This window comes from Dongia soli, assembly GCF_034044715.1.
In the GTDB taxonomy this organism is placed as follows: Bacteria; Pseudomonadota; Alphaproteobacteria; order Dongiales; family Dongiaceae; genus Dongia_B; species Dongia_B soli.
In genome coordinates, this window is record NZ_JAXCLW010000007.1 from 1 (window position 1) to 112,681 (window position 112,681).

At 60.7% G+C, this 112,681-nt stretch carries 111 protein-coding genes, 2 tRNA genes and 1 riboswitch (1 of these 114 cut by a window edge); of the genes, 60 read left to right on the top strand and 53 right to left on the bottom strand.

Annotation, left to right across the window (positions count from 1 at the left end; all coding sequences use genetic code 11):
- The 4 genes from SMD27_RS19070 to SMD27_RS19085 form a co-directional block, all read left to right on the top strand.
- Window positions 1-564 (top strand): extracellular catalytic domain type 1 short-chain-length polyhydroxyalkanoate depolymerase (locus SMD27_RS19070; RefSeq protein ID WP_320510028.1); only part of this gene is annotated, 564 nt, incomplete at its 5' end.
- 838 nt (window positions 565-1,402) lie between these two features.
- Complete coding sequence (locus tag SMD27_RS19075) at window positions 1,403-1,531, top strand: hypothetical protein (RefSeq protein WP_320510029.1); 129 nt, start codon at window positions 1,403-1,405, stop codon at window positions 1,529-1,531.
- A complete protein-coding gene (locus tag SMD27_RS19080; RefSeq protein ID WP_320510030.1) occupies window positions 1,528-1,728 on the top strand; it encodes a hypothetical protein in 201 nt (66 codons plus the stop codon). Before SMD27_RS19075 ends, SMD27_RS19080 begins: the two co-directional genes overlap by 4 nt.
- Window positions 1,725-2,060 (top strand): hypothetical protein, encoded by a 336-nt coding sequence (locus tag SMD27_RS19085; protein WP_320510031.1) that lies wholly within the window; start codon window positions 1,725-1,727, stop codon window positions 2,058-2,060. The genes SMD27_RS19080 and SMD27_RS19085 overlap by 4 nt, the downstream gene beginning before the upstream one ends.
- Before the next feature lie 39 nt (window positions 2,061-2,099).
- Here SMD27_RS19085 and SMD27_RS19090 read toward each other — a convergent pair whose 3' ends face one another.
- The 4 genes from SMD27_RS19090 to SMD27_RS19105 form a co-directional block, all read right to left on the bottom strand.
- Complete coding sequence (locus tag SMD27_RS19090) at window positions 2,100-5,249, bottom strand: efflux RND transporter permease subunit (RefSeq protein WP_320510032.1); 3,150 nt, start codon at window positions 5,247-5,249, stop codon at window positions 2,100-2,102.
- A gap of 13 nt (window positions 5,250-5,262) precedes the next feature.
- Complete coding sequence (locus SMD27_RS19095; RefSeq protein WP_320510033.1) at window positions 5,263-6,348, bottom strand: efflux RND transporter periplasmic adaptor subunit; 1,086 nt, start codon at window positions 6,346-6,348, stop codon at window positions 5,263-5,265.
- 185 nt (window positions 6,349-6,533) lie between these two features.
- The gene (locus tag SMD27_RS19100) at window positions 6,534-6,785 is read right to left on the bottom strand and encodes a hypothetical protein (protein ID WP_320510034.1); all 252 of its coding nucleotides are present in this window, start codon (window positions 6,783-6,785) and stop codon (window positions 6,534-6,536) included.
- A gap of 24 nt (window positions 6,786-6,809) precedes the next feature.
- On the bottom strand, window positions 6,810-7,511 hold the full coding sequence (locus SMD27_RS19105; RefSeq protein WP_320510035.1) for a helix-turn-helix transcriptional regulator: 702 nt from the start codon (window positions 7,509-7,511) through the stop codon (window positions 6,810-6,812).
- Window positions 7,512-8,031: 520 nt separating this feature from the next.
- Here SMD27_RS19105 and SMD27_RS19110 point away from each other — a divergent pair.
- The 3 genes from SMD27_RS19110 (at window position 8,032) to SMD27_RS19120 (ending at window position 11,180) form a co-directional block, all read left to right on the top strand.
- Entirely contained in the window at window positions 8,032-9,237 is a 1,206-nt protein-coding gene (locus tag SMD27_RS19110; protein WP_320510036.1) for an NAD(P)/FAD-dependent oxidoreductase, read from the top strand.
- A gap of 89 nt (window positions 9,238-9,326) precedes the next feature.
- Entirely contained in the window at window positions 9,327-10,283 is a 957-nt protein-coding gene (locus SMD27_RS19115) for an MBL fold metallo-hydrolase (RefSeq protein ID WP_320510037.1), read from the top strand.
- 150 nt (window positions 10,284-10,433) lie between these two features.
- A complete protein-coding gene (locus SMD27_RS19120; protein WP_320510038.1) occupies window positions 10,434-11,180 on the top strand; it encodes an SDR family NAD(P)-dependent oxidoreductase in 747 nt (248 codons plus the stop codon).
- A gap of 133 nt (window positions 11,181-11,313) precedes the next feature.
- On the opposite strand, the gene SMD27_RS19125 is transcribed toward SMD27_RS19120, so the two are convergent.
- The 3 genes from SMD27_RS19125 to SMD27_RS19135 all read right to left on the bottom strand — a co-directional run bounded on the left by SMD27_RS19125 (window position 11,314) and on the right by SMD27_RS19135 (window position 13,156).
- Entirely contained in the window at window positions 11,314-11,454 is a 141-nt protein-coding gene (locus SMD27_RS19125; RefSeq protein WP_320510039.1) for an SOS response-associated peptidase family protein, read from the bottom strand.
- A gap of 278 nt (window positions 11,455-11,732) precedes the next feature.
- Window positions 11,733-12,110, bottom strand: coding sequence for a DUF6481 family protein (locus SMD27_RS19130; protein ID WP_320510040.1), 378 nt, complete (start codon window positions 12,108-12,110; stop codon window positions 11,733-11,735).
- 863 nt (window positions 12,111-12,973) lie between these two features.
- Window positions 12,974-13,156, bottom strand: coding sequence for a DUF3606 domain-containing protein (locus SMD27_RS19135; protein ID WP_320510041.1), 183 nt, complete (start codon window positions 13,154-13,156; stop codon window positions 12,974-12,976).
- A 135-nt stretch (window positions 13,157-13,291) separates the two neighbouring features.
- Between SMD27_RS19135 and SMD27_RS19140 the strand changes: the two genes are divergently transcribed.
- Window positions 13,292-13,543 (top strand): hypothetical protein, encoded by a 252-nt coding sequence (locus tag SMD27_RS19140; protein WP_320510042.1) that lies wholly within the window; start codon window positions 13,292-13,294, stop codon window positions 13,541-13,543.
- A 137-nt stretch (window positions 13,544-13,680) separates the two neighbouring features.
- Window positions 13,681-14,016 carry an ATP-dependent DNA ligase gene (locus SMD27_RS19145; RefSeq protein ID WP_320510043.1) on the top strand — a complete coding sequence of 112 codons (336 nt, stop codon included), beginning with the start codon at window positions 13,681-13,683 and terminating at the stop codon, window positions 14,014-14,016.
- 206 nt (window positions 14,017-14,222) lie between these two features.
- Here SMD27_RS19145 and SMD27_RS19150 read toward each other — a convergent pair whose 3' ends face one another.
- From SMD27_RS19150 to SMD27_RS19175, 6 genes are read right to left on the bottom strand one after another with little or no spacing between them, the layout of a single operon-like run.
- Window positions 14,223-14,900, bottom strand: a complete 678-nt coding sequence (locus tag SMD27_RS19150) for a cysteine hydrolase family protein (RefSeq protein WP_320510044.1) — start codon at window positions 14,898-14,900, stop codon at window positions 14,223-14,225.
- Window positions 14,897-15,751 (bottom strand): N-formylglutamate amidohydrolase, encoded by an 855-nt coding sequence (locus SMD27_RS19155; protein ID WP_320510045.1) that lies wholly within the window; start codon window positions 15,749-15,751, stop codon window positions 14,897-14,899. The genes SMD27_RS19150 and SMD27_RS19155 overlap by 4 nt, the downstream gene beginning before the upstream one ends.
- A complete protein-coding gene (locus tag SMD27_RS19160; protein WP_320510046.1) occupies window positions 15,738-16,625 on the bottom strand; it encodes a branched-chain amino acid ABC transporter permease in 888 nt (295 codons plus the stop codon). Before SMD27_RS19160 ends, SMD27_RS19155 begins: the two co-directional genes overlap by 14 nt.
- A gap of 6 nt (window positions 16,626-16,631) precedes the next feature.
- The gene (locus SMD27_RS19165; RefSeq protein WP_452094330.1) at window positions 16,632-17,345 is read right to left on the bottom strand and encodes an ABC transporter ATP-binding protein; all 714 of its coding nucleotides are present in this window, start codon (window positions 17,343-17,345) and stop codon (window positions 16,632-16,634) included.
- 14 nt (window positions 17,346-17,359) lie between these two features.
- Entirely contained in the window at window positions 17,360-18,508 is a 1,149-nt protein-coding gene (locus SMD27_RS19170; protein WP_320510048.1) for an ABC transporter substrate-binding protein, read from the bottom strand.
- Window positions 18,509-18,516: 8 nt separating this feature from the next.
- Window positions 18,517-20,325 (bottom strand): branched-chain amino acid ABC transporter ATP-binding protein/permease, encoded by a 1,809-nt coding sequence (locus SMD27_RS19175; RefSeq protein WP_320510049.1) that lies wholly within the window; start codon window positions 20,323-20,325, stop codon window positions 18,517-18,519.
- 75 nt (window positions 20,326-20,400) lie between these two features.
- On the opposite strand from SMD27_RS19175, the gene SMD27_RS19180 reads away from it, so the two are divergent.
- Window positions 20,401-21,426 (top strand): MurR/RpiR family transcriptional regulator, encoded by a 1,026-nt coding sequence (locus tag SMD27_RS19180; protein ID WP_320510050.1) that lies wholly within the window; start codon window positions 20,401-20,403, stop codon window positions 21,424-21,426.
- Window positions 21,427-22,758: a glutamine synthetase family protein gene (locus tag SMD27_RS19185; protein ID WP_320510051.1), complete on the top strand. Its 1,332-nt coding sequence runs from the start codon at window positions 21,427-21,429 to the stop codon at window positions 22,756-22,758.
- A gap of 252 nt (window positions 22,759-23,010) precedes the next feature.
- Here SMD27_RS19185 and bfr read toward each other — a convergent pair whose 3' ends face one another.
- Window positions 23,011-23,490 (bottom strand): bacterioferritin, encoded by a 480-nt coding sequence (gene bfr / locus SMD27_RS19190; protein ID WP_320510052.1) that lies wholly within the window; start codon window positions 23,488-23,490, stop codon window positions 23,011-23,013.
- A gap of 265 nt (window positions 23,491-23,755) precedes the next feature.
- Between bfr and SMD27_RS19195 the strand changes: the two genes are divergently transcribed.
- The 5 genes from SMD27_RS19195 (at window position 23,756) to SMD27_RS19215 (ending at window position 30,430) form a co-directional block, all read left to right on the top strand.
- Window positions 23,756-25,111 (top strand): imelysin family protein, encoded by a 1,356-nt coding sequence (locus SMD27_RS19195; protein WP_320510053.1) that lies wholly within the window; start codon window positions 23,756-23,758, stop codon window positions 25,109-25,111.
- Between the two features lie 127 nt (window positions 25,112-25,238).
- The gene (locus SMD27_RS19200) at window positions 25,239-26,771 is read left to right on the top strand and encodes a multicopper oxidase family protein (protein ID WP_320510054.1); all 1,533 of its coding nucleotides are present in this window, start codon (window positions 25,239-25,241) and stop codon (window positions 26,769-26,771) included.
- Between the two features lies 1 nt (window position 26,772).
- Window positions 26,773-28,140: a di-heme oxidoredictase family protein gene (locus SMD27_RS19205; RefSeq protein WP_320510055.1), complete on the top strand. Its 1,368-nt coding sequence runs from the start codon at window positions 26,773-26,775 to the stop codon at window positions 28,138-28,140.
- 34 nt (window positions 28,141-28,174) lie between these two features.
- On the top strand, window positions 28,175-29,278 hold the full coding sequence (locus SMD27_RS19210) for an imelysin family protein (protein ID WP_320510056.1): 1,104 nt from the start codon (window positions 28,175-28,177) through the stop codon (window positions 29,276-29,278).
- Between the two features lie 24 nt (window positions 29,279-29,302).
- Entirely contained in the window at window positions 29,303-30,430 is a 1,128-nt protein-coding gene (locus tag SMD27_RS19215; protein WP_320510057.1) for a DUF1513 domain-containing protein, read from the top strand.
- A 6-nt stretch (window positions 30,431-30,436) separates the two neighbouring features.
- On the opposite strand, the gene SMD27_RS19220 is transcribed toward SMD27_RS19215, so the two are convergent.
- From SMD27_RS19220 to SMD27_RS19240, 5 genes are all read right to left on the bottom strand, one after another.
- Complete coding sequence (locus SMD27_RS19220) at window positions 30,437-31,231, bottom strand: ABC transporter permease (RefSeq protein WP_320510058.1); 795 nt, start codon at window positions 31,229-31,231, stop codon at window positions 30,437-30,439.
- The gene (locus tag SMD27_RS19225) at window positions 31,231-32,115 is read right to left on the bottom strand and encodes an ABC transporter permease (RefSeq protein ID WP_320510059.1); all 885 of its coding nucleotides are present in this window, start codon (window positions 32,113-32,115) and stop codon (window positions 31,231-31,233) included. The genes SMD27_RS19220 and SMD27_RS19225 overlap by 1 nt, the downstream gene beginning before the upstream one ends.
- Window positions 32,116-32,146: 31 nt before the next feature.
- The gene (locus SMD27_RS19230) at window positions 32,147-33,205 is read right to left on the bottom strand and encodes an ABC transporter substrate-binding protein (protein WP_320510060.1); all 1,059 of its coding nucleotides are present in this window, start codon (window positions 33,203-33,205) and stop codon (window positions 32,147-32,149) included.
- Between the two features lie 82 nt (window positions 33,206-33,287).
- Complete coding sequence (locus tag SMD27_RS19235) at window positions 33,288-34,382, bottom strand: ABC transporter ATP-binding protein (protein ID WP_320510061.1); 1,095 nt, start codon at window positions 34,380-34,382, stop codon at window positions 33,288-33,290.
- 114 nt (window positions 34,383-34,496) lie between these two features.
- Window positions 34,497-35,378 (bottom strand): dimethylarginine dimethylaminohydrolase family protein, encoded by an 882-nt coding sequence (locus SMD27_RS19240; RefSeq protein ID WP_320510062.1) that lies wholly within the window; start codon window positions 35,376-35,378, stop codon window positions 34,497-34,499.
- A 150-nt stretch (window positions 35,379-35,528) separates the two neighbouring features.
- Between SMD27_RS19240 and gcvA the strand changes: the two genes are divergently transcribed.
- From gcvA to SMD27_RS19260, 4 genes are all read left to right on the top strand, one after another.
- Complete coding sequence (gene gcvA, locus SMD27_RS19245) at window positions 35,529-36,431, top strand: transcriptional regulator GcvA (RefSeq protein WP_320510063.1); 903 nt, start codon at window positions 35,529-35,531, stop codon at window positions 36,429-36,431.
- Between the two features lie 145 nt (window positions 36,432-36,576).
- Window positions 36,577-37,059 carry a (2Fe-2S)-binding protein gene (locus tag SMD27_RS19250; RefSeq protein ID WP_320510064.1) on the top strand — a complete coding sequence of 161 codons (483 nt, stop codon included), beginning with the start codon at window positions 36,577-36,579 and terminating at the stop codon, window positions 37,057-37,059.
- A gap of 4 nt (window positions 37,060-37,063) precedes the next feature.
- A complete protein-coding gene (locus SMD27_RS19255) occupies window positions 37,064-39,442 on the top strand; it encodes a xanthine dehydrogenase family protein molybdopterin-binding subunit (RefSeq protein ID WP_320510065.1) in 2,379 nt (792 codons plus the stop codon).
- Between the two features lie 11 nt (window positions 39,443-39,453).
- Entirely contained in the window at window positions 39,454-40,245 is a 792-nt protein-coding gene (locus SMD27_RS19260) for an FAD binding domain-containing protein (protein ID WP_320510066.1), read from the top strand.
- 62 nt (window positions 40,246-40,307) lie between these two features.
- On the opposite strand, the gene msrB is transcribed toward SMD27_RS19260, so the two are convergent.
- The gene (msrB, locus tag SMD27_RS19265; RefSeq protein WP_320510067.1) at window positions 40,308-40,694 is read right to left on the bottom strand and encodes a peptide-methionine (R)-S-oxide reductase MsrB; all 387 of its coding nucleotides are present in this window, start codon (window positions 40,692-40,694) and stop codon (window positions 40,308-40,310) included.
- A gap of 242 nt (window positions 40,695-40,936) precedes the next feature.
- Here msrB and SMD27_RS19270 point away from each other — a divergent pair, with 242 nt between their 5' ends.
- The 4 genes from SMD27_RS19270 (at window position 40,937) to SMD27_RS19285 (ending at window position 43,380) form a co-directional block, all read left to right on the top strand.
- Complete coding sequence (locus tag SMD27_RS19270) at window positions 40,937-42,631, top strand: methyl-accepting chemotaxis protein (RefSeq protein WP_320510068.1); 1,695 nt, start codon at window positions 40,937-40,939, stop codon at window positions 42,629-42,631.
- Between the two features lie 162 nt (window positions 42,632-42,793).
- Window positions 42,794-42,870 (top strand) — tRNA-Pro (locus SMD27_RS19275).
- A 75-nt stretch (window positions 42,871-42,945) separates the two neighbouring features.
- Window positions 42,946-43,251 (top strand): ETC complex I subunit, encoded by a 306-nt coding sequence (locus SMD27_RS19280; protein ID WP_320510069.1) that lies wholly within the window; start codon window positions 42,946-42,948, stop codon window positions 43,249-43,251.
- A 52-nt stretch (window positions 43,252-43,303) separates the two neighbouring features.
- Window positions 43,304-43,380: transfer RNA gene (locus SMD27_RS19285), tRNA-Arg, on the top strand.
- A 66-nt stretch (window positions 43,381-43,446) separates the two neighbouring features.
- On the opposite strand, the gene SMD27_RS19290 is transcribed toward SMD27_RS19285, so the two are convergent.
- The 3 genes from SMD27_RS19290 to SMD27_RS19300 form a co-directional block, all read right to left on the bottom strand.
- Window positions 43,447-43,812, bottom strand: a complete 366-nt coding sequence (locus SMD27_RS19290) for a response regulator (protein ID WP_320510070.1) — start codon at window positions 43,810-43,812, stop codon at window positions 43,447-43,449.
- Window positions 43,813-43,895: 83 nt separating this feature from the next.
- Entirely contained in the window at window positions 43,896-45,221 is a 1,326-nt protein-coding gene (locus SMD27_RS19295) for a PAS domain S-box protein (protein ID WP_320510071.1), read from the bottom strand.
- Window positions 45,222-45,463: 242 nt separating this feature from the next.
- Complete coding sequence (locus SMD27_RS19300) at window positions 45,464-45,925, bottom strand: alpha-ketoglutarate-dependent dioxygenase AlkB (RefSeq protein WP_320510072.1); 462 nt, start codon at window positions 45,923-45,925, stop codon at window positions 45,464-45,466.
- Between the two features lie 283 nt (window positions 45,926-46,208).
- On the opposite strand from SMD27_RS19300, the gene SMD27_RS19305 reads away from it, so the two are divergent.
- Window positions 46,209-46,457 carry a superinfection immunity protein gene (locus SMD27_RS19305; protein ID WP_320510073.1) on the top strand — a complete coding sequence of 83 codons (249 nt, stop codon included), beginning with the start codon at window positions 46,209-46,211 and terminating at the stop codon, window positions 46,455-46,457.
- A gap of 22 nt (window positions 46,458-46,479) precedes the next feature.
- Here SMD27_RS19305 and SMD27_RS19310 read toward each other — a convergent pair whose 3' ends face one another.
- Entirely contained in the window at window positions 46,480-46,692 is a 213-nt protein-coding gene (locus tag SMD27_RS19310) for a DUF3606 domain-containing protein (RefSeq protein ID WP_320510074.1), read from the bottom strand.
- Between the two features lie 481 nt (window positions 46,693-47,173).
- On the opposite strand from SMD27_RS19310, the gene SMD27_RS19315 reads away from it, so the two are divergent.
- The 13 genes from SMD27_RS19315 (at window position 47,174) to SMD27_RS19375 (ending at window position 60,005) form a co-directional block, all read left to right on the top strand.
- Entirely contained in the window at window positions 47,174-47,578 is a 405-nt protein-coding gene (locus SMD27_RS19315) for a response regulator (RefSeq protein WP_320510075.1), read from the top strand.
- On the top strand, window positions 47,575-47,961 hold the full coding sequence (locus SMD27_RS19320; RefSeq protein WP_320510076.1) for a response regulator: 387 nt from the start codon (window positions 47,575-47,577) through the stop codon (window positions 47,959-47,961). The genes SMD27_RS19315 and SMD27_RS19320 overlap by 4 nt, the downstream gene beginning before the upstream one ends.
- A gap of 247 nt (window positions 47,962-48,208) precedes the next feature.
- Window positions 48,209-49,084 (top strand): methyltransferase domain-containing protein, encoded by an 876-nt coding sequence (locus SMD27_RS19325; RefSeq protein WP_320510077.1) that lies wholly within the window; start codon window positions 48,209-48,211, stop codon window positions 49,082-49,084.
- A gap of 90 nt (window positions 49,085-49,174) precedes the next feature.
- Window positions 49,175-49,378 (top strand): hypothetical protein, encoded by a 204-nt coding sequence (locus SMD27_RS19330; protein ID WP_320510078.1) that lies wholly within the window; start codon window positions 49,175-49,177, stop codon window positions 49,376-49,378.
- Between the two features lie 438 nt (window positions 49,379-49,816).
- Window positions 49,817-50,956, top strand: a complete 1,140-nt coding sequence (locus SMD27_RS19335) for an extracellular solute-binding protein (RefSeq protein WP_320510079.1) — start codon at window positions 49,817-49,819, stop codon at window positions 50,954-50,956.
- A gap of 219 nt (window positions 50,957-51,175) precedes the next feature.
- Entirely contained in the window at window positions 51,176-52,291 is a 1,116-nt protein-coding gene (locus SMD27_RS19340; protein WP_320510080.1) for an ABC transporter ATP-binding protein, read from the top strand.
- A 10-nt stretch (window positions 52,292-52,301) separates the two neighbouring features.
- On the top strand, window positions 52,302-53,186 hold the full coding sequence (locus SMD27_RS19345) for an ABC transporter permease (RefSeq protein WP_320510081.1): 885 nt from the start codon (window positions 52,302-52,304) through the stop codon (window positions 53,184-53,186).
- 10 nt (window positions 53,187-53,196) lie between these two features.
- Window positions 53,197-54,045, top strand: a complete 849-nt coding sequence (locus SMD27_RS19350) for an ABC transporter permease (RefSeq protein ID WP_320510082.1) — start codon at window positions 53,197-53,199, stop codon at window positions 54,043-54,045.
- Window positions 54,046-54,241: 196 nt separating this feature from the next.
- Window positions 54,242-55,252 (top strand): sulfate ABC transporter substrate-binding protein, encoded by a 1,011-nt coding sequence (locus tag SMD27_RS19355; protein WP_320510083.1) that lies wholly within the window; start codon window positions 54,242-54,244, stop codon window positions 55,250-55,252.
- 34 nt (window positions 55,253-55,286) lie between these two features.
- Window positions 55,287-56,171, top strand: coding sequence for a sulfate ABC transporter permease subunit CysT (gene cysT / locus SMD27_RS19360; RefSeq protein WP_320510084.1), 885 nt, complete (start codon window positions 55,287-55,289; stop codon window positions 56,169-56,171).
- Window positions 56,155-57,039, top strand: coding sequence for a sulfate ABC transporter permease subunit CysW (gene cysW, locus SMD27_RS19365; RefSeq protein WP_320510085.1), 885 nt, complete (start codon window positions 56,155-56,157; stop codon window positions 57,037-57,039). Before cysT ends, cysW begins: the two co-directional genes overlap by 17 nt.
- A 195-nt stretch (window positions 57,040-57,234) precedes the next feature.
- On the top strand, window positions 57,235-58,464 hold the full coding sequence (locus SMD27_RS19370) for a dienelactone hydrolase family protein (RefSeq protein WP_320510086.1): 1,230 nt from the start codon (window positions 57,235-57,237) through the stop codon (window positions 58,462-58,464).
- 35 nt (window positions 58,465-58,499) lie between these two features.
- Entirely contained in the window at window positions 58,500-60,005 is a 1,506-nt protein-coding gene (locus SMD27_RS19375; protein WP_320510087.1) for an SDR family oxidoreductase, read from the top strand.
- Here SMD27_RS19375 and SMD27_RS19380 read toward each other — a convergent pair.
- From SMD27_RS19380 to metC, 7 genes are all read right to left on the bottom strand, one after another.
- Window positions 59,981-60,679 carry a haloacid dehalogenase type II gene (locus tag SMD27_RS19380; protein ID WP_320510088.1) on the bottom strand — a complete coding sequence of 233 codons (699 nt, stop codon included), beginning with the start codon at window positions 60,677-60,679 and terminating at the stop codon, window positions 59,981-59,983. The two genes, SMD27_RS19375 and SMD27_RS19380, sit on opposite strands and share 25 nt — an antisense overlap.
- A 7-nt stretch (window positions 60,680-60,686) precedes the next feature.
- Window positions 60,687-60,929, bottom strand: a complete 243-nt coding sequence (locus tag SMD27_RS19385) for an Lrp/AsnC ligand binding domain-containing protein (protein ID WP_320510089.1) — start codon at window positions 60,927-60,929, stop codon at window positions 60,687-60,689.
- A gap of 112 nt (window positions 60,930-61,041) precedes the next feature.
- A complete protein-coding gene (locus tag SMD27_RS19390; protein WP_320510090.1) occupies window positions 61,042-61,221 on the bottom strand; it encodes a hypothetical protein in 180 nt (59 codons plus the stop codon).
- Between the two features lie 80 nt (window positions 61,222-61,301).
- The gene (gene modC, locus SMD27_RS19395) at window positions 61,302-62,423 is read right to left on the bottom strand and encodes a molybdenum ABC transporter ATP-binding protein (RefSeq protein WP_320510091.1); all 1,122 of its coding nucleotides are present in this window, start codon (window positions 62,421-62,423) and stop codon (window positions 61,302-61,304) included.
- A gap of 13 nt (window positions 62,424-62,436) precedes the next feature.
- Window positions 62,437-63,132 (bottom strand): molybdate ABC transporter permease subunit, encoded by a 696-nt coding sequence (gene modB / locus SMD27_RS19400; RefSeq protein ID WP_320510092.1) that lies wholly within the window; start codon window positions 63,130-63,132, stop codon window positions 62,437-62,439.
- Between the two features lies 1 nt (window position 63,133).
- Window positions 63,134-63,547 carry a phosphoribosyl-AMP cyclohydrolase gene (gene hisI / locus SMD27_RS19405; protein WP_320510093.1) on the bottom strand — a complete coding sequence of 138 codons (414 nt, stop codon included), beginning with the start codon at window positions 63,545-63,547 and terminating at the stop codon, window positions 63,134-63,136.
- Window positions 63,548-63,550: 3 nt separating this feature from the next.
- On the bottom strand, window positions 63,551-64,729 hold the full coding sequence (gene metC, locus SMD27_RS19410) for a cystathionine beta-lyase (protein ID WP_320510094.1): 1,179 nt from the start codon (window positions 64,727-64,729) through the stop codon (window positions 63,551-63,553).
- Window positions 64,730-64,894: 165 nt separating this feature from the next.
- Here metC and SMD27_RS19415 point away from each other — a divergent pair, with 165 nt between their 5' ends.
- The 4 genes from SMD27_RS19415 (at window position 64,895) to SMD27_RS19430 (ending at window position 69,244) form a co-directional block, all read left to right on the top strand.
- Window positions 64,895-65,977 carry an amino acid ABC transporter substrate-binding protein gene (locus SMD27_RS19415; RefSeq protein ID WP_379990655.1) on the top strand — a complete coding sequence of 361 codons (1,083 nt, stop codon included), beginning with the start codon at window positions 64,895-64,897 and terminating at the stop codon, window positions 65,975-65,977.
- A gap of 93 nt (window positions 65,978-66,070) precedes the next feature.
- Window positions 66,071-67,279: an amino acid ABC transporter permease gene (locus SMD27_RS19420; protein ID WP_320510095.1), complete on the top strand. Its 1,209-nt coding sequence runs from the start codon at window positions 66,071-66,073 to the stop codon at window positions 67,277-67,279.
- A 10-nt stretch (window positions 67,280-67,289) separates the two neighbouring features.
- The gene (locus SMD27_RS19425; RefSeq protein ID WP_320510096.1) at window positions 67,290-68,447 is read left to right on the top strand and encodes an amino acid ABC transporter permease; all 1,158 of its coding nucleotides are present in this window, start codon (window positions 67,290-67,292) and stop codon (window positions 68,445-68,447) included.
- 68 nt (window positions 68,448-68,515) lie between these two features.
- Window positions 68,516-69,244, top strand: coding sequence for an amino acid ABC transporter ATP-binding protein (locus tag SMD27_RS19430; RefSeq protein WP_320510224.1), 729 nt, complete (start codon window positions 68,516-68,518; stop codon window positions 69,242-69,244).
- On the opposite strand, the gene SMD27_RS19435 is transcribed toward SMD27_RS19430, so the two are convergent.
- From SMD27_RS19435 to SMD27_RS19475, 9 genes are all read right to left on the bottom strand, one after another.
- A complete protein-coding gene (locus SMD27_RS19435; protein WP_320510097.1) occupies window positions 69,222-70,412 on the bottom strand; it encodes an NAD(P)/FAD-dependent oxidoreductase in 1,191 nt (396 codons plus the stop codon). The genes SMD27_RS19430 and SMD27_RS19435 overlap by 23 nt on opposite strands.
- Complete coding sequence (locus SMD27_RS19440) at window positions 70,409-71,812, bottom strand: FAD/NAD(P)-dependent oxidoreductase (protein ID WP_320510098.1); 1,404 nt, start codon at window positions 71,810-71,812, stop codon at window positions 70,409-70,411. The genes SMD27_RS19435 and SMD27_RS19440 overlap by 4 nt, the downstream gene beginning before the upstream one ends.
- A 46-nt stretch (window positions 71,813-71,858) precedes the next feature.
- Window positions 71,859-72,152, bottom strand: a complete 294-nt coding sequence (locus tag SMD27_RS19445) for a (2Fe-2S)-binding protein (RefSeq protein ID WP_320510099.1) — start codon at window positions 72,150-72,152, stop codon at window positions 71,859-71,861.
- Window positions 72,153-72,164: 12 nt separating this feature from the next.
- Window positions 72,165-73,202, bottom strand: a complete 1,038-nt coding sequence (locus tag SMD27_RS19450) for a GNAT family acetyltransferase (RefSeq protein ID WP_320510100.1) — start codon at window positions 73,200-73,202, stop codon at window positions 72,165-72,167.
- Between the two features lie 5 nt (window positions 73,203-73,207).
- The gene (gene sseA, locus SMD27_RS19455; protein ID WP_320510101.1) at window positions 73,208-74,068 is read right to left on the bottom strand and encodes a 3-mercaptopyruvate sulfurtransferase; all 861 of its coding nucleotides are present in this window, start codon (window positions 74,066-74,068) and stop codon (window positions 73,208-73,210) included.
- Window positions 74,069-74,084: 16 nt separating this feature from the next.
- The gene (locus tag SMD27_RS19460; RefSeq protein WP_320510102.1) at window positions 74,085-74,792 is read right to left on the bottom strand and encodes an alanyl-tRNA editing protein; all 708 of its coding nucleotides are present in this window, start codon (window positions 74,790-74,792) and stop codon (window positions 74,085-74,087) included.
- Window positions 74,793-75,365: 573 nt separating this feature from the next.
- Window positions 75,366-76,367 carry a cysteine synthase A gene (locus SMD27_RS19465; protein WP_320510103.1) on the bottom strand — a complete coding sequence of 334 codons (1,002 nt, stop codon included), beginning with the start codon at window positions 76,365-76,367 and terminating at the stop codon, window positions 75,366-75,368.
- A gap of 85 nt (window positions 76,368-76,452) precedes the next feature.
- Window positions 76,453-77,937, bottom strand: a complete 1,485-nt coding sequence (locus tag SMD27_RS19470; RefSeq protein WP_320510104.1) for a M81 family metallopeptidase — start codon at window positions 77,935-77,937, stop codon at window positions 76,453-76,455.
- A gap of 1 nt (window position 77,938) precedes the next feature.
- On the bottom strand, window positions 77,939-78,541 hold the full coding sequence (locus SMD27_RS19475; RefSeq protein ID WP_320510105.1) for an NUDIX domain-containing protein: 603 nt from the start codon (window positions 78,539-78,541) through the stop codon (window positions 77,939-77,941).
- A 126-nt stretch (window positions 78,542-78,667) separates the two neighbouring features.
- On the opposite strand from SMD27_RS19475, the gene SMD27_RS19480 reads away from it, so the two are divergent.
- Complete coding sequence (locus tag SMD27_RS19480; protein WP_320510106.1) at window positions 78,668-80,734, top strand: oxidoreductase; 2,067 nt, start codon at window positions 78,668-78,670, stop codon at window positions 80,732-80,734.
- A 37-nt stretch (window positions 80,735-80,771) separates the two neighbouring features.
- On the top strand, window positions 80,772-81,422 hold the full coding sequence (locus SMD27_RS19485) for a pyridoxamine 5'-phosphate oxidase family protein (protein WP_320510107.1): 651 nt from the start codon (window positions 80,772-80,774) through the stop codon (window positions 81,420-81,422).
- 54 nt (window positions 81,423-81,476) lie between these two features.
- Here SMD27_RS19485 and SMD27_RS19490 read toward each other — a convergent pair whose 3' ends face one another.
- From SMD27_RS19490 to betI, 5 genes are all read right to left on the bottom strand, one after another.
- Window positions 81,477-83,432 (bottom strand): hypothetical protein, encoded by a 1,956-nt coding sequence (locus SMD27_RS19490; protein WP_320510108.1) that lies wholly within the window; start codon window positions 83,430-83,432, stop codon window positions 81,477-81,479.
- 860 nt (window positions 83,433-84,292) lie between these two features.
- Window positions 84,293-84,868 (bottom strand): MFS transporter, encoded by a 576-nt coding sequence (locus tag SMD27_RS19495; RefSeq protein WP_320510225.1) that lies wholly within the window; start codon window positions 84,866-84,868, stop codon window positions 84,293-84,295.
- Window positions 84,760-85,578 carry an MFS transporter gene (locus SMD27_RS19500; protein WP_320510109.1) on the bottom strand — a complete coding sequence of 273 codons (819 nt, stop codon included), beginning with the start codon at window positions 85,576-85,578 and terminating at the stop codon, window positions 84,760-84,762. Before SMD27_RS19500 ends, SMD27_RS19495 begins: the two co-directional genes overlap by 109 nt.
- A gap of 147 nt (window positions 85,579-85,725) precedes the next feature.
- Window positions 85,726-86,901: an acyl-CoA dehydrogenase family protein gene (locus SMD27_RS19505; protein ID WP_320510110.1), complete on the bottom strand. Its 1,176-nt coding sequence runs from the start codon at window positions 86,899-86,901 to the stop codon at window positions 85,726-85,728.
- A 47-nt stretch (window positions 86,902-86,948) separates the two neighbouring features.
- Window positions 86,949-87,593: a transcriptional regulator BetI gene (betI, locus tag SMD27_RS19510; RefSeq protein WP_320510111.1), complete on the bottom strand. Its 645-nt coding sequence runs from the start codon at window positions 87,591-87,593 to the stop codon at window positions 86,949-86,951.
- 294 nt (window positions 87,594-87,887) lie between these two features.
- Between betI and SMD27_RS19515 the strand changes: the two genes are divergently transcribed.
- From SMD27_RS19515 to SMD27_RS19525, 3 genes are read left to right on the top strand one after another with little or no spacing between them, the layout of a single operon-like run.
- Window positions 87,888-88,664 (top strand): enoyl-CoA hydratase/isomerase family protein, encoded by a 777-nt coding sequence (locus SMD27_RS19515; RefSeq protein WP_320510112.1) that lies wholly within the window; start codon window positions 87,888-87,890, stop codon window positions 88,662-88,664.
- A 37-nt stretch (window positions 88,665-88,701) separates the two neighbouring features.
- Entirely contained in the window at window positions 88,702-89,868 is a 1,167-nt protein-coding gene (locus SMD27_RS19520; protein WP_320510113.1) for an acyl-CoA dehydrogenase family protein, read from the top strand.
- A 16-nt stretch (window positions 89,869-89,884) separates the two neighbouring features.
- Window positions 89,885-90,724 carry an SDR family oxidoreductase gene (locus tag SMD27_RS19525; RefSeq protein ID WP_320510114.1) on the top strand — a complete coding sequence of 280 codons (840 nt, stop codon included), beginning with the start codon at window positions 89,885-89,887 and terminating at the stop codon, window positions 90,722-90,724.
- 74 nt (window positions 90,725-90,798) lie between these two features.
- Here SMD27_RS19525 and SMD27_RS19530 read toward each other — a convergent pair whose 3' ends face one another.
- Together SMD27_RS19530 and SMD27_RS19535 are read right to left on the bottom strand one after the other, a co-directional pair.
- Window positions 90,799-91,344 carry a hypothetical protein gene (locus SMD27_RS19530; RefSeq protein ID WP_320510115.1) on the bottom strand — a complete coding sequence of 182 codons (546 nt, stop codon included), beginning with the start codon at window positions 91,342-91,344 and terminating at the stop codon, window positions 90,799-90,801.
- 97 nt (window positions 91,345-91,441) lie between these two features.
- Entirely contained in the window at window positions 91,442-92,341 is a 900-nt protein-coding gene (locus tag SMD27_RS19535; RefSeq protein WP_320510116.1) for a GGDEF domain-containing protein, read from the bottom strand.
- Between the two features lie 132 nt (window positions 92,342-92,473).
- On the opposite strand from SMD27_RS19535, the gene SMD27_RS19540 reads away from it, so the two are divergent.
- Window positions 92,474-93,358, top strand: a complete 885-nt coding sequence (locus SMD27_RS19540; protein ID WP_320510117.1) for a choline kinase family protein — start codon at window positions 92,474-92,476, stop codon at window positions 93,356-93,358.
- On the opposite strand, the gene SMD27_RS19545 is transcribed toward SMD27_RS19540, so the two are convergent.
- Window positions 93,348-94,823, bottom strand: coding sequence for a sensor histidine kinase (locus SMD27_RS19545; RefSeq protein WP_320510118.1), 1,476 nt, complete (start codon window positions 94,821-94,823; stop codon window positions 93,348-93,350). The genes SMD27_RS19540 and SMD27_RS19545 overlap by 11 nt on opposite strands.
- 208 nt (window positions 94,824-95,031) lie before the next feature.
- Window positions 95,032-95,140, top strand: a riboswitch (TPP riboswitch).
- A gap of 44 nt (window positions 95,141-95,184) precedes the next feature.
- On the opposite strand from SMD27_RS19545, the gene thiB reads away from it, so the two are divergent.
- Genes thiB through thiQ form a run of 3 tightly spaced genes read left to right on the top strand, consistent with a single transcriptional unit; the run spans window position 95,185 to window position 98,524 of the window.
- On the top strand, window positions 95,185-96,189 hold the full coding sequence (gene thiB, locus SMD27_RS19550) for a thiamine ABC transporter substrate binding subunit (protein WP_320510119.1): 1,005 nt from the start codon (window positions 95,185-95,187) through the stop codon (window positions 96,187-96,189).
- Window positions 96,190-96,206: 17 nt separating this feature from the next.
- Window positions 96,207-97,823 (top strand): thiamine/thiamine pyrophosphate ABC transporter permease, encoded by a 1,617-nt coding sequence (thiP, locus tag SMD27_RS19555; protein WP_320510120.1) that lies wholly within the window; start codon window positions 96,207-96,209, stop codon window positions 97,821-97,823.
- Window positions 97,820-98,524, top strand: coding sequence for a thiamine ABC transporter ATP-binding protein (gene thiQ / locus SMD27_RS19560; protein ID WP_320510121.1), 705 nt, complete (start codon window positions 97,820-97,822; stop codon window positions 98,522-98,524). The genes thiP and thiQ overlap by 4 nt, the downstream gene beginning before the upstream one ends.
- Window positions 98,525-98,534: 10 nt before the next feature.
- On the opposite strand, the gene SMD27_RS19565 is transcribed toward thiQ, so the two are convergent.
- Window positions 98,535-99,437, bottom strand: a complete 903-nt coding sequence (locus SMD27_RS19565) for a LysR family transcriptional regulator (RefSeq protein ID WP_320510122.1) — start codon at window positions 99,435-99,437, stop codon at window positions 98,535-98,537.
- 105 nt (window positions 99,438-99,542) lie between these two features.
- Between SMD27_RS19565 and SMD27_RS19570 the strand changes: the two genes are divergently transcribed.
- Window positions 99,543-100,181, top strand: a complete 639-nt coding sequence (locus tag SMD27_RS19570) for a glutathione S-transferase family protein (protein ID WP_320510123.1) — start codon at window positions 99,543-99,545, stop codon at window positions 100,179-100,181.
- 16 nt (window positions 100,182-100,197) lie between these two features.
- Window positions 100,198-101,184 (top strand): pyridoxamine 5'-phosphate oxidase family protein, encoded by a 987-nt coding sequence (locus SMD27_RS19575; protein ID WP_320510124.1) that lies wholly within the window; start codon window positions 100,198-100,200, stop codon window positions 101,182-101,184.
- Here SMD27_RS19575 and SMD27_RS19580 read toward each other — a convergent pair.
- From SMD27_RS19580 to SMD27_RS19595, 4 genes are all read right to left on the bottom strand, one after another.
- Window positions 101,181-101,390: a hypothetical protein gene (locus SMD27_RS19580; protein WP_320510125.1), complete on the bottom strand. Its 210-nt coding sequence runs from the start codon at window positions 101,388-101,390 to the stop codon at window positions 101,181-101,183. The two genes, SMD27_RS19575 and SMD27_RS19580, sit on opposite strands and share 4 nt — an antisense overlap.
- Window positions 101,391-101,483: 93 nt before the next feature.
- Window positions 101,484-102,788, bottom strand: coding sequence for an aspartate aminotransferase family protein (locus SMD27_RS19585; protein ID WP_320510126.1), 1,305 nt, complete (start codon window positions 102,786-102,788; stop codon window positions 101,484-101,486).
- A gap of 47 nt (window positions 102,789-102,835) precedes the next feature.
- A complete protein-coding gene (locus tag SMD27_RS19590) occupies window positions 102,836-103,510 on the bottom strand; it encodes a Fe2+-dependent dioxygenase (protein WP_320510127.1) in 675 nt (224 codons plus the stop codon).
- A gap of 81 nt (window positions 103,511-103,591) precedes the next feature.
- A complete protein-coding gene (locus SMD27_RS19595) occupies window positions 103,592-104,842 on the bottom strand; it encodes an aminotransferase class V-fold PLP-dependent enzyme (RefSeq protein ID WP_320510128.1) in 1,251 nt (416 codons plus the stop codon).
- Window positions 104,843-105,121: 279 nt separating this feature from the next.
- Between SMD27_RS19595 and SMD27_RS19600 the strand changes: the two genes are divergently transcribed.
- The 7 genes from SMD27_RS19600 to SMD27_RS19630 all read left to right on the top strand — a co-directional run.
- Window positions 105,122-106,054 (top strand): class I SAM-dependent methyltransferase, encoded by a 933-nt coding sequence (locus SMD27_RS19600; protein WP_320510129.1) that lies wholly within the window; start codon window positions 105,122-105,124, stop codon window positions 106,052-106,054.
- Window positions 106,055-106,350: 296 nt separating this feature from the next.
- Entirely contained in the window at window positions 106,351-107,214 is an 864-nt protein-coding gene (locus tag SMD27_RS19605; protein ID WP_320510130.1) for an ABC transporter permease, read from the top strand.
- Window positions 107,211-108,011: an ABC transporter permease gene (locus SMD27_RS19610; RefSeq protein ID WP_320510131.1), complete on the top strand. Its 801-nt coding sequence runs from the start codon at window positions 107,211-107,213 to the stop codon at window positions 108,009-108,011. Before SMD27_RS19605 ends, SMD27_RS19610 begins: the two co-directional genes overlap by 4 nt.
- A 6-nt stretch (window positions 108,012-108,017) precedes the next feature.
- Window positions 108,018-109,085, top strand: coding sequence for an ABC transporter ATP-binding protein (locus SMD27_RS19615; RefSeq protein ID WP_320510132.1), 1,068 nt, complete (start codon window positions 108,018-108,020; stop codon window positions 109,083-109,085).
- Window positions 109,085-109,687, top strand: coding sequence for a cysteine hydrolase family protein (locus SMD27_RS19620; protein WP_320510133.1), 603 nt, complete (start codon window positions 109,085-109,087; stop codon window positions 109,685-109,687). The genes SMD27_RS19615 and SMD27_RS19620 overlap by 1 nt, the downstream gene beginning before the upstream one ends.
- Before the next feature lie 51 nt (window positions 109,688-109,738).
- Entirely contained in the window at window positions 109,739-111,997 is a 2,259-nt protein-coding gene (locus tag SMD27_RS19625) for an MGH1-like glycoside hydrolase domain-containing protein (RefSeq protein ID WP_320510134.1), read from the top strand.
- Window positions 111,998-112,040: 43 nt separating this feature from the next.
- A protein-coding gene (locus tag SMD27_RS19630; RefSeq protein WP_320510135.1) for a PfkB family carbohydrate kinase crosses the window boundary here: on the top strand, window positions 112,041-112,681 show its 5' portion. It continues 307 nt past the right edge of the window; only the first 641 of its 948 coding nucleotides appear in the window; the start codon lies at window positions 112,041-112,043; its stop codon lies off the right edge, out of view.

The following is a 112,681-nucleotide window of genomic DNA, read 5'->3' on the forward strand; positions in this document are numbered from 1 at the left end:
CTGAAGGTGGATCCGACGCGTGTCTATGTTGCCGGATTGTCTGCGGGTGGTGCGGCAGCGGCCATCATGGGCTTCAATTACCCCGATCTTTATGCTGCCGTCGGGGTCCATTCCGGCCTAGCATGTGGCGCTGCGACGGACGTTGCCTCAGCTTTCCGCGCGATGCGGCAAGGAGGTCCCTTGTCTCAGCCTGAAGCGCCGGAGAATTCCCGCAGGATCGGCGCTGTACCCATCATTGTGTTTCACGGTGATGGGGACACGACTGTGCACCCATGCAACAGCGATCGTATCGTCACTCAATTCCGCGGTGAGGCCAGGCTTTCTTCCACAACGACACGAGGCGAAGCTGCAGGGGGCACCAAATTTACCCGAACAGTGGAGTCTGATGCCACAGGCCGCTCGGTGGTGGAAAAATGGACGCTTCATGGCGTTGGACACCTGTGGGTCGGCGGAAGTCAAGCTGGCTCTTACACTGACTCGCGTGGGCCGGATGCCAGTCGTGAAATGGTGCGTTTCTTTTTTGATCATCCAAACGCCGCTCGTGGCGAGACGGCTCTATCGTGAGTCTGCACGTCCAGATTCTCCCAGTTTCGCTTGGTCCCCTGCCACTCGGCACGGGATGGTCGATTTGATGCAGAATGCCAGTGGGCCCGCGCGAAGATAATGACCTATCGTCGACTGATTGAGATGGCATGTCTTATGCCTGGCTCAACTCGGAGGGCGCAAAATAAAACCGGCACCTTTCGACCGCTGGGGATTCTCTCCGGAGGAGGCATGTCGCACCTGCCTGTCGGAGCGACGACTGGTAGCGCGACTGGGATGCGGGTCGGCCCCTCCGACCTTCCACATCGCTTCTCGCGCCCCGTGCAGTTCGCACGGGTTTTTTTAGCCTTCGAGGTTGCTCTCTTTTTGCAGGGGGGTGCGGCGGTTTGAAGGCGTGTGCCAGATACCTTGCTCGCGTCAGTGATGAGTAAGTCCGTCTGACCAGGAGGCCGCAAAGATCTCTTTGCAGAAGGACCGTTGTACCGGCGAACGGCGGCAGACCGAGCAATTCGAACGTCTGTCCTACTGCCCCTTTAGAAGCGACCTCTCTGGACGAACCCGCCAGCACAGCAGGAAAGGAATGCGGAAAACCTGCTGGTCATCCGGGACGCTGCTTTCGCGCAGCAGTGTTGTCCAATTGGCAGTGCGGGGTTCCGTATCCGAGCCATTTTTTTGGAAAGCTTTTGAACAGGTAAATAATGCCATTTTCGGGGCCCAATTGGCCGGCCTCCGCGAACTCCGCCTAAGAGGCACTGTCTCACTCGCTGACGCATTAGAGCTTTTCGAAACAGCCCGACGCGCTCACCCGTCAATTCGTACGCGGGGTCTCGCCGCGAGGTTCGGGAAATGAAAACACCACATGCCATTCGCTGGCCGGGCGCTGATTGCCGTGGCGATCGGGGCCGCCGGCCTCAGCGGCCCAGCCGGGGCGAGGGCACAAGAGATCGGCCGCTATGCGGAGGAAATTTTGAAAGAGGCGGCGCAATGAAATTATGGCTTTTCAGCATCTTTGCTGTCGCGCTGCTGGCCGTCCTTTACGGCGCGGGGCTCTCCTGGCTAGAAGCGGTGCCGGGGGCGCTGCTGTTCACGCTTTCGATGTGGGGCATGGAACGCTTCTTCTGGCCGCAGTTCAAAGCCTGCAACCCCGATAGCGAGCGGCAGGAGCCGGGAAGCAACAAGAAATGATGAAAACACCGCATGCCATCTTCGCCGGCCTGACACTGATCGCCCTGGCGCGAATCGATGCTTTGCCCGAAGGCTTTTGGGAAGATCCATTTATTCTCGGCTTCGTGTTCTATAGCGTCGAAGCGGTGTTGACGCTGAACGATCCGGATGCCGATGCCCTTGAAGATCTGCCAGTTACCTATGTGGTGCTTCGAGGCGGCGATGGCATCGACGTATCGTGTCAGATCTGTTCTAATGCAGCGAACGCTTGCGAGGAGTTCCGCGTCCTACTCGCGATTTTCCTCTGGCTGGCCTCGCGCAGGTCTCCGGCTATCTGGCGAGCGCGGCGCTGACCTGGGGTTTTGCGCCTCCGACGTGACGGAGCCCATGTCTCAACCAGTCTTGATCTCCGCAGGCTGGGCCAGTGGCCGCAGGTCCCGCTGCGCCGGCCGGCGCGTCGGCAGGCGATACAAGGTCGCATAGAGGACTGGCACGATGATCATGGTGAAGATCGTGCCGATCGTCAGACCGGCCATGATGGTCACGGCGAGGCCGGCCCAGAACACGTCGGGCAGCAGCGGAATGACACCCAGCACCGTGGTGGCGGCCGCGAGAAAGACCGGGCGCAGTCGCGACAGAGCTGCCTCGATCACTGCATCATAAGGTGTCTTGCCAGCAGCGATATTGGCGTTCACCTCGTCAAGCAGCACGATGGCGTTTTTGACCATCATGCCGGCGAGACTCATCGCACCAAGCAAGGCGACAAAGCCAAAGGGTGTCCGCGTCACCAGCAAGCCGACAGTCATGCCGACGATGGAAAAGGGAATGGTCAGCATGATGATCGCCGCGGGCCGGATCGCATTGAACAGCCCGACGATGATCAGCAGCATGACGCCGACTGCCGGCACGATGCCCGGAATCAGCGAGGCCTGAGACTTTGTCGATGTCTCATATTCGCCGCCCCATTCCATCTGATAGCCGGATGGCAGTGTACTGGCCAGCGCCGTCAATGGCGGCGCCACGCTCTCCATATAGGTCGGCAACGTGACGCCACGGATGGGATTGGCCTGGAGGGTAATCGTGCGTTTGCGGTCGCGGCGCCAGATGACGGGGTCTTCCCAGCCGATCGCGACACCATCGATGACCTGATCGAGGGGCACCGTTTCGGCGCCATTGGCTGGCCGGATCTGCACATTGCGGAGGGCGCCGATATCGCTGCCGGGACCCTCATCCTGCCTCACGCGAAGCACGATGGGCAGCGCTTCATCTTCCTGGTTGAAGACGCCGAGCGGCCAGCCGTCGAGCGACTGCCGGATGCCGCGCACCACATCGTCGCGGCTGATCCCGGCCCAACGGGCCCGGGCGTCGTTGAATTGCGGCTGGAACTTCGCCACGCGCTGTTGCCAGTTGGTCTGGGCGACGTCGGTCAGCGGACTCGCCTGGAGGATCGCCGTGCCCTTGGCCGCCAATGCGCGCAAACTATCGCCGGTGGCTGACGCCGGACCCGAAATGCGCGCCTCGAATTTCCAGGTGAGCCCTGGACCCACGCCAAAGGGCCGCAGCAGAACCGTCGCCTGGGGATATGTTTCCTTGAGCCAGGGGGCCAGGGACGCGATCAGCGGAGCGACGTCACGATGATCATGGACATTGACCACGAACTGCCCGTAATTCGACGATAGCGGTTCGGGATCGACCGGTAGATAGAAGCGCGGCGGGCCTGCGCCGATGAAGCTGGCGACGCCGGCAATGCGCGGATCGCTGAGCAGCTTCTTCTCGATACCTGCCATATCGGTGGACACGGCCTCGATACGACTGCCTTCTGCCAGGCGGTAGTCGATCAGAAATTTCGGCATCGAAGAGTCCGGAAAAAACAGCTTGGTCACCTGGCTGAAGCCGATCACCGATACGATCAGCAGGCCGACGGCGATCATCAGTGTGAGGAAACGGCGCCGGATAGCTGTCTCCAGCAGGATGCGAAAGCCCCGCACTAAGCGACCACTTTGTGCACCGCCACCGGCGACCATGGCGGGGCGCAGCAACTGCACGCATTGCAGCGGCGTGACAGTGACCGAGAGAACCCAACTCAGCAGCAGCGAGATGGCGGCGACCGAGAATAGCGAGGCGCAATACTCTCCGGCATTCTCGGTCGAGGCGGCGATGGGATAGAAGGCCAGCACCGCGACAATGGTCGCACCGAGCAGTGGCCAGGCCGGTTGGGTCGCGGCCTCGATCGCGGCTTTTTCGCGGGGGCCTCCGCGCTGCATGCGAACCAATGCTCCCTCGGCGACGACGATCGAATTGTCGACCATCATGCCAAGCGCGATCACCAGAGCACCCAGCGACATGCGCTGCAGATCGATGCCCATGCCGGCCATCACGACAAAAGTGCCGAGGATGGTCAGGATGATGCTGGAGCCGATCACGATGCCCATGCGCCAACCCATGGCCAGCCACAAGACCGCCAGGACGATCGCCACCGCCTCTGCCAGGCTGATGAAAAAGGAGCGTACGGCGGAATCAATCAGCTCGGACTGCCAATGAACCTTATGCACGTCGATGCCGATCGGCAGGTCGGCGACCAGCTGTGCCAGGCGGACATCGACCCGTTTCCCCAATTCCACCACATTGACGCCAGGCTGATTGGTAATGGCGATAGTTATTGCCGGCTGTCCGTTATACCGCATCAGGGTCAAGGGAGGATCGCGGTAGCCGAGGTCGACCTTGGCAACATCGCCGATCCGGATCAGGTCGCTCTGACGTTGAGCGCTGCCAGTCTGCTGAAAGCTTTCCAAGGGAGAGGCCTGGACCAGGAGATCGGCGATGGAATCGACGGTAGGAAACTGGCCGGACGGCGTCACGGCGACCCGTTGGTTGGCGAGTGCCACCGAGCCCGCCGCCGCCACCGCATTTTGCTGCGTGATGGCACGTTCCAGGTTCGTCTCGGAGATACCAAGCTGGGTCAATTGGGAGAGGCTGGCATCAAGATAGATGCGGCGATCCTGCACGCCCCATAAGGCAACACGCGCGACACCTGGTACCAGGCTCAATTCCTTCCTGATGTCGGTCGCATATTGCTTGAGCTCGGCCGGAGTGTAGCCATCGCCCGTGAGGGCAAGCAGCAGGCCATAGACATCGCCGAAATCGTCACTCACGGCGGAAGGACCGGCGCGCTGCGGCAGTTGCGGCGCAACATCCCCCACCTTGCGGCGCAGCTCATCCCAGACCTGGGCAATCTGGGCCGAGGTGTAGGTGGGCTTGATGAAGACCTTGACCACAGACAAACCTTCTTGCGACGAAGATTCGAGGTGATCGACCTGCTTAAGCTCCTGCAGCTTGGTTTCGATCCGGTCGGTGACATCGCGTTCGACCTCGATCGGGGTGGCGCCGGGATAGGGGGTCGAAACCACGGCCACCTTGATGGTGAAATCTGGCTCCTCCAATTGGCCGAGGGAGAAGAAGGCGGCGATGCCGGCCAGCACCAGGAGGACCACAGCGAACAACGTGAAGGTGCGATTACGGAGGGCGAGCTCAGGCAGCTTCATAATGCCAGCCTCCTCACGGTTCGGAGACGCGAATGGCTTGGCCTTCTCGGAGACTGTGCACGCCGGCAGTGACGATCAGATTGCCGGACGCGAGCCCTTCCGTCACGCTGACGCCCCCGACCACGGGTTCACCCAAGGTGACCGGCTGACGATGCACGGTCTTCGCGCCCTCATTCACCACCCAGACGAAGCTGCGGGTGGCATCGTCCGGCGAGAAGGTGGCTGACAGGGGAATCAGGACTCCTTGCAGTTCCTTGGCAATTTCCGGCCCCGGCCGGCCGCGGGCTTGACCCGCCATGCCCGGCACGACGATGACACCCGGCGGGGGCGTCAGCAAAAGCTTAACGAGGTAAGTTCGCGTCGTTTCGGACGGCTCGCGTCCGATCTCGGAAACCTCGGCGGGGATCTCAATGCCCGGAACCGCGTCGAAGGTCACCTTGAGGTCGACCATATAGGGGACGTAGGAAATCATCGACTCCGGGACATTCACGACCATCTCGATCTCCGCAGGATCGATCAGTCGGATGACGGATTGCGACGGATTGACTTCGGCAAAAGCTTCGGCAAAGGCAGCGCTGACGACACCGTCAAAGGGTGCGCGTAACTGCGTATAGCTGAGATCCAGTTTCGCTCGCTCCTGGGCGGCCTCCACGGATTTGACTTCGGCGAGGGCTTGCTTGGCCGTAGTGTCGCTGACCTCGAAGCGCGCTTTGGCGATGACGCCTTTTGCCAGAAGTTGCCGATCGCGGTCGAGCTGACTCGCTGCATTGGCATAGGCCGCGCGGGCACGTTGCAGGCTGGAGGCGACACGATCAAGCTCCACCTGATAGGGCGCAGGATCAAGCGTAGCGACGACATCGCCCTCCTTGACCTGATCGCCGACCCGGACGCGGCGCTCCAAAATGCGACCAGGAACGCGAAATGCCAGCATAGCCTCGCGGGCTGAACGGGCCTGGCCGGGCAGCGCTCTGCCGGCGAGCAAATTCGCATCGGCCACCCGGACGACGCGGGCCGGGCGGGCCGCTTCAGCATTGTCGGTAGCCTTCTCGCCGCAGGCGGCAGTCGCGAGTGCTGCTAGAAGAACGAGAATTCGCCGCATAAGGATCTCCCTTGGGTGTCCAAGCCGAGCTCTCTGTCTCACGGAAAACGCTAGCATGGTTTTTTCGTGCACGGGCACAACCGCATCGGCCGGCAGACTGCTGTCGGAGCCGCCTCCTTTGAACGCTCGGTCGACGAGGACCGGCTATGCGTTCGTTCCTGCCGTCCAGTTTGGCGGCACGCCCGCTAAGGGCGGTCTACGGAGCGCAGGAACTGACGCTCGAACCAGGGTAAGAAGGCAACGAAGACGATCCCGATCGACAGATTGAACAGCGTTGTCGCCCAGGCAACCGCCATGGCGGGTGAGGCGGCGAAACTGACGATCAAAGTCGCATATAGGCCGATGAAGGGCAGATAGATTAACACGCCGCCGGCATTGAGACTACAAACGGAAGTCGCGCAATAAGGCATATGCCAAGTGGTACGTCGGTTCAGCATGACCTCCTGCGCGGAGCATTGCTGTTAACGCATGCGCCGCCGCCAATCGCTCGGCGTTTCACCGGTCAGCTTCCTGAACGCTGCGGCGAAGGCCGTCTGGGAGGCATAGCCAAGCGCCGCGGCGACCGAGACGACCGACTCGTCGGTGTCGCGCAGCATATTCATGGCCTGCTCGAGGCGGTGCTGGCGCAGCCAGGCATGCGGCGAAAGCCCGGTGCTCTCCTTGAAGGCACGACAGAAGTGGAAGCGCGACAGGCCCGCATCGGAAGCCAGGGCATCGAGGGAGACGTCGGCGTCGCTGCCCGAGCGCAAGCGTTCGATGGCACGGAGCAGGACCTTCGGCGACAGCCCACCCATGGTGGGTCGGAACGTGGTTGGCGAGCCGGCGTGCGCAGCCAGGAGGCGCGTGATCACAACCCCGGGACGAAACGTTCCGATCGCAACCGATCTTCCTGACCGCCGCTCCATGCGTTGTAGCGAGCCGTTGTAAGCCATGATGACGTGGTGGTTCATCGGCGCGACGACGTCGTGCAATGGTTCATGTTTCCAGTGGGCGATCCCGGCACCGGAGGCGTCCAATGCCATGTGAAATGGTGTGGTCCCCAGCACCCGAGCCATCTCCGCATCGGCACGACGCCCATCGGCAACCGACACGCCGTTCTGACGGGCCTCAGATATGGCGGGCGGGTGGTCCTGCAACGGATCGCGCGGGATCGGCTTATTCATGATCCAATACCAAAGTTGCGGTGGCGATGGAGCCCTTGCCGCGATGGCGCGAGCAAGTAAGTGGGGGCGGTCGCTGATCTGATAACGGAACTTACCTCAGCAAACTCCTCACGTAAACTATCTGACGGATAGTGCGATCTATCCGCTACGGGGGTCATTAGCGGAAGCACACATATTTTCCCGGCTATCCGCAGAACCTGCGAAACCCCGAGCGATCGGCGGAGGCACAAGCGTTAGCAGCAATCGCTCTATAGCGACGGCAATCGCTCTGGGGCAGCGGCACGCCAGGTCCGCTAGAGATCGTCGTGCCCACGCTGAGAGAGCGACAGACGAACTCAAGGGACCGATCCTATGACCTCCGTCACTGACTTCCATCATGACCGGGGATGGCGCCCGCGTTCCCCACCTGGACTGGGGCGTAAAGCCCGAGCCGATCCTCTTTCGATCGCTGCTGCCCATCTGGGGCAGCGCCGGTAAGGCGCGGACTTTTGGAAGCTAAAAACTACAGGAGCAAATGACAATGCGACTCGTCATCATCGGCGCCGGCTTTGCCGGCATGTATGCTGCACTTTCCGCCGCCCGCCTGCGCGACATCCAGGGCGTTTCACCCGAAGAGCTCGAGATCGCGCTGGTCGCGCCCGAGCCGACGCTGGTGGTGCGCCCGCGGCTCTACGAACAGAAGCCCGAGACGTTGACTGCGCCTCTGCTCGATGTGCTCAAGTCCATCGACGTCGTCTACGTGCAGGGCAGCGCCGAGACGGTCGACACCAAATCTCGCATGGTGCAGATCGCCACGGCAAAAGGCACACGCAAGTCGCTCTCCTATGACCGGCTGGTCGTGGCCACCGGTAGCCGGCTGTTTCGTCCGAATATTCCCGGCCTTGCCGAGCACGGCTTTTCCGTCGATCAGCTCGACGATGCGATCGCCCTCGACAAGCACTTGCACGGCCTGGCCAACCGCCCGGAAAAGAACGGGCGCGATACGGTCGTCGTTGCCGGGGGCGGCTTCACCGGCATCGAGGCGGCCACAGAAATGCCCGCGCGGCTGCGCAAGATCCTCGGCAAGGATGCGAAACCGCGCGTCATCATCGTCGACCGCAACAATGCGATTGCGCCCGACATGGGCGAAGGTCCCCGCCCCGTCATCGAGGACGCCCTGCGCAAGCTCGGTGTGGAAACCCGCCTCGGCGCCGGCGTCGCCTCGCTCGACCAATCCGGCGTCACGCTGTCCAACGGTGAACATATAGAAACCGAAACCGTGGTCTGGGCGGCAGGCATTCGCGCAGCTCCCTTGACTCAGCAGATCCCCGCCGAGCGCGACAATTTCGGCAGGCTGCTGGTCGACCGCTGTTTGCAAGTGCCAGGCGTGCCCGGCGTGTTCGCCACCGGCGATGCTGCCCGCGCAGCGTGCGACGATGTCGGCAACTACGCGCTGATGTCGTGCCAGCATGCGACGCGAATGGGCGCCTTTGCCGGCAACAACGCCGCCGCGGAGCTGCTGGGCGTTCCGACCAAGCCCTATCACCAGAAGGCCTACGTCACCTGCCTCGACCTCGGCGAGGCAGGCGCTTTGTTCACGCGCGGCTGGGAGCGCAAGGTCGAGATGGTCGGCGAGGTCGCCAAGAAGTCCAAGCAGGAGATCAACACGGTGTGGATCTATCCGCCGCAGGCCAAGCGTGCCGCCGCGCTGGCCTCGGCCGATCCGGAGCGTGTGACCGACCTCTGAACAATCACCAGCATTGACCGGGCTTCGAACGCGGGAACCGCGGTCCGCCCAGGATCGAGCGCCAAGATCAAACTCAGGAGTTTGCAAAGATGAAACAGATGATCCGCAACACTCAGCAGGAGACAAACATGAGCTTAGACACGACCGCAGACCCCATTACATCGGGACCCGAAGAGCTCGTTCCGTCGCGCTACGCGCTGAAGGTCGGCGACATTGACGTGCTGGTGGTTAGCGATGGGGTGCTGCCGCTCCCAACCCAAATGTTGGGACACAACGCCAACCCAGCCGACCGCGCGGCCTGGCTGAAAGATATGTTCCTGCCACAGGACGCGTTCGACTGGGCACTGAACGTGGTCGTGGTGCGTAGCGGCGGCAAGACCATCCTCATTGACGCTGGACTAGGGTCCGATCCGGACTTGAACTTGCCGCGGGCCGGCCAGTTGATCAAGCGCCTGGAGGCCGCTGGCATTGATCGTGGGTCCGTGACCGACCTGGTGCTGACCCACATGCACATGGACCACATTGGTGGGCTGCTCGTCGAGGGGGTGAAGGAGCGACTGCGTAAAGACCTGCGGATCCACGTGGCGGCCGCCGAGGTCAAATTCTGGGAGGCGCCCGATTTCTCCCACACCTCCATGCCACAGGGCTTCCCGGACGCGCTTCGGTCGGCCGCGAAGCGGTTCGTGAGCGAGTACGGGAGCAACCTGCGGACGTTCGAAGAGGAGCACGAGATTGCGCCGGGCGTGGTCGTCCGTCGCACCGGCGGTCACACCCCCGGGCACAGCGTGGTCCGCGTGGCGTCCGGCGGTGACGGGCTGACGTTCGCCGGCGACGCCGTGTTTATTGTCGGGTTCGAGCAGCCCGACTGGCACAACGGTTTCGAACACGACCCCGAAGAGGCTGCGCGCGTTCGGGTCCGTCTTTTGCGGGACCTAGCTAAGAGCGGCGAGATGCTGGTGGCCACTCACCTGCCGTTCCCGTCGATCGGACGGGTGGCAGCCGACGGCGAGGCCTTCCGTTTCGTACCCGTCTTCTGGGACTACTGACCGCTCGTTGGGTTAAGGCCAGGCAGAACCAGGGCGCGTATGAGTTCTCGCCCTGGTTCAATACCTCGCAACCACTGAGCCGCTGGAACCGAAGCGGTCGTTTATGTCCGCTTTGACCAATTTCGAACTTTACAGATGAGGCGAACGAACATGCAGAACGAAAAGGTCATGATCATAACGGGCGGCAGCTCTGGCATCGGTCGGGCGGCCGCGCTCCGTTACGCGAACCAAGGCGACAGGGTGCTCATCACCGGCCGCCGCGCGGGCCCCGTCGAGCAAACGGTGGCGGAGCATAAAAATATCGCGGGCATCGTTGCGAACGCCGCCTCTGCTGAAGACGCCAGGCGGACTATCGCCACGGCGGTCGACAACTGGGGCCGAGTGGATGCGCTCGTCAACAACGCCGGCGCGGGCGCTATCCTTCCGTTATCGGATGCGACAGCCGATCGGATCACAGACATCTTTTCCGTCAATGTGCTCGGTCCTAGCCTGCTGGCCCGCGCCGCCATTCCTCACCTGAGGGCGACGAAGGGCACCATCATCAACATCTCCTCGACCTTCGGTCACCGGCCGGCGGCGGGACTATCCCACTACGCCGCCAGCAAGGCGGCGCTGGAACAGCTGACGCGCTGCTGGGCGCTCGAACTCGCGCCGCTCGGAATAAGGGTGAATGCGGTCGCGGCCGGGCCCACGGAATCCGGCGCCTTGACCGGGATGATGGGGCTATCTGCGGAACAGGCTGAAGCCGTGAAGGAAGACGAGCGCGCACGGATTCCACTCGGTCGGCGCGGCGTTCCCGACGACGTCGCAGAATGGATTGTCCAGCTTGCGGGCCCCGCCTCGCAATGGCTGACGGGCCAGGTTCTCGCCGTCGATGGCGGCTTGGGACTGGCTTAGTTTTACACGCTGCCAAGTGCGGTCCCGACCTGAACGAGTGGCAAGTCCAGCCATGTCCGTAAGTAAATTCAGAGCATTTCCTCTGCTCGGCAGGGAACGGATGATCGTCTTCCCGGCCTCGGCAGCCGTCGTCTTATCGGAAAGCCAGGGCGAATGGCTGGCTTTGCTTCATCTGGGTCAGATAAGTCCGCTTATCGCCTTTCGGTCCTTTCCATTCATAGAAGCCATCGGCCGGCACCAGGCAATGCCGCTTGGCAATGGCGGCGCGGAACATCGGCTTGCCTCAATGCTTGGCCGATCGTCATCAGTCAGGCAGGGCCGGCTTATACCAGCCCCTGCGGATTGCCTTAAGTTGATAAGGCGAGGGCGCAGAAGACGCCCATTGGGGAAACCTGCGCCGATTGCCTGCAATGCTTTGCCACCAGCTCGACCTTGTGGAGTTCGATACGCTTCGCTTGGCCGCCCGGCAAGTCGTGTTGGGGGAAGCCCCGGCGAGGTCGCCGAACGCCGATTTCTCCGAGCGGCCAGGAGCGTGTCAGTGTGGAAGGTCGCCTACTTCTTCCGCGCCTTGCGGGCGGCGTAGCGAGCGTCGCGTGCCGCCTTGCGTTCGGCTTCCGCTGCAACTTCGCGAGCAGCCCGTTCGATAGCTTCCATTTTTTTCGCTTCTTGCTCGGCTTCGAGCGCCCGCAGGCGCGCGTCCTCTGCGGCGACCCGTTCCGCGGCTTCGCGCGCCGCGTCGGCCAATTTGGCCTTCTTGCGTTCAGCAGCACGTGCCTCCCGCTCGATAGCAGCCACATGCCGCGCAGCCTGGCGTTCGGCGAATCCCGGATCGTTGTGAGCCGCCTTGGCGCGGGCCTTCTCAAGCAGGATCTGCTTTGCCTTCGCTGCCGTGCTCAGCCGGTCGGCTAGGCTCGTCTCCTTGTCTCTCATCTCACCTCATCTATCACGTTGTTAAAATGGAAAGGCCTTGAAAAGGGCCTCAATCTGAGCTGTTAAAAGCAGAAATTGCCGTCCAAGTCCAGGCCGGTTTGTTTTGGCGCCAGGCTCTGCGGTTTCTCCCACGGTCGCCTGTCTCAAGGCGGCCCAAAACACCCCACGCCAATGCGGCTGCCGAGCCGCGCGACGACGCGTTGGCTCTATTGATCTTCTGGTGATCTTCTGGGGTTTTGACGCTCATCGCGCCCATTTGCTGGTCCGGGTGCCTCGATCAACCGCGCCGTCGGATAGACTAACCATCCGGCTTCCACGCCGATTTTAATTAGAGCATCGCCCAGTATGTGTGCCGCGTGGGGCGCTCTATCTTTATTCTTAACGCATATGCTCACAGCTGGTGGTTTGTCGCCCAGGTAGTCGCCAGCAGCGTTTGCATTCCTCCTAGGTCCGCACGAAGTTCCGTAATGTTACCGAGTAGCGCAACTGGCTGACGGGCGCCACGAGGATGATAACCTTTAAGACGCCGACACAATTTAAATGCGGCATAAATATTGATTGCCCCGATTAAGATAAGGCACTCAGAAGATAATCTCGACTATCTTGCAACCCATCCGACGCACCAAGTCCTGGATCTTTCCGTGTATCCGGCCAGAGGATGTGACCGAGGCTTCTGTTGCTCCGGTCAGTTGATAGGTTTCCGGAGCCTAGGGCTGTGGTTTACCCACAACGTCGTCTCACTGACAATCGCGCCATATAACAAAGGACCTTTGGGCACGTCTCCGGGACCTTTGATTTTGGGCGTGGCCCATAATGACTGTCCTCCCACCTCGCCCTGCGGCCCACTCCGCGGGGCTTTTTTTTTAAGCCGCCTTGCCGAGATAGCGGGCGATGGCGTCCGCCCGGCTCCCCACCTTGCTCACCGCTCTTTGTAACTCGTCCTTCGACACACTCCACTTCTCAGTCCAATAGCGGACCTCATAGTCTTCATGCCGATTGACGGTGCGGCCGTCTTCCGGTGCACGAGTGCTCTTGTCGTCTGTCATGGGTCACCTCCGGTTGAATAACCCGGTCCCGTCCCTTCGGTTCCGTTAGGACCTATGGCCCATTATCATTGGATATTGACTTCCGTTTCCGCTGGGTTGCTAAATCGAGCGGTTGGGGGAAAGGCTGGTGCACCGATGGCTAAAATCACGATGTATCGGGAGCCGCTGGAGCGGTACGTCTACAGCAAGATCATGAATTTTAAGCCGGTGAAAATCCGGCGCCTAGAGATCCGGCAACTCCGGGAAGCTGAGAACGGTTGTAACTGGGTGATTGCCGAGTTGGATTGTGACCTGCCTAAGCACATGATGTCTTACCTGCAGAGTGAAGTGATCGCACCGTTGCGGAACGCAATCGATTTGGCGGCAGAACGGCGGCGGCCGCTTTAGGCTTAGCGCAGTCCCTGAACCGGACCTCGCGATTAATGTTGATTGGTTCGGAGGCGCCATTCTCCCTTCGTCTGGAACCACAGCGCAAACTCTTGGCCAAGCATGCGCTGGCGCCTCCACCTGAGAAAGGCGGCGCAATGCAGTGGCAGACGCTCGAGAAACCTACAGCGCGTAAGTCCTCCGCCGCCATACCGCCCCAACTCTGCACTCTCCTGGCCAAGCCGCCTACAGGACCCGGCTGGGTCCATGAGATCAAGTGGGACGGCTACAGGATGGGGGCCGACATTGACCATGGGCAAGCCCGGCTGTTCACGCGAAACGGCTATGACTGGTCGGACCGGTTCCCCTCGCTCATCAAAGAGCTGGCCTTGTTGCCATGGGAACGCGCCTATATCGACGGCGAGCTATGTGCCCCGGATGAGCGGGACGCGTCGACTTCGGTGCATTGCAGGCGGCTATCGGCGCTGGCATAGACCAGGACCTCGTTTTTATGTTTTCGACTTACTGGTTTTCAACGGCAAGGACCTGAAGAAGCTGCCACTGAAAGACCGCCGGGCGAAGCTCTCGGCCTCGGGCGCGCCAACAACAAGGCGCCTCGCTTGTCCAATTTTGCGCGCCGATGGTTTTTGAACGCCATCTGACTGCGAAGGATCAACCAACCCGCCAGAAAGTGTCTATTTCAGCCGAGTTGGGAGAGTTCGCTCAGCAACTGCTCTGTGCTTCGAATACGGCAATAGCCCTTGATACCACGCTCAGAGGCACTCTGCCGCTCTTCAGTGTAGGTCGCGCAGGCATCCGGAACCAAGGTGACGAGATAGCCCAGATCAGCCGCCCCGCGCACTGTGTTCTCCACGCATTGGTCGCTCAGCACGCCAAAGATGACCAGATATTGGAAACCCATGTTTCGGAGGACATAGTCAAGATTAGTTGAGCCGAACGGTCCCGACGCGGTCTTCCTGATGATGATATCATCCTCGGCCGGGGCCACTTCATCGATAACGGCCGCCTGCCAGGAACCGCGCGGGTTGTTGATAAATGACGCTTTGTGATCAATCCCGCGGTCGCGTCCATCGCGCGTCAAACTCTCGATCACCACATATATATTCTCCATGCCGAGCTTGCGCGCTGCCGCATGGATCTTCTGCTGGTTGGGGATAACCAGTCGTGTCAAGCGATCATGGAAATAGCTGTATTTCGTTTTTTCAGCATCATCGCGCGCTTTATTACGCACCTTCGCAGAACAATCGGCGTTCTGCATATCGACGCTTATGATCGCCGTACGCTGGGGATCAATGGCCTGTTCGCGAAAAGCTGGGCCGAGATCTTCAGGTCGCCCGAAGCGGTAAAGATCGCTCATGATTTAACCACGTTTGCTGATGATAGTGAGTCGGTCGCCAATCGCTCCAAGGATGGACGAAGTCGGCGGAGCAGGTGGTCGAAACGTTCGGCCCATGACGCGATGCCGGCGGCATCGGCCAGCGTATCCTGCCGTATCTCGACCAAGACATGGGGTAGGCCACGGCGTTCGCCGTGAATCGGAATAGAGTAATCGCTGTCGTCTTCAACCTTATACGGGACGTTATCTCCGACGACGAGCGCCCGCCCCCAATCCTGTTCCAGTAAGAGCTTAGCAAGCCGGCTGTCACGATTATAGGCGAGATCCATATGCCATGGTCTCTGTTGTCCAGGATAGTTCGGCGTGAAGCTATGCATCGAGAATAGGAGCGTCGGTATTCCCGCATGGCGGCGACGATCCAGCAACGCCGCGATCGCCGCATGGTACGGGCGGAACAGCACGTCACGACGCGCCGCCATATCTGCTGCGGAGAGGGCAATGTTTCCGGGGATTGCGATCCCGGCGCTTTCATCTGGGATTGAGCCTGGACTTTCGAGTGGCCGATTGCAGTCGATGACGAGACGCGAGTAGCCGCTCAGTACCAAGGAAGCATCTCGGCTTGAAGCGAGCATGCGCGCAAGATCGGCAGCACCGATATCCCAGCCGATATGCGTTCCGATTTCTTCTTCCGTCAAGCCGAGGGTGCCAAGCCGCTGCGGAATGCGCCGGCTCGCATGATCACAGATGAAGAAGACGAAATCCCGGGATTCAACATTCGCTTCCTCAAAGACCGGAGGATCGCCGGGCGTCAGCAGCTCTTGGGCAACGACATAGGGGGTACTGTCACTCATTTTGCTCTCACGGACGAACACTATGCACGGCGCCGAACAAGCCCTGCGGTCGATAGAGCAACACCAGGACAACGAGGGTGAGTGATATCGCATCACGAAACGGCTGCACGGAATCAGGTAACAGAGCCTGCAGGCCGATCTCAATCGCACCAAGGAAGAAACCGCCGATGACCGCGCCCGTCAGATTCCCGATGCCGCCAAGGATCGCGGCGATGAACGCCTTCAGTACCGGCACGAATCCCATCAGCGGATCGACTGACCCGCGCTGTGCGATCCATAAGAGGCCAGATACGCCGGCAAGCAGTCCTGAAATCGCAAAGGCGGTCATGATCACACGGTTGGCGCGGACTCCCATCAGACGGGTGGTCGGAAAATCCACCGCCGCCGCGCGGATGGCCATTCCAAGCAGCGTGCGCTTCAGAAACAAGGTGAGCAGGCCAACGCTGAGAAAGGTCGACACGATCGACAAGGTCTGGATAACGCCGATATGGAAAGGCCCGATGCTGAGCGCGCCAGCCAGAGCATTCGGAATCGGAACCGGTCGCGGCCTTGTCGAGATGAAGTTCTGGAACAGCACCTGCAGGATGCCGCTTACCGCGAAGCTGGTAATCAACAGCGTGGTCCCGGTGGCACCCCGAAGCGGTCGGAATGCAACCCGCTCCATCAGCGCGGCGGTGACCGCGGCGGCAATGAGTGCAAGCGGGACGATCAGCACGGCGGGCACACTAAGGACAAGACAGAAGAAAACTGTGTAGCCCGAGATGGTCAGGATCTCGCCATGGGCAAAGTTGATCATGCCAAGCACGCTGAAAACGACGGCAAGCCCCAATGCCAATAGAGCATAAGTGCCGCCGAGGCTGAGCGCGTTCACACATTGTTGGATCAAAATTTCCATGGCGTCTCACGCATGCCCCAGATAAGCCTTCTGTACGTCCGGCGAGATCTTCAGCTCAGCGGCCGTGCCCTGCAGCACCACCGTGCCACCGCTGACGACATAGCCGCGATCGGCAATATCCAGCGCCTGGTGCACGTTTTGCTCGACCAGAAGGATGGTCAGGCCCATATCCCGCAGACGCCCGATCAAATCAAAGATCAGTTCCACCACCTGGGGCGCCAGGCCCAGCGAGGGCTCATCGAGCAAGAGCAAGCGAGGTTTCGACATCAACGAACGGGCAATAGCCAGCTGCTGTTGCTCGCCTCCGGAGAGCGTACCTGCGAGCTGGTTCTTGCGGCTGGCCAGGATCGGGAAAAGCTCCATCATCTGGTCCCATTGCCGGGACACCTCCTCGGCGCTGGATCGCGTTGCAGCGCCGATCTTCAGATTCTCTTCGACGGTCAGTGGCGCAAAAATGTGCCTTCCTTCCGGCGTCAAGGTCAGGCCGCGACGAACGATGCGTTCAGTGCTCTGCCCGGCGATGTTTTGACCGTCAAAACATATGCTTCCGTGGTGCACCGGCAGCAAGCCCACGATGGCCTGCAGGCTCGTGGACTTGCCTGCACCATTGGCCCCGAGCACGGTGACGATCTCGCCAGCCTCGACGGTCAAGCTGAGGTCGCGCACGGCCTTGATCGGACCGTAGTTGACGGCGAGACGGTCGAGTTCCAGCAAGGGCATGATGCCACCTGTCTTCAGAGCTTCGCCGGCGGGATCAAGGCGGGGTCGGGGGCTTCCTGGCGCACGAACTCGCGTTGACCCTTGGCGATCTTGATCAGGGCCACCTGGCGGATCGGAATGCCGGCTGTGCCCTTGTAGGTGATAGTACTGGTCGCCCCCTGCACATTCTCGAGCTCACTCACGGCCTTCCAGATTGCAGCGCGATCCGTCGAACCGGCCTTCAGCTCGGCTGCTTCCAGGACCTTGATCAGGTCATAGCCGATGGCGGCGTAAATGGTGTCCGGGTCGCTGCCGTACTTTTCCTTGTACTTCTTGTTGAAGGCTTCCAGCGGACTGCCGGGCGCCGCGTAGCCAGCGGTGGAGAACACCACACCCTCGGCGACATCGCCGAGCGCGAACGTGGTCGGAGAATCGATCCCGTCCGATCCGATAACCGGGATCATCACGCCGGCGGCCCGGAGCTGCTTGATGAAAGCCGGAAAATCCGGCTCGTAGGCGGCCGTCATGATAACGTCAGGCGCCGGGTTCAGCGATTTGATCTTGGTGACCTGGGCGCCGAAATCCTGCTGGCCCATGCTGAAATTATCCTCAGCGATCACCTTGCCGCCCAGCTTTTCGAAGACTGTCTTGAAGTAGTTGGGCAGCTGCGTATACGCGCTATCCGGCGAGATCAGAATGTAGGCGGTCTTGTAGCCGGTATCGATCGCGTACTTCGCCGAGACGGTCGCTTGCACATTGTCGGCGGGGAAGTTCATGAACATGTGATCACCGACCGCCAGCGGCAGGTTCGGCGAAGAGGCGCAGGTCGAGAAGGCGGTGACGCCAGCCTGCTGCGCAGTCTGGCCTGCACCGATAGAGGGATCGGCGTCGCATGGCGTCACCAATACGTTGACACCGTCATCGATCAACTCTTGAGCGGCGATCGCGGTCTGAGACGGGTCGGAACGCGAATCTTTCAGCTTCAGCGTGATCTTGGTCTTGCCACCGATGCCGCCGGCGGCGTTGATCTCGTCGATTGCAAGCTGCATTCCCTTTTGTGCGGGGACATCACCATAGGCGAAGCTTCCGGTGAGGCCGATCGCGCCACCGATCACCAGATCGTCGGCGTTAGCAACTCCAATCGTGGCCGCGAGTCCCAGGAACCCGGCGACGGCAATCATCATACTGGACTTCATACCGCTTTCCTCCCTATCTCGGTGTTCTTGTTGTCCTTGGCCCCGCGTTGTTTGCGGAGGCCGATATAAGCTTCAATCACCTTTGGATCGTTCTGCACTTCGGAAGGCGTGCCAGTCGCAATCATTTGCCCCTTGTTCAGGACCACGACGCGATCGCAGAGACGCATAACCAGCTCGAGATGATGCTCGACCAAGAGAAGGCCGAGTCCGTATTTGTCGCGAATTTGACGCAACAAGCCCATGAGAGCCTGGGTCTCCGCAGAATTCATGCCGGCTGCCGGCTCATCGAGCATTAGGTATTGTGGACGCAACGCCAAAGCCCGGGCGATCTCCACCCGTCGCTGTTCGCCATAAGCCAGGGCACCAGCCCTGCGGTCAGCTAGATGCTCGACGCTCAGCTCCGCCAGCGCCGCCAGCGCTTCGGCTCGTATATCGCTTCCGCTCTTGGCGCTCGCTGCGACCGCCACCTCGATGTTTTCTAACACTGTAAGATTCTTAAAGAGCCGGATGTTCTGAAAGCTCCGGCCGATTCCGCGACGCGCGATCTTGTCGGCCGATAATCCCTGCACTGCCGAGCCGTTGATCTTCACTTCACCGCTCGAGGGAGGCACCGCTCCGGATATTGCATTCAACGTGGTCGTCTTGCCGGAGCCATTCGGGCCGATCAAGCCGACGATCTCGCCAGCGGATAATTCAAAGCTGACCCGGTCCAACGCAACTAGACCGGCAAATTTTTTTGAGACGCCGACGACCTCGAGCTTACCAGCGGTGGACCTCAACGCCTCCGACCGGGCAACACCGACCAAGGATCTACCGCGGCGCACCAACCAGTCATCGACTTCAAGGAAACCGAGCAGGCCGCCCGGTCGACCATACATGACGATGAGGATGCCCACGCCCAAGGCGAGCTGCGTCAAACCAAACACTTGGGGAAAGCCCAGGCTCGGCAGCAAGGGGCCCTCCTCGATGCGACGTGCAATCTCCATAATAATTGTGACAACCGCCGTGCCAGCAACCGCGCCAGAAACTGATCCGATTCCGCCAATGATGAGCATGGCGATGATGCTGAATGTATCGACGAAGAAGAACTTCTTCGGGCTGAACGCGCCGAGGAAATGCGCGAGCATGGCGCCGGCGACAGCCATCAACATGGCGCTCACCACCCAGGCAATCAGCCGTCGCTGAGCGATGTTCACCCCCATCGCTCGTGCGGCCAGCTCATCCTCCCTCGCCGCACGGAGTTCGAGCCCGACCGGCAGATCGCGGAACAGCCGCGCAACGAAGATCGCGACAGCCACCCAAATGGCCAGCGAGGGGAGGGTGGTCAGCCGTTGCACCCCATAGAATGTCTGGCTGCCGCGGGTGAAATCCGTGGCACCATTCAAGACGCTATGGACGATCACCAGAAAAGCGAGAGTGGTGATGGAAGCTGCGGACCCGCTGAGGCGGGACAGCGGAATGCCGACCACGAAGGCGAAGACGCCCACGATCAGCATGCTTACGATAGCCGCCTCATTGAGGCCCATATGCGCAGCGGCAAGAAAGCCCGGCAAATTTGGCAGTACGGTCGCCTTCAATGATGGAGGCATCGTGAGAATGGCGGAGAGATAGGCGCCGACACCCATAAATCCGAGGTGGCCAAAACTAGTGATGCCGGAATTGCCGGAATAGAGCCCGTTGGCGACGACAGCGATTAAATTGATCAGGAAGATGATGACGATCCGCTGTTCGGCGGGGCCAAGGAGGGTGCCTGCGATGAGCGCGATTAGCGCGATCGGGACGATGAGCGCTCCAGCTCCGATCATGGCTGGTCGGGTTCGCGACGGCAGCAGGATTTCCCTGATTCTGTTAATTGAAGCCCTCCCTGAGCAGGCTTTTCCTTGGCCGTCAATCAAGTCGGCCGCGATATAGTAGATGTTTCAGTATTGAAGTCAACGTCGCAATCTGTAGTATCTATTAGCTTGATGGAGGCGAAAACGAAGAACCCGATTTCACATCCCGCGGCGATCGAACCGCACATCCGTGCTCTTCTGCCTAGCCTTACGCCCAGTGAGAAGCGCGTCGCGCGCGCGATCCTCGCCGCCTATCCAATTGCTGCACTTGGCACGATCGCCGAACTATCCGAGCGTGCGGGCGCCAGTGCGCCTACTATCCTGCGCCTGACGACAAAGCTCGGCTTTGAAGGCTATTCTCATTTCCAGAAGGTCGTTCAGGAAGAAATCCAGCAGAAGATGCAGTCGCCGCTCTCATTGCTGGAGAGCGCTCCACGCATGCCGCCGGCGCGACGTGGATTCCTCGGCGGCTTCTTCGATGATCTCGTCGAGGCACTGCAGAAGACGAATTCGCTATTGCAGCCGAGCGTGCTGGACGAAGCGATCGACCTTCTGGCCGATCCTTCTCGCAAGGTTTATGCGATTGGCGGCCGCAGCAGCCATGTGCTCGCCAAGTACCTCGTGTTTCATCTGCACCTGCTGCGGCCGCAGGTTCAGGAAATCGCCAACAGCTCCGTCCCAGTCTACCATCAAGCGGCGGATCTGGGGCGCGGTGCCCTCGTGGTTGCCTTCGATTTCCGGCGCTACGAGCGTCAGACCATTGAGTTTTGTCAACACGCCGCCAAGCGCGGCGCGAAGCTGATCCTGATGACAGATCCTTGGTTGTCACCGATCGCCGAGCTCGCACAGATTGTGCTGCCCGTGGAGGTGGACGTGCCGTCCCCATTTGACAGCAGTATCGTAGCGATGGCGGTGGTCGAAGCCTGCCTGGCTGGCGCTCTCGCGAGACTGGACGATACGGCGCGCGCGCGTATGGCGAAGCTGGACGAGCTTACCGGCAGGGATAAGGTCATAGGTGCCGAGACGGTAGGCGGCGGCACCCGACCGAAACCATCAAAACAGGGGGCGACATAGGTGAGCGAGCAAGGAAGCGGCAGGGAAACCGATCTCGCCATTTTTCTAACGAACGATCTCTCAGGAATCAGCCGCGGTCGCGCTTTCCCACTGCGCGATCTCGCTGATCGCCGCAGTTCAGGTGTAGGCTGGGTGCCCGCTAATCTTGCCATAACGCCATTCGGCTCCATCGGCCCTAACTCCTTCGGCCCGGTCGGCGATCTGCGGCTGGTGCCAGATCTCGATGATGACGGATTCCGGATGCCGGGAGTGAACGGCGAGCCAGACCTGCTTGGTTTTCTTTGCAATATCGTGGAAACCGACGGGACACCGTGGGAAGGCTGTAGCCGGGGCTTCGCGAAGCGCGCGCTTGCCGATCTCGAACGTGAGTTCGGCTTCACAATAAAGGCATCCTTCGAGCACGAGTTTTTTCTGACCAATGCTGTCCTCGCCAAAGGCGCGTTCACCTTGGCCGATTTCCGGGCCGTGCAAGGCTTTCTGGGTGCCGTGATCGCAGCCATGATTGGTGCCGGACTGGAACCGGAGAACATCCTGCGGGAATACGGCCCTCAGCAATTCGAAGTCACAATGAAACCTGCCCAGGGATTAGGCGCGGCGAACCGCGCGGTCATCTTACGAGACCTCGTCCGCGACCTGGCGCGCCAATTCTCGGTGAACGCCTGTTTCTCCCCGATCCTGGATCCCACTTCGAGCGGCAGTGGTGTGCACGTCCATTTCAGCCTCGTCGACCAATCGGGGAAATCGGTGACCGCCGATCCCGCGAGTGCCGGCGGCGTCAGTGCGCGAGCCAAGAGCTTTGTTGCGGGTGTCCTCCGACACATGCCGGCTTTGTGCGCTCTCACAGCACCCAGCATGATCTCATATGCGCGGCTGACGCCGCACCGGTGGAGTGCAGGCTTCAACTGTTTTGGCTACCGCAACCGGGAGGCCGGCATTCGGATATGCCCAGTGAACGATTCGCCAGGCAAGAGCACGTCGGAACAAACCCATTTCGAATTCCGCGCCGCCGATGCGACGGCTAGTCCTTACATGGTTTTGGGAGCCCTGGTTCGGGCCGGGCTCGAAGGATTGCGTAACAATCTCCTCGCCCCACCTATAGTGGAGGGCGATCCAGCAGATCTTGGGAATGAGGACTTGAAGCGCCTCAACATCCGCCGGCTGCCGACCTCACTCGAGGAGGCGATGGCGGAACTCAATGCTGATACGACCGTCAAATCCTGGCTGCTGCCGAGGATGCAGGATGGTTATTTCGCGCTGAAAGCAGCAGAAATGAAGCAAGTCGGTGCGCTCGAGGACAAGGACCGTTACGAGCTCTATGCACGATACTACTGACGCCAATCGTGGGCGCGTTCATTGCGATGGATCAGCGCGGGCTGGCGCCGCGCGGCCTATGATATGGCCTACGTTACCAAGGGACTCAGGTCACCATTGCATAGTCTTGTACTCATTCGTATCCCTGATTCCTGGTTTGTTCGATCGTCGGTTTGGCCATGAATGGCGCGCGTTTCTCGTCGATTCAGTATTTCCAGCAAACTCGAGCCGTTATTACGGCAAATCGAGCCGTTATTTTGACTCCGATCACACTTATGATTCCGGCGGATCCATCTGCGACTGCAGGTAATTCTGCAGGCCGACCTTGTCGATCAGTTCCAGATTGGTCTCCAGCCAATCGACATGCTCTTCTTCGGATTCGAGGATATCTTCAAGCAGTTCGCGGGAGATATAGTCTTGCACCTGTTCGCAATAGGCGATGCCGCTGCGCAGATCAGGCATTGCCTGCATTTCAAGCTTCAGATCGCACTCCAACATTTCCTTCACGTTCTCGCCGATCAACAATTTGCCGAGATCCTGCAGGTTCGGCACACCTTCCAGAAACAGGATGCGCTCGATCAGCTTGTCCGCATGCTTCATCTCGTCGATGGATTCTTCATATTCATGCTTCGCCATCTTGCCGAAGCCCCAATGCTTCAGCATGCGGTAGTGCAGGAAATACTGGTTGATCGCCGTCAGCTCGTTCTTAAGGACCTTGTTGAGGATCGCGATGACTTTCTTGTCGCCCTTCATGACGGTACTCCGAATTGTTTGCATTGACGGCGAAGTGCCTCCGGAGCAGAGCGCCGCCGGAGGACAGGGTCCGCACTCTACTGCAACTTGAGCTTAAATAAAAGAAAACCGCCCAGCAGGCGGGGTTTTGCCGCTGGCAGTTGAGGCCCGATGACTGCGTCGATCCCGCAGTTCCCCATCATGATAATGCGAATGAGTTGCAATGTCCGGCCGACTAGGCTAATCATCGCTTGGCCGGCCGCCGAGTTGGACCGTGGATCCGATCGTGAGGCGGCAAGTGGTGGGGATATCCGTCAATGCACAGCTTTCGCAGAATAGGGAAATGATGTTGAAGAGCAGTTTATTCGGTGCGGCCGCCTTGCTGTTGGCAAGCACGGCCATCGTGGCGCCAGCTATGATGACCCCGGCGCAGGCGGCGGCACCCAAGGCCAAGGCAGTGTTGGCGCATTACGCCGATCTGGCTTACGCCACGTATGATGACAGCGTCACCACGGCGAAGGCGCTGGACAAGGCCGTCGATGCCTTGTTGGCCGATCCGACCGACAAGACCTTGGCGGCGGCCCGCGATGCCTGGAAAGCGGCGCGTCCGTCCTACCAGCAGAGCGAAGCCTATCGTTTCGGCAATCCCGAAGTGGATGAGTTGGAAGGCACCGTCAATGCCTGGCCGCTCGACGAAGGCCTGATCGATTACGTCGCTGACAGCTATGGCGACAGTTCGGATTCAAATCCGCTCTACCGTGCCAATGTCATCGCGAACAAGGAAATCCAGATCGGCAAGGACAAGGTCGATGCCAGCGTCATCGACAAGAAGCTGATCCAATCGCTGCAGGAAGCCGGCGGCGTCGAATCCAATGTCGCGATCGGTTATCATGCCATCGAATTCCTGCTCTGGGGCCAGGATCTGAACGGTACCGGCCCAGGTGCCGGCAATCGACCGGCGACGGACTACGATCAGAAGAACTGCACGAACGGCAATTGCGATCGCCGCGCCGCCTATCTGAAGGCTGCGACCGATCTGCTGATCGATGATCTGACGGCGATGCGCGATCTCTGGGGCAAGGAAGGCGCCGCCCGCAAGCGTCTCCTCGGCGGCAATGAGAAGGAAGGTTTGGCGGTCATCCTTACCGGCCTTGGCAGCCTCTCTTATGGCGAATTGGGTGGTGAGCGCACGAAGCTCGGCCTGATGCTGCATGATCCGGAAGAGGAGCATGATTGCTTCAGCGACAATACCTACAATTCGCATTTCTACGACCAGCAGGGCATGGTCAATGTCTATACCGGCACCTATACGCGGGCGGATGGCAGCGTCATGAAGGGGCCCAGCCTGCATGACTACGCCAAGGCGACGGCGGCGAAGGCCGATGCCCGCCTGATGGAAGATATGAAAGCGACGACCGCTGCCATGACGACGATGAAACAGACGGGCGACAGCGGCAAGATGGCCTACGACCAGATGATCGGTCCCGACAACCCCGAAGGTAATAAGATCGTCCAGGATGTGGTCGATACGCTGGTGGCGCAAACCCATGGTGTCGAAGGCGTGGTCTCGGCGCTCGGCTTGAAGATCAAGGTCGAAGGCTCGGACAGCTTGGACAATCCTTCTGCCGTCAGCACTGAGTAAGCAGTGCCGCGTAAGCAGCGCCGCGGCGCTGCGCGAAGCGGTTCGATCGGGGCCGATCGGGGCAAATTGCTCCCGCCTGGCCCCTCAGCCGTTCTAATGATCGCTTCTTTAAGGTATTGATTGCCGCATGATGAAGCCGAAGGATAGCCGGAACGCGAAGGGTAGGGGCCGTATTCCGCGACGCGATGTGCTGGCGGGCCTGGCCGGCATGGCCGTCACCGGCATGGCGGCGCCCTTCATCCTGAAGAACGGGCTAAGTGAACCGGCCAAGGCGGCGATTCCTTTCGTTTATCCGACCGCGCCGCAACCACCGGCCGATGCTTCCGTCGTCGATGTCACGCTGACGGCGAAATTCCGTACGCGCCAGATGTTGCCGGCCCCGGCGGGCCTGAGCCAGATCGCCGGCTATGACGACAAGCCGGAGATGATGATGATCCGGCTGAAGCAGGGACAGTGGCTGCGCGCCAAGCTGGTCAATCAGCTGAGCGAGCATACCTCGGTCCACTGGCACGGAATCCGCCTGCCCAATGCGATGGACGGCGTCCCCTATATGACGCAGCCGCCGGTTCAGCCGGGCGAAAATTTCACCTATGCCTTTCGGCCGCCGGACACCGGCACCTTCTTCTTTCATCCCCATTGCAACACGGTCGAGCAATATGGCCGCGGCCTGGTCGGGACCCTCATCGTCGAGGGCGATGAGAAGCGGCCCAGCGATGCCGATGTGATCTGCGCCTATCGCGACTGGCGCCTGAAACCCGATGGCAGCTTCGATGCGTTGATGACCGAAAAGGGCGCGGCCACTGCCGGCACCTTCGGCCAGGTTGCCACGATGAACGGCCAGCCTTTGCCGTTGCGCCGGGAAGTCCCGGCCAATGGCGATACCCGGCTGCGCCTGCTCAATCTCGATCTCACCCGTATCCTGGAAATTGGCGTCGAAGGTGCCGAAGCCTGGGTGATTGCCACGGATGGCAATGCGATCGATCCGGTGAAGCTCGATAGCTGGAAGATCGGGCCGGCCATGCGCCTGGATCTGCTGCTGCGCATGCCGCGTCAGGCCGGTGCAACGGTTCGCGTGTTCAACTATTTTTCTCCGCAGCCGATTTTGCTGGCCGAATTGACCGCCGGTAAGACGCAACTGGACAAGCCGCCTTTCACGCCTGACCTGCTGAAACCGGCAAATCTTCGGGAACCGAAGCTTGACGGCGCTCAGCAATTGCCCATGCGGCTCAGTGCGGCCTCCTCGCAATCGGCGACGGCGCCAGAGGTCAAACTGCCAGATGGCGAAGTCCTGCGCATTGCCGATGCCCTGTGCCTGACGCCTCATACGTTCTGGGCAATCAACGGCCAGGCCTGGCCAGCCCAGGGACATGACGTTCTGCCACCGCCGCTCTTCAAGCTGGCCAAGGGACGCAGCTACGTCTTCGAAGTCGCCAATGTAACGCCGCGCGTCCATCCGATCCATCTGCACGGCCACACCTTCAAAGTCCTCGACTCCGATCGCAACACCGTCGTGCCGCATTTCGCTGATACCACCCTGGTTTTCCCGAAGGAGCGGCTGCGCATTGCTTTCGTCGCCGACAATCCGGGCGATTGGATGGTGCATTGCCATATCATCGAGCATCAGGAGACCGGCATGATGGGTTTCTTCCGGGTTGCCTGACATGCGCCCTTTGGTTTTCCTTCTCTCAGCCTGCCTCGCTGGCGCCGTCGCACTGCCGAGCAGTGCCGAAGAACAAGTCGCGCAACGCCAGGAACAATCCTTGCGCCGCGCCGTGCAGCCGGACGCGGAAATGCCGGATGCGAAGCGGATGGATTTCGATCTCGGCTTCGGCTTGTTCAAGCGCAACTGGGTCGCTGCGCCGTCTTCGACCCAGGCCGTGGATGGCTTGGGCCCGCTCTATAACGCGCGCTCCTGCAATGTCTGTCATCCTGGTGGTGGGCGTCCGACCGCTTTGCTCGATAGACATGGCGATCCGGTAGCTGGGCTGACCGTGCATCTGGGGCAGGCGGCCAAAGTGAGAGAGGCGGCGCGCCCCGATCCGGTCTATGGCGAACAGATCCAAACCCAAGCCTTGCCCGGCCAGCAGCCGGAGGCGCGCCTTAGCCTTTCCATGACAGATGGACCGGTGATCGAATTGGCCGGTGGCGAAAGGGTGCAGTTGCAACAGCCGCAAATGCAGTTATCGCAACTTGCTTTCGGTGATCTCGCGGCGGACAGCCATGCCGGTTTTCGCATGGCGCCGGCCATTCATGGGCTCGGGCTGCTCGACCGTATTCCCGAAGCCGAGATTCTCGCGCAGACGAAGCGAGTCAAGCGCGATGGTGTTGCCGGCCGGCCCAATCGAGTTCTCGATGTTGTCAGCGGTGAAAGCCGGATCGGCCGTTTCGGCTGGAAGGCCGTACAGCCGACCCTGGCGCAGCAGGATGCCCATGCTTTCAATATCGATATCGGCATGTCGACGACGATATTTCGCAGACCTGCCGGCGATTGCTCCGGCATCCAGCGGGATTGTCTGGCGGCGCCCAACGGCAATTCGCCGCAATTCGGCAATGTCGAGATTGCCGAGCCGATGCGACATCTGATCGATACTTTCGTCTCATATGCGATGCTGCCACCGCAGCGGCAGCGTGACACCGACAGGATTGCCGCCGGAGAAAAGCTGTTCATGGCGGCCGGCTGCGATACCTGCCATCGGCCGAGCTACAATCTGCCGGCCACGGCCGAAATACCGGCGCGGCGCATCAGCCCTTATACCGATCTGCTGCTGCATGACATGGGCCCCGGCCTTGCCGATGGTGTCGCCGAGGGAACAGCCGGCGGCAGCGAATGGCGCACACAGCCGCTCTGGCGTCTCGGCCAGGCTGTTGCCGGGGATGCGCCGGCGGCTCTGCTGCATGACGGCCGGGCGCGGACCATTCTCGAAGCTGTGCTATGGCATGGCGGCGAGGCGACGGCGGCGCAGCAGCGTGTCGTCGCCATGTCGCCTGAGGAACGCACCAATTTGATCGCCTTCCTGCGATCTCTATGATCTCAGGAGGCATTATCCCAATGAGGACGAGAGCATGAAACTGACCCGACGCCATTCCCTGCTGAGCGTGATCGCAACGGCGTTGTGGCAATTGCTGCCCCATGGTGCCCGCGCTGCCGACAAATATGCAGCTTTCAATGCGGCTTTCGCGAGAGATATCGCGATACCGAGCCTGAAGACCTTTGTGGCCACGACGGAGGCGCAGGTCAAAGCTGCGGCGGCCTTCAAGGCAAAGCCGGATGCGGCCGGTCTCGATGGCTTACATAAGGCTTTCGGCGATGTTTCGGATGCCTGGATGGCTGCACAATTGCTGCGTTTCGGCCCGCTGTCCCAGGAACAGCGGATGGACCGCGTCGAATACTGGCCCGAGCGCCGCAGCATCACCGATAAGCAGCTTGCCGGCTTGGTCAGTGCAGCGGATACCAGCAAGCTTGCGCCGGATGTCTTTGCCCGGGCCAGCGTGGCGGTGCAAGGGCTGGGTGCCTTGGAACGGCTGATCTATGAGGGTGACAATCCGCTGCAACATTTCGCTGACGCATCGCCCGCCGCCGCCTATCGTCTGGCACTGGTGGCGGCGATTGCCGACAATCTGCATCGGATTGCGAATGAGGCTTTGGCCGATTGGCAGGCTTTGGAGCCGAAGCTGGCAAAGGGCGATCAAGCGGGGCTGGCAGCAACGCCGGTCGAGGCAACGGGGCAGATCTATGCCGGCCTGTTGACCACCATGCAGATCATCGCCGACCAGAAAATCGGTTTGCCCTTGGGCAAGGACATCAATCTCGCCAAGCCGAACCAGGCGGAACAATGGCGTGCCGGCCGCTCTCTGCAGAATATCGCGCTGAACCTAGCAGCCATGCGTCATGCCGTAACGGGCAACGATGCCGGATCTTTTGCAAGCTTCCTCGGCGGCAAGGATATCGAGCCGCGCCTGTCAGCGGCTTTTGACGACTGCCATAAGGCACTCGCCGCTATCAAACAGCCCTTGCCGGAAGCCGTGGCCGATGACAAGGATGGCCGCCAACAGGTGGAGATGTTCTATGTCAAGCTCAATCTGGTACGGGATATCCTAACCCAGGAAATGCCGGGCGCGATCGGCATCACCCTCGGCTTCAACGATCTCGATGGAGACGGCGCGTAATCATATCCGGGACGGAGAAAAACGATGGATCGTCATCACTTCCTGTCAGGCAGCCTTCAGTCCTTCATGGCCGGCATCGGTGCCACCTTCGGTCGGCAGAAAGCCAAGGTAGCAGACACGCAGCCGCGCTTCCTCAGCGCCTGCGGTGTGGCTGATAAAGGCGGCAAGCTGGCCTTTGCCGCCGCGGCGATCGATGGCAATGGTGACGCGCTTCTCGATTCCGCTTTGCCGATGCGGGCCCATGAGATCGCTCTGCATCCCGATGGCAGGCGTGTCCTCGCGGTCGGCCGTCAGCCGGGACGCTATAGTTGCATGATCGATCTCGCCGATGGCCGGAAGCTCTATGATTTGCAGATCGCCGATGACCATGAATTCAACGGCCATGCCGTCTTCCCCGGCGAAGGGGCGCAGATCATCGCCACGGAGGAGCATGTCGAGACCTCGATCGGCCGGCTTGGCTTTTACGACGCGGCGACCGGCGCCTGGCTGCAGGGCTGGCCCAGCCACGGCATTGAGCCACATGAAGCGATATTGGACGAGAAAAACAATCGTCTGATCGTCGCCAATGGCGGCATCCTGCAGCGCCATGCCGTCGGCGAGGTGGAATCGAGCCTGGTCATTCTCGATCTGCGCGATGGTGAACCGATTGCCATCGGGCGCCTGCCGGAAGATCTCGCCTCGCTGTCGATGCGGCATATGGCGCTCACGGCCAGGGGCGATGTCGTTTGTGGCATGCAGGATCAGGATGCGCAGAGCGATCTCCGCCCTCTCGTCTGTCTGCTCGATCCAGCCGGAAATATCCGATTTCTCAAGATTCCCCGCGATCTCGCCATGATACTGCGCGGCTATGTGGGCAGTGTTGCGGTGGATATCAGCGGCTGGGTTGCCTGCGCCACCTCGCCCAAGGGCAATGTCGCCATGTTCTGGGATCTGCGGCGCGAGACCTGGCTGGGCCAGGCCACCGTTGCCGATGGCTGCGGCGTTGCCGGCAATGGCAAGCCCGGGGGCTTTGTGGTGACGGGCGGCAAGGGCGATGTGGTGGAGATTGCCACGCTCGATGCCGCGGGCCGGCCGATGGCGCCAAAATCGCATCTTCTTGCCAGCAATGTCCGCTGGCATTGGGACAATCACCTGACCCGCATTCGCGCCTGAGGCCGGCTAGGCGCCAACGCGGCTCTGGCGATAAAGCCGGATGCAGGTGGCGGCCAGCGTGATCACGATGACCAGGCTGCCGACGGCTGCCACCGTCGGGTCGATATTGTCGCGGATGCCGTTCCAGATCGCCTTGGGCAAGGTCATGATCTTCTGGCTGCTGATGAAGAGCGTGACGACGATCTCGTCCCAGGAGGCGAGGAAGGCGAGGACGGCCCCGGAGAGAATGCCTGGCTTGATCACCGGCACGATGATCAGCCACATCGCCTCCCAGGCATTGGCGCCCAGATTGCGCGCCGCCTGTTCCAGCCGGCCGTCGAAATTGCTGAGCGACGTCGTCACCGTGATGATGACATAGGGCACTGCCAGGACCGCATGGGCGATGATGATGCCGATATAGGAATCGAGCAGACCGAACGCGACCCAGGCCTTGTAGAAGGCGAGGGCCGAGACGATCGGCGGCACGATCAGAGGCATCAGCATCAGATTGCGCAAGGAATCGCCAAAGCGGCTGGCGATGCGCCACAGGCCGATGGCGCCCAGGGTGCCGGTGATGACCGCCAGAACCGCTGCCAGAACGGCGATCAGCAGGCTCTGCCCGATGGCGCCGAGCCAAAGCGGGTTGCTGAAGAGGTTCTGGTAGTGCTGCAGCGATAGTCCTTCGTCCGGCAGCGAGAGATAATGATGCGTGGTGAAGGAGACCGGGATGATGACGAAACTGGGCAGCAACAGGAACAGTGCACCGGCCCAGCCCAGCAGCTTGGCGATGGAGATCGAGGAGCTGCGTCCGAAATCCACCATCAGCCGCCCCCCAGCATCTTGCGCATATCCATGCTGCGGGAAAGCCCGCCGATCAGCAGCAGGACGACCGCCAGCAGCGCGGTGGCCAGCGCCGAGGCCAAACCCCAGCGCAGGGTCTGCTGCATCTGCACGGTGATGTATTCGGCAATCATCACGGTCTTGCCGCCGCCCAGGATGATCGGCGTCACGAAGAAGCCGAGCGTCATGATGAAGACCAGGATCAAAGCGGCGAAAATGCCCGGCTTGGTCAGCGGCATGAAAATCTTGATAAAGCTTTGCACCGGCCCTGCGCCGAGGCCGCGCGAGGCGGCGATCAGACTGGGATTGATGCCATCCATGCTGGCCAGCAGCGGCAGGACGGCATAGGGCACCATGTAATGCACCATGCCGATCAGCACCCCGAATTCGTTATTGGTCATTGAGAGCGGCGTCGAAATGATGCCGAAACTCATCAGGAAGCTGTTGATGATGCCTTCGCTGCGCAACAACGTGACCCAGGCGAAGGCGCGGACCAGGACCGACATCCAGAACGGCACCAGGATCGCGAACATCAGCATGCTGCGGGTGCGCGGCGGCGCGATGACCACGGTAAAGGCGATCATATAGCCGATCACGACGGAGAAAACGGTGGTAATCGTGCAGATCCGCAAGGTGGTGAGGACGACGCGCTTGATCGCCCGGTTGTCGAACAGCTTGATGTAATTGTCCGGCCCGACTGCGGGATCGCTCAGGCTGATCCAGAAGACCTGGAACAGCGGTAGCAGGAAGAAGACGAGAAGGCACAGCAGGACCGGCAGGACGAACAGCCAATAGACCTGGTCCTGCCGGTTGCCGATGGCGAGCAGTTTGCGGCGAGATGTGCCGACCGCGACCTCGGTTGCCATAGCCCTGCCTTCCCGCGTTACGCGCCTCGCCTCAGGAGGCGAAGAAGTCGAGGTAATCGTTGAGGACGTCGTTGTAGTTCTTGCCGTACCACTGCACGTCCATCGGGATCTGGATCTTCCAATTGGCCTCGTTGCCCGGGTCGATCTTGGCGAGATCGGCCGGCGCCATGGCGGAGCCGGCGGGATTGGCGGGGCCGTTGGACATCGATTTCAGCAGATCGACCTGCAATTCCGGCTTCTGCATGAAGGCGATGAGCTGCATCGTCTCCTTGACGTTCTTGGCGCCCTTCGGCACCACCCAGGAAGACGGGCAGGCGAGACCCTGATTGAAGGTCCACTTGACCTCGCCCTTGGTGTCGCGCTCAAGCAGCGTCGAGCGCGTATGCCAGATCAGCCCCATGCTGACCTCGCCTTCGCGCAGGAAGCGCTGGCTGTCGGCACCGGATTCCCACAGGATGATATGGTCCTTGATCTGTTCCAGCTTCTTCAAAGCGCGGTCGACATCGAGCGGATAGAGCTTGTCCACCGGCACGCCATCGGCGATCAGCGCGGCTTCCAGCGCGCCTGACATATATTTCCAGAAGGTCCGCTTGCCCGGGAATTTCTCCAGATCCCAGAAATCCGCCAGGCTTGTCGGCGCTTCCTTCAGCTTCGAGGAATTATAGGTGATGACATAAGAATAGATGTAGCTGCAGCAGCCATACTGGAAGGCGTGGCCCGGCCGCACCTTGTTGCGGTCGACGATCGAATAGTCGATCTCCTCCAGCAGGCCGCGGCTGCCGAGATTTTCCGAGGTGAAGCCGTCGGCGTCGCAGACATTCCAGGTGACGTTCTTCGATTCCACCATGGCCTTGATCTTGCCATCGGTGGGACCGGTGCCGTCGATCGTCACCTTGATGCCGGTTTCCTTCTCGAATGGCTGGGCGAAAGCATGATCGAAATTCGGGATGGCATCGCCGCCCCAGTTCACCAGCACCAGTTCCGTGGCGGCACTGGCGCGGCCGGCGCGCAGGATGAAGGGGGCCGCAGCAGCAGCAGCCCCGGTCATCGCCAGAGCCTGACGCCGAGTCACCAGACGACGTGTCGGCATTCTTATCGTGTTATTCATTATGTCCTCCCATTGAGCGGCGTTTATTGCTTGTTTGCTGTGATCCGCCGGCTTGCGCGGCGGATTATTCTTCCGTAACCGTCACGCCATCTTGCGGTTGCCAGGCGAGCCAAGCCTGCTTGCCTTCCTGCAGGAATGTCTGGCCTTCGGCCGCGGCGATCTCTGCCCGGATGGGGCCGATCCCCTCGACGGCGATCTCGAAACACAAATGGCCGCCCAGATAGCGCCAGGCGACGATGCGGCCGGGCAGGCAGTTACGCCGGTCTGCCGTGGGTTCCGCCAGCAAAGCGATCTTCTCCGGCCGCAGCGCCACGGTGATATTGCTGCCGATGGAGGGATGCTTCGTGCCGTTCTGCAGAATCTCGCCCGCCGGCGTGGCAATGCGCGCGATCCCGCCATCGATCGACTGCACGGTACCGGCAATGAAATCGCTTTCGCCGAGGAAAGCGGCGACGAAGCGCGATTGCGGGCGATTGTATAACTCGCTCGGCGTGCCGATCTGGGCGATGCGGCCCTGACGGAAGATGACGATGCGATCGGACATCGACAAAGCCTCTTCCTGGTCATGGGTGACATAGATGAAGGTCGTGCCGAGGTCCTGATGCAGCTTCTTGATTTCCATCTGCACATCGACCCGCAGTTTGCGGTCGAGCGCGCCCAGTGGTTCATCGAGCAGCAGTAGATTGGGTTGGAAACTCATGGCGCGGGCGAGAGCCACGCGTTGCTGCTGGCCACCGGAAAGTTGGCGCGGCAGGCGGTCCGCGAGATGTGCCATCTGAACTCTGTCCAAAGCCGTCTTCACCGCCGCCTCAACCTCGCTCTTCGGCCGGCGGCGGATTTTCAGCGGGAAGGCGACGTTCTCGCGGACGCTGAGATGAGGGAACAGCGCATAACCCTGAAACACCATGCCGAAATTGCGCTGTTCGGGGGCAAGATGGGTGATGTCGCGCCCGCCCAGGCCGATGCGCCCGGCATCGGCGGCGACAAAACCGGCGATCATCATCAGCAATGTGGTCTTGCCGGAACCGGAGGGGCCGAGCAGGGTCAGGAATTCGCCCGGCCGGATGTGCAACGACACGTCATCGACAGCACGGACATTGCCATACTGTTTGAGGAGGTTCTCGATACTCAAATCGCCTTGTGTGTCATGCATCGTCATGCATGACCATGGGCCCAGTTCCCATGCCTATCCCCTGTCTGTTAAGCAGCCGAAGCCTTGTTTTGGCTTATTCCGTTGCCGGCTTCGGCTGTTTCGTTTCGTCTTTGCCGAGGCTTATACCGGATCGCGGCGCAGGGCCTGCGCCATGCAATGCACACCGCCGCCGCCCTGAGTAAACATCGTCACATCCGGATCGTAAACCGTAAAGCCCAAAGCGCGCAGGCGGGCATTCAGGTCCTTGCTTTGGGCGGTGGATAGGATCTTGCTGTCGCCCAGCGCCATCACGTTGCAACCCAGGGCCATCGTATCCCTGTAATTGACCGGCACGATCTCGATCTTCTTCGACTTCAGCCAGTCGATAATCGAATCGTCGGTCGTCTCCTCGCAGACCGCGGCCAGCTTGTGGCCCAGCATGCAGACCATCAGGTCGATATGGACATAATGCTCGGCGATCGGCGCCAGGCGAACTTCCCAGCCTTCCTTCTCCAGCCAGCCCTGGATCTGGCGGGCGGCCGGTTCCTGGGTGCGTTCGCCGCAATAACCGATCAGCACGCAGCCGGGCTCGATGACGTCGAAATCACCGCCTTCCATGGCGGAAGCCGTGACCCAGTTCCAGATGGGAATGCCGGTCTCCTGATAGAATTTCACCACCGGGGCATATTCGCCGCGCCGCCACCATTGATGCATTTGGGTGACGACGGCGCCCCAAGGGGTCATGAAGCTCGAATCCCGGGCGAAGACCTGGTAGGGCAAGTTCTCGTCGGCCGGCAGGTAATGGACCTTGGTGCCCGCATCTTCATAGGCCTGGACCATTTCCCGATGCTGCTTCATCGCCAGTTGCCGGTCGAATTTGGCGCCGCTCGCCAGGGTTGCTTTGGAAATGGAGCTGGTCGGCAGCCAGCGGAAATTCTCCGGTGAGCAGAGCAGCACGTCGCGCAGCTTCCCGTATTCGGAATTAGCGCCCCAGGTGGTGGCGACGGCACTATCGGCAGCCATGGTTTCCTCCCCATTCATTTGCCCAAGCCGGCCGCGGGCCGGCGATGCTGTCAATGATGCTAGGGGAATAGAAAAATTGCTCAAACTGGATAAACTCTATTCAATAACGTTTACAAAATCTCACCAGCTAGCTCCGAAAGGTATTTGGATATGGCAAAGCGGCGGATTCCCCCTTTGAACGCGCTGCGTGCTTTCGAGGCGGCGGCCCGCAATCTCAATTTCGGCAAGGCGGGTGGGGAGCTGAACGTCACCCGTGGCGCAATCAGCCATCAGGTCCGCGCGCTGGAGGAATGGGTCGGCGTCGAACTGCTGCATCGCAATCAGAACCGGGTCGTTTTAACCGATGCCGGCCGGCACCTGCTGCCGGCCCTGGAACAAGCCTTCGACGCGATCGCGGAGAGTGTCGCCGATATTCATCATCCCGATTTGAAAGGCCGTTTGGCCATTCATGCGCCGCCTACCTTCACCTCGCGCTGGTTGTTGCCGCGCCTGGCCGACTTCATCGACGCCTATCCGCAGATCGATCTGTCGCTGCATTTCCTGCCGCCTTTTTCAAAAACATTGCCGACCGATTATGATGTCACCATCGAATATGGCGGCGGCCGCTGGGAGCATCGCTGGGTGCATCGTCTGACGCCGGTCGATTTCTTTCCGCTCTGCAGCCCGCGCTTGCTGAATTCCAGCCAATGGACGATGCGTACGCCCAGCGATTTGCGGCATTTCACCTTGATCCATGAAGATGACGGTACCGCCTGGTCGCATTGGCTCTCCGCCGCCGGGGCGCGACAGGTCGATGCCAGTAAGGGTCTCTACGTTAGCAGCGCCAATCACGCGTTGGAGGCGGCGCTGCTCGGCCTTGGCGTCGCGCTCGGCGATCAGGTGATCATGAGCCAGGACATCGAGGAGGGGAAGCTAGTCCGGCCCTTTTCCTATACCTATCCCAGTCCGGCGCAATATTACGTCGTCTGCGAACGTGACCGGCTGCATATGCCGATCTTGCGGACCTTCGTGAAATGGCTGTTCGACGCCGTGGAAACGCCGGTTGAGATCTAGGCCCTAAGTGCAACGGCGCGCAAACGATGCCGGCTTGACAGTCTGCTCGGCGCCAACCTTAACTATTGAAAATGCCAGAAGGCCGGAGCAACCGGCACGCATCCCGGCGGGGCGGTGATCCCGCCGGCAACCAGGGAGAATCGTAATGCCGACCGTTCGTATGACGGTAAACGGCCGTGCCGTTTCCGGTGATGTAGAAGCCCGCACACTTCTTGTTCATTTTCTCCGTAATCAACTTGGCCTGACCGGCACGCATGTCGGCTGTGATACCAGCCAATGCGGTGCCTGCGTTGTGCATCTCGATGGGACTTCAATCAAGTCCTGCACGCTGCTGGCGGTGCAGGCCGAGGGTGCAGCGCTCACGACGATCGAAGGACTGGCGCAGGGCGATGAATTGCATCCGATGCAGGCAGCCTTCCGCGAACATCACGGTTTGCAATGCGGCTACTGTACGCCGGGCATGGTGATGAGCGCTATCGATCTGGTGAAGAACAATCCCGATCCCAGTGAGCAGCAGATCCGCGAAGGCCTCGAAGGGAACATCTGCCGTTGCACGGGCTATCATAACATCGTCAAGGCAGTGAAGGCCGGTGCGCAGGCGATGAACGGTCAAGCGGTAAGAGGATGAGGCGATGACGACAGAAACAGGCATCGGCGCAGCCGTCAAGCGCCGCGAAGACTTTCGCTTCCTGACCGGTCGCGGCACTTATACCGACGACATCAACCGCCCGCATCAGGCTTACGGTTATATCCTGCGTTCGCCTTACGCAGCCGCGCAGATCGCTGCCATCGATACCAGCAAAGCCAAGGCTGCACCGGGCGTTATCGCCGTGCTGACCGGCGCCGATTACGACAAGGGTGGCTTGCCTTGTGGCTGGCAGATCCACAGCAAGGACGGCAGCCCGATGATCGAGCCGGCGCATCCGCCGCTCTGCAAGGATCAGGTCCGCCATGTCGGCGATCAAGTCGCCCTGGTAGTTGCCGAGACCTATGCCGAGGCGAAGGATGCCGCCGAACTGATCGAGGTCGATTACAAGGAATTGCCGGCCATCATCTCCACCGCCAAGGCAGGCGAACCGGGCGCGCCGCAGGTCTGGCCCGAGGCCAAAAACAATGTCTGCTTCGACTGGCATATCGGTGACAAATCGGCGACCGATGCTGCCTTTGCCAAGGCGCACCACGTCACCAAGATCGATCTCGTCAATCAGCGCCTGATACCGAACGCGATGGAGCCGCGTTCGGCGGTCGGCGATTACGATCGCGCTACCGGCGATTACACGCTCTATACGACGAGCCAGAATCCTCATGTCATCCGCCTGTTGATGGGCGCCTTCGTGCTGCAAATTCCGGAGCACAAATTGCGCGTCGTGGCACCGGATGTCGGCGGCGGTTTCGGGTCGAAGATCTTCCATTACGCGGAAGAAGCCCTGGTGACCTGGGCTTCCGGCAAAGTTGGTCGCCCGATTAAATGGACGGCGGAGCGCTCGGAAGCCTTCATCAGCGATGCGCAGGGGCGCGACCATGTGAGCCATGCCGAGCTGGCCTTGGATAAGGACGGCCGTTTCCTTGGCCTGCGAGTGAACACGATTGCCAATATGGGGGCCTACCTTTCTACCTTCGCACCCTGCGTTCCGACCTATCTCCATGCCACCTTGCTGGCAGGCGTCTACACGACGCCGGCCATCTATGCCGAGGTCAAGGCGGTCTTTACCCATACCGTACCGGTCGATGCCTATCGCGGTGCTGGGCGGCCGGAAGCGACTTATTTGCTGGAACGGCTGGTCGCCAAAGCGGCCCGCGAAATGCAGATGGATCAGGTGGAAATCCGCCGGCGCAACTTCATTCCGAAGGATGCCTTTCCCTATCAAACGCCGGTCGCGCTGCAATATGACAGCGGCGATTACGAAGCGACACTCGATCTCGCCCTGGAGATGTCGAAATGGTCGGATTTCGAGAACCGCCGGGCGGAAGCGGCCAAACGGGGCAAGCTGCGCGGCATCGGCATCTCCACTTATCTGGAAGCCTGCGGCATCGCCCCCTCGGCCGTGGTAGGATCGCTCGGCGCCCGCGCCGGGCTTTATGAGTCCGGCTCGATCCGGGTGCATCCGACCGGTTCGGTGACGGTCTTCACCGGCACCCATAGCCACGGTCAGGGTCATGAGACCACCTTTGCGCAGCTCGTCTCCGACGGGCTCGGCATCCCGCTCGAGAATGTCGAAGTGGTCCATGGCGATACTAACAAGATCCCCTTCGGCATGGGGACCTACGGCTCGCGCTCCCTATCCGTCGGCGGCTCAGCCCTGGTCAAGGCGATGGACAAGATCATTGCCAAGGCGACCAAGATCGCGGCCCATCTGATGGAAGCGGCCGCCGGCGACGTCGAATTCAAAAACGGCAACTTCACCGTGAAGGGAACCGATAAGAGCATCCCCTTCGGCCAAGTCGCCTTGACCGCCTATGTGCCGCATAATTATCCGATCACCGAACTGGAGCCGGGACTGGAAGAAACCGCCTTCTATGATCCGCTCAACTTCACCTATCCCGGCGGCACGCATATCTGCGAAGTGGAGATTGATCCGGAGACCGGGGTCACGCAGGTGGTGAATTTCACCGCGGTCGACGATGTCGGCCGGGTCATCAATCCGATGATCGTCGAAGGGCAGGTGCATGGCGGCCTTGCCCAGGGGATCGGTCAGGCGCTGCTCGAACGCTGCGTCTATGACGAGGATAGCGGCCAGCTTCTGACCGGCTCCTACATGGATTACACCATGCCCCGGGCGGATGACCTGCCGAGCTTCCAGGTCGCCACCCATGCCACCATGTGCACGCATAACCCGATCGGCGCCAAAGGTGTGGGCGAGGTCGGCGCCATCGGTTCGCCACCGGCCGTGATCAATGCGGTGATCGACGCACTGGCACCGCTGGGTGTCGAGGATATATCCATGCCGGCGACACCGCTGAAGGTGTGGCAGGCGATCCAATCGGCGCCGAAGAAAATGACGGCAGCGTGAGGGAGGGAGAGATGCATAATTTCAACTATCATCGTCCCAGCAACGTCGCCGATGCCGTGAAGGCCTTGGGCGGCGCAGGTGACGGCAAGATCATCGCCGGCGGCATGACCCTGGTGCCGACCCTGAAGCAGCGCCTGGCGGCCCCTTCGGATCTCGTCGATCTCAACGGGATTGCCGATCTCAGTGGGATCAAATCCGAAGGCGATGGCATCACCATCGGCGCCATGACCAGGCATGCCGAAGTGGCGGCTTCGTCCGCCGTGAAGTCGGCGATCCCGGCCTTGGCCGAACTTGCCGAGTTAATCGGCGACCGCCAAGTGCGCAATCGCGGCACGATCGGCGGGTCGCTGGCCAATAACGATCCGGCGGCGGATTATCCGGCGGCGGTTCTTGGCCTTGGTGCCACCATACGAACCAATAAGCGCGAAATCGCCGCGGACGATTTCTTCCGAGGCCTGTTCGAAACGGCGCTGGAGGAGGGCGAAATCATCACCGCCGTGCATTTCCCGAAGCCGGAAGCGGCAGCCTACCGGAAATTTGCGCAACCCGCCTCGCGCTTCGCCTTGATCGGCGTGCTCGTTGCCAAGACCAAGGGAGGTATCCGCGTCGCTGTGACTGGCGGCGGCAACGGCGTCTTCCGGGCAAAGGAGATTGAATCCGCTCTCTCGGCGAATTTCACCCCAGCTGCGGCCAAGGGTGTCAAGCTCGATCCGGCGGATTTCAATGGCGATCTGCATGGCACGCCTGAATACCGCGCCGCGCTCGTGTCCACGATGGCGGCACGCGCGGTTGAAGCCTGCTAGGAATGGTTGAACGTGAAAACGGCGGCTCGATACCGCCGTTTTCCTAGGCTATTTCGCCCCAACTATTTCGGTTTGAAACTAAGGGCCGCGCCATTGATGCAATAGCGCAAACCCGTCGGTTGCGGTCCGTCGGAAAAAACATGGCCGAGATGGCCGCCGCAATTCTCGCAGTGAACTTCCGTTCTTACCATGGAATGGCTGCGATCCTCGGTCGTGCCGACCGCCTGATCATCGGCCGGCGCCCAGAAGCTCGGCCAGCCGCTGCCGCTGTCGTATTTGGTATCCGACTGGAACAACACCTTGCCGCAGCCGGCGCAAGTATAGGTCCCGCTGCGATATTCCTTGTTGAGAGGGCTTGATCCGGGACGTTCGGTGCCGTGTTGACGCAGGATGTATTCCTGTTCCGGGGTCAGCTGCGCAGCCGAGCCGCAGCTCGCTTTCTCGGTCATCGTAAACCTCCATCCTACTAGGCCTGTTTGTCGGGAAATATGGGCGTGACGAGGTTGCGCCACAAGCGAGCGCACGATCTTGGGGGCCGCACGTTCAAGCCGCTGTAGCGGCATTAAAGCCTAGTAAGGATTCAGTAAGTATTTTGCCCAGTATTTATTCTTATATTGCTTCAACTTAACGGTTTTGAAACATGCGCGGCTCCATTCTTCTTCTTTCAATTCAGTAGGATGGAACTTGAGCAATGCTGAAACGACTGACGATCGCCAGAAAGCTTTCCCTGGTACCCCTGGCTTTCTCACTCATCCTGCTCGGTGTCACCACCTACGTTCTGTACGATATGCGATCCGGAATGATCGAAGACCGCAAGTCGAAGCTGCGAGCCCTGATCGAAACTGCGCTCAGCACCGTCAATCGCTACGGCGACATGGCCGCTGCGGGTACCTTGAGCGTCGAGGACGCGCAGCGCCAGGCATTGGACGCTCTGTCCCAAACCAATTTCGACGGCAAGAACTACTTCTTCATCTTCGATCGCGACGGCATCTTGAAGATGCACCCAACACGCAAGGACCAGATCGGCACCAACATTCTGCAGACCAGCGATCCCCAGGCCACGGCGAATTTCACCGGCTATCTGCAGGCCGCGACGACGCAGCCGACGCTGCAGGGCTTCACGACGTTCCCCGGGCGGCGTCCCGGCTCCACGGAGAACAATACGCCGAAATTGTTCCTCAGCGCTTTTGACAAGCATTGGAACTGGGTCATCTCAACCGGCATCTTCATCGACGATGTGAATGAGCTTTTCATGCAGCGCGCAGGACTCACAATCGGCCTTCTGCTGCTTGGCTTGCTGATCGGCATCGTGCTGACGGCCCTTCTCAGCCGTTCCATCACCCGTCCGCTCAATCGAACAGTGGATGCTTTGGAAGGCTTGCGGGAGGGGCGGTTCGATACGGTCGTCGAGGTCGATCAAAGTAAGACGGAGATCGGCCGCCTGACCAGCGCGTTCCTGCATTTCCGCGAAACCATGCGAGAGAGCGAGACACTGCGTCAGCAACAGGCAGAAGCCGAAAAGCGTGCCGAGGCCGACCGGCGCGCGAGTTTCCTGAAATTCGCGGATGAGTTCGAAGCTTCGGTCGGATCGGCGGCCGATTCCCTGGCCAAGGATGTCGGTGACACCTCGGCCACATTGGCGACTTTATCAAAAAGCGCGCAGATTTCGGCCGAGGGCACGCAGCGCGTGAACAGTGCGGCCAATTCGGTCGCCGATAATGTGCAGACCGTCGCTGCCGCCGCTCAACAGCTGGCCGGTTCGATCGTCGAGATCGGCCGGCAGATCCATGTGGCCCGCGACGTCGTGCAAAACGCCCAGGCGCGTTCGACACAAACCGAAACGCAAGTGGCGGCCTTGGCGGAGAAAGTCCAGGCCATCGGTTCGGTGATCGACATCATCAACGGGATTGCCAACCAGACCAATCTGCTCGCGCTCAATGCCACCATCGAGGCGGCCCGGGCCGGCGAGGCGGGGAAAGGCTTTACCGTGGTCGCCTCCGAAGTGAAGGCGCTGGCCAACCAGACAACCTCGGCAACGGACGATATTCGCCGCAATATCGAAGCGGTGCGGGAGGCGACCCGTGAAGCCGTCTCGGCCGTGCGTGGCATTGCCAGCTCGATCGGCGAATTGGAATCGACCACCAATTCCATTGCCGCTGCAATCGAGGAACAGAATGCGGCGACCTCCGAAATCAGCCGTAATACCAACATCACAGCCGATGAAACCCAGTCGATCACCAAGGCGATTGCCGACGTGACCGCCTCGGTCAGCAGCACCGACCAGTCGGCGCGCAGCGTCGATCGATCCTCGGCTGCCATGCGCCAGAAATCCGAAGTCATGCGGAGCGAAATCCGGGCGTTCCTGGACCGCATCCGCACCGCCTGACGGGCCCCGAAGGATGAACGGGAGGGGAGCGCCTGGAATGGCTGTTGGCCCGATGCGGGCAGGAGCCTCGCCGCCAGTCGCTGGACGGCCCCGAAAGTTCCAGTTTACACTTGCGGGCCGGTCGGTTAAAAAACGCCGGAAAACCCTTGGTTTTTCAATCATCGGGGCGTAGCTCAGTCCGGTAGAGTGCCTGCTTTGGGAGCAGGATGTCGCTGGTTCGAATCCAGTCGCCCCGACCATCGGCCCGGTTCGGCCAGCCAGACCGGGATTGCGGCCCAAGAGGGCGGGATTTGACGGGGACGGGAGAGTTCGGAATGCAAGTCCGCATTTATCAGCCGGCAAAGACAGCGATGCAGTCGGGTCGTGCCCAGACGCGCCGATGGGTACTGGAATTTCCCCCCGCCGCGCCTCGTTTCGCCGATCCGCTGATGGGCTGGACCGGGTCGACCGATACCCAGCGCCAAGTGAAGCTCAATTTCGATACCCGGGAAGAAGCGATCGCCTATGCTGAAAAGCATGGCCTCGCTTATCAGGTGGAACTGCCGCAGCAACCCGCGTTGCAACCCAAGGCCTATGCCGATAATTTCAAATTCGATCGCATCGGCCGCTGGACGCACTGACCGTATCGACTTGACCGTTACCGCTCGGCCGTTGGATGGCTGAGTCTGAGCCGGCCCCGTAGCTCAGTTGGATAGAGCAATTGCCTTCTAAGCAATAGGTCGCTGGTTCAAGTCCAGCCGGGGTCGCCAAATGTTAGTGAGATCGAACCCCGTCCAATGTTTCGACGGCTCTGGCTCGGCGATTTTTGCCCGGCTCTATTGGCTCACTCGCCGCAGCTCGCTGACCAATTCGGTTCCGAATGGTTTTTCGACAAAAATCACTCCGTCAGGCAGAGCCTCGCGTGCAGGCCGTTCCTTGCCCGATGTCAGGATTATTCGGATTTCCGCCCATCGCTCATGGACCATATTGGCAAGCTCAAGCCCGTCCATCGAGCCCGGCATTGTGATGTCCGATACGATAATGGCGACGTCGGACCTGGCTTCAAGCAGGATGATTGCTTCGTCGGCATTCGAGGCCTCGAGCACGAAGTAACCCGCATCTGCAATTATCTCGCTTGTCGTCGCCCTGACGAGGATTTCATCCTCGACCAGCAATACGACAGGTGCTGTATTTTGTTCCAATGACACGGCACTAAGACCAATCTGTTGATTAGGCGCTGCGCAGCCACGCGTTGGCGGGGATATCCGGTCCCGAATGGTGCAGCTTATGAAAGCAGGCGTTCTTTCGGCAGGGAAATCTCTATTCTCAAGCCGTCTTGATGCCATTCCCTCGTCAACTGCCCGCCCAGACCGGACAACGTCAAGCTCGTCAGTCGCGTACCAAAGCCTTCCGGGCGCTTTTCCGAGGCAACCGGTGAGGGACCGCCGCGATCGCGCCACACGATCTTGACGCGGCTTTCATTGTCGATGCACTGGATGTCGACCCGACCTTCCGGTACGGATAAAGCGCCGTATTTGACGGAGTTTGTCGCGAGTTCATGCACGATGAGTGCGATGGCTGTCGTCGCATTCGGGCCAAGCTCGATATCGCACCCGGATATTTCAACGGGGGATGCGCCTTTTCCGTGGTTATACGGAGCCACAATTGTCTTGGCCAAGTCGTGCAAGGAATTCCGAGTGCAGGCTGAAGCGGTTTCCGAGCGATGGCTTTGCAAGGTGAGGGAATGGGCTTCGGCGAGTGCACGCAACCGTCCTTGGGTCGCCTCCGCAAACTCATCTACCGAGCTGGCATATTTGCGGCTCATCGAGATAATGCCCGCTGAGAGCGCAAGTACGTTTTTCAGCCGATGGTTCATCTCCTGCAACAGAAGATGTTGCCGCTCTTCGGCACGTTTCCGTTCGGTTATGTCGCGCGCGATTTTCGACGCGCCGATGATTCGTCCGAAGCGATTGCGCACCGGGGAGATCGTCAAGGAAATCTCGACCAGGCTCCCATCCTTTCGGCGGCGTATGGTCTCAAAGTGGTCGACACGCACACCACTCCGGATGCGTCGCAGGATTTCGGGCTCCTCATCCTGCCGGTCCGCCGGTATCAGCATGGTGATCGGCTGTCCGATCGTTTCGTCGGCGGTGTAGCCGAATAAGCGTTGCGCTCCTTCGTTCCAGCTCGTGATGATGCCATTCAGATCCTTCGTGAGAATGGCATCATCCGATGAAGCGACAATCGATGCCAGGAGAGCCTCGGTCTCCATGGTCGTCTTCTCTTCCGGGAGAATGAGAATATTGACTGCGCCGGTGATGGCGCCGGAAGGATTTAAAATGGGCGAAGAGAAAACAAGTAGAGACTGGCGGGTCCCATCTGGACGTTCCGCTACCATCGGTTCGCCTTGCCGGGCTATGCCATTGGCGAGCACCTGTCCCATCGGTGAATCGGCATAAGCCAATAGCGCGCCGTCCAGACGGTGGAGCCGCCAGGAGACTAGACAATCCTCGTCGCCAATTTTTGGCGCCTTTTGCCAGAGGCCTGCCGCGGTCTGATTAAAATAAGTCAACCTCCGGCAGGCATCGGTTGCATAGATGGCTTGCGGCAAGGCATTCAGGAGGTCAGCCAAAGGGCCCGGGGCCGTTTCAGTTGCTGGTGTCATTGCGCGCCGATGTTCCTGGAAGGCTGAAGGTCGAGTTACCATAACGCGTATTGCAAACCTTTTGTTATCGGGGTGCCGGCGGGGCAGGTAACGGCCGTCCCATGAGGAGGCATTAGGTTGCTATTCATAGGCCATCGTCAAGAGTACAGCCAACTGTACTATGGGCAAGGTCGCCGGTGGCTACTTAATTATGCCGTTTGACGCCGTGGAAAAGGGCGATCAGCCGTGCGGTCAGAGAGGCTGCGGAATGTGATCGACCATCGTGTCACATCGGTGGCCGGGATGCTGTGTTCCCAAAGATGTCGGGCTTCGCCGGCCAGATGATAAAGGGAGCGGGGCGGCAGGACCGCCGCGTGCCGCTGGAAGCCTCTATCCCGTCGCCTCCTGAAGCGCATCTTGACGGTCGTGCCGAGTGAAATCCCAAGGACATGTTCAAAGACTGGCCGATCACGATGCCAGCCGAGCGTCGCGCCAGGCGGATAGTATATCAAAAGGGCCTGGACCAAGTCTGTCGCCTTCAGACCGGCGAACTGCGCGGCCAGCTGCTGCATCGGCATCAACCAATCCGGTATGGGTGCGGCCTCCTCGATCAGTGCCTTGCTGAAATCGTAGTGCCAACCGAAAGAACGGTCAGGCGTTTCCCCTCCCACCCTTGGAAGCGGAATGGTTCAAGGTCGATATCTTTGATCCGTTCGATAAGCTCTTGTTCCTGTGCTGCCGTGATGACCTCGTTCGCTTGGGATAGGCCTGCAAGTCCCTGCAGATCGAATAGATCGGGCTGACTGGTCATCGCGCCGTTAAGTTGCCGCAGAAATAGAGTGCATGGTTAGGTATATGGTCGTTCTCGCCGCCTTTTTCCAGCCTCGCGGCCATAGTCCAGGGAACCTTTCGAAGCGAGCCATGTTGTTTCGGCATCTAGCAACGGAGGGGGCAATGCTGGGCGTATTAATCAGTGCGCTTTTCATCTATGCCGCGGTCCTCGGCTATCTCCTGCCCTATTTTCTTGCGGACCGGCGCAGTCACCCGAACGCGACAGCGATCTTTTTCCTGACAGTGCTATTCGGCTGGACTGGACTTGGTTGGGCCATCGCCCTGCTTTGGGCGGTTAGTGCCCGGTCCAAGGCCCGGACGCAGGGCGCGCTTCCCGCACTGCCCCTCCGGACCGATAGCCCCGCCTCGTAGCACCTCTGGGGCGAGCGGCCGATTACAACGGCTTGCTGAAGTAGCGCGCCAAAGTCTCAGTTTGCGGGCCGACTTTCGCGATCGCCCTGCGCAACTCTTCCAGGGAGATATCCCACCTCGTCGCCCAGTATCTCAGATCATCGTCTGCATAGACATTGACGGCCCGGCTGGCGGGCAGCGACGTGGCGGCTTGCGATGCGCCGGACCGCTGGGATGGGACATCTCTGTCAGACATGGAACACTCTTCTCGTAAAGGATCCCACATTTGCGGAGACGTCGAATCGGCGGAGGGTGGTCGACGCTTGATTGCTTGCCGGCTGCTCACCCAGGGGGAGGGACACCGCCAAGTGCTACTGACCTCAAGCTGTCGCCAATCTAGGGTTCGCATTTTTCTGCTCCAAGCGGTCGATCCAGGCGGATAACTCTCGAAAGCACATTCTGTTCCCGGTGGGACGAGAACTGTTGTCGTCTTGGCTGTCGTTCCGGCATCAATGCGGGTGGCGTGGGCTTTGCGGTCCTGTCATCCATAGGAGGAAGAGAACTGCCCTAGGATCTAAAAGAACCGATACGCCATTCCGTAATTTAATCGAGGCGAAGGGAACATTCCGCGGCGAGCCGGTGTTACTCAATCATCATGTGAAGGATGATATTCCTTTGGACCCCGCGTAAGGATATATTGGGCCGGCAAATTGGAGTTAGACGTTGGGGATCGTGTTTTGAATGCACCCAGTGCATCTCTGGTCCCGGACAGTGTCCGGGAGCCATTTCATATTTTAGTTGTCGAAGATGAAGTCATAACGCGAAGCGTTGCGGCGGAGTTTCTTCGCGAATCAGGGTTCGTCGTTGTTGAAGCGGCTTCAGGTGACGAGGCTTGGCATTATTTGATTTCGGGCGGCAAGGCCAATCTTGTTTTCACCGATCTGAAAATGCCTGGCGCGATCCAAGGTGGGCAACTGATCAACCACATTCAGGCAAATTTCCCAGCGATAAAAACAATCGTGACTTCAGGCAACGGCGGTCCTTTCGCCGCTGTTACCTACAGTGAGTTCATGCAAAAGCCCTATGATCTCGATGAGGTATTGGACTGCATCGTGAAATCGCTGGGAATTGATAGCCCGTGAAACAACCGACTATCGCGCTCGTCGAAACCGATATTCTGATCCGATATCCGCTGTCCCACTATCTCAGAGAATGCGGCTACCGCGTGCTGGAGGCTTGCACCGCCGAAGAAGCGCGGCAGTTGGCGACAGCGAGAGATGTAGCGATCGATATTTTTGTCCTCGATATTGCTTGGCTGGGCGATGCCGGTTTTGCCTTGGCGCAGGAACTGCGGCGACTAAACGAGGAGTGGGAGATCATCACCATCGGCTCGGTGAAACGTGCGGTGAAGACGGCCGCCGATTTATGTGAAGACGGACCCAATCCGTCGCATGCATCGGATCATGGGAATGTCCTTGCCCTGATTCAGAAACGGTTGAGCATGCGCGAAAAGCGCTCCGCTTAGGAGCCGCAGCTCCGCACCATCTCAGTAAATTTAATCCAATACAGATAAAATCTTATTCGATAATGCTCACCATCGTGTAGCCGCTGAGTTACCGTGATCGCTAATTTGATACGGGCGACTGAGCGGAAAAAGGTTTTTGCACGCCGAGATCGCCTGGCCTCAGCAGGGGGAAGGCGGCATGTTGGGCTCGTGGCGGCTTTTTAAGCTGCACATATACGCGTGGTGGGAAGGATACGATGCCGACGAATTGTTGGCATATTATGAACAGAAATCCCAACCAGCAGGTTCTGCAACCGGGGATGAAGGCGAGAGACAGGTCACCGTTCCGCCACTGGCGCCGTGGGAAAATCCGCGTATTCGCATCATGCAATTGATCTGGGGCGCTGGCTGGGACAAACCTGGCGGTGCAGAGCATGTGTTGCGTCTGGTAAAGCCCTTCAGTCTCGATCCCAGCAAAAGCATCATGGAGTTCGGCGCCGGCCTTGGCGGTGGTGCGCGGACAATTGCACATGATTGTGCGGTCTGGGTGACGGCCTTTGAGGGGGATGCGGAGCTCACCAAGGCGGGGAAGAATCTGTCCGTTCTCGCGGGATTGGATCGCAAGGCGGAAATGCAGCTCCATGTGCCGAATGATTTCCAACCCGGCCCGAAACATTTCGACTGCATCCTCTCGGCCGAAACCCTCTTCGCCTATCCCGGCAAATATGAGCTTCTGGCCCAGTTCCAGGATACCTTGAAGGCGCAGGGTCAAATGAGCATCACGGACTTCGTGCTGGCACCGGGGGCGTCGCCTGATGATGAGCGGCTTCGCGGCATACATGATCGACCGGTGGAATTCTGGCGGGCAGATCAGTATGAAGCGCGGTTCCGCGAACTCAATCTCGATCTTCGCATTACCGAAGACATCACCGACCAATATCGGAAACTGATTCTAGCGGGCTTGGCAAACTTCGCACAAGGCGATGCGGTCACCTTGGCGACAGCCCGCACCTATCCCGAGGCCGTCGCAGCCGAACTCAACAAATGGACCGTTCGGTTGAAGGCTTTCGACGCCGGCCTGCTGCAGGTCGTTCGACTATTCGTGATCAAAAAGGGCGGAGCCAAGCTGATGTCCGACTGGTAAGGCGGGCTTCCGATCCGGGGAACCGGCGCGCAGAGGTGCGGCTTACCCCGCAGGGGCATTTTTCACGCTCTACCCAGACGTAGGATTGCAATGCCGGAGTTCGGCTGGGAAACCTTCTATGCGATTGGCGCGCTCGTGCTGATTATCGCTCTCGCCTGGGGCGTTTCGCGGTCAAGAAAGCGGAACAGCGCCAATGCCCCGATCACGCAGGAAGCGACGCGGGCGCAATATGAACAGCCCGAGAAATACGAACGGGAAATTCGGCCCGAACTCGAACGGAAATTGAAGCGCTGAGACGGCCTTCACTGCTTCCTTGTCGCCGCTGATTTTCAATCTTTAGCAGCCCCCCTTTGCCGCCCCAGGCTCCTGGATCGGGCGCTCTGGCGGGGCGGCCGGAGACGATCGAGGCAACCCAAAACACCGGCCGACTGAATTCCGCAGCCCGGCATCGCCAGGGTGCCGCCGGAGCCCATCGGGCTGTAAAAATTGCAGTTTCTTGATAAACTATCCTTAAGAAAACGTTAAACCGTTCGTCAATTGCTATTCCCTCATCATTCAAAGCAGACATTTGCGGAATGGTGGCTTGACTAGCCTGACAGAACGGTTACTAGGCAGAATGCGGAGGCCGTTCGCACAAGTCGTCAGACAGTGTCACGCGACTGGGGGACCGGCTCGCGCGCAGCTTCTGCAACAACCGCACAGCGTTCTGTGCTCTAGGAGGGGGAGTTACCCATGGCTGTTCATCAGTCGAAAATCATTTCACGCCGCACCTTGTTGAAGGCGACGGGCTACGTCGGCGCTGCCACGATCGGCGCGCCGTGGATCGTGCGCAATGCCTTTTCGTCTTCCGGCGAGCTCAATTTCATGGGTTGGGCCGGTTACGATTTCAAAGCGGCGTTCGACGCGTTCAACAAGAAGACCGGCATTAAGGTCAACTTCACGGAACAGCCGGACCAGGACGCCATGGCCGCCCAAGCCAAGGCCGGTGGCGCCAGCGGCGCTTTCGACATGTCGGAGCCGACGACCGACCGTGTGACCAACTGGGTCGAGCGCGACTTCCTGCAGCCCTGGGATGAAGCCAAGATCAATGTCGACGGCATCGATCCCGGCATCCTCAATGGCTCGGCGATGCAGCAGGTACGCATCAACGGCAAGCTCTATTCCTCGCCCAGCGTCTGGGGCAGCGAAGCGATCGCCTTCAACACCGATGAAGTGAAGCTCACCTATCCGGAAATCAATCTCGGCGATCTGTGGCGCGAGGAATTCGCCGGCAAGGTCACCGTGCGTCCGCATTCCGGCCTGGTCGCCATCGGCCGCTGGCTGGAAGCCCAGGGCGAACTGCCGAAGCCGTATCTCGATTCCTACAAGGACGAGGCGGTGATGGTTGAGAACTACGAAATCATCGTCAAGAAGGCGATCGAGCTGAAGCCGAATGTTGGCCAGTGGTGGAAGGATGAAAACTCGGCTCAGGCCGCGTTCCGCACCAATGGCTGCGTCATCGGCAATGTCTGGGACAGCTCTGCCCAGATCCTGCAGAAGGAAGGTCTGCCGATCGCTTATCTGTCGCCGAGCGAAGGTGCTTCGGGCTGGCTGCAGAATTTCGTGCTCTTCAAGGGCGCGAAGAACGTCGAGCAGGCGGAAGCTTTCTGCGCCTGGGTCAACACAGTGGAAGGCTCGCTGCTTTGGGCCGCCGCTATCGGCGCCAGCCCCTCGGCTAAGGGCGCGGCCGATGCCGCGCCAGACGCGCAGAAGAACTTCCTGAAAGCGGCCTATCCGGAAGATGCGCTCAGCCGCATGTGGTGGCAGCCGACCCAGCCCAGCTGGTTCGTCTCCAAGCGCAACGAATACGCCGACAAATTCCAGGCCGGCTGATCCGCTTTGCGATTCCTGGCTCGCCGGCACCCGTCGGCGAGCCAGTATTTTCTGACGGAAAAGGTGTCGCAGCCATGAATTTATTGTCGGATAAACTCATGATTGCAACGCAACATCGATATTAGAACAACCGCACGGCCGGTGGCTTCCTCACCGTTCGGCTTTCCTTTGCAACTTTCGGGTTGCAACACTTACCAGGGGGCGGATTACCGCATTGCTATGAGCCAGGACATTCAACTCGATCGTGTGACTATGCGATTCGGCGACTTTGTGGCGGTTAAGGATGTCTCACTGACGATCCACGCCGGCGAGTTTTTCAGCTTTCTGGGCCCGTCCGGATGCGGCAAGACGACAATCCTGCGGATGGTGAGCGGGTTCAATGAACCGAGCGAGGGTGTCATCCGGATCGGCGGCCAGGATATGGCCGGAATCGGCCCCAATAAGCGCCCGACCGCACTGATTTTCCAGAACCTCGCGTTATTCCCGCTGATGACGGTGTGGGAGAACATTGCCTTCGGGCTTGAAGTGCGCGGCGTGCCAAAGGCGAAGCGGCGCAAGCGGGCGGACGAGCTTCTGGAGCTGATCGCCCTTCCCGACGCGGCGGAAAAGCGGGTCAGCGAGCTTTCGGGCGGCCAGCGTCAGCGCGTCGCGATCGCCCGCGCTTTGGCCGTGGAACCCAAGGTGATGCTGCTCGACGAACCGCTCTCGGCACTGGATCTGAAGCTGCGCCAGCATATGCGTGCCGAGCTGCGGGCGATCCAGCGGCGTACCGGTGTTACCTTCATCTATATCACCCATGACCAGGGCGAGGCCTTGACGATGTCGGACCGGGTGGCGGTAATGTCCCAGGGCGTCATTCAGCAGGTGTCGAAATCATCTGAGATCTACAACGACCCCGCGACCCCGTTCGTGGCGACCTTCGTTGGCGAGAACAACGTTTTCCGCGGACCGGTCAAGGCGGTGGATGGCGACTGGGCCGTCATCGAAACCAATCACGGTTTGCTGCGCGGCCGCAACCGCAACGGCCTCAAGACCGGCGAAACGGCGCTCCTCTTTGCCAGGCCGGAACGCCTCAGCCTGGTCAATGGCGCTGTCGGCGCGGAGATGAACCGGCTCGATCTCACGCTCGGCCATGTCGATTTTGAAGGCAGTTTCGCCAATCTTTTCCTGCGCAATGGGAATGGCCAGGCCGGTGATCAAGCCGGCCGCGGCGTAATCATGCAAATGTCCAATGATGGCGGTCTGCCACGCTTGACGCCCGGGGAGAAACTGCCGGTGGGCTTTGCCGCCGCGGATGCGGTGATCCTGCCGGACGGGCCCCTGGCGGCGCATTGAGGGTACGACGATGAAAGATCTGGTGAAACGTTACGGGTTGATGCTGACCAGCTATATGGTCATCGCCAGCCTCGTCTGGATCGTCCTGCTCGTGATCCTGCCTTATTTCATGATGGTCAATTATTCCTTCCGTCCCAATCTGGTGGCGGCGGATATCGGCGGTCCGATGGACCATTACACGATCAGCAATTACGTCACCCTGTTCCAGAACCAGGTCCACTTCCACGTGTTCCTGAATACCATCTGGGGCGGCGCAATGGTGACCTTCATCTGCCTCTGTGTCTGTTACCCGATCGCCTATCACCTGGCCAAGGTGGCGACGCCGCAGCGCGCCGCCTTTCTGCTGCTGCTGCTGGTGATCCCTTTCTGGATCAACGAAATCCTGCGCACCTTCGCCTGGTTCATCATCCTGGCTTATCAGGGGCCGTTGAACGCGTTTCTTAAATTCTTCCACATCATTGACAAGCCGATCCGCTATCTGTCGGGCAATGGCGCGGTGATGGTGGGGATGGTCTATGCTTTCATCCTCTTCATGGTGTTTCCGATCTACAACGCGATGGAAAGCATGGATAAGAATCAGGTGGAAGCGGCCCGTGACCTGGGTGCGCCGACCTGGCGGATCCATTGGCGTGTGGTGATGCCGCATGCAAAGCCCGGTATCGCCGTCGGCTGTATCATGACCTTCATGTTGGCGGTCAGCTCCTATGCCGTACCCTCGATTTTGGGTTCGACCAATTCGCGCTGGTTTACCGAGATCATCTATCAGTGGTTCTTCGAGGGCCAGAATTGGCCGCAGGGTTCGGCCTATGCGTTCATCCTGCTGCTGCTCTGTATCATCTTCATCCTGGTGATGATGCGGGTCTTCAAGGTCGGCTTGACCGACATCGCGAAGTAAGGGGGAAGCGATGCAACGCCGTTCCGGTTCCGAAATCCTGCTGACAGTCTATCTTTGGCTGTTCCTGATCTATCTTTTCCTGCCGCTGGTCGTCATGGGGGCGGCAACCTTCAATAGCAGCCGCTTCCCGACGGTCACGCCCTGGCTGGGGACAACGCTCAAATGGTTCGGGGAGTTGGCGGCAGATGACCGTATGTGGGACGGCCTCATTAGCTCCCTGGGCGTCGGCATTGCCGTTGTGGTGATCTCGGTGCCGGTGGGGCTGGGGGCGGCCCTGCTGCTGACCGGTCTCAAAGGCAAGTCGCGGACCTTCGTCTATGGTGTCATGGTCTCGCCGCTGCTGACGCCGGGCGTCATCATCGGCATCTCCACCCTGGTCTTCTGGGACCGGCTGGGTGTCGGGCCGGGTCTGCATCTGGCCACGCTTGGCCAATGCAGCTTCATCATCGCCTATGTGATGTTGATGGTGCTGGCACGGTTGCAGCGTTTCGATGAGACACTCGAGGAAGCCGGGCTCGATCTCGGCGCCACTCATGCCCAGGTGTTCCGCCGCGTGTTGTTGCCCTATCTCAAGCCATCCCTGATCGCCGCGGCGGTGCTGGCTTTCTTCCAGTCCTTCGAGAACTACAATACGACGCTCTTTACCCGCGGCCTCGATACCACCCTGACGGTCTACATCGCCTCCAAGGTGCGGACCGGCCTGACCCCCGCCGTCAATGCGCTGGGGCTTATCCTGATCTCGATCACCATTCTGGGGGCCGTCGGCTACGAAATCCTCCGTCGCCGCGAACAGGCCCGCGAACTCTCCGCCAAGCGCCGGGCAGCCGAAACCGAACGGCGCGAGGCGCAACTCGCCTGACGATATGCCGGCCCGGTCTCCCTAAGGCGGGAGTCCCGGCCGGCATTTTCCACCGCATGGGCGACGGCAAGCCGGACGGGATTCCCGCTTGACGCCGATATGCCTAATACACTTCTATATGCGGGAAATCTCGGATAACACGCATCTTGTGTGTTAAATGACCTCGCGTCATTTCTTCACCTATGGAGTTCCATTCATGAAGCGTCTCCTTCTCGGGCTCGTCGGGGCCGCTGGCCTGGCCGCCGTCTCCCTGGCGCAGGCGCCTACCGCCAAAGCCGATACCTCATTGCTGAACGCCTCGTTCGATGTGGGCCGCGAGCTTTACGCCGCCATCAATCCCGCCTTCAAAACCTATTGGAAGGGGAAGGCCGGCGAGGACGTTTCGATCGAGCAATCGCATGCCGGTACTTCCAAGCAGGCCCGGTCGATCCTCGAAGGCATGCAGGCAGATGTGGTGACCTTCAACCAGGCGACCGATATCGAGACGCTGGTGGCCGGCGGGCTGGTACAGCCGGGTTGGGAAAAGAAGTTCCCTGCCAATGCCTCACCTTACTATTCCTTCCCGGCCTTCCTGGTGCGGGCCGGCAATCCCAAGCACATCAAGGATTGGAGCGATCTGGCGCGGGACGACGTGCAAGTGGTCTTCCCTAATCCGAAGACCTCGGGCAACGCGCGTTATACCTACCTTGCCGCCTATGCCGACGCGCTGCAGAAAAATGGCGGCGATCAGGCCAAGGCCCAGGAATTCGTCAAGAAGGTCTTCTCCCATGTGCCGGTCTTCGATACCGGCGGCCGTGGCGCGACCACCACATTCGTTGAGCGCGAAACCGGCGACGTTCTGATCACTTTCGAAGCCGAAACCCGCGGCATCGCCAAGCAGTACGGCACCGACAAATACGAAGTCGTGGTGCCGCCTTCCAGCCTGAAGGCCGATTTCCCGGTGGCGGTGGTGGATAAGGTTGTCGATGCCAAGGGGACCCGCAAGGCCGCCGAGGGCTATCTCAATTTCCTCTACCGGCCGGAATGCCAGGACATCATTGCCCAGCATTTCTACCGGGTGAATGACGAAACCGTGGCGAAGAAATATGCCGACCAGTTCCCGGCCGTGAAGCTGGTGACCGTCGATGACGTCTTCGGCGGCTGGACCAAGTTGAACAAGGAACATTTCGCCAAGGGCGGCATCCTCGACACGCTTTTTGTTCAATAACGCCCGATAATAAACGAGGTATTGACGCACGATCATGGCTTTGGTTGACGCCAGCCTCAGCAAACCGGCCAGGACACCGCCGGCCAGGACAAGGGGCCGTCGGCGCCGTGTCCTGCCGGGCTTCACCCTGACGCTCGGCTGCACGCTGCTCTATCTTGCCGTGATCGTGCTGCTGCCGCTGGCGGCGCTGATCCTCAAATCCGCCAGCATTCCCTTCGACGAATTCCTCGACAACATCATCTCGGCGCGGGCTCTCGCCACCTATCGCTTGACCTTGGGGACGGCCCTGGGGGCGACGGTGTTCAACGGGCTGTTCGGCCTGCTGCTGGCCTGGGTGCTTGTTCGCTATGACTTCCCGGGCCGGCGGCTGCTTGACGCCATCGTTGATCTGCCCTTCGCTTTGCCCACGGCCGTGGCCGGCATCGCCCTGACGGAGCTGTTCGCAAAGAACGGCTGGCTGGGTGAACCGCTAGCCAAGCTCGGCATCAGCGTTGCCTATACGCCGCTCGGTATCGCCATCGCCATGGCCTTCACCAGCCTGCCTTTCGTCGTCCGCACCGTGCAGCCGGTGCTGGAGGATTTGGACGAGGAAGTGGAGGAGGCGGCCCACTCATTGGGCGCCAGCGACGGGGCGATTTTCTGGCGCGTCATCCTGCCTTCGATCTTTCCGGCCTTCCTGGCCGGCTGTAGCCTAGCCTTTGCCCGCAGTCTCGGCGAATTCGGCGCCGTGATCTTCATCGCCGGCAACCGGCCGATGCAGACCGAAATCACCGCGCTGCTGACGTTCATCCGCCTGGAGGAATATGATTACGGCGGCGCGGCGGCCCTGTCAGTCGCGATCCTCTTCGCCGCTTTCGTGCTTCTCCTCATCACCAATATCGTTCAGGCCAGGGCGCTTCGTTATGCTGACCGGCATTGAAAGTTTAAGTCCCGATAGTTCGGTTGCATCGCCCCGCCGTCACATACGTGCCGGCGACGGCAAATGGCTGCGCCGCAGCCTGATTACGATTGTCGTCCTTCTTTCGGCGCTGGTCCTGTTGGCGCCGATCGCGGTCATTTTCGTTCAGGCTTTTTCGGCCGGCATCACCGCCTATGCCAGCAAGATCGTGGCTCCGGAAACCTTGCATGCGACACTGCTGACCGTGCTGACCGCCGTTGTGGTGGTGCCGCTTAATGCGATGTTCGGCATCATGGCGGCCTGGTCGATCACCAAGTTCAAATTTCCCGGCCGCAAACTGCTGATCACGCTGATCGAGATTCCCTTCTCGGTCTCGCCGGTCGTGGCCGGCGTCTGCTACCTCTTTCTCTATGGTGCCCGTGGCCTCCTCGGGCCCTGGCTGGAAACCCATGACATTCGCCTGATGTTCTCCGTACCGGCGATCATCCTGGTCAGTCTCTTTGTTACCTGTCCTTTCGTCGCCCGCGAGCTCATTCCGCTGATGCAGACCCAGGGCAGCGACGAGGAGGAAGCGGCGACGACACTCGGTGCCAACGGCTTGCAGATGTTCCTCCGGGTAACCCTGCCGAATATCAAATGGGCTCTGCTTTACGGCGTCATCCTTTGCAATGCCCGCGTCATGGGTGAATTCGGCGCCGTTTCCGTCGTTTCCGGCAGCATCCGCGGCCAGACCAATACCCTGCCGCTGCAGATCGAGCTGCTCTATAACGATTACGATGCCGTGGGGGCCTTCGCTGCCGCGTCAACACTGACCTTCCTGGCGGTCGTCACCCTGGTCATCAAGACCATTATCGAGCGCCGAACCGGACAGCGCGGCCTTGGCCACTAATCGCGCGCTTGCGAAGGCTGTAAGTCCGACCTTGCCATAAGGCGGAGGAGATTGCAGAGTCCTGCCGGGGCATTGCGCGGACCGAACCGCGCCTCAATCACAACAGGGATTTCGCAGATCCAGGGATTTCCGCGACGCAGGCAATCGGCCGAAAGGCTGCGGTGCCTGGCGCCGGACGGCAGAACGGAGACAGACATGGCCGGAAAATTCATCCAAATCGCAGCTCATGACGGCGGCACCTTTCGTGGCTATCTGGCCCTGCCGCGGGACGGCAAAGGGCCGGCCATCGTGCTGTGCCAGGAAATCTTTGGCATCAATGCCTATGTCCGCGAAGTCGCCGATTACTATGCCGAGGAAGGCTATGTGGTCCTGGCGCCCGATCTCTTTTGGCGGATGGAGAAGGATGTCGATCTCGGCTACACGCCGGAAGACTGGCAGAAAGCCTTCGGATTCTTCCAGAAGTTCGATGTCGATCTCGGCGTCAAGGATATCGCCAGCGCGGTGAAGGCCCTGCGCGCCATGCCGGAAGTCAGCGGCAAGGTCGGCGCCTTGGGCTTCTGCCTGGGCGGTAAGCTCGCTTATCTCGCTGCCGCTCGGGCCGGTGTCGATTGCGCCGTCGGCTATTACGGGGTGGGCATCGAAGGTGCGCTGGATGAAAAGATCAATGTGCCGCTGGTGTTGCATATAGCCGGTGAGGATCAGTTTGTCCCCAAGGCGGCGCAGGAGCAGATCCGCCAGCATTTCAAGAACCAGCCCCAGGTCGAGATCTATACCTATCCCGGCACGGACCATGCGTTTGCCCGGACCGGTGGCGATCATTACGACAAGCCGGCGGCGATGATGGCGCATTCGCGCTCGATCGCCTTGTTCCGCAAGGTGATGGGACCGCATTACGATCTCTCCGCCCTGTGGGACAAGCATTGCGAATATGAATTCGGCATTCGCGATGTCGATGCCACCATGGGGACGATGGTTGCGGAACCCTATGTCAACCACATCCCGACGATGACGGGCGGGGTCGGCTACAAGCACCTCAAGCGGTTCTACAAGCATCACTTCGTGAACAGTAATCCCAAGGACACGAAGCTCATCCCAATCTCGCGCACCATCGGCGCCGACCGGGTGGTCGATGAGATGCTGTTCTGCTTTACCCATGACAGCGAGATTGACTGGATGCTGCCCGGCGTGAAGCCGACCGGCAAATATGTCGAAATCCCGCTGGTGGCGATCATCTCCTTCCGCGGCGACAAGCTCTATAATGAGCATATCTATTGGGATCAGGCTTCGGTCCTGGTGCAGATCGGCCTGCTCGACGCCAAGAACCTGCCGGTCGCCGGCATCGAAACCGCGAAGAAGCTGCTTGATGAGAAGCAGCCGTCCAACACCTTGATGAAGAGGTGGGCGGAGAGTGAAGGCAAGGACTGAGCCAGCCCGCCGCGCAATTCGTTCCAGGAGGCAAAATGAAGATCATCAGTAATCCAATCCGGCAGAAATTGGCGGCCGGCGATTGCGTTGGCTGCCATTGGGTGGCGCTGGGGTCGCCGTCGGTTGCGGAAATCATGGCTCAGGGGCAGCCCGATGCGATGGTCTTCGATTTGCAGCACGGCCTGTGGACGCGGGAAACCCTGGAACATGGCATCGGTGTCGTGCGCGGTTTGACCACGCCGCTTTGCCGGGTGGCGGACAACTCGCCTTATGCTATCGGCAGTGCCCTGGATGCCGGCGCCATGGGCGTCATCGTTCCCTTCGTCGAGACAGCGGAACAGGCCGAAGCCGCGGTTGTCGCCGCGAAATATCCCCCGCGCGGCATGCGTTCCTTCGGCAATGTGCGGCCGATCTTCGATGCCGCCGCCTATGTCAACGACGCCAATGCGAATACTTTCGTCGCGGTGATGATCGAGACTGCCAAAGGGGTCGAGAATGCGGCGGAGATCGCGGCTACGCCGGGCGTCGACATGATCTTCATCGGCCCCTTCGATCTTTCCCTCTCGCTCGGCACTTTTCCCGATTTCGGCCCGAAACATCAGGACGCGATTCTCCGCGTGAAAGCTGCGGCGGAAGCTGCCGGGAAGAATGCCGGCATTTTCACCGCCCATGGCATGATGGCGGCGGACCGCCGGGTGCAAGGGTTCCAGATGGTCGTACTCGCCAATGACCAGGATCTTCTGCAAGGCCCATCCAAAGCCCAGGTCAGCCGTTTTGCCGCGCGTGACGGCGAGGATCTGGTCGATGGCCGCGTCGCTCTGGTAACCGGCACCAATCGCGGTATCGGCAGCGAGATCGTTCGCAGCTTGGTGAAGGCGGGGGCCAAGAAAGTCTATTGCGCGAGCCGCGATGTCGCGGCGTTGCGGCCGCTAATCTCCGAAGCGCCGGACCGCCTTCAGGCGCTCGAGCTCGATGTCACCGATGAGACACAGATCGCCGCCGCCGCGAAGGCTTGCCGGGATGTCGAATTGCTTGTGAATAATGCCGGTATCAATCACAACACGCCGCTCTTCGCGATTGACGACACGGCCAACGCCCGTCGTGAGATGGAGGTCAATTATTTCGGCACCCTCAATATGTGCCGCGCTTTCATACCGATCCTGAAGGCGAATGGCGGCGGCGCCATCGTCAACATGGTCTCGATCCTCGCTCATGCCAATCTGCCGCTGATGGGATCGCTCTGCGCGTCCAAGGCGGCGCTGCTCAGCCTGACCCAGGCTTTGCGGGCGGAATTGAAGGCGCAAGGCACGCATGTGATGGCGGTGCTGCCTGGCGCGGTGAACACCGACATGACCAAGGATTTCGACATCCCGAAGATTGCGGCGGCCTATGTCGCGAGCGCCTTGCTGGATGGATTGTCGCTGCGCCAGGAAGAAGTCTATCCCGGCGATATGGCAACCAGCATCGTTTATGGGATGCTCAACAATCCGAAGGAAACGGAATGGGGCTTGGGCAGCTATCTGCCGCCGAACGCGCCCTGATCGATCAACTCGTGCGCGAGATCGCCGAGGCTGCTCAAGATGGTAGCCTGGCGATCCAAGCCATATTCGATCGGCTGGCCGTTCCGGTTGATCCAGAAGGTGCGAAAGCCGAACTGGGCAGCACCGGCCGCGTCCCAGGCATTGGATGAGACGAAGGCGCAACTCTGCGGGCTGCTCAACTTGAAGCGGTCGAGCGCAAGCTGGTAACCGCGCGCATCGGGCTTATAGACGCCGACCTCGGCAACTGAAATAGGTGCGTCCAACAGGTCGCCGAGCTTCGCGGCGGCGGTGAGGTCGGACAGCAGATCGGGATCGCCATTTGACAGCAGCGTCCTTGGAATGCCGGCCGCCTTCAGCTTCTGCAGGAGGGGCGGGACTTCAGGATAAGCACTGAGCTGCCGATAGGCCGCCAGCAGGCTGTCGCGCTGCTGCCGGTCCTGGTCGAGGCCGTAAGTCGCCAGAGCCACATCCAGCGCTTCAGCGGTCAGCTCCCAGAAACTGCGATATTGCCGGCGGAGGCTCAGGGTCCAGGTATATTCCAGCTGCTTCTGCCGCCATAATTGCGAGACCTGCTGGGCGATCGGCCCCAGCCGGGCCTTCATCGCAGCGGCCGGCGCGTGGATATCGAACAGCGTTCCGTAAGCATCAAAGAAGATCGCTTGAACGCTTGGCATTATTACCTCACGTGAAGGCGTTGAAGGTGATGATGGTCTGGGTATCCTTGACGTTGGGCAATGTCTGAATCTGGCCGGTGACGAAGCGCCCCACATCCATCTCGGTCGGCAGATTGCATTTCACCAGCAGATCGTAAATGCCGGAAATGGAATAGACCTCGCCCACCTGCTCGACCGTGTCGAGGGCATTCGCGGCCACCTCATAGGCCGTTCCCGGTTCGCATTTCACCAGAATAAAGATCGGCCGCATCTTGTCTGCGTCCTCTAACCGTTACGCCTTGGCGGTCATGTTGCCCCGGCAGGACGGTAAAAGCCAGAACTAGATGCGTCATCGATCGGGGCTGAAGCAGCGCCCATATATCTTATTTCATTACATAGACGTAATACACGATTCCGCCGATCACCACGATCGCGGCAACCCATAGCCAGATCGAAAGCATGGCGACGCCGCTCATTTGCGGTTTGGCAGGAGCTGCCTGTTTCCGTCCCATGCGACCGGCGACAATGTCGAGCGCCTTTCGCTCGTCCTCACGGCGACCCATTCATTCCCCCTTGGATGAAACCCCGCGGGCACTATGCCACAGTCGTGGCCATCACGCGATTGTTGCAAGATCGAGAAAATTCATCGCAAAGGCTTTGGATCGGCTGCAGCCGACTTGACCAGTGCGATGACATTGTCGCCAACCGACAAGTTCAGTTCCTGAAGCGACTTTCGGGTGATCCGCGCCCAAATCGGACTGCCGATATCCACCTGCACATCGACGAAGGGGCCGTCGCTTGCGACAATTTGACTGACCCTGCCGGGCAGCTGGTTCAGGATACTCATCCCATTTACCGGCTGACGGGCCAGCGCAACGTTATTTGCGAGGATTCGCAGGTTGAGATGTTGGCCAACGGCATGGGGCAACCGGCCGACGCGAATCACACCACCGCAGGCTGTGCCCTGGCCGGCAGCGCCGGAAAAACCGAGCAGGCTGAGACCGCTGCCATCATCCTGTGCCAGTACCGTCACGCCGATCACGGCACCCGCTTCGGCATTATCGGTCAGGTTCGGCAGGTCAAGGCGACCGAGCACGCTTTCCACATCGCCATAGGCTGCCAGTTTGCCATCGGCGATCAGGGCGACTTGATCGGCCAGGCGCAGAATCTCGTCAGGATCATGACTGACATAGACGATGGGGACGGATAGCTCGGCATGCAGCTTCTCGATGAAGGGCAGGATCTCCGATTTCCGCTGGACATCGACGGCAGCGAGCGGCTCGTCCATCAACAACAGGCGGGGATTGGCGAGCAAGGCGCGGCCGATCGCGACGCGCTGTTTTTCGCCCCCGCTGAGGGTTGCGATGCGGCGCTCCAGCAAGCCGCCGATGCCTAGCAGCTCGACGATCCAATCGAAACCGATATCGCTTTCCTGTGTGCCATATCGGCGATGAGTCAAGCGCCGGCCATAGAGCAGGTTGCCGCGCACGCCGAGATGAGGGAAGAGGCGCGGTTCCTGGAAGACATAACCGAGCCGTCGTCGTTCCGGCGCGATATCGATACCGGCCCGACGATCGAACATCGTTTGACCATCGACGCGGATGATCCCGTCATCAGGCCGGTTGAGGCCGGCTAGCCAATTGAGGATTGAGGTTTTGCCCGCCCCCGACGGTCCGAACAACGCGAGGATGCCCTTCGTCTCCACCTTGAGGTCGATCTTCAGCTCGGTCTTGCCGAGGCGTTGTCGGGCATCGATTTCGATCATCGACCGTCTTTCCTCATCGCATATCCTGTCCGCGCCGCATCAGCCAGAGATTGACGCGGTGGGCCAGGATAAGGGCGCCAAAGGCGATGATGATCGAGATGATGGTCAACCGCATGGCACCGGCCTCGCCATCCGGCATCTGGATCAGACTCTCGATGGCAAGCGGTAGGGTCTGGGTCTCGCCGGGAATATTGGAAACGAAGGTGATGGTGGCGCCGAATTCGCTGAGCGACCGGGCAAAGCCGAGGATGGTGCCGGCGATGATCCCGGGCATGGCGAGCGGCAGGGTGACGCTGAGAAAGACCCACCAGCGAGCAGCACCCAGACAGCGTGCGGCAGCCTCAAGGCGTTGATCGGCGGCATCGAACGAGACACGGATGGCGCGCACGAAAAGCGGCAATGCCATCACCGCGGAGGCGAGCGCTGCACCCTTCCAGGTGAAAATGATGGTGATGCCGAGATATTGCTGCAACAGGCTGCCCAATATGCCCTTGCTGCCGAACAGCAGCAGGAGGCCGTAACCGACAACGACCGGCGGCAAAACAAGCGGCAGATGCACCACGCAATCCAGCAGCATTTTACCAGGGAACTGCTTGCGGGATAGCAGCCAGGCCAGGAAGATGGCGATCGGCAGGGTGACGAGTGTACTCCAGAAGGCGACTTTCAGACTGAGCAGCGTCGCCGTCAGCTCAACTTCGCCCAGCTCCATCTCAGGATCCGTACAATGTCTTCGGGTCGATGAGGATGTCGGCGATGGTTTCCGTCTTGCCGTTGCGCAAAGCCGTGTAGAAGCAACTGCGCCGGCCGGTATGGCAGGCCACGCCGATTTGATCGACCAGCAGCAACAGGCAATCATTGTCGCAATCGACGCGCAGTTCGACCAAGCGTTGCACTTGGCCGGAACTCTCACCCTTGCGCCAAAGCGATTTGCGCGAACGCGACCAGTAGCAGACCCGCCCGCTCGCCAAGGTTTCGCGAATGCTGTCAGGTGACATCCAGGCCATCATCAGCACCTCGCCGGTATCATGCTGCTGGGCGATGGCGGGGATCAGGCCATCCGGTGTCAGGGTCAGGTCAGCGATGAGCTGCTCCATATCCGGTGTCAGGGCGGTCGCCGTCGTCATGCCTCAATTTCCGCGTAAACGGGCAAAGCCGGCATCGAGATCGGCAATGAGATCGTCGGTATCTTCCAGGCCGGCATGAAGGCGAAGTGTCGGCCCGGCCTCTGACCAAGCCTTGACGCTGCGCGCATGCGAAAGATGTGAGGGGATCATCAAGCTTTCATAGCCGCCCCAGCTGAACCCCATGCCGAAAAGCCGCATTCCGTCCAGCATGGCGGCAACGCGCTCTTCGGCGAAAGGCTTCAGCACCATCCCGAAAAGGCCGCTCGAGCCGGTGAAATCGCGCTTCCAGATTGCATGTCCCGGGTGATCCGGCATGGCCGGATGCAGGACACGCTCGACCTCAGGCCGCTGCTTCAGCCAATTGGCCAGCGTCAATGCAGTCTGCTGGTGCTGCGCCAATCGCACCGCCAAGGTGCGTAAGCCGCGCAAGGCGAGATAGCAGTCATCGGGCGAGGCGGCGTAGCCCATGCCGTGAACGCTGGTCTTCACCTGCTTGTAATGCGCATCCTTCATGGTGATGATGCCCATCATCACGTCGGAATGGCCGACAATATATTTCGTCGCCGCGTGGATCGATAGATCGACGCCGTGCCGGAACGGCTTGAAATAAAGCGGAGTGGCCCAGGTATTGTCGAGCAGGACGAGGCAGCCTTTCGCACGGGCCGCTTTGGCGATCGCGGGAATATCCTGGACCTCGAATGTATGCGAACCGGGGCTTTCGACAAAGACGACGCGGGTATTGTCCTGGATGAGATCGGCGATGCCGGCGCCGATCATCGGGTCATAATAGGTCGTGCTGACGCCGAACTTCGCCAATTGCTGATTACAGAAGGTACGGGTCGGTTCATAGACGCTGTCGACCATGAGCAGATGATCGCCGGCTTTCAGGCAGGCAAGCAGCGCCCCGGCGACGGCGCCGAGGCCAGAAGGTAGAATCACGGCCCGGTCAGCCTCTTCAAGCTCGGCCACGGCGGATTCCAGCGCGAAGGTCGTCGGCGTGCCATAGCGGCCGTAATAGACCGTGTCAAATTTCTGCCGGCCGCGCTCATGCATTTCACGCACCGTCGGGTAAAGTACGGTGGAAGCGCGGTAAATGGGCGGATTAACCACGCCGCCATGAGCTTCCGGGTCATTGCCGGCATGGGTGAGGATGGTACGGTCTTTACGCGGCGATTTCGCCATGGTGGATATCTTCCCGGTTGTCCAAGATTACTTGTAGCACTCGGAGTCTTTATGTAAAAGTCTGAGGTATCCGCCTGTTCCGGCTGGCAAAACCTAGCCGTTGAAAGGCAAAGCCTGGCGGGTCAAAAATACATAAAATACAGGGAAGGAATGAACATGCGACGGATGAAAACCATTTTGGGATATACGCTCGGTGGTGCATTGCTGACCGGCTTGGCTGTAGCTGGCGCGGAGACAGGCTCGATGCAGCCGATCTCCTTCATTGCCAAGGCACAAGCGCAGGCCGCAGGTGGCCCGACGCTTGAGAATATCAAGAAATACGGCAAATTGCGCTGCGGCGTGAATACCGGCTTGGCCGGCTTCGGTGCGCCGAATGACAAAGGCGAATGGGCCGGTCTGGACATCGACCTCTGCAAGGCGGTTGCGGCTGCCGTGTTCGGCGATGTGAGCAAAGTCGAATACAAGCCGCTCAATGCCGAACAGCGTTTCACCGCCCTGCAATCGGGCGAGGTCGATATGGTGTCACGTAATTCGACCTGGACGATGTCGCGCGATACGCAGCTCGGTCTCGATTTCCCGGCGGTCAATTATTACGACGGCCAGGGCTTCATGGTGCGCAAGGAAGCTGGTGTGAAAAGCGCGCTGGAACTGAAAGGCGCCACCGTCTGCGTGCAGGAAGGCACGACCACCGAGAAGAATCTCGGCGATTACGACAAGACCAACAATATCGGCATGAATCCGCCGGCCAAGTTCAAGGATAGCGATCAGGCTCGCGGCGCCTATGACGAAGGCCGTTGCGATGCCTATACGACGGATGCCTCGGGTCTCGCGGCCGAGCGCACCGCACTGAAGAATCCGGACGACAACATCATTCTGCCGGAAATCATCTCCAAGGAGCCGCTGGGGCCCGCCGTGCGTAACGGTGACAGCCAATGGGCAGATATCGTCCGTTGGTCCTTCTTTGCGATGGTGATCGCGGAAGAGAAGGGCATCACCCAGGCCAATGTCGATCAGATCAAGTCCAGCTCCCAGGACCCGGAAGTGCGCCGCATGCTCGGCGTCGAGGATAAGATGGGCGAAGGCATGGGCGTAGGCAACGATTGGGCCTATAACATCATCAAGCAGGTCGGCAATTACAGCGAATCCTTCGAACGTAATGTCGGCAAGAACTCGCCGTTGAAATTGGAGCGTGGCCTGAACGCGCTCTGGACCAAGGGTGGTCTGCAATACGCACCACCGATCCGCTAACGGCAAGATCGACAAGCCAACGCCCGGCGCAGCTGCGACCGGGCGTTGGTGCCTATGGTATCATTGATGTCCGTCTCAGCGGTGGAGGGGACTATGGCCGATATTGCCAAACCGGGCCGGCATGATCGCCAGACAGCAACTGCTTGGTGGCGCGACGAGCATATTCGCGGCCTGATTGCGCAGGCGATCACGCTGCTAATTGTGGTCGGCGCGATCCTGTTTCTCATTCATAACATGATCGTGAACCGCGAGGCGCAGGGTCGCCCGTTCAGCTATAGTTTCATGGACAACATCGCCGGTTTCCCCATAGCGATGTCCGTGATCCCGGTGGACCTCAATTCGACCATCACGCGGATCATGGTCGCCGGCATGCTCAACACCATGGTGGCGGGCGTTGCCTCGATCATCCTGGCGACGATCGTCGGCTTCGTGATCGGCGTCATGCGGCTGTCGCCCAACTATCTCATTTCCCGCCTCGCCGGGGCGTATATCGAGGTCTTCCGCAACATCCCGCTGCTTGTGCAGCTCTGCTTCTGGTATTTCGGCGTTCTCAAGCTGGTGCCGAACCAGCGCAATAGCCTCAATCTGCTCGATGCAGTCTTCCTGAATGTGCGCGGTTTCTATCTGCCGCGACCCCTACCGCAAACCGGCTTCGACTGGATCATCGGGGCTTTGGCCGTCGGGATCATCGGCGCGCTCCTTCTGAGGCGCTGGTCGCGGCAGCGTCAGGCGGCCACTGGCGAGCGGTTCCCGGTGCTTTGGACGGGCATGGCGCTGGTGGTCGGTTTGCCTGTGCTTGCCTGGCTCGCCGTCTCGATGATCTACGGGACGCCGCTCAATTGGGAATTTCCGGTTCTGAAAGGGTTCAATTTCCAAGGTGGCATCGTCCTCTTGCCCGAGCTGACCGCCTTGGTGATCGGTCTCAGCATCTATACCGCTGCCTATATCGCTGAAATCGTACGCGGCGGCATTCAAGCGGTCAGCCACGGCCAGACCGAAGCGGCGCTGGCGCTGGGGCTTCGGCGCAGTTGGACGCTGCGGCTGGTGATCATCCCCCAGGCCCTGCGCGTCATCGTGCCGCCCTTGACCAGCCAGTATCTCAATATCCTCAAAAACTCGACCCTGGCGGTTTTCGTCGGTTATCCGGATTTCGTCTCGGTCTTCACCGGCACCGTGCTCAACCAGACCGGTCGCGAAGTCGAAGTCGTCATCATCACCATGCTCTTTTACCTGGCGATCAGCCTGACGATCTCGCTCTTCATGAACTGGTACAACAAGCATATCGCGCTGGTCGAAAGGTGAGGGCCTGGCCATGATGGATACCTCGAATGTGCCGACCGGCCCGCGCCAAAACCCAGAGCTGGAGGAAATATCGCCACCCATCACGGTCGTGGGACCGGTGGCCTGGCTGCGCACCAATCTCTTTTCCAGCCCCTTCAACACGCTTCTGACAATCCTGGCGGTGCTGTTCCTCGCCTGGGCGGTGCCACCTTTCATCCGGTGGGCATTCATCGATGCGACCTGGACATTTCCGCGGGAGGTGCTCGACGGTGCCCGTGGCCCCAATCGCGGCGACTGCGCGCCCGACGGAGCTTGCTGGATCTTCATCCAGGCGCGTATCGGCCAGTTCCTCTTCGGTTTCTATCCGGCCGATGAACGCTGGCGCGTGGTGCTGGTCTTTATCCTCACCTTCGGCGCCGTTGCCGGCATGTTGATCGAGCGCATTCCGTTCAAAAAGCAGAATGCGCTCTTCCTCTTCGTCATCCTGCCGATCCTTTCTTTGTGGCTGCTACTCGGCGGTCTGGGTCTCGAAGTGGTATCGTCGCGGCTCTGGGGCGGCTTCATGCTGACCCTGATCATTGCCTGTGTCGGCATCGTCCTTGCCTTGCCGCTTGGCATCCTGCTGGCGCTCGGCCGGCGCTCCGAATTGCCGGTCGTGCATCTGCTCTCGGTGATGCTGATCGAATTCGTGCGCGGCGTGCCGCTCATCACCGTGCTGTTCATGGCAAATGTGATGCTGCCGCTTTTCCTGCCGCCGGGCACCACGATCGATCCGCTGCTGCGCATCCTGGTCGGCTTCACCGTCTTTACCGCGGCCTATCTGGCTGAGGTGGTACGCGGGGGGTTGCAGGCGATCGGGCGGGGGCAGTATGAAGGAGCAGCGTCGCTTGGCCTCGGCTATTGGTCGATGATGCGCCTGATCATCCTGCCGCAGGCGCTGCGGATCTCCATTCCGGCCATCGTCAATACGATCAATGGCGCCTTTATGGATACAACCCTTGTCGCCGTGGTCGGTCTCTATGATTTCCTGAACATCGTCAGGACCGGCTCGCGGGATGCCAATTGGATCGGCACGGAAATCGACGGCTTCGTCTTTTGCGCCGCTATCTACTGGATCTGCTGCTACGGCATGTCGCGCTACAGCATCTCGCTGGAACGCAAGCTCGATACCGGCCATAAAAAACGCTAAACGCTGCGGAGGCGAATATGAGTGCAACCGCCCAGGCCTTACCGACCGAAATTCAATCCACCGACGTCATGATTTCCATGACCGATGTGCATAAATGGTTTGGCCAGTTCCATGTATTGAAGAATATCAATCTCTCGGTCCACAAAGGCGAGCGCATCGTGGTCTGCGGCCCCTCGGGCTCCGGCAAATCCACCATGATCCGCTGCATCAACCGGCTGGAAGAACATCAGCGCGGCAAGATTGTGGTCGATGGCATCGAATTGACACGCGATCTCAAGAATATTGAGCTGGTGCGCCGCGAAGTCGGCATGGTGTTCCAGCACTTCAATCTGTTTCCCCATCTCACGGTTCTGGAGAACCTCACTTTGGCGCCCGTCTGGGTGCGCAAGATGCCGAAGAAGGAAGCTGAAGACGCGGCGATGCATTACTTAGAGCGCGTGCGTATCCCCGAACAGGCTGACAAATATCCCGGCCAGCTGTCGGGCGGCCAGCAGCAGCGTGTGGCGATCGCCCGCTCGCTCTGCATGAATCCGAAGGTCATGCTGTTCGACGAGCCCACTTCCGCGCTCGATCCGGAAATGATCAAGGAAGTGCTGGATGTGATGATCGAGCTGGCGCGCAGCGGCATGACGATGATCTGCGTCACCCATGAGATGGGGTTCGCCCGGACCGTTGCCAACCGTGTCCTGTTCATGGATCGGGGCGAGATCATCGAGCAGAACGAGCCGGAAGCCTTCTTCAACAATCCGCAATCGGAACGGACGAAGCTATTTCTCAGTCAGATCCTGCATCATTGATTGGAGCAGGTTCCGTAACGCTGTTTTCGACGGCCGTTTCCGGTTTTGCCCGGAAGCGGCCGATCGACAGGCCCGCGATCGACGTATCGCTGCGGCCATCAGCGATCAGCTCGCTGAGCACCGCGCCGACGGCCGGGCCAAGCTGGAAACCGTGGCCGCAAAAGCCGAAGGCATGGAACAGGCCGGGATGGGTTTCGCTGGGACCGACGATCGGTGAACCATCCGTGGTATAGCCGTCGACGCCGGTCCAACTGCGGATCACCGGCAGATGTGCGATCATCGGCACCAAGCGTATTGCCATAGCGCTCGCTTGGCGCGTCACTTCCGGTAACGGGCGGCTTCGCGTAAAGCCCTCATTGGCGCGGCCTTCGCCGCCACCAAACAGGATATTGCCGCGCAAGGTCTGGCGCAGATAGAGATCGCCGCCGATCACGCCCAGAACCGGCTTGATCCGATAGGGTGCCGGTTCCGTCACCAGGACTTGCGGCACTTCCGGCCGCAAGGCGACGGGCTCGTCAAACCAGCCGGCAATGGTTGACGCCCAGGCGCCCGCAGCATTCACAAGAACGGCGGCGGCGAAATGCCGGCCGTCATTGATGCGCAGATGGAAAAGGCTGTTCGCATACCAGGCTTCGGCGACCTCGGCGAATTCATGCAGCTCCGCCCCGGCCGCCTGCGCGGCGGCGGCGAAGGCGGGCGCGACCAGACGCGGATTGGCATGGCCGTCCTCAGCGCAGAAGGTCGCGGCGATCACCGTGTCGCCGATCCAGGGATGAGACTGTTTCAGCGTCGCCCGGTCGAGGAAATCGATCGCCAGGCCCAATTCGCCCGCGGCGGCACGATGGGCTTCGAGGATCTCGATATCTTCCGGCTTGCGTGCCAGGCGTAGATGGCCGGTCTGGATGAAGTCGCCGTCGATACCGATCAGCGTCGACAGATTGCCCCAGATTTGCCGCGCGCGGCGTGACAAAGGAATTTCCGCCACGGCACGCCCATGTTGCCGGACGCCGCCGAAATTGACGCCGCTCGCCCGGATGCCGGGCTGGTCGCGCTCCAGCAGGATGACCGACTTGCCCCGCTTGGCGAGGTGCAAGGCCGTCGCGCAGCCGGCGATGCCGCCGCCGATGACCAGCACATCCGCCTTGATTTCGTTGCGCCCGCCGATCATTCGGCGGCCTCGCCCGTTGCGGTTCCGACCGTTGCAGCCAAGGCTGAAACCGGGACCGGTTTCACCGGCGCCTGGCCGCGCAGACGGCCGACACTGTCGATGCTGACACCCAGTTCCGCGGCCATGATCTCCGCCGCCGCCGGGCCGCAGAGCCGGCCCTGACAGCGCCCCATGCCGAGGCGGCAATAGGCCTTGGCGCGGTTGAGATCGCGGGCACCGAGCTGACCGCAGACACCCCGGAAATCGCCGGCGGTGACGGCTTCGCAACGACACAGCATGACCTCGTCACCGATATCGGCAGCGCAGTCGTCTGGAAAGGGGAAAGCGAGCTCCAGCGCCTGCCGGTAGCGTTGCCAGCGCTGCATCTGGCGCAAGGCCGCATTGGGATCGAAGCCGTCGAAGCCGAGGCCATGATCGGACAGGACGGCGGCCGCGGCGAGCTTGCCGCGCAATTCCGCGGCGTCGGCGCCGAGGATGCCGGCACCATCGCCGGCCAGATAAAGACCGGGCCGATCCGTCGCGCGCCCATAGGGATCGGTTTGCGGCAGCCATTGCCGGTTCAATGGATCGAAAGCGAAATGCGCGCCAGCGAGATCGGCCAATTGCGTTTCCGGTTTCAGGCCATAGCCGAAAGCGGCCGCATCGCAATCGACTTCCAGCGTATCCCCGCGGTCGGAGATGAATTCCAGCAGGCTCAGGTGACAGTCGCCAGTCGCGCGCATCGGGCGCCATCCATGCAGCACGCGGATCTTATGCTGGCGCAGCCAGTTCAGATAATGCAGGCCCTTGGCCAGCACCGTGGGCATGGCGGCCAGCTTCAGGGCTTGCGACAGCATGGCGCTGCGCGGTGCGCTGTTGATCACCGCTGCGATCTGGGCGCCCGCCCGCGCATATTGATAGGCGACCAGGAAGAGAAGCGGGCCGGTGCCGGCAAAAACAATCGATGAGCCGATGGCGCAGCCTTGATGCTTCAGGGCGATCTGCGCGCCGCCCAGCGAATAGATGCCGGGCAGGGTCCAGCCCGTAAAAGGCACCATGCGGTCCATCGCGCCGGTCGCCAGGATGAGGGCATCGAAATCGATGCTCTCGGCCGTCTCTGGTCCCCGGATCTGTGCGCGATTGTCGATGACGTCATAGACGAGGCAATTGGGCAGGTAATCGACCTGTTCCTGAAGTTGCGCGAAACGCTGATAGAGCGCATGTGCCTTGGGCGCATCGAAACCGTAGAGCTGATTGGCCGAGCGTTGAAAGCCAGGCACATTCGGCGGCAGGCGATAGATCTGTCCGCCGATACGGGGCGCCTCATCCACCAGGATCGGGCGGATGCCATGCTCGACCAGCATTTCCGCCGCGCGTAAGCCGGCCGGCCCGGCCCCGACGATCAGCACCCGCGCCGTCATGCGCCGACCCTTGTCATGGACTGGCCCTTATCATGCACCGGCCCTGTCATGCGCCTGCCTCTGGCGCGGTGACGATCGACATGCCTTGCACGACATAGGTAGTGCAAGCGCGAAGCCTGCTGCCATCGGCGGCACTGACCCAGCAATCCTGGCAGGCACCCATGAGGCAAAAGCCGCCGCGCGCGCCATCGCCGAATTCGCTTTGCCGCAGATGGTCGCGATGAAGCAGGATTGCCGTCAGCAAGGTATCGCCTTCGAGCGCCTGAATTGCCGTTCCGTCAATGGTCAAGTCGACCGGTTGGCGGTCTTGATCGGCTAAGCGCTGGAACTGGCCACTCATTGCCGGTCTCCGCTAAATCGCTACCGGTAGGCGCGGCTGGCGCCAAGCGGGGATCAGGCCTTTGAGACGCGGATCGATGATGCGCTTGGCATCCTGCCGGATCGGCTGAAAACCAGCACGTTGATATGCGGCGAGGGCGCGCGGATGATCGAGCGTGCAGGTATCGACGGTGACACGTTCGACGCCTTCATAAGACCAGGCGCGATCAATTGCCCAATTCAGAAAATACTTGCCGAGGCCGCGGCCGATAAAGTCCGGCACGAGGCCGAAATAGGCGATGGCGAGGTCGGGCAGGGCATTGCGATCGAATTCAGCATAGCCGGCTGGCACGCCGCCGGCATGCAGCACATAGATTTCGATATTGGGGTCGCGGATCGCGGCTTGCAAAGCCGCGTCGCCTATCTCACGCCGCTCGTACCAGAACCAGGGTTCGCCGACCGTATTGTAGAGATAGCGATAGTACGCGACCGTCGGCTCTTCCAGCTTCAGCAATGCATAATTACCGAGCGGCATGGGCGTGCTGGGGCGGGTCGGTCGCGATGTCATCTCCAGATAGGTAACGACCACGTCCAGTTTCGCTGCTTCCATTTCGGGGCGGTCGGCATTCAGCCACTTCGCCATCAGGCGCCGTGGCGTGTCCTCATAACCAATGGCTTTATAGAAGCCGCCGGCCGCGTTATTGTCTTCGCGGATTATCAACTGGCATTTGGCGATACCGCGTGCCGTCAGCCAGTTCTCCGCCAGTTGCATCAGGTCGCGACCATAACCGCGATGCCGATGATCGGGTGCCACGCCAAGGCGATAGATCCAGCCGCGATGGCCGTCATGCCCCACCATGATGCTGGCGACGATCGCATCTTCCACCGTGCCGACATAGAGCTGGCAGTCCTGGGAAGCTGTCATGCGGCTGATGTCACGCTGCGGATCGTTATAGGCCATGTTGAGCCCACAATCATCCCACAGGCTGACGACGGCCGAAAAATCCGCCGCCGCATAGGGACGAATGACCATTGCCGGCGACGGCGTCTCTATCCCGGGGCGATCTGCCATCGCGGTCAGGCCGGCTCCACCGGCGTATCGCCCGGCAAGCCCCATTCGGCCCAGGAACCATCATAGACGGCGACGTCGCGGTGGCCGATCAGATGCAGGCCGAAAGCAAGCACGGCTGCGGTAATACCGGAGCCGCAGGTTGTCACCACCGGTCTGGCGAGGTCGATCCCGCTGGCGGCGAATTTGGCTTTGAGCTGGTCTGCCGGCAGCATCGTGCCGTCAGCCGGATTGAGAAGCTGGTTATAGGGCAAATTGAAGGAGCCGGGAATGTGGCCGGCCCGACGACCCGGCCAGAGCTCGGGCTCCGTCGCGTTGAAGCGGCCGGCGGCCCGGGCGTCCAGCACCTGCTCGCGCTTGGTCGTTAGATTGCGCAGCAATTGATCCTTGGAGCGGACCTGGGTGTTATCGAGCCGGGCGGTCAGATGGCGCTCGCGCAGATGAGGCTCGCCGTCTTCGGTTGGCCTGTCTTCAGCGAGCCATTTCGGGAAGCCGCCATCGAGGATGGCGACGTCGCTCTTGCCAAAAATGCGGAACATCCACCAGACGCGGGCCGCGCCCAGCAGGCCGGTCCGGTCATAGACTACGACGCGATTGCCGTCGCCGATTCCAAGCTTGCGCATGCGGGCGGAGAACTTCTCCTGGGGCGGCAGCATATGCGGCAATGGACTCGTCGTATCGGCGATGTCGTCGATGTCGAAAAAGAGCGCGCCGGGAATATGCTGTTCCAGATAAGCAGCGCGGGCATTCTTGCCTTGCATCGGCAAGTAATAAGTGGCATCGACGATCCGCAGATCGGGCTGGTCGAGATTGGCTGCCAGCCAATCAGTTGAGACCAGGCTCTGCGGATTGGCGTAAGTCATACTCATATAATCTCCATCACGGTCATGCATCGAGCAAAGCGATGTTGACGCGCCGGTTCATTTTGCCTTTGTTCTCAATCTTGGAAATCTCGACGCGGCCGATCTCGCCGGTTCGCGCCACATGCGTGCCGCCACAAGGCTGAAGATCGACGCCGACAATATCGAGCAGCCGTACCTTGCCTTGGCCGCTCGGCGGCTTGACCGACATGGTGCGGACCAGTTCCGGCTTTTCCGCCAGTTCCTCATCGCTGATCCAGCGTGGCTGCACCGGATGATCACCGGCGATCAGCGCGTTGAGGTCGCGGGTCAATTGTTCCTTGTCTAGCACGGTTTCCGGCAGGTTGAAATCGAGCCGGCCCTTGCCGTCGCTTACCTGCCCGCCGGTGACATCGCCTTTGATCAGCGAACAGAGCAGATGAAGGCAAGTATGCATGCGCATCAGGCGGTGCCGCCGCGGCCAATCGATGCGAGCCGTCACCTGCATGCCGGGCTGCAGCTCGGGCTGGCTTTCGGCGATATGCCGAACCGAATCAGGCGCCTGATCCTTGAGCGTATCGGTGATCTCGATGCATCTACCATCCGCCAAAATTAACTGGCCTTTGTCGCCGGGCTGGCCGCCGCCCATCGGATAAAAGACGGTCCGGTCCAGCCGGATGCCCTCGTTGTCGACGGCGGTTACAGTAGCCGTGCAGTCCTTGAGATAGGCGTCCTGGCGAAACAACAATTCCATGAATTGGCTCATAAAGTCTTAGCTTAAAAAGGAAGCCTCCGCTTACGGCCAACTATGGAAGCTCGCCTCGGCAGGGTCAAGCAACTCCGCCCTGAAGCCGGCGCGGCGATCGCCACCAGTGCGCCGACGTTTAGGAACTTAGTGGCCACATGGCGATTATCTGGTCCTGGGACGAGGGATTGGCTGACGCAGCGCGGCCAATGGGAGAGGGCCTATGCAGGAAAGTCCAGAAAATCTGCAAAAGTGTATTGAAACGTGCTTGGACTGCTATCGCACGGTCCTTGGCACTGCTGTGGCACATTGCCTTCTTACCGGCCGTGGACGTACCGCGGTGAATCACTTTCGCTTGATAACCTCCTGTGCCGAAACGTGCCGGACATCCATTACGCTGATGGGACCAGCGCGCTACCGGAAGCTCTGTGGCATTTGCGCGGACATATGCGAGATCTGCGCGGCGGATTGCGAGCGGCTCGGTGAGATCGATTGCGCGCGCACGTGCAGGTCATGTGCTGAATCCTGCCGTGCCATGGCGGCATGAAAAAGCGGGTCACTCGACGATGACCCGGTTGTCCATTACATCCAGTCGGGAGCCGGTAGATTCTTACTGCGCAGGAATTCCGGATTGAAAAGCTTGCTCTGATAGCGGCTGCCGTAATCGGCGAGCACTGTCACGATCGTGTTGCCTGGCCCTAATTCGCGGGCCAAGCGGATCGCGCCGGCAACATTGATGCCGCTGGAACCCCCAAGACATAGCCCTTCACGCTTGAGAAGATCGAAGATCACCGGCAGGGCCTCGCTATCGGTGATTTGATAGGCGTGGTCGACGGGCATATCCTCGATGTTCTTGGTGATGCGGCCCTGGCCGATACCCTCGGTGATCGAGGAGCCAGCCGCCTTCAACTCGCCGGTCTTGTAATAGGAGTAGAGCGCAGCGCCTTCCGGATCGGCCAGACCGATCTGGATTTTTGGGTTGCGCTCCTTCAGATACATGCCGACACCTGCCAGCGTGCCGCCCGATCCGACCGCGCAGATGAAGCCGTCGACCTTATGGTCCGTCTGTTCCCAGATTTCCGGGCCGGTGGTCTCATAATGGCCACGCCGGTTGGCGGTGTTGTCGAACTGGTTGGCCCAGATCACGCCGTTCGGATTGCTGTCCTTCAGTTCCTCGGCGAGGCGGCCGGAATATTTCACGTAGTTATTGGGATCCTTGTAGGGGACCGCCGGCACTTCCTTCAGTTCGGCGCCGGCCAGGCGCAGCATATCCTTCTTTTCCTGCGACTGGGTTTCCGGAATGACAATCAGCGTCTTATAGCCGCGGCAATTGCCGACCAGAGCAAGGCCGATTCCGGTATTTCCGGCCGTGCCTTCAATGATCAGCCCGCCGGGCCGCAACAGGCCCCTTTTTTCGGCATCGGTGATGATTGCCAAGGCGGCCCGATCCTTCACCGAACCGCCGGGATTGAGGAATTCCGCCTTGCCCAGAATCGTGCAGCCCGTCAGTTCCGAAGGGCCCTTGAGCTTGATCAAGGGGGTGTTGCCGATGGCGTCGATGAAACCGTCGCGGATAGCTTTCATGGTGATCCCGTTAAATCACAGATGAAGTGTAAAATAGGCTCTCCACCGCGACGGATCAATGGTCATTGGATCAATGGTCATTGGATCAATGGTCGTCCGCTTCAGTCAACGGATAGAGATGCCGGGGTGCATGACGGAAAGAATAATGACGAATATTGGGCGATGCTGGGCCGGGCGCGTCGATTTCGATAATCGCTCGCGTCAGGGGTTTGAACGCGGCCCGGAAATGATTCTTGGCCTTCACACAGAGGAGGCCGGTTTTACCAAGATCAATACCGTGCAACTCAAAATAGCCCGGATCGTTCGGCGTCTGGCAGCTCTCGGTGACGATCACCTTGATGCCCTGGACATCCAGCAAGGCGGTGCGGCCCAGATTGACCGGCAGATTGGTTTCCATTGGCCCAAGATTACGGAATTGCCCGTCGGTCAAGGCGAGCACGGTCGCCTCGACCTCGACCGGTGCGCCGAAAGCCTGGGTGATGCGGCCGCCCAGAGCCGCTGACAGTCTTTGGCCGATCCCTGCCGCATGGCAACGAGCGACCAAAGGCGGGTCCCAGAAGAAGCCGAAGACGGCAGGGACATTGGGCCGCAGCTCCAGCAGGGCGCGGAACAAGCCCGGCGTATCGCCAATCCCGCCCGACAGCGGATTGTCGGAAGGATCGATCACTGCCGCCGGCTTGTCGCCGATCAGTCCCAAGGCCTGCCGTAATCCTTCGGCCGGACCCGCTATCGAAACATAGAAGTCGTCGCGCCGGGTCGCCATCGCTGCGCTGAGCTCTGTCACCGCTCGTTGCGCCAGATCGGGATCTCCATCGGTCGTCGCGATGACACTGGGGCCGGCAAAGGGGGAATCGCCATAGGCAAAGCCGCCGAACAGGCTGACGTCGATCATCTTCGGCTTGCGGCGCCAATCTTGCGCCAGCTGCTGCAGTTCCGCCATCGGCCCGTCCGTGGTGCGCATGTTGAAGCTGGGCAGAATGGCCGGCAGTTTGGCGATCGCCATTTCCGGCGCGATGCGCTTCTCCGCCGTGGCGGTCACTGCGTGCAATACCAGCATGGCGGTTTCGGCCATGTCGATATGCGGATAGGTCTTGTAACCGGCAGCGACGGAGAGCTCTGCCACTATCTCAGGCGAAAGATGCGCATGGAGATCGAAGCTGGCGCCGAGCGGCACGTCGCCAATGACGGCTCTGACGTCGCGCAGCAAGTCCAGTTCCGGCGTCGGGTTATCCACCAATACGGTGGCGCCGTGCAGGGAGAGATAGACGGCGTCCCATGTCTGCTGCCGCAATCCATCCAGGATTGCCGCCCGGATCGTCGCGAAAGCATCCGGCGTTACCGGCCCGCCCGGCGGTGCCGCGGTGCAGAGCAGAAACTCGACCTGCCAATCCGGCTGGCTTTCGGCGAAAGCGACGGCAGCACCGATCTCGGTCGCCGTGCCGCGATAAAAATCCTTTGCGGCGTCGCCCGATACCCATTCCCGGGCACGGAAGATCTCAATCCCGGTGGTGACCGGCGTGAAGGAATTGCCCTCATACCACAAGCGGGCAACGGCAAGACGTCGCATCATCTCACCGCCATTTCCGCCGCACTTTTTCGCGATTCAACAGAAACCATTGCAAGGTGAGGATCAACGGCCCATTGCCGGTATGACCGGTTTCCAAAATTTCCGGCACGGTGGCGGCATCATGCAGGCTGGCGCGGATATCCTCGTGTTCATAATCGAGCCCATGCACGCCGCCTTTCCAGCTTTCGCTGTCGAAACGGCCAAGAAAAACACAGAGTGTTTCGGTGGTGAGTCCGGGACTGACCAGATAGCGATAGACCGGCCAAAGCTCGGTCACGGCACAGGCGGCCTCTTCCAGGGCCTCGCGCCGCGCGATCTCGTCGATCGCCTCGTTCTTGTCGTTGATGCCGGCGATGACCTCGCGCTGCCAGGCCGGCAGGCCGGCGAGATGGGCTTGCAGACGAAACTGCTCGATGAGCAGGATTTTATCGGCAACCGGATCATAAGGCAGCACGGCGACACAGATGGGCCGGGCCACGACCTCGCGGTTCATCGGCCCCACCCACCCGCCATTGAAGGCGCTGTGGCGCAGGCGGTAGCGATCCACCTTCAGGAAACTGTCGAGTATGCGTTGTTTTTCCAGGATTTCGAGATCGGCTGCCATCATACCCTCAATCGATAGGTGGCCAGCCTAGCAAGGCAGCATGTCGGTAATCAACCTTGGCCGGCGCAAGCTTGCTGCCGGGAAGGCGGCCGCGCTACAGTGCCGCGCCGAAGAGTCAGGGATAAGAAAATGAACCGCGATCCACGTTACGACATCCTGTTCCAGCCGATGAAGATCGGGCCGGTGACGGCCAAGAACCGCTTCTATCAGGTGCCCCATTGCAATGGCATGGGACATCAGCATCCCCAGGCCCATGCGGCGATGCGCGGCATGAAGGCGGAAGGCGGCTGGGCGGTCGTCTCCACCGAAGAATGCGAGATCCATTGGACCGGCGATATCTCGCCTTATATCGAGGCGCGGCTTTGGGATGATCACGACATTCCGCATAACGCCATGATGTGCGAGGCAGTGCATCGGCATGGCGCCTTGGCGGCGATCGAGCTTACCCATAACGGCCCCTCTTCCTCCAACCTTACCAGCCGCGAGGCGCTGATCGGCCCGCGTCATGAACCGGCGAGCTATCATCCCTGGCAGGCGCGGCGGATGGACCGCGCCGATATCCGCGATTATCGCCGCTGGCATCGCGATGCGGCGTTGCGGGCGAAGCAGGCCGGTTTTGACATCGTCTATGTCTATGCCGGCCACGACCTCAGCCTGGCGATGCATTTCCTGCAGAAGCGCCGCAACGATCGCAGTGACGAATATGGCGGTTCGCTGGAAAACCGTGTGCGCCTGTTCCGCGAGCTGATCGAGGATGTGAAGGATGCGGTGGGCGATCGCTGCGGTGTCGCCGTGCGTTTCGCCGTCGAAGAAATGATGGGGAATTACGGCATCACCAGCGAAGGCGAGGGGCGCGAGGTCGTCGAGATGCTGGCGGAGCTGCCGGATCTCTGGGACGTCAATGTCAGCAACTGGAAATATGATTCCATGACCTCGCGTTTCGCCGAGGAGGGTTTCCAGGAGAAGTACATCGCCTTTGTGAAGAAGTTGACCAGCAAGCCGGTGGTTGGCGTTGGCCGCTACACTTCGGCCGATCATATGGTGAAGCTGATCAAGAGCGGCGTGCTGGATTTCATCGGTGCCGCGCGTCCGTCGATCGCCGATCCCTTCCTGCCCAGGAAGATCGAGGAAGGACGGATCGAGGATATCCGCGAATGCATCGGCTGCAATATCTGCGTCACCGGCGATCACCTGATCACGCCGATCCGTTGCACCCAGAATCCCACAATGGGTGAGGAATGGCGCAAGGAGTGGCATCCGGAAGTGATCGCGCCGCGTGCCTCCGAAAGCAGCGTGCTGATCGTCGGGGCCGGTCCCGCGGGGCTCGAAGCGGCGCGCGCTTTGGGACAGCGCGGTTACGATGTGCATCTGGCCGAAGCGACGACCGAACCGGGCGGCCGGGTGAATGCAGAATCCGCGCTGCCGGGCCTTGGCGCCTGGGGCCGGGTGCGGGATTACCGCCTGTTCCAGATCGGCAAGATGCCGAATGTCACCCTCTATCGCGACAGCCGCCTGTCGGCAGCCGAGATCCGCGATTTCGGCTTTGAACATGTGGTGCTGGCGACCGGTGCAACCTGGCGGAAGGACGGTGTGGGGCGCAGCCATGCTTATGCGATCGCCGGCTTCGAGACGGCAGCGGTATTTAGTCCGGACGACATCATGGCGGGACGCATGCCGGCACGTGGCCCGGTAGCGCTCTATGACGACGACAATTTCTATATGGGCGGCGTGCTCGCAGAAAAACTGCGGCAGGCCGGGCTTGAGGTGACGCTGGTGACGGTCGCCGATGTCGCGTCAAGCTGGAGTGCCAATACGCTGGAAGTCGTGCATATCAATAAACGGCTGCGCAAGCTCGGCATCGGCATCGTCACCGCCAAAGATATCGAGCGATATCATGACGGCGAACTGCATCTGGGCTGTGTCTATGGCGGTGCCGGCAGCATTCTGCCGGCGGCCGCGGTGGTCAGCGTGACGGCGCGCCTGCCGAACGAAAACCTGTGGTTCGAACTCAATGACGATCAACCCAGCCTGGTCGCTGCCGGGATCAAATCCGTCACCCGGATCGGCGATTGCCTGGCACCGGGACTGATCGCCCAGGCGGTCTATGACGGCCATCGCTACGCCCAGTCATTCGACCGGCCGAAAAGCGATGCCGTTCCGTTCCGCCGCGCCATGCCGCTGGTGACAGTGCCGTAATCGGCCGCATCGTCACGTAACGAGAGGAAGGGAGAGCATGGCTTTCGACCCAACACCGGTTCGCAGCGACGAAGCCTTGCGCGCCGTTATCGGCCATCCGGAAGGTCTGGCCGTCGCCAAGGCCATTCACCGGTTGGACAAGCATTGCCGCCGCTTCATCGAATTATCGCCGTTCCTCTGTCTTGGCTCGGCGGATGGTGCCGGCAGGGCCGATATATCGCCGCGTGGCGATAGACCGGGTTTTGTCCGGGTGCTGGACGACCGCACCTTGCTCATTCCCGAGCGGCCCGGCAATGCGCGGATCGATTCCCTGACGAATATCCTTGAGAATCCCAATGTGGCGCTGATTTTCATCATCCCCGGCTTCGAGGATACGCTGCGGGTCAATGGCACGGCGGAAGTGACGGTGAATAAAGACCTGCTGGCACCGTCGGCGGTGGATGGCCGCGCGCCCAAAGCGGGCATCATCGTCACGGTGGAGGAAGCCTTCCTGCATTGCGCGAAGGCGTTCCGCCGTTCCAGGCTTTGGTCGGCGGAACCCCAGGTGGACCGCAAGGAAATGCCGAGCCTCGCCCGCATCATCATGGAGCAGGTCTCCGAAGTCCGGCGGGAGCGTGGTCCGGATGAGGACGAGGTCGCCGCTGCCGATCGCAGCCTGGAAGAAGATTACCGGACGGAACTCTATTGACGAACACTACCAGCCTCGGCCATGGCCGAGGCTGGACAGTATGCCGGGGACGCATCAGGCGATGATCTGCGCGTGCGTAAGTTCAGCATTGCTGAAGACGGTAACCGTGTCGGTGCCGTTGGTGAAGCTATGGGCGGCCATGCCGGCAACCGAAATACCGGCCGCGGTTCCGGTGGGCCCCAGGGTCGCGTTCGACGCGGTCGCGGTCCAGCCGCCGCTCGTGTCGATATTGAGGGTATCGGTGCCACTGCCGAGATCGGCAACGAATTGATGATCTGCAGTGTCGGATAGTACATCGCCGAGGCTGAGGGTCACGGTGTCGTTGCCGCCGCCGGTTTGGATGCGTTCGACCGTTGCGATATTGGGTCCGCGCAGATCGATTGTATCGGCACTGGAAAGATTGGCATCGACCGTATCGAAGCCGGCCCCGCCATCGAGTTTGTCGGCGCTATCCCATTTGAGCGTATCGTTCCCCGCATCGCCAAAGAGCTGATCGAGACCCGAGCCGCCGGTCAGCGTGTCATTACCACCATTGCCATGCAGGATGTCGCTGCCCCCGCCGCCGGTCAGCGAATTCGCAAGACCATCGCCGGTCAGCTGGTCGTTGAAGGCGGAGCCGATGACATTTTCCACGCTGACCAATTTGTCATTGCCTTCGCCCGTCGCGGTGCCCAGGCTCAAATCGACGATCACGCCGGTTGATGACGCACTGTAATCCGCCGTATCGGTTCCCGAACCGCCGTTCAGCAGATCGTTGCCGAGCCCGCCCGCCAGGGTATCTTTGCCGGCACCACCATACAATGTATCGTCGCCGCCCCTGGCGATCAGCTTGTCGTCACCGGCATCGCCATAGATCGTCTCGCCGAGGCTGCCGCCGGTGATCGCATCATTGCCATCCCAGCCGTGGAAAGGCTGGGTGGTGTCATAGCCGGAAGCTGTGGCGGCCGCCGCATCGGCCGGCAGGCTCACCGTATCATTCCCGCCAAGCGCGTTGTATTCCGAGCCGTATAGATAGGTGCCGCCGAAGACGGTGCCGAAATCGACCACGTCGTTGTTGGCACTGAAAAGCGGCGGCAAGGTAGAGGTGGGGGATAGCTGCAGCTCGAAGAGCCGCCCATCCATGAACTGGTCCGACCCGTAATCGGCAACCCATAGCGACATGGTGTTGGGATCATCATTCGGATCGCTGCTCGGCGCCAGGGTAAGCGCCTTCACGAGAGTCCGGCGCGCATCGGGCCGGCCGTAGCCTTCCAACAGGTTGATCGTGTCGAGAAGCTGCCCATCGCGTGAGACGACGAAGATGTCGGCCGAGGTTTCGCCACCCATGTAATAGACATTGCGGGTCGGGTCATAGGCGATGGCTTCGGGATCGCCGAGCGTGGATGGCAACTGGACGGTGGAAACCACGGTTCCATTGGTGGTGGTTTCAAAAATCGTCCGCGGATGCAAGCTGCCCTGTTCGCCCTCGACCACCAGCAAGTGACCGGTCACCGGATCGAAGCCGATATCCTCGGTATCATTGGCGCCGAAATTCAGGGTCGAAAAAGAGGAGATCAGCGTGCCCGGATTGTTGGGGTCGACTTCAAAGACCTTGTGGGCCACGTCATCACTGATGAAAAGATGACCGTTAAGCGGATCATAGGCCAGGCCGGTGGGCTCCTTGGTGAAGCTTTCCAGGCTGGTGCTATGGTCAAAGGCGCCGGTTTGCGACAGGACGAAGAGATTGTCGGAACGGAAGAAGGGCGTTTCGTCGATCTCCGAATCCGAGACCAGCAACTTGCCGGTGCCGGGCGTGCTGCCAGGGATCCAGGCAATCCCGGCCGGGTCGGGACTTGGATTGGGCCAATGGGTCGTGTCGATCATCTGCACCACGACCGGGCTCAGCGGCGGCGATACGGTGGTGGTCGTGGTCGTCGTTGTCGCCAACGCGGCCGTCATCTGCGGCGCGACGAAGGCGGGATCCGAGAGGGAGCTGCTATCGGTGCTGAGGCTGGCGAGCGTTGTTGTCATCCCGTCATCCGAGGGCGTGCCGGATTGTGGCGCCGGCGGCGATGCTGTCTGGCCGGAATGCGGATCCATACTTCCTGTCGCCGTGTGATGCGATGTCGGCGCGGCGTTCCATATCGTGCTGCCGGTATTGCCGGGCTGCGCAAATGGATCATCAGTTTCAGTCGCAGCCGTTCCACTTGCGCCAGTTGCCGATCCGGCATGGCCGTCCGGTTGCGATGCGAGTGAGGCCAAGACTGTTGGTGTCGCCGGCGGCGGAGCACTTTGGTGGGAATGTTCCGCTGTGGTTGGACCGACCACTTCCGATGTAGGCTGCGAGGCCGGACCGGTGTCATCCTGCCGATCACGAATCATGCCCCATAACTGCATTAGGTCTCGCCAGGAGTGGGAGGGTTTTGCAGGCGCCATGATGCTTTAGCTCCTCTGTGCTTTGCCGGCTCGGTTAAGGCGAGCCTGCGGGACCGCTCAGCCGATCAGCGTAGCGGTCCGTCTCGGGCAGCATTGATTTAGGCGACGATTGTCCATCACATCGGTTTGTTGATTGCGGATAAGGCGCTTGTCAGGAGATTGACGTCCGCGCGCCCTTGTTCCGCGGATGGAGCGATGATCCGCTTCCGCTCGAGGAGCTGTCATCATCGAGATGAGTGAGATGGCGCAAAGTGATCGTCACAAATACTAGCGGGGCGCCTCGATTGACGAAAAAAAGCGCCCAAACGTCAGTGTTCTGTAAGGTGATGGAAAGTTATTCGTGTACCTCGCCAACGCGAGCTCGGTGCATGATTTCAGTGCTAGGCAGAAGTGCCCACGCGAAGGCGGCGAAGATGCTCAAGTCGCGCCGGCCAATCTATCGGAACCGACGCAATCTATTCGACGAAGCCCTCTTTCACCGCGGGTGAGGGACCATGTGACACGGCCTCGCCGCGCGGGTCGAGTTCCGGCGCACCGACAGCTCCCTGTCCAACCGGTACCGCGACATAGTTGCTTTGCTCCGCTGCGCTCTTGGCGCGGCGGCGGAACACGCGATAGAGGGCGAAAAGGGCGACGACCGCGAAACCGGCGGCGAGAAATTGGAACAGGCCGTTCGGGCCCAGCGGTACCATCAACAGGCCCGCGGTGAACGGGCCGACCGATGAGCCCAGACCCCAGATGAAGAGGAGCCCGCTGGAAGCTGCGACGAAATCGCGCTTTTCAATGTAATCCGTCGCCTGGCTGACACCGAGCGCATAGGTCGGCGAGCTGAAGGCCGTCAGCAGGAAGAAGAGCGTCAGCAGGACGAGATAGGGCATATCGCTGCTGATGGTGAAGGCGATCGACAACAGCGAGGATAGGATCATGGTGCCGATGATGATCGGCCGTCGGCCGTAATGGTCGGCGATATGGCCGATCGGATACTGCGCCAGGATGGCGGCAATGGTGCCGATGCTGATGAGGAAAGCCAGTTCCTGCGCGTTGCCGCCGCGCGCGGTGATGCGGTGATATAGACCGGCAGCAGCGAATAAAGCGCACTGATGAAAATGCCGGCGCCGAAGCAGCAAACCACGCCAAGCGGCGAGATGCGGATCAGTTGCAGGATGCTGAGATGGCTGCGCTGGCCGATTTCCGGATTGCCGACTTTGGTCAAGGCCAAGGGGATCATCGAACTGGCGATGCAGATGGTGGCCAGGGCGAAGAGCAGGGTGCCGGTCTGGTCCTTCAAATTGAGCGCCAGCGGCGAGATGCCGGAGGCACCCCAGGCGACGACCGAATAGACCGCGAAAACGCGGCCGCGATTGTCTTCCGTCGCCTTGTCGTTAAGCCAGGATTCGATGATGACGAAGGCGCCGGCCAGGGTATAGCCGGCGGCGGCGCGCAGGACGATCCAGACATAAGGATGCTGCAGCACGATCATCAGCAAGGTGGCATTGGCGGCTAGCACGGCAAAGACGCCGAAAGCGCGGATATGTCCGACCCGGTCGATGATCCGATGGCAGGTGAGGGTGCCGATCAGGAAGCCGACGAAATAGGCCGAGGCGACGATACCGATCAGATCGGAGCCGATTCCGTTCTGGCTGAGCCGGATGCCGATCAGCGGGTTGAGCACGCCAAGTGCTGCCTCGATGAAGCCGATCCCCAGCAGGACCGGCATCGTCGGCTGCACAGACTTCCACATGACATGCCCCCTATTAATGACGATATCGCGGGCTGGCCCTTTCCAGGCCGCGCCTCCCATATCTCGCAGGCGCCGTTGCGGCGCGCAATCCGTTTCGCGCCGCAGGCTGACGTTCCTGGTTGATATCCGGCCGAGCTGATGTCAGGCCTAGTCGATCAGCGCATCCTGGCCGCGCTTATAAAGGCCGTTGGCGATGATCAGGCGTTGGATCTCGCTGGCGCCTTCCCAGATCCGGTCGACGCGGAGTTCGCGAAAAAAGCGTTCCGCCACATTTTCCCGCATATAGCCGCGCCCACCGAAGATCTGCACTGCACGGTCAGCGACACGATTGGCCATCTCCGAGGCATAGAGCTTGACCATGGAGGATTGTGCATGCACGACCTTCACGTCCTCGCCGGCATCGATCGCTTCGGCGGTGCGATAGGTCATCAGCCGCGCCGCCCATAATTCGGTGACGCTGTCGGCCAGCATGAACTGGATTGCCTGCTGCTCGGCGAGGGGCTTGCCGAAGACCGCGCGTTGCTTGGCAAAAGCGGTGGCTTCGTCGATCAGCCGGGCCGCGGCGCCGCAGCAGCGGGCGGCGATCATCAGCCGCTCATAGCGGAACCAGTCATAGGTGAATCCCATGCCGTCGCCCTCGGCGCCGATGCGGTTGGCAACGGGCACGCGCACGTCGGTCAGGCGATAGATCGGATGATGCGCGGCGTAGGTATGGGTGTAGGCCGGGCTGCGCACCACCTCGATACCCGGCTTCTCCATGTCGATGAAGAACAGGCAATGGCTGCCGGCCTTCGGCCCTTCGGTCAGTTTCGCCTGGAAGATCATGATATCGGCGAGGTTGCCGCTGGTGACATGCCACTTTTCCCCATTCAGTAGATAATGATCCCCTCTCCTGCGCGCCGTTGCCTGGATGGCATCGACATCCGAACCAGCCTCGGATTCGGTAATGGCATAGCATTCATGGCGCGCGCCGGTGATGATCGGCTTGATCCAGGTTTCGATCTGATAGGGCGAGCAGGCGGCCAGCATCCAGCTTTGGGCATTGCTGTAACACCAGCCGAGGGCATTGGTGACGCGGCCGATCTGCTCGGTGGCCACGACCTGTTCCAGCATCGTATAGCCGCTCCCGCCATATTCGACGGGAATATCCATCGCATTGAGGCCGACTTCCCGCGCCAATTGCTGGTGCCTGGCTTTGGCATCCTCAGGGATCAGCCCTTCGTTCATTTCCGCATGCACTTCCCAGGGGATGAGTTCGGCTTCAACAAATTTACGGGTCCGTTCGCGCAATTGCGCGGCACGCGGCGGCAATGGATAGCTCATGATAATCCCCCCTGAAGATTATTGTTTTATAGTTCTGTGTGATCTGGTCAGGCGGCCGAAGCGGGTGAGGCTGCCGTGGCCTCGCGTTGCCCGAATTCCATCGGGAACAGCCCGGCCAGGAACAGCCGGACCGTCTGCTTGGCGTGATCGCGGTCGATCGCCTGCGGACTGATCAAGATATCCAGCCACAAGCCGTCAATCATGGCGCCGAAACCGCGCGCTACCTGATCGGCATCGAGGTGACTATAGCCGCCTTGTGTGATCAAATCCTGAAAGACCGCGCGCAGGTCTGCATAGAGAGCCGCGGACATATCCTGGCACAGGCGCAGGAATTCAGGCCGCCAGCGGGCTTCGCCCCAGAAGGCGTACCAGACGGTCACCCGCTTCCGGTTGATAAACAGCCGGTGGAAGTCGTTTTCGATCGTGGCTTCGATCCGGGCCACCGGCGAGGGACCGGCTTTCTCGCGGGCTTCAACGGCGCTGGCCCGATAATCGTCCAGGATATGCTTGAACGTGGCGATCAGCAGGGCGTCCTTGCCCTTGAAGTAGAAGTTGACAATGCCAACCGAAAGTTGGGCTGCTTCAGCTACTTGGGCCAAAGTGAGATCGGCGAAGCCGCGCCGGGCGATGCAGTCGATCGTAGCTTCGATCAACTGGATCCGACGGGCCTCCTTGATCCCTTCGCGCGACATGGCGTCTCCCAAAGATTGTGAAATATTGTTACGCAGAAATTTTTGTTAAGTCAATGTTTTTTCTTGACTTATAGCGCTACATTGAACGAATGTTCAATCAAAATTCGGTGGACGGCGTGCAGCAGGGGCGGGACAGGCCAGCCCAAGCTGCATGCGATGACTGCACCGCCTTTGGTAAGATTTTCCAGGATCAAGATTATCCAATGGCTGAGATCATTGATGATCGGGATCATCGATTTCCAAGGGTCGAGATGATCGGCGCCGGGTGTCGGCGCATAGTGTGGGGAGATAGAAATGCTGCACATTGAATCACAAGGTGCCTTGCGGGTTTTGACCTTCGACCGGCCGGAAGCGCGGAACGCGCTCAGCTCCGACTTGCTGAAGGAAATGCGCGCCGCTATTCACACCGCAAAGGCGGATCGGAGCTGCCGTGCATTGATGATCACCGGGCGGGGCAAAGCCTTCTGCGCCGGCGCCGACGTGCAGGAATGGGCGTTGGCGGAAGCGGCCGGCCAATTGGAGACCTATGGCTGGACCGAGGCGGCTCATTCGCTCTGCGCCGAGATCTATGATTTCGACCGGCCGACCATCGCTTTGATGAATGGCGCCGCGGTCGGTGCCGGGCTCGATCTCGCCTGCGCCTGCGACTTCCGCATCGCCTCCGATGCGGCGAAATTCTGCTGCGCCTATACCAAGATGGGTTATGCGCCGGATTGCGGCGGTACCTGGCTGTTGCCGAAACTGATCGGCCGGGAAGCGGCCAAGCTTTTCGTCTTCACCGGCGATTTCTGGAATGCAGATGAAGCCTTGCGGCGCGGCCTCATCACGGCGATCTATCCGGCCGATCAATTGCTGGAAAAGGGCCTCGCTTTCGGCCAGAAGCTCGCCAATGGTCCGACCGTCGCCCTGTCGGCGGCGAAGCGGCTGATCAATGAAAGCGGCACGCGCAACCTGCACGCCCAGCTCGCGGCTGAACGGGTCGCCGGCGAGATCTGCGGCCGCTCGACCGATGCCAAGGAAGCGCTGAGCGCCGCCGTGGCCAAGCGCGAGCCGGTCTTCCAGGGACATTAATTCCGTCAACAACCAGGCCTAACCGAGAGCACTCACTATGGCGTTCGACTTTTCGCAAACCGACGAACAGCGCATGCTGGTGGAGACCGTCCGCCAGTTCATCGAAAAGGAAATCTTCCCCTACGAACGCGAGGTCGATCGCGCTGGTGAGATGCCGATGGATCTTGCCAAGCAGATCAAGTCACGCGCCAAGGAAGTCGGCCTCTATGCTGCCAATATGCCGGAAGAGGTCGGCGGCGGCGGTCTCGACGTCATGTCGCAGATGCTGATGGAGCGGGAACTCGGGAAGTGCAATTGGGCGCTGCAGAAATTCGTTGGCCGGCCATCGGCGATCCTGATGGCCTGCCGTGACGAGCAGATTGAGAAATATCTGCTGCCGACCGTGCGGGGTGAGAAGATGGAAGTGTTCGCCCTGACGGAGCCAGGCGCCGGCTCCGACGCCATGTCGATCAGCACCCGCGCCGAAGCTGATGGCGATGATTACGTCCTTAATGGCGGCAAGCATTTCATCAGCGGCATCGGCCTGCCCGATTTCGCCATCGTTTTCACCGTCACCGGTGTCGATGAAACCAAGCGTGGCCCGCGCAAGCGCGTCACCGCCTTCCTGGTCGATCGCGACACGCCCGGCTTCAGCATCCGCCGCGGCCCGCGTTGCGTTTCCTATCGCGCCTATGACAATTACGAACTCTTCTTCGACAATGTGCGCCTCAACAAGCGGCAGATTCTGGGCGAGGAAGGCAAAGGCTTTGTGCTGGCCAATCAGTGGCTGACCGGCGGCCGGGTGATGGTTGCCGCCAATTGCTGCGGCAAGGCTGAGCGGGCGATGGAATTGGCGACCGATTGGGCGGCGACGCGCAAGCAGTTCGGCCAGACCATCGGCAAGTTCCAGGGCACATCTTTCAAGCTCGCCGATATGGCGACGGAATTGCGCGCCGCCGATGCCCTGGTTGCCTATACCTGCTGGAAGCTGGAGCAGGGAACCATGACCGATGCCGATGCCGCCATGGCGAAACTCTTCGCCAGCGAAATGCTGGGCCGCGTGACCGACCAGGCAATCCAGATTTTCGGCGGCATGGGGCTGATGGACGAGTTGCCGCTGGAGATGATGTGGCGCGATGCCCGGATCGAACGCATCTGGGAAGGCACGTCGGAAATCCAGCGCCATATCATTTCGCGCGATATGCTGCGCGCCAAGGAACAGTAAGGAGTAGGGACCGATCATGTTTCAGAAGAATCTGCTGAAGGGCAAACGCATCCTGGTGACCGGCGGCGGCACCGGCCTTGGCTACAGCATGGGACACCGCTTCCTCGAACTCGGCGCCGAACTGGTGATCTGCGGCCGGCGCGAAGAAGTGCTCAAGGAAGCCGCCGAGAAGCTGATGGCGGAAACCGGTGGCAAGGTGGAAACCCATGGCTGCGATATCCGCGATGCGGAAGCGGTCGACAAGATGATCGCGGCGATCTGGGAACAGGGCCCGCTGGATTCACTGGTCAACAATGCCGCCGGCAATTTCATCTCACGGACCGAGGATCTCAGCCCGCGCGCCGTCGATGCCGTGCTCAATATCGTGCTGCATGGCAGCGCCTATGCGACGCTCGCCTGTGGCAAGCGCTGGCTGAAGGAGGGCCGCAAGGCCTCGGTTCTTTCCATCGTCACGACTTATGCCTGGACCGGTTCCGCCTATGTGGTGCCCTCGGCCATGGCCAAGGCCGGCGTGTTGTCGATGATCCGCAGCCTGGCAGTGGAATGGGGCGGACGCGGCGTGCGGCTCAATGCCATCGCGCCGGGTCCGTTCCCGACGAAGGGTGCCTGGGAGCGGCTGGTGCCGCGCGCCGATCTTGCCAAGAAGTTCGAGACCAACAATCCGCTGCAGCGGGTCGGGGACCATAGCGAGCTTGCCAATCTCGCCACCTTCCTGCTCTCCGATTTCGCCGGTTATATCAATGGCGAGGTGGTCACGATCGACGGTGGCGAATGGCTGCAGGGCGCCGGCCAGTTCAACTTCCTGCGCGATATGACCGACGCCGATTGGGAATCGCTGAAACCGAAGAAAAAATAACCGCCCTGGCGATAGTGAAAGAAAAAGCCCCCGGATGCGATCCGGGGGCTTTTTTCTTGCGATTGAGGCGCCGCTTAAGACCGGGTGCCTTCCAGATCGAGATCGCCGGATTCGATGGCGCTGCGCAAAGCAGCGAGACCGCGATCGATTTCTTCATACATTTCGCGAGCGCGTCCCAGATCGCGGATATCGCTTTCGGTGATCGGGCCGCGCTTCGGATTGCCGAGATCGACCACCTGCGCCAGGTAGCGGCCGCGCAGCTTGGCGGCGAGGCGCACGACACGCTGGATTTCCGCCGGGGCGGCGCCGATCACGGCATTGGTGGTTTCTGCCCGGGTGAAGTTCCGCATTTCATGATTGAGGTGGCAGAGATACTGGCCGACCGAGGGTGAGGTGGTCAGCAGCTTGGCACGACGCCGCGCGTCTTCCGCCATCAGCTGCACCATGTTGGTTTTCGATTCGGCGGCCTGAGGAACGGGCGCGGCATGGTCGGCCGTCATCGCAGTGAGGGTCGCCCCGCCCAAGACCGGACCGGCCCGATTCTGCCCGGCAGATTCTGCCCGGGGAACCATGGCCGATAGCTCTTTGCCTTCGTCGCGGCGTGCAAACATCGATAACATCTGGCTTCCCCATGATCAGTTGCTGGGCGTCGGTATCGACGCTCTTTTAGGGAAGCAAGCGGCGTGCCAGAACTTGCGGCGGATGACCGTCGGGATTTTAACCAAACGCGAAGTCGTCGTGGCCTCGGCTGAGGACCTCCTGTAGCGCACCGGCGGCCCGGTCAATCAGCCCCTCGGGCTGCATCGCACTGGTGGGATAGAGGGCGATGCCGACAGCGACCCGGACGGTCTGACTGCCATTGCCGGTATCAACCGGCTTGGTCAACTCGGTGACGATTTTCTCCGCGACGATCTGCACGTCTTCGATGCGCGGCATAGCTTCTGCCAGGACGGCAAATTGGCGCCGTTCGAGCCGGGCGACGGTATCGCTGGCGCGCATGATCTGGTGCAAGCGTCCGGTCAGGACACCCATCAAAGCATCCTCATTGGCCGATGAAAGCAGCCCGTGGGGTTGCAAAACCGGGGTGACCTCGATCAGCAATACGGCAAAGAAATCCTGGTTCCGCTTGGCGCGGCGTTCGGCGAGGCCGAGAAATTCCCAGAATAACGGCGGGGCTGCCAGACCGGTTGCCGCGTCGCGCAGTCGCAGACGCGAGAGATGCCGTTCGCTATGCCGGCGATTGACTACCGATCGCAAGGCGCGCCGCAAGCCGTTCGGTGTCAGCTCCTGCCGCTGCATGACATCCACGGCGCCGTTATCGAGATAGGATTGTTCCGTCTCGGCATCGGCCTGGTCAGTGATGACAACGACGGCGGCGAGATGCGCAAGATCATCAATGATCCGCAGGTGATCTGTCTGGCTCGGTAACTTCAGGGCATCGAGATCGAGCAGGAACACATTGCCTGCATTGTCCCGCGCAGCTTCAACTGTAGCCGCGCTGTTGAAGTCGAGCGCCGTACTGGTTTTGGCGCAGAGCTGGCGCACCCAATCGATTTCCGCCTGGTTGGGCGAAACCATCGTCAACAGGATCGGTTCTGACGCGGCAAGAAAAGTCACAATCAGCAGCTCCTCGACAGCCAAGCTCGCAGAGCACCCTTAAGAAAAAATTAAATCGAGTTTTACGGTTGTGCGACGTTACCCTCGGGCAACGCCGTTGCTGCCGCTGCAAAATTTGATTAGAGACGGGTGATGTCCTTGCCGGCCGACCTTCATCTCGCCCTGAAGAGCATCCCGCTGCTGGCGGCCGTCCCGGTCGCGGAATGGTCGATTGCCCGTCTTGGCGGCATCACCAACCGCAATTACCGGCTCTGTCATGAGCGAAGCGGCCGGGACTATGTGCTGCGCCTACCGGGCGCCGGCGGCGGTCAATATCTCAATCGGCCGGCCGGTATCCATAATGCCGCTTTGGCCGCCGATATCGGGATCGCTCCGGCTGTCTTGTTCGCCGATGAGACGCGCGGCTGGCAGGTCACGGCATTCCTGCCCAATGCGATCTCCCTGCAATCGGCCGATTTCCAAGACGGGGAAAGCCTGGCGGCGGTCGGGCGCGTCATCGGCAGGCTGCAACGGTCGGGCGCAGCCTTCCAGCATGAAATGCGTCCCTTCGCCATATCCGACCGCTATCTGTCGCTGGCACCGGAACCGCGTTTGCAACGTCTCCGACAGGAGGCTGCCTGGTTGGACGCGGCTATTGAAGGCTCCGATCACTCATTGGTGCCCAGCCATATCGATCCCAATCCGAGCAATTTCCTGCGTCTGCCGGATCGCAGCTTGTGGCTGATCGACTGGGAATTTTCGGCCCGCGCCGATCCCTTCTGGGATATCGGCGCCATTGCGCTCGACAATGACTTGGACGAGGCGCAGATCGATTGGCTGCTCGCCGCCTCGGGTTATGCCGTGACGCCGCAATCCGCCCTGCGCGTTGCTCATTTCAGGACGGCCCTGTGCCTGGTCGCGGCGAGCTGGGCTTTTGTGGAAATTGCCGCCGGCAATGAGACGGCAGATCTGCGCGATTTCGCCGAACAACGGCTGTCGGCTTTTGCCACCGGTCTTGCGGTGCTGGTCAAGCGCTGAGGGCGAGGGCCAGGCTTTCCGGGCCGGCATCGGGAAGAGTGATGGTGACCGTGGTGCCGTGCCCCGGCTCGCTGGCGATGCTAAGCACCCCGCCCATCAATTCGCTAAAGCGCTGCGCCAGCGGCAGGCCGAGCCCTGTACCTTCGAATTTGCGGGCCAGCGAGCTGTCGATCTGGCCGAAGGGGGCTAAAGCGATCGGAATATCTTCGCTCGACATGCCGATGCCTTGATCAGCGACCTCAAAGCAATAGAGGCCGGTTTCCGTCTGTCGGCCGGAGAGCCGGACAGAGCTGCCATCCGGTGAGAATTTGATCGCATTCGACAGAAGATTGATCAGGCATTGCCGCAGCTTCGCCGCATCGGTGGTGAAGATCGGCAATATCGGGGCGATGTCCAAGTGCAGCGTGATATTGCGGCTTCGTAGCGACGGCTCCACCATCCGCGCAACTTCGCGCAGCAGAGCCGTCGGGTCCGTGCGGCTATTCTGCAGCGGCATGCGGCCAAGTTCGATCTTGGTCAGATCGAGAATATTGTTGATGATCGTCAGCAAATGCCGCCCGGCGGCGTGGATATCATCGACATAGGCACCGTAGCGGGCATCACCCAGTGGGCCGAAGGTCTTATGCTGAATCAGTTCCGAGAATCCGATGATCGCATTCAGCGGCGTGCGCAATTCATGGCTCATATTGGCGAGGAACTGGGATTTTGCTTTGCTGGCGGCCTCGGCGCGGGCGACGTTCCGGGTCAGTTCCAGGCTGCGCTCATGCTGCCGTTGCAACAGCCGGTCACCACGGCCGACGATGAGAATGAGGACGCCATTGGCGATGGCAAAGGCCGCCACAGTGAGGCCGATCAGCCAATAGGTGAAGCGGTCGATCGCCGTCACGAAAACGGTGACATCATCATAGACTTCGAAGACGCCGACAACCTTGCCGTCTTTGGCGCCGTAAATCGGCACATAACTGGAAATGATATCGCGATCGGTGACGGCGCCTTCGAAAGCATCGACCGTATGGGCATGCGCCATCTCGCTGGCGACGACGCCGTTGCGGGCGGATTCCACACCTTCATCGTCGCTCTTGTCCTGGCCGATCTGTCGGGGATCGGTCGAGAACAATGTATGGCCCTCGAGGTCATAGATTTTGACCTGGATAATCGGCGCCTTCTTGACAAGGGTCTTCACGTCCTGATTGAGCAATTCGACTTCCGGCCGTCCCTGCAGTTGTTCCGGCGGAAGGGCGCTGAGGAGGCGTAGGACATCCGCATGCTCATCCCATAAGGAGTTCGCCAGCAGGCGCGCTGCCGTCACGTTGGACTGTTCCGCCTCCGCTTCCATCTGCCGGACGGCCCAGCTGCGATAAAAGAGGGTGAGGCCCAAAGCGGTAACGATCAGGACGATGGCGGACAGAATCGCGAAATTCCGCGTCAGGCGAAAGCGTTTGGAGGTTGTGGAAGGGGGTTCCATGGGCATTTTCGTTCGTAGATACACGCCATGATGCGACCCTAAATCCAATTTATTAATAATGGCCTTCCACGGCGTGACAGGCTCGGCTTCGCCCAGCAACCCTGATGGTCCCGGCTACTCCCCAGCCAATGCCCGAGCCACCGGGCCGAGCCACCGGCCTGAGACCTTGTCCGGCCTTGACTTACCGTCCTGGCGCGACCATTCTCGCGCTCGCTCAACGGGGTGCCCGATGCCGGGCTGAGAGAAGCGATTGCCACTTCAACCCGATGAACCTGATCCGGTTAATACCGGCGGAGGGATATGAGTCACCGGTAAACCGATGCACCATTTCTCCTCCGCCGCTTTGTGGAGGAGTTTTCGCATGCGTGTTTCGGCATCTCTGCTGGCGGCGGTTTTCGGCATTCTTCTTTCGAGCGCGGCACAGGCTGCGGAGCCGACCCTGACCGTCTATACCTATGATTCCTTTATCAGCGAATGGGGCCCCGGTCCGGCCATCCAGAAGCAGTTCGAGGCCCAATGCCACTGCAAGCTGACCTGGGTCGGACTGGAGGATGGCGCCGCCTTGCTGTCGCGGCTGAAGATGGAAGGAAAGAAGACAAAGGCTGATGTCGTGCTTGGCCTCGATACCAATCTCACCAGCGAAGCGGCGGCGACGGGTTTCTTCGCCCCGGCCAAGGTCGATGTCTCCAAGCTGAAGCTGCCGGTCGCCTGGAATGACAAGACCTTCGTTCCCTATGACTACGGCTATTTCGCTTTCGTCTACGATTCACAGAAGCTGCCCAATCCACCGAAGAGCCTGGCGGAGCTGACGGCGCCGGGCGATCAGCCGAAGATTCTCCTGATGGATCCGCGCACTTCGACGCCGGGTCTTGGCCTGCTCCTTTGGATGAAGGAGGTCTATGGCGATAAGGCGACCGAGGCCTGGGCGAAGGTTGCGCCGAAGGTGCTCACCATCAGCAAAGGTTGGAGCGAGGCCTATGGCCTGTTTGTGAAAGGCGAGGCGCCGATGGTGCTCAGCTACACGACCTCGCCGGCTTATCATCAGATCAACGAGAAGACCGATCGCTATAAGGCGCTGGATTTCCCGGAAGGCAATTATCTCCAGGTCGAAGTGGCGGCTCGGATGGCATCGAGCAAGCATGCCGATCTTGCCGAACAGTTCCTGGCCTTCCTGACCTCGCCCGAGGTGCAGAAGCTGATCCCGACCACCAATTACATGTTCCCGGTGGTCGATATCGGCAATGACCTGCCGGCAGAATTCCGCAACATCCCGCAGCCCCAGAAGACCCTGTTGATGCCGAGCGATGAGGTCGCCAAGCATCGCCATGCCTGGATCCGGGAATGGCTCGAGACGGTCAGCCGCTGAATTCGCACGCGCCTATCATGACGACGACACGGCCGATAGCGGGCTATCCGCTGATCGGGATCGCTTCCCTCGGCCGGGTTGCCGCCGCCATCCTGATCGCGGTGATCGCTGCTATCCTGGTGCGGCTTCTCGACCAAGCATCCGCCGGCGACATCCGGGATCTGATCGGCGACAGCTATCTGCGCCGGGTGGTGATTTTCACCGTGATGCAGGCGGTGCTGTCGACGCTGCTCTCTCTTGCGCTCGCTGTGCCGGTGACACGCGCTTTGGCACGGCAAAGCCATTTCCCCGGGCGGGGCGTGCTGTTGCGGCTCTTCTCCCTGCCGCTGGTCATGCCGGCGCTGGTGGCGATTTTTGGTGTGGTCGCCGCTTATGGCCAGCAGGGCTGGATGGCGCGGCTGGTCGGCGTTGGGGTTTGGCCATCGATCTATGGGCTCGGCGGTATCCTGGTCGCGCATGTCTTCTTCAATCTGCCGCTGGCAGTGCGCCTGCTCTTGCCGGCCTGGCAGACCGTGCCGGCGGAAACCTGGCGGCTCGCAGCACAACTCGGCATGACGTCGGGCCATATTTTCCGGCTGATCGAATGGCCGCTCTTGCGCCGCGTCGTGCCGCAAATTGCCGCCACCATCTTCATGCTCTGCTTCGTCAGCTTCGCCATCGTGCTGACCCTGGGCGGCGGGCCGCGCGCTTCAACCTTGGAAGTCACGATCTTCCAGGCGATCCGTTTCGATGCCGACCTGCCGCGCGCCGGGCTGCTCGCCCTGCTCGAACTGGTCCTGTGCCTGATCGCCGGGATACTCTGCCGTGGCCTCACCCAGCGGATGGATTTCGCCGCCGGTTTCGGTCGGCCTGGCTGGCGTCACGATGCATCGACCAGATGGGCGCGGATCGGCGACAGCGCCTGGATCGTGCTTGCAGTGCTGTTCGTCGGCTTGCCCGAACTCGCCTTGCTGGCCGATGGCTTGCGCGGCTTTACCGCGGATTTGCCCTGGCCGGTTCTGGCGCAGGCGGCCTTGCTGGGCTTGTCCATCTCAGTGATCGCCGGTGCCGGTGCCACTTTCTTCGGCTTCGTCCTTGCGGCTGCCGGCCATCAGCCCTCGCCGTGCCGTGCCGGTCTGTTCGTCAGGATCATGAAATCGCTGCAAGCGCTTGCCGGCCTGCTGCCGCTGGCGATGTCGCCGATGGTGCTCGGCATCGGCTTCTATCTGTTGATCACCGATTATACCGATAGCGATCTGTGGTCGGTCATCGGTATCATCCTGCTCAACATCGCCATGGCCATTCCTTTCTGCCTGGCCCTGCTGATGCCGGCCGTCGACCGCAATCTGCAACAGCATGATCGTCTCTGCCGTGAATTGAGCATTGTCGGCTTCAACCGTTTCCGTCTGATCGACTGGCCCAGCTTGCGGCCGCAAATCGCCACGGCTTTCGCCTTGGCGACCAGCCTGGGGCTCGGCGATCTGATCGGTATCAGCCTGTTTGGCAATCCGGACCTGCGGACCCTCAGCATGCTGCTCTATGAGCAGCTCTCTGCCTATCGGATGGATCAGGCGGCGGCGACGGCGCTGATCTTGTTACTTCTGGTGCTGGGGGTCTATGGCGCGATCGAGCGTCTTGTGGGTGGAAAACAATGACGGCCTACCTGGAATGCCGCGCGCTGCGGTTCCGCTATGAAGAGATGATGATGCGCTTCGATCTTGAAATCGAACGCGGGAGCTGCGTGGCGGTGATCGGCCCGAGCGGTGCGGGGAAGAGTACGCTGCTTGCTCTGATTGGCGGGTTTGAACATGCCGATGACGGCTGCGTCTTGGTGGAGGGGCGGGACATCACCGCCGTGCCGGCGGCCCAGCGGCCGGTCACAACCTTGTTTCAAGACAATAATCTTTTCGCGCATTTGACCGCGTCCCAGAATGTCGGGCTCGGCCTCCATCCCGGCTTGCGGCTGAGCGATGCGCAGCGCCGCGATGTCGGGCAGGCGCTGGAACAAGTCGGGCTTGAGGAGTTCGGCAACCGCCGCCCGGCGCAATTATCCGGCGGCGAGCGCCAGCGTGTCGCCATTGCCCGCTGCCTTGTGCGTCGCCGGCCGATCCTGCTGCTGGACGAACCGTTCGGGGCGCTGGGGCCGGCGATGCGGCTGGAGATGCTGGATCTGGTCGACGCCCTGCGCCGTCAGCATGGGCTGACCGTGCTGATGGTGACCCATGATCCGGCAGATGCGGCGCGCATCGCCGACCGCACAGCCTTTGTGGCGGAAGGCGAGGTGGTTCTGAGCGACGCAACGACAAGTGTCCTGCAGTCGGACCTGCCGGTGATCCGCGACTATCTCGGCCGGTAGCCTGTCGTTTTCAATTGGTCTCGAACTTGCCGCGCAAGGCTTCGACCGCGCGGTCGATGAAGAGACGCACCTTCGGTGCCAGATAGCGCCCGGCCGGATGCACCACATGTATCGGCAAAGGCGGCGGTTCATAGCCGACCAGTAGGCGTTGCAACTTGCCTTCCGCCTCCAGCGGTTCCGATTGATAGGACATGACGCGAATGACGCCGCCGCCGGCAATCGCCGCATCGAGGGCTGCTTGAATCGTGCTGACAATCAAGCGGGCATTTATCGGCACGGTGATCTCCTTGGCTCCCTTGCCGAAGGTCCAGCGGTCGATGACCGGCCGCACGCCCGATATCGCGATGGCGTCATGGCCTACCAGATCCTGCGGTGTCTTTGGCGCATCATGGGCCGCGAGATAAGCGGGGCTTGCGCAAATGACGCGGCGGATATGGCCGACCTGGATCGCTTGCAGGGTTGAATCCGCAAGTGCGGCGATGCGGATGCCGAGATCGATGCCTTCGTCGATATAGGAGACGATACGATTGAGCAGCAGCATCGAGACACTGACCTGCGGGTAGTCACGCATGAAGGCCTGGACGATGGGCAGGACATGGAGCCGGCCGAACATCTCCGGCGCCGTCACGCTCAGCAAGCCGCGCGGCTCCAGTTTCTCCGACGCCGCCGACAATTCCAGCTCCTCAAAATCCGCCAGGGCTCGGCGGCCGAGATCGAGATAGCGCGTCCCGGCATCGGTGAGTGCCACCGCCCGCGTGGTGCGGTTGAAGAGGCGCGTGCCGAGCCGTTCCTCTAGCTCCGCCACCGCGCGGGTGACGGCCGCGGGCGAACGGTTGAGCCGCCGGGCCGCGGCGATGAAGCTGCCTTGCTCCGCCACCGCCACGAAGATGGCCAGGATGTCCAGGCGATCCATCAATTATTCCGATTTTTGAAATAGAGAACTGCATTTTTGCACAATTAAATCGAATTCCAAAACGACATATTTGTAGCTGGAGACAATCAGGACCAGGGATTTGCCATGACACAGCCGACCCCCCAGAAGCCGATCATGCTTTACGGCTTCAAGCTTTCCGGCCACTCGCACCGGGCAGAATCAATGCTGCGCCTCCTGCAGCTTCCCTATGAATATCGCGAGGTGAATCTGCGAGGCGGTGAGCAGAAGAGCGAAACTTTCCTAAAGCTCAATCCGTTCGGCACCGTCCCGGTGATCGACGACAACGGAACGGTGATTGCCGATTCCGCCGCCATCCTGGTTTATCTCGCAACGACGTATGAGCCCGCGCGGCGCTGGCTGCCGCGGGAAGCGGCGCAGGCGGCGCAGGTGCAGCGCTGGCTCTCCGTCGCTCAGGGACCCGTCTATAACGGTCCGGCCATGGCGCGCATGGTAAAGCTCTTCGGCGCTCCAGCGGATTACGAGCGCTGCAAGGCGATTGCCAGCTCGCTCTTCTCGGTGCTGGAAAATCACTTGGCATCAGAGGACTTCCTGGTCGGGGAAAGGCCGACCATCGCTGATGTCGCCGTTTACAGCTATATCGCCGTCTCTGCCGATGGTGGGTTGCCCCTGAGCGACTACGGCGCCATTCGCTCCTGGGTCGCGCGCCTGGAAGCTTTGCCGCATTTCGAACCGATGCCCGGCAGCGACCGCAACGCTGTCTGAGGCGAAGGAGGATGCCTTGTCTGCTTTATTTTCGTCTTCTTCTGCCTCGCCCTGGCACGCCGGCGAGCGTGCTATCCAGGAGCAGGCCGGCGTCGCGGCGCAGATGGAGGGTGTGGGCCAGCGGGTCATGCGATCCTTCATGCCCGACCAGCATCGAGAATTCTTCGCGCAATTGCCCTTTTTGGTTGTCGGGTCGGTGGATGGGGAAGGCTCGCCTTGGGCGTCGCTGTTGCAAGGCATGCCCGGATTTGCGACCAGCCCGGATCCGCAGCGTCTCGATATTGCGGCACAGCCGGTTGCCGGCGATCCGCTGGCGGAGACTTTGCATCTCGGCACTCGGCTCGGCCTGCTGGGGATCGAATTGCCGACACGCCGGCGCAACCGCATGAACGGCCGTATCATCAAGATGTCGGGAAGCGGTTTTAGCGTCGCGGTCGAGCAGAGCTTCGGCAATTGCCCGCAATACATCCAGGCGAGGGATTATGTCGATCTTTCACCTGCGCCCGAAGCGGTCACTGTGGAACCGTTCCTTGGTTTGGATGAGCCTGCGCGCCAGCTGATCGTGGAGAGCGATACGTTCTTCGTTGCCTCCGCCATACCGCGAGAGGATGGCGGCTTCGATCCCGATGTCTCTCATCGCGGCGGACGACCCGGCTTCGTCAGGGTCGATGCCGATGGCACGCTGACCATCCCGGATTATGCGGGCAACCGGTTCTTCAATACGCTCGGCAATTTGTCGGTCTATCCCCGTGCCGGATTGTCCTTCATCGATTTCCACAAGGGCGATCTTTTGCAGCTGACCGGCGCGGCGAGCGTGGTTTTGAACGGCTCGAATGCTGAGATGATCGAAGGCGTCCAGCGGGTCTGGCAGGTCCGCCCAGTTCGCGGCCGCTGGCTGCGCAATGCCGTACCCCTCCGTTTTCGCTTCCGCGAATTCTCGCCGGCTTCCATGCGAGCCGGTATCTGGAGCGAGAGTCACAGGACGGTTGATCGCGGAAGCTAAGCAACCGGCCGCGGCGGTTCCGGCACCGGAGGCGGTTCCATTGGCGGCTGAATCGGCATTGGCTCTGGATCACCCGGTATCGGCGGTGCCGGCGGCACTTCGGTTGGCTTCGGATCGCCGGGCCGGGGCGTTTCCGGCGTCGGCGGCAGATGGGCCGGACGTGGCGAATCAGGCTGCGCCGCTTCGATCAGGCGTCGATCTGGCATAGCGTTATCTCCTGCAGCATCGCTGGCGGCGATGGTTCATAGAGATAACGGAACCTGGCGCCATTGGTTCCGAAGTCGGGTCAGCCGCGAATGCTAGCTCAAGACCTGCTGCCGGCTCTGCATGAATTCGTCGGTCGCAGCGAGGAATTTTTCGATATCGGCATCGCTTAACGGCAGCATCAGCGCCATATAGCCGCGCCGCGCCATATAGATGCCGGCGGCGATGAAATCGAGGTGGATGAGCTTATGCAACGCCTTGCGTTTCGGCTCGCCGGCCGGATCGATATCCTGGGGCCGGGTGACCGGGCGATCACTGAAATGCAGCCCGACAAAAGAGCCGTGACCGGTTGCCAGCAATGGCGCCTCATGCCGACGCGCGAGATCGTTGATGCCGTTGCGCAGCCGGTCGCCTTTCGCATTCAGCCTGGCGACGGCTTCGCCCGTATAGATCTTGGTAAGGCCGGTCAGGCCGGCTGACATTGTCAGCACGTTGTTGTTGAAGGTGCCGGCATGGGGCCAGGCATCAGCCCGTGCCGGATCGAAACGCTGCATCAGGTCGCGGCGGCCGCCAAAGGCGCCGAAGCTCATGCCACCGCCAATATATTTGCCGAGCGTCGTCATATCCGGCGTGATGCGCAAGGCGGCCTGCAGCCCCCCGGTGGAGAGTCGCGAGGTCATAACCTCGTCGAAGATCAGGACGATGCCATGGGCCGTGCAGCTCTCCCGCAAAGCCAGGAGAAATGCCGGATCGGCCGGCAGGCAGCCGCTGCCCAGCATCGGTTCGACCAGCACCGCGGCAAGATCCTTCCCATGCTTCTTGATGAGGTCGAGGCTGCCCTCGATATCGTTATAGGGTGCGATCACCCAATCGATCGGCAGGTTGAGCGGCATGCCGCCCTGGCGGAAATAGAAGACGCCGCCATGATATCCGCCCTCGAAGACCATGACCTTGCTGCGCCGTGTCGCTGCGCGGGCGGTTTGGATGGCGAACATATTGGCTTCGGTGCCGGAATTGCAGAAACGCAGCAGCTCCAGGGACGGGAAACGTTCCTGCAGCACGCTGGCGAGGCCGGCTTCATAAGCATTCGGGCCGCCCAGGACGATGCCGTCGGCCAGGGCGTCACGCACGGCTTCCAGGATCACCGGATTGGAATGACCGTAAAGCCCGGCCGAATATTCGCCGAGGAAGTCGATATAACGATGGCCGTCGATATCTTCCAGAACCGCTCCCTCACCACGACGCCAGGCGAGGGGGAAGGGATCGAAATGCAGAACCGTTCGGGTATTGCCCCCCGGCATGGCTTGCGACGCTGCCTTGTGGCGCTCCGCACTGCCCGGATTGGCGGCGATGAAGCGGCTCTCGGCTTCGGCGAGCGCCGTTTCCAGGGACGAATTCATGCACTCTTCCTCCTCGGGGATGCGTTTCTTATTTTGCTATCGAGCGGTCAGTTCTCCGACCACATGCGCAGCAGATTGACATGGCATTTGAAGGCGAGGTCGGTGATCTGGTCGTTTGGCGCCACCTTGTTCAGCTTTTCGCCAATCATGGCGAGATCGGCGAGTAGCATCCGCTGGCGTTCGTCGCGCACATGCGATTGCACCCAGCTGATGACGACCAGACGCTCGCCGCGGGTCACCGGCCGGACCTCATGCAATGTGCTCGACGGATAGACGATGGCGGAACCGGCCGGCAGCTTGATCATCTGCGGTCCGAAAGGGCTGTTGATCAGCAATTCGCCGCCGTCATATTCGGTCGGTTCATTGATGAAGACGGTTAAGGAGACATCGGCCCGGCGCAGATCGTCATTCGGCCCCATCAGCGCGTCATCGACATGTTGGCCATAGGCCATGCCCGGGCGGTATCGGCTGATGGTCGGCAGGAAGACGTGATGCGGCAAGGCGGCGTGGCGGAAATGCACGCTGCGCATCAGCGCATCGATAACGGTCTTTTGGATGACGTTCCGGCCCTCCCAGGCCTTGGGCACTTGCTCATTACGTTTGATTCGCTGATTGCGGAAACCTGCGGTTTCCTTGCCGTCAGCGAAGGGTGCGGCTTCAATCGCGGCCCGCACGGTCTTCAATTCGTCAGGCGTCAGGACATGGGGAATATTGACGAGCATGTGTCTTCTACCTCTGGACTGGATGCTGCGATCATAGGGAGCTGCGGCTAGCTTGGCGAGAGGGGCAGGCAGGTGGGGGATTTATCGGAGAATTTGCCGCACCTTTTCCAAAGCCTCAACCAGCCGGTCGATATCTTCGGACCCGGTATAGAGGCCGAAGGAGGCGCGAATCGTCCCGCTCAGGCCGAGATGGTCCATCAGGGGTTGAGCGCAATGAAAGCCGGTGCGGACACAAATACCCTCCGCACCGAGCAGTGAGCCGGCGTCATGCGGGTGGATGCCCTCCATCGTGAAGGACAGGATGCCGACCCGCTCAGCCGGCCGGCCGATCACGGTGAGGCCCGGCACGTCGCCGAGCCGGTCGAGCGCATAGTCCAACAAGCGCTGGTCATGTTCCCGGATGGCGGCAGGATCAACCTGCCGGAAGAAATCGATGGCGGCGGCAAGACCGATTGCGGCGCCGATCGGCGGAGTTCCCGCTTCGAAGCGTTGCGGGGGCTCGGCATAGTCGGTGCCGTCGATGCGGACGCTGCGGATCATGTCACCGCCCAATTGCCAGGGTGGCATGGCGGCCAGCAGATCGGCCTTGCCGAATAGAATGCCGATACCGTCCGGGCCATAAAGCTTGTGGCCGGTGAGGGCGAGAAAATCGCAATCCCACTGTTGAAGATCGGCCAGGCCATGCGGCGCTGCCTGGGCGGCATCGACCAGCACCTTGGCGCCCGCCTGATGGGCCATCGGGATGATCCGCTGCAATGGTGTCACGGTGCCGAGCGTGTTGGCGGCGGCGGTCAGACAGACCAGTTTGGTGCGGGATGAGAGCAGCTTTGGAAAGGCCTCTAGATCCAGATCGCCACTCTCGCTGATGGGCGCGACGCGCAGCTTGAATCCATGGCGTTGGGCGACCGCTTGCCAGGGCACGAAATTGGCATGATGCTCCAGCAGGCTGATGAGGATCTCGTCACCTTCACGCAAGAAAGCGGTGGCATAACTATTGGCCACCAAGTTGATCGACTCGGTGGCGCTGCGGGTGAAGACGATCTCGCTTGGCGCAGCGTGCAAAAAGCCTGCAACCGTGCGACGGGCAGCTTCATAAGCTTCAGTCGCTGCGTCGCTCAACGGATAAACCCCGCGATGGATATTGGCGTAACCGGTTTCGTAGAACAGCCGCTGCCGTTGCAGTACCGCGGCGGGCTTCTGCGCGCTGGCGGCGCTGTCGAGATAGATGACCGGCCGGCCGGCTACATCGCTGTTTGCCAATAATGGGAAGGCCTCGCGCGGAATCAGCGGGGAAATTGTTCCGGATTGGGGGGCGGTTGTGATTTTTGCCATCGAAACGGGCCCTGGCCTCATAAAACGCCTGAAATCGGCTGAACTTGGCGGCCATTTCGTGACCCCCAAAGCGCGCGCTGTCAAGAGCGGGCACCCGCAATCACCGGCCGTGCAATGCCATCCAATCGACGGTTGCGCAATACACAAGTATTTAACTTGTGAATTTACATCCGCGACCAAATATTTTCCCGGTCATTATTGGCGGTCAAATCAGTTTTTCGATGTCATAAGCGCGGCCGGTGCAATGTGGGACGCAGATTTAACTGGATATACAGGCATATGGAGCTTCAACAACTCGAAGACAGCGGCCTCGGGCTGACGGCCGAGACTGTCGAACGGCTTTTCGCGCCTTATGTAGCCTTCGAAACCGGGCCATCCGATAAGATGTGGCGCGCGGAAGTGGCGCGTCGGGCCCGCAAAGTGGAGAAGAGGTTCTGGCGGCGAACGATCTTGGGGCGGTTGCCCCATCTGGGCCGCACCGCGCCCAAGATCGAAGAGGAGTATAACGAGGTTTGGGACCGGACGGCCCTCGATAGTTACAAGATACCCTCCGAAAAAAAAGGCCGTTTGCCTTGGTTGTGGCGCGACAAACGCTATATCGCGCATCGTTTCGGCGGCGCGCGTGTCCGGCTTGCGGTGCTGATGCAGGTGATCGAGCAATTGAAGCCGGCCAGCGTGCTCGAAGTCGGTGCAGGCAATGGCGTCAACCTGCTCTATCTTGCCGGCCGGTTTCCCGAAACGCAGTTTGCCGGACTTGAACTGACGGCGGAAGGCGTGCGGGCGGCGCAGGACTGCCAACAGCAATGGCCGGAATTCCCCGAGGAACTGCTGGATTTTTCCCCACATCCGTTGCGTGACCGACAGGCTTTCCGTCATGTCGATTTTCGCCAGGGTTCGGCGCAGGAACTGCCTTTCGCCGATGGCAGCTTCGATTTGGTCACGACGGTCCTGGCGCTGGAGCAGATGGAGCGGATCCGAAAACCCGCCCTGCGCGAGATCGCTCGCGTAACCAAAGGACATGTCCTGATGATCGAGCCGTTCCGCGACGTGAATAGGTGGGGCCGGCGTCGCCGCTACATCATCTCGGAAGACTATTTCTCGGCCTCTATTCGGGACCTGCCGCGATACGGCCTGCAGCCGATCTGGGCGACGGCTGACCTTCCGCAGAAGGCGCAAATGCAATTCTGCTGCGTGTTGGCACGTAAAATCTGACACTCATCTTTTTAGGTAATTAATCCTCGATGTGGGGGTAGGGGCAGACTGGCTGGAGCCGCCGCCTTGACGACTGGCTTTGGGGTGTTACTGTTCGTATACGAACAGTAACACGAAAAGCGCATCGGGAGGCAGGTAGTCGGGGATGTTCAAGCGATCAGGGGGATCGGCGATGGCGACGCGGAATGCGGGGCGCCGGCTTTCCGCATATGCCGGTTATCGGGAACCGGCTATGCCAATCGGGCAGGGTTCGTTATCGTCGCGCGCAGTTCGGCTGTCTCAAAAGGGAGTTTGTCGTGGCAACCGCCAGTGAACGGCGCGCGATTTTTGCGCTGACGGCCCCGGCCTATCTGTGGCTGACGGTAACGATCTTTCTGCCATTATCGGCGATGTTCTATTGCAGCTTCCTCAGCAAATCGCCGCTGGTGCCGACCGCTGCCGAGTTTACCTTTGCCCAATATGCCGCCTTCTTCACACGATCGGTCTATCTCAATCTGACCTGGTGGTCCTTGGAGCTTGGCTTCTACGTCACCGTCTTCTGCCTGCTGGTCGGGTACCCCGTCGCCTATGCCCTGGCGAAGCAGATCAAGGGACGGTGGCGCGAGGCTCTTTTCCTGATGGTGATCTTGCCGTTCTGGAGCAACGCCCTGGTGCGGATCTTCTCCTGGACCATGGTACTGCGCAATGGCGGGCTGCTGGATCAGCTCGTTCAGTCAATCTTCCCCGCTGCCGCACCAATCAGTCTGCTCTATTCCTATCCGGCGGTGGTCATCGGCTTGGTGCACTCCTACCTGCCTTACATGATCCTCACCTGCTACATCTCCTTGCAGGCGATCGACGATTCGGTGATCGAAGCGGCGGCCAATCTCGGCGCACGCGCTACCACCATTTTCCGCCGTGTCGTCTTTCCGATGAGCCTTCCCGGCGTGATCGCCGGATCGGCCTTGATCTTCGTGCCGGTGATCGGCTCCTTCATGGAACCGCGCATTCTTGGCGGGACCAAGGGCGTCACCCTCGGCATGTCCATCGAAGAGCAGTTCATGGTGACGGCGAACTGGCCGCTGGGTGCCGCTTTATCCTTCATCCTGCTGGCAATCGTGCTGCTGATCTGCGCCGCCGGCTATCCCTTCATTCGGAAGCGCATGGAGGGGCTGAAATGAGCGCCCGCGAGAGCCGTTTGGGCATTGGTGGCTGGACCCTGCGCATTCATCTCATTCTGGTGCTGCTCTTCCTCTACGTGCCGATCCTGGTCATGGCGGCCCTCAGCTTCAACCGCTCGCAGCTCTATGAACTGCCCTTCACCTTCGACACGGTGTGGTACACGACGCTGGCCTCGAACCAGCGGCTGATCGATGCCGGCATCAACAGCATCGTCATCGCCGTGATCAATACCGTGGTCGCGACGGTTCTCGGCACCATGGCCGCTTTGGCCTTCGCGCGCTATCAGTTCCGTGGCAAATCGCTGCTGCAATTGCTGCTGTTTCCGCCCATCACCATTCCCTGGCTGGTGATCGGCACGGCGATGCTGGTCTTCTTCTTCTGGACCGGCATCGGGCGCGGGCTACATGCAATTCTGCTTGGCCATGTGGCGCTGTCATTGCCTTATGTGATCGTCGTGGTCGGCGCGCGACTGGCGAATTATCCCCGTGCGATGGAAGAAGCGGCGGCGACATTGGGGGCGACGCCCTGGCAGACATTCCGCCGGGTGACCGCGCCGATCCTGGCGCCGGGTGTGGTGGCGGCAGCCCTCTTTGCCTTCGCCGTCTCCTTCGACCAGTTCGTGATCTCCTATTTCCTGGCCCCGCCCGGCGTCAACACGCTGCCGGTCGCCATCTATGCCGCGATCCGCAAGGGCTTCACGCCGGAAATCAACGCTATCTCCACCATCATCATCGTCGTCTCGATGGGCATCATGCTGATCACGGCGCGGTTTTATCGCTTCGGCGGCGAAAGGTAAGACGTAATGAGTCAAGTCGACATCATCGGAGCGGTGAAGCGTTACGGCGACGTGGCCGCCTTGGACAATGTCTCCATGTCCTTCAAGGATGGCGAATTCTTCGGCCTGCTGGGTCCCAGCGGCAGCGGCAAAACCACCATGCTGCGTGCCATTGCCGGTTTCGTCAGCCTGGACGAGGGCGAGGTGCGGATCGATGGCAAGGACATTGGCGCGACACCGGTCTATCAGCGCAATATCGGCATGGTGTTCCAGAACTATGCGCTGTTCCCGCATATGAACGTGCAGGAGAATGTCGCTTTCGGCCTTGATGTGCGCAAGGTTAGCGCCGCCGATCAGCGCAAACGCGTTGCCGATGCGCTTGCCATGGTGCGCCTCAGCGGCTTGGAACAGCGCAAGCCGAAACAGCTTTCCGGCGGCCAGCAGCAGCGTGTCGCATTGGCGCGCGCTTTGGTGACCCGGCCGAAAGTCCTCCTACTGGACGAACCCCTGGGCGCCCTGGACAAGCATTTGCGCCAGGAGATGCAGATCGAGCTGAAGCGTATTCAGCGCGATGTCGGCATCACCACCATCTTCGTCACCCATGACCAGGAAGAGGCGCTGACCCTCTCCGACCGCATCGCCATCTTCAATGCCGGCGGCATCGTTCAAGCCGGCGCGCCGGCGGAAGTCTATGCCAAGCCGATCAACCGTTTTGCCGCCGGATTCCTCGGCGAAGCGAATTTCCTTGTGGGCCAGGTGGCGGCGCTGGAAGGCGGTTGGGCAAAGATCGACCTGGCCTCCGGCGGCATCGCCGTCATTCCAGGCGAGGGAATCCAGCCAGGACAACCTGCATTGCTCGCAGTGCGGCCGGAGCGCCTCACAATTCATCCCGGCGACGATGGTCCCGGCAATAACCGGCTCTGCGGAACGGTCAGCGAGGTCGTTTTCTCCGGCAACAGCACGACCTATCGCGTGCGTTGCGGCGAACAGTCGATCAGCGTCTTTCGCCAGAATGACGGGCAGCCGGTGCTGGCGGCGGGAACCCAGGTCACCCTCTATTGGGAACCGGATGACGCGGTTCTGGTGAGCGCCTGATGACGGGCCTGCATTCCCCGCTCAGCCCATCGGCCCTGCATGTCGTCATCGATATGCAGGTTCTCTTCGACAGCCATCCTGAATGGGGCTGCGCCGATCTCCGCGGCATTCTGCCGGCCGTGCAGCGAATGGCAACGGCGCGGCCAGACCGCACCGTCTGCACGCGATTCGTGCCGGCGCGGAACGCGGCCTCGGCGCCGGGTTGCTGGCAGCGTTATTACCGCCATTGGCACGGCGCCACATTGGAACAAGCGGGCGAGGCGGCAGTTGAACTGGTGCCGGAACTGGCGGCCTTGCCGCTGGCGGGTATCGTCGATAAAGCCGGCTATTCCGCCTATAGCAGCGCCGACTTCGTGCCTTTGCTGGATCGCTTGCGCGCCGATACGCTGATCCTGTCAGGTGTCGAGACAGATGTCTGTGTCTGGGCGACAGTGCTGTCGGCGATCGATGACGGGCGGCGCGTGGTTATTGCCAGCGACGCCGTTGGCAGCAGCAACCGGGATACCCATGACGCGACCCTGCGCATTGCGGCGGACCGCTTCGACCTGCAGATCGAATTGGCGACAGTGGACGAAATCCTGGCCGCCTGGCCCATTTCCTAACGATTTCCCGGAAGCAGCATTGACGGCCCTTTCAGCATGAAGATCAGCGATATGAACATTTCTCCCGCCCGCCATTGGAATACCTGGGACAGCGTCTATCCGCTGCGCATGATCCATCTGCCGAGCGGCGTGCGCCTGACGCCTTGCGCCTATTCGTCGAGTGCCGCGAGCTTCACGCGCTTTCCTGCCACGGCGCCGGGCCTGCTGCTCGGTGAGCGCGACATCCCGGGTACGCGCATCGATGTATCGCTGAGCCATAGTGGCACCGAGATCGACTGGCGCTACGACAAGCCCGAACCTGCTTCGGTGCGCTGCCATTGGTCGGCCAAGAAGTTCGGCGAATGGGGACTGCGTGTCTGGGTCATGCTGGTGCTCGATTGGCAGCCCGAAGACACCGGAAACGCCGTAACCTGGCACTATGATGCAGCAGCGGAAACGCTCTCGGCGGAGCATGAGGGCCAGCATGTGGTGATTGAGGGCAATGCGGCGCCCTTGATGGTTACCTTCCATGACAGCCTCGAGGCCCTGGAGGAAGAATTCCGTCAATACGGCTATTTCTATGTCGGCTCACGCGGGACTTCGGGTCGGCTGGCGGTACTCCGCTACAATCTCGACGAGATGCCTGATTGCGATGTCGCCTTGTCGATCGCACCATCCAGCGATCAGGCGCGGCGGCAGGTTGCGCAAGCCTTGGCGGCGTCAGAGCCGGCAGCCCTACCGGCTTTGCAGACCGGCCGGACGCCCGGCGCCTTGGAGGCGATCCGCGATCTGGTGGCTTGGAATACGGTCTGGGACCAGATCAACCGCCGGCCCTACACCAGTCTCAGCCGTACCTGGGTGGCGCAGAAATTCGGCGGCTTCGGCGTCTGGCTCACCGATATTTTTTACCATGCGCTGCTCTCCGGCTGTTTCGACACCGATCTGGTGCGCGAGAACCTCCGCGCCGTGCTGGCGGCCGCTCAACCTGCCGGCAATCTCCCCTGCCTGGTGACCGGGCGCGATGCCTGGATCGACCGCTCGCAGCCGCCCGTCTGCTCCTTCATCTTCTGGATGATGGCGCAGCGCGCCAGCGCAGCGGATCTCATCGATCTCGCTTATCCGAAACTGCTCGCCAATCACGATTGGTGGTTCGCCCATCGCGACGGCAATGGCGACGGATTGCTGGAATGGGGCACCACGCCGAATGTCGGCGACGGCCTCTATCGCAGCACCAAGCTGGGTGCCAAGAATGAATCGAGCATGGATAATTCGCCGATCCACGACGAAGCCGCCTTCAACAAGCGGAGCGGCACGCTGGAGAGCGCCGATGTCGGCTTGAACAGTCTGCTGGTGCTGGACGGCGAAGTGCTGGCGATGTTGGCGGAGCAGCGCGGCGACGCGGGCACGGCAGCGCGCCTACGGCAGCGTGCGGCCGATCTGGCCAAGCGGCTGCACGACAATCTCTGGGACGCCGAGCGGCTGATCTTCGCCAACCGCAAATGGGATGGCGAATTCGTTCGCGCTTTGGCGCCGACCAGTTTCTATCCCATGCTCGCCGGCGCGACTGATACCGCGCAGGTCGCTGCTTTGCTCCGGCATCTCGATGATCCGCAGAAATTCGGCGGGGGCTGGGGCCTGCCCTCGGTGGCACGCGACGATCCCGCCTATCACGACAATGTCTATTGGCGCGGCCGCATCTGGCCACCGCTGAATTTCCTCACCTATTACGGCCTCAAGCGCCTTGGCCTGCAGGAACGGGCGAGCGAGCTGGCGGAAATGAGCTGCCGCCTCTTCGCGGAAAGCTGGGCCAAGCGGCAATGCCCGGAGAATTTCAACGCCGATACTGGCCTCGCCGACGATCAGCCCGATACCGACACCTTCTATGGGTGGGGCGGGTTGATGCCGATGATGGGCGTTGCCGAAGCGATCGATGTAACGCCCTGGCATGGCTGGGAAATTACCAATCGTCCCGGCGACTGGTCATTGGGGCCACTGCTTGCCTTCGGCCGCCGCGCCGAATTGCAGGCCGCGGGTGGGCGTCTCGTTCTGCGCTTGGACGGGCGGGAGGTGCTCACCACCACAGTGCCCGGCAGGCTGCAGCATCTGGAGATCGCCGAGGGTCGCTTTACTTGCCGCTTGCCGGATCTCTTGCCAGAAGGCGCGGAGATTTGCCTGCCGCATGTGGCGCCAGCCCAGATCAAGACCGCCGGGGTCAAAACCGCGCGACCAGCCACTACCGATCTTGCGCCGGCCGCCGGCCTATCGAATAGTGGGACTTTGCTCCGGTTGCCGGCAACGGCGGCAGGCAGCGTTCTGGTTGTAACTTGGTAGGCGGTTCGGCGTGCCGTCTTAAGTGGGGATGGGGAGCTAATCCGTGATCGTCGTCTTCGGCTCGATCAATGTCGATATGACCATTCCGGTGGCGCAATTGCCGTCACCCGGCGAAACCGTGCTCGGCCCGGGTTATCAGCTGGTGCCGGGTGGCAAGGGGGCCAACCAGGCTTTGGCGGCGGCGCGCGCGGGGGCCAAGGTGCTGATGGTCGGCCGCACCGGCCGCGATAGCATGGCCGATGTCGCCTTGTCCGAACTGCGGCGCGGCGGCGTCGATCTGTCTCTCACCTTGCCAGATGATCAGCCGACCGGCTGCGCCATGATCTGCGTCGATCGCACCGGCCGGAACATGATCGTCGTTGCTTCCGGCGCCAATCTCGGCACGGTTGAGTCACAGATATCCGACGATCTGCTGCGACCTGGCACTATCGTCATCCTGCAGATGGAAGTTTGGCCGTCGCAAAATTGGGCCATGGTGCAGCGTGCTGCGGCGCGCGGCGCGCGTGTTCTGCTGAACGCCGCACCCGCTGGCCCTATTCCCGGCATCGCGCTGGCAGCTTTGGACTGGCTGGTTGTCAATGAGCACGAGGCCGTCACAGTGGCTGCGGCACTTGGGCTCGGCGCGTTGGCACCGCGTCAGGCAGCGCGCGCCATCGCCCGTGCGGCCGATATCACGGTGATCGT

Excerpts from the sequence above, each read along its gene's own strand:
- SMD27_RS19075 (WP_320510029.1), top strand. The coding sequence starts at position 1,403 with ATGCCATTCGCTGGCCGGGCGCTGATTGCCGTGGCGATCGGGGCCGCC.
- SMD27_RS19080 (WP_320510030.1), top strand. The coding sequence starts at position 1,528 with ATGAAATTATGGCTTTTCAGCATCTTTGCTGTCGCGCTGCTGGCCGTC.
- SMD27_RS19085 (WP_320510031.1), top strand. The coding sequence starts at position 1,725 with ATGATGAAAACACCGCATGCCATCTTCGCCGGCCTGACACTGATCGCC.
- SMD27_RS19090 (WP_320510032.1), bottom strand. The coding sequence starts at position 5,249 with ATGAAGCTGCCTGAGCTCGCCCTCCGTAATCGCACCTTCACGTTGTTC.
- SMD27_RS19095 (WP_320510033.1), bottom strand. The coding sequence starts at position 6,348 with ATGCGGCGAATTCTCGTTCTTCTAGCAGCACTCGCGACTGCCGCCTGC.
- SMD27_RS19100 (WP_320510034.1), bottom strand. The coding sequence starts at position 6,785 with ATGCTGAACCGACGTACCACTTGGCATATGCCTTATTGCGCGACTTCC.
- SMD27_RS19105 (WP_320510035.1), bottom strand. The coding sequence starts at position 7,511 with ATGAATAAGCCGATCCCGCGCGATCCGTTGCAGGACCACCCGCCCGCC.
- SMD27_RS19110 (WP_320510036.1), top strand. The coding sequence starts at position 8,032 with ATGCGACTCGTCATCATCGGCGCCGGCTTTGCCGGCATGTATGCTGCA.
- SMD27_RS19115 (WP_320510037.1), top strand. The coding sequence starts at position 9,327 with ATGAAACAGATGATCCGCAACACTCAGCAGGAGACAAACATGAGCTTA.
- SMD27_RS19120 (WP_320510038.1), top strand. The coding sequence starts at position 10,434 with ATGCAGAACGAAAAGGTCATGATCATAACGGGCGGCAGCTCTGGCATC.
- SMD27_RS19125 (WP_320510039.1), bottom strand. The coding sequence starts at position 11,454 with ATGTTCCGCGCCGCCATTGCCAAGCGGCATTGCCTGGTGCCGGCCGAT.
- SMD27_RS19130 (WP_320510040.1), bottom strand. The coding sequence starts at position 12,110 with ATGAGAGACAAGGAGACGAGCCTAGCCGACCGGCTGAGCACGGCAGCG.
- SMD27_RS19135 (WP_320510041.1), bottom strand. The coding sequence starts at position 13,156 with ATGACAGACGACAAGAGCACTCGTGCACCGGAAGACGGCCGCACCGTC.
- SMD27_RS19140 (WP_320510042.1), top strand. The coding sequence starts at position 13,292 with ATGGCTAAAATCACGATGTATCGGGAGCCGCTGGAGCGGTACGTCTAC.
- SMD27_RS19145 (WP_320510043.1), top strand. The coding sequence starts at position 13,681 with ATGCAGTGGCAGACGCTCGAGAAACCTACAGCGCGTAAGTCCTCCGCC.
- SMD27_RS19150 (WP_320510044.1), bottom strand. The coding sequence starts at position 14,900 with ATGAGCGATCTTTACCGCTTCGGGCGACCTGAAGATCTCGGCCCAGCT.
- SMD27_RS19160 (WP_320510046.1), bottom strand. The coding sequence starts at position 16,625 with ATGGAAATTTTGATCCAACAATGTGTGAACGCGCTCAGCCTCGGCGGC.
- SMD27_RS19165 (WP_452094330.1), bottom strand. The coding sequence starts at position 17,345 with ATGCCCTTGCTGGAACTCGACCGTCTCGCCGTCAACTACGGTCCGATC.
- SMD27_RS19170 (WP_320510048.1), bottom strand. The coding sequence starts at position 18,508 with ATGATGATTGCCGTCGCCGGGTTCCTGGGACTCGCGGCCACGATTGGA.
- SMD27_RS19175 (WP_320510049.1), bottom strand. The coding sequence starts at position 20,325 with ATGATCGGAGCTGGAGCGCTCATCGTCCCGATCGCGCTAATCGCGCTC.
- bfr (WP_320510052.1), bottom strand. The coding sequence starts at position 23,490 with ATGAAGGGCGACAAGAAAGTCATCGCGATCCTCAACAAGGTCCTTAAG.
- SMD27_RS19200 (WP_320510054.1), top strand. The coding sequence starts at position 25,239 with ATGATGAAGCCGAAGGATAGCCGGAACGCGAAGGGTAGGGGCCGTATT.
- SMD27_RS19205 (WP_320510055.1), top strand. The coding sequence starts at position 26,773 with ATGCGCCCTTTGGTTTTCCTTCTCTCAGCCTGCCTCGCTGGCGCCGTC.
- SMD27_RS19210 (WP_320510056.1), top strand. The coding sequence starts at position 28,175 with ATGAAACTGACCCGACGCCATTCCCTGCTGAGCGTGATCGCAACGGCG.
- SMD27_RS19215 (WP_320510057.1), top strand. The coding sequence starts at position 29,303 with ATGGATCGTCATCACTTCCTGTCAGGCAGCCTTCAGTCCTTCATGGCC.
- SMD27_RS19220 (WP_320510058.1), bottom strand. The coding sequence starts at position 31,231 with ATGGTGGATTTCGGACGCAGCTCCTCGATCTCCATCGCCAAGCTGCTG.
- SMD27_RS19225 (WP_320510059.1), bottom strand. The coding sequence starts at position 32,115 with ATGGCAACCGAGGTCGCGGTCGGCACATCTCGCCGCAAACTGCTCGCC.
- SMD27_RS19230 (WP_320510060.1), bottom strand. The coding sequence starts at position 33,205 with ATGCCGACACGTCGTCTGGTGACTCGGCGTCAGGCTCTGGCGATGACC.
- SMD27_RS19235 (WP_320510061.1), bottom strand. The coding sequence starts at position 34,382 with ATGACGATGCATGACACACAAGGCGATTTGAGTATCGAGAACCTCCTC.
- SMD27_RS19240 (WP_320510062.1), bottom strand. The coding sequence starts at position 35,378 with ATGGCTGCCGATAGTGCCGTCGCCACCACCTGGGGCGCTAATTCCGAA.
- gcvA (WP_320510063.1), top strand. The coding sequence starts at position 35,529 with ATGGCAAAGCGGCGGATTCCCCCTTTGAACGCGCTGCGTGCTTTCGAG.
- SMD27_RS19250 (WP_320510064.1), top strand. The coding sequence starts at position 36,577 with ATGCCGACCGTTCGTATGACGGTAAACGGCCGTGCCGTTTCCGGTGAT.
- SMD27_RS19255 (WP_320510065.1), top strand. The coding sequence starts at position 37,064 with ATGACGACAGAAACAGGCATCGGCGCAGCCGTCAAGCGCCGCGAAGAC.
- SMD27_RS19260 (WP_320510066.1), top strand. The coding sequence starts at position 39,454 with ATGCATAATTTCAACTATCATCGTCCCAGCAACGTCGCCGATGCCGTG.
- msrB (WP_320510067.1), bottom strand. The coding sequence starts at position 40,694 with ATGACCGAGAAAGCGAGCTGCGGCTCGGCTGCGCAGCTGACCCCGGAA.
- SMD27_RS19270 (WP_320510068.1), top strand. The coding sequence starts at position 40,937 with ATGCTGAAACGACTGACGATCGCCAGAAAGCTTTCCCTGGTACCCCTG.
- SMD27_RS19280 (WP_320510069.1), top strand. The coding sequence starts at position 42,946 with ATGCAAGTCCGCATTTATCAGCCGGCAAAGACAGCGATGCAGTCGGGT.
- SMD27_RS19305 (WP_320510073.1), top strand. The coding sequence starts at position 46,209 with ATGCTGGGCGTATTAATCAGTGCGCTTTTCATCTATGCCGCGGTCCTC.
- SMD27_RS19310 (WP_320510074.1), bottom strand. The coding sequence starts at position 46,692 with ATGTCTGACAGAGATGTCCCATCCCAGCGGTCCGGCGCATCGCAAGCC.
- SMD27_RS19330 (WP_320510078.1), top strand. The coding sequence starts at position 49,175 with ATGCCGGAGTTCGGCTGGGAAACCTTCTATGCGATTGGCGCGCTCGTG.
- SMD27_RS19335 (WP_320510079.1), top strand. The coding sequence starts at position 49,817 with ATGGCTGTTCATCAGTCGAAAATCATTTCACGCCGCACCTTGTTGAAG.
- SMD27_RS19340 (WP_320510080.1), top strand. The coding sequence starts at position 51,176 with ATGAGCCAGGACATTCAACTCGATCGTGTGACTATGCGATTCGGCGAC.
- SMD27_RS19345 (WP_320510081.1), top strand. The coding sequence starts at position 52,302 with ATGAAAGATCTGGTGAAACGTTACGGGTTGATGCTGACCAGCTATATG.
- SMD27_RS19350 (WP_320510082.1), top strand. The coding sequence starts at position 53,197 with ATGCAACGCCGTTCCGGTTCCGAAATCCTGCTGACAGTCTATCTTTGG.
- SMD27_RS19355 (WP_320510083.1), top strand. The coding sequence starts at position 54,242 with ATGAAGCGTCTCCTTCTCGGGCTCGTCGGGGCCGCTGGCCTGGCCGCC.
- cysT (WP_320510084.1), top strand. The coding sequence starts at position 55,287 with ATGGCTTTGGTTGACGCCAGCCTCAGCAAACCGGCCAGGACACCGCCG.
- cysW (WP_320510085.1), top strand. The coding sequence starts at position 56,155 with ATGCTGACCGGCATTGAAAGTTTAAGTCCCGATAGTTCGGTTGCATCG.
- SMD27_RS19370 (WP_320510086.1), top strand. The coding sequence starts at position 57,235 with ATGGCCGGAAAATTCATCCAAATCGCAGCTCATGACGGCGGCACCTTT.
- SMD27_RS19375 (WP_320510087.1), top strand. The coding sequence starts at position 58,500 with ATGAAGATCATCAGTAATCCAATCCGGCAGAAATTGGCGGCCGGCGAT.
- SMD27_RS19380 (WP_320510088.1), bottom strand. The coding sequence starts at position 60,679 with ATGCCAAGCGTTCAAGCGATCTTCTTTGATGCTTACGGAACGCTGTTC.
- SMD27_RS19385 (WP_320510089.1), bottom strand. The coding sequence starts at position 60,929 with ATGCGGCCGATCTTTATTCTGGTGAAATGCGAACCGGGAACGGCCTAT.
- SMD27_RS19390 (WP_320510090.1), bottom strand. The coding sequence starts at position 61,221 with ATGGGTCGCCGTGAGGACGAGCGAAAGGCGCTCGACATTGTCGCCGGT.
- modC (WP_320510091.1), bottom strand. The coding sequence starts at position 62,423 with ATGATCGAAATCGATGCCCGACAACGCCTCGGCAAGACCGAGCTGAAG.
- modB (WP_320510092.1), bottom strand. The coding sequence starts at position 63,132 with ATGGAGCTGGGCGAAGTTGAGCTGACGGCGACGCTGCTCAGTCTGAAA.
- hisI (WP_320510093.1), bottom strand. The coding sequence starts at position 63,547 with ATGACGACGGCGACCGCCCTGACACCGGATATGGAGCAGCTCATCGCT.
- metC (WP_320510094.1), bottom strand. The coding sequence starts at position 64,729 with ATGGCGAAATCGCCGCGTAAAGACCGTACCATCCTCACCCATGCCGGC.
- SMD27_RS19415 (WP_379990655.1), top strand. The coding sequence starts at position 64,895 with ATGAAAACCATTTTGGGATATACGCTCGGTGGTGCATTGCTGACCGGC.
- SMD27_RS19420 (WP_320510095.1), top strand. The coding sequence starts at position 66,071 with ATGGCCGATATTGCCAAACCGGGCCGGCATGATCGCCAGACAGCAACT.
- SMD27_RS19425 (WP_320510096.1), top strand. The coding sequence starts at position 67,290 with ATGATGGATACCTCGAATGTGCCGACCGGCCCGCGCCAAAACCCAGAG.
- SMD27_RS19430 (WP_320510224.1), top strand. The coding sequence starts at position 68,516 with ATGATTTCCATGACCGATGTGCATAAATGGTTTGGCCAGTTCCATGTA.
- SMD27_RS19435 (WP_320510097.1), bottom strand. The coding sequence starts at position 70,412 with ATGATCGGCGGGCGCAACGAAATCAAGGCGGATGTGCTGGTCATCGGC.
- SMD27_RS19440 (WP_320510098.1), bottom strand. The coding sequence starts at position 71,812 with ATGACGGCGCGGGTGCTGATCGTCGGGGCCGGGCCGGCCGGCTTACGC.
- SMD27_RS19445 (WP_320510099.1), bottom strand. The coding sequence starts at position 72,152 with ATGAGTGGCCAGTTCCAGCGCTTAGCCGATCAAGACCGCCAACCGGTC.
- SMD27_RS19450 (WP_320510100.1), bottom strand. The coding sequence starts at position 73,202 with ATGGCAGATCGCCCCGGGATAGAGACGCCGTCGCCGGCAATGGTCATT.
- sseA (WP_320510101.1), bottom strand. The coding sequence starts at position 74,068 with ATGAGTATGACTTACGCCAATCCGCAGAGCCTGGTCTCAACTGATTGG.
- SMD27_RS19460 (WP_320510102.1), bottom strand. The coding sequence starts at position 74,792 with ATGGAATTGTTGTTTCGCCAGGACGCCTATCTCAAGGACTGCACGGCT.
- SMD27_RS19465 (WP_320510103.1), bottom strand. The coding sequence starts at position 76,367 with ATGAAAGCTATCCGCGACGGTTTCATCGACGCCATCGGCAACACCCCC.
- SMD27_RS19470 (WP_320510104.1), bottom strand. The coding sequence starts at position 77,937 with ATGATGCGACGTCTTGCCGTTGCCCGCTTGTGGTATGAGGGCAATTCC.
- SMD27_RS19475 (WP_320510105.1), bottom strand. The coding sequence starts at position 78,541 with ATGATGGCAGCCGATCTCGAAATCCTGGAAAAACAACGCATACTCGAC.
- SMD27_RS19480 (WP_320510106.1), top strand. The coding sequence starts at position 78,668 with ATGAACCGCGATCCACGTTACGACATCCTGTTCCAGCCGATGAAGATC.
- SMD27_RS19485 (WP_320510107.1), top strand. The coding sequence starts at position 80,772 with ATGGCTTTCGACCCAACACCGGTTCGCAGCGACGAAGCCTTGCGCGCC.
- SMD27_RS19490 (WP_320510108.1), bottom strand. The coding sequence starts at position 83,432 with ATGACAACAACGCTCGCCAGCCTCAGCACCGATAGCAGCTCCCTCTCG.
- SMD27_RS19500 (WP_320510109.1), bottom strand. The coding sequence starts at position 85,578 with ATGTGGAAGTCTGTGCAGCCGACGATGCCGGTCCTGCTGGGGATCGGC.
- SMD27_RS19505 (WP_320510110.1), bottom strand. The coding sequence starts at position 86,901 with ATGAGCTATCCATTGCCGCCGCGTGCCGCGCAATTGCGCGAACGGACC.
- betI (WP_320510111.1), bottom strand. The coding sequence starts at position 87,593 with ATGTCGCGCGAAGGGATCAAGGAGGCCCGTCGGATCCAGTTGATCGAA.
- SMD27_RS19515 (WP_320510112.1), top strand. The coding sequence starts at position 87,888 with ATGCTGCACATTGAATCACAAGGTGCCTTGCGGGTTTTGACCTTCGAC.
- SMD27_RS19520 (WP_320510113.1), top strand. The coding sequence starts at position 88,702 with ATGGCGTTCGACTTTTCGCAAACCGACGAACAGCGCATGCTGGTGGAG.
- SMD27_RS19525 (WP_320510114.1), top strand. The coding sequence starts at position 89,885 with ATGTTTCAGAAGAATCTGCTGAAGGGCAAACGCATCCTGGTGACCGGC.
- SMD27_RS19530 (WP_320510115.1), bottom strand. The coding sequence starts at position 91,344 with ATGTTATCGATGTTTGCACGCCGCGACGAAGGCAAAGAGCTATCGGCC.
- SMD27_RS19540 (WP_320510117.1), top strand. The coding sequence starts at position 92,474 with ATGTCCTTGCCGGCCGACCTTCATCTCGCCCTGAAGAGCATCCCGCTG.
- SMD27_RS19545 (WP_320510118.1), bottom strand. The coding sequence starts at position 94,823 with ATGGAACCCCCTTCCACAACCTCCAAACGCTTTCGCCTGACGCGGAAT.
- thiB (WP_320510119.1), top strand. The coding sequence starts at position 95,185 with ATGCGTGTTTCGGCATCTCTGCTGGCGGCGGTTTTCGGCATTCTTCTT.
- thiP (WP_320510120.1), top strand. The coding sequence starts at position 96,207 with ATGACGACGACACGGCCGATAGCGGGCTATCCGCTGATCGGGATCGCT.
- thiQ (WP_320510121.1), top strand. The coding sequence starts at position 97,820 with ATGACGGCCTACCTGGAATGCCGCGCGCTGCGGTTCCGCTATGAAGAG.
- SMD27_RS19565 (WP_320510122.1), bottom strand. The coding sequence starts at position 99,437 with ATGGATCGCCTGGACATCCTGGCCATCTTCGTGGCGGTGGCGGAGCAA.
- SMD27_RS19570 (WP_320510123.1), top strand. The coding sequence starts at position 99,543 with ATGACACAGCCGACCCCCCAGAAGCCGATCATGCTTTACGGCTTCAAG.
- SMD27_RS19580 (WP_320510125.1), bottom strand. The coding sequence starts at position 101,390 with ATGCCAGATCGACGCCTGATCGAAGCGGCGCAGCCTGATTCGCCACGT.
- SMD27_RS19585 (WP_320510126.1), bottom strand. The coding sequence starts at position 102,788 with ATGAATTCGTCCCTGGAAACGGCGCTCGCCGAAGCCGAGAGCCGCTTC.
- SMD27_RS19590 (WP_320510127.1), bottom strand. The coding sequence starts at position 103,510 with ATGCTCGTCAATATTCCCCATGTCCTGACGCCTGACGAATTGAAGACC.
- SMD27_RS19595 (WP_320510128.1), bottom strand. The coding sequence starts at position 104,842 with ATGGCAAAAATCACAACCGCCCCCCAATCCGGAACAATTTCCCCGCTG.
- SMD27_RS19600 (WP_320510129.1), top strand. The coding sequence starts at position 105,122 with ATGGAGCTTCAACAACTCGAAGACAGCGGCCTCGGGCTGACGGCCGAG.
- SMD27_RS19610 (WP_320510131.1), top strand. The coding sequence starts at position 107,211 with ATGAGCGCCCGCGAGAGCCGTTTGGGCATTGGTGGCTGGACCCTGCGC.
- SMD27_RS19615 (WP_320510132.1), top strand. The coding sequence starts at position 108,018 with ATGAGTCAAGTCGACATCATCGGAGCGGTGAAGCGTTACGGCGACGTG.
- SMD27_RS19620 (WP_320510133.1), top strand. The coding sequence starts at position 109,085 with ATGACGGGCCTGCATTCCCCGCTCAGCCCATCGGCCCTGCATGTCGTC.
- SMD27_RS19625 (WP_320510134.1), top strand. The coding sequence starts at position 109,739 with ATGAACATTTCTCCCGCCCGCCATTGGAATACCTGGGACAGCGTCTAT.